This is a genomic window from Pseudoalteromonas umbrosa (assembly GCF_030125375.1).
GTDB lineage: Bacteria > Pseudomonadota > Gammaproteobacteria > Enterobacterales > Alteromonadaceae > Pseudoalteromonas > Pseudoalteromonas umbrosa.
The window spans coordinates 57,672-148,623 of sequence record NZ_JASJUU010000022.1 but is presented as its reverse complement, the minus strand read 5'-3'; the positions used below and the strand labels follow the sequence as shown (position 1 = coordinate 148,623).

Annotated in this window: 47 protein-coding genes (1 of these 47 running past the window's edge); 33 read left to right on the top strand and 14 right to left on the bottom strand. The window is 45.1% G+C overall.

Translation table 11 applies throughout. The annotated features are described in order from the left end of the window. Positions 1–558: 558 nt before the first annotated feature. Together QNM16_RS25385 and QNM16_RS25380 are read right to left on the bottom strand one after the other, a co-directional pair. Entirely contained in the window at positions 559–1,212 is a 654-nt protein-coding gene (locus QNM16_RS25385; protein ID WP_284023004.1) for an XRE family transcriptional regulator, read from the bottom strand. A 172-nt stretch (positions 1,213–1,384) separates the two neighbouring features. Beyond that, a complete protein-coding gene (locus QNM16_RS25380; protein ID WP_284023003.1) occupies positions 1,385–1,531 on the bottom strand; it encodes a hypothetical protein in 147 nt (48 codons plus the stop codon). 246 nt (positions 1,532–1,777) lie between these two features. On the opposite strand from QNM16_RS25380, the gene QNM16_RS25375 reads away from it, so the two are divergent. The 3 genes from QNM16_RS25375 (at position 1,778) to QNM16_RS25365 (ending at position 5,501) form a co-directional block, all read left to right on the top strand. Then, positions 1,778–2,719: a class I SAM-dependent methyltransferase gene (locus tag QNM16_RS25375; RefSeq protein ID WP_284023002.1), complete on the top strand. Its 942-nt coding sequence runs from the start codon at positions 1,778–1,780 to the stop codon at positions 2,717–2,719. Positions 2,720–2,812: 93 nt separating this feature from the next. Next, positions 2,813–3,595: a substrate-binding periplasmic protein gene (locus QNM16_RS25370; protein ID WP_284023001.1), complete on the top strand. Its 783-nt coding sequence runs from the start codon at positions 2,813–2,815 to the stop codon at positions 3,593–3,595. Positions 3,596–3,881: 286 nt separating this feature from the next. Continuing rightward, the gene (locus tag QNM16_RS25365) at positions 3,882–5,501 is read left to right on the top strand and encodes a glycosyl hydrolase family 18 protein (protein WP_284023000.1); all 1,620 of its coding nucleotides are present in this window, start codon (positions 3,882–3,884) and stop codon (positions 5,499–5,501) included. 76 nt (positions 5,502–5,577) lie between these two features. On the opposite strand, the gene QNM16_RS25360 is transcribed toward QNM16_RS25365, so the two are convergent. Continuing rightward, on the bottom strand, positions 5,578–6,894 hold the full coding sequence (locus QNM16_RS25360) for a trypsin-like serine protease (RefSeq protein WP_284022999.1): 1,317 nt from the start codon (positions 6,892–6,894) through the stop codon (positions 5,578–5,580). Between the two features lie 404 nt (positions 6,895–7,298). On the opposite strand from QNM16_RS25360, the gene QNM16_RS25355 reads away from it, so the two are divergent. Both QNM16_RS25355 and QNM16_RS25350 read left to right on the top strand, forming a co-directional pair. Further along, positions 7,299–8,264, top strand: coding sequence for a GlxA family transcriptional regulator (locus QNM16_RS25355; RefSeq protein WP_284022998.1), 966 nt, complete (start codon positions 7,299–7,301; stop codon positions 8,262–8,264). After that, positions 8,261–9,232, top strand: a complete 972-nt coding sequence (locus tag QNM16_RS25350; protein WP_284022997.1) for a DJ-1/PfpI family protein — start codon at positions 8,261–8,263, stop codon at positions 9,230–9,232. The genes QNM16_RS25355 and QNM16_RS25350 overlap by 4 nt, the downstream gene beginning before the upstream one ends. Here QNM16_RS25350 and QNM16_RS25345 read toward each other — a convergent pair. Both QNM16_RS25345 and QNM16_RS25340 read right to left on the bottom strand, forming a co-directional pair. Continuing rightward, complete coding sequence (locus QNM16_RS25345) at positions 9,229–11,598, bottom strand: family 20 glycosylhydrolase (RefSeq protein WP_284022996.1); 2,370 nt, start codon at positions 11,596–11,598, stop codon at positions 9,229–9,231. The genes QNM16_RS25350 and QNM16_RS25345 overlap by 4 nt on opposite strands. A gap of 97 nt (positions 11,599–11,695) precedes the next feature. Next, on the bottom strand, positions 11,696–12,502 hold the full coding sequence (locus QNM16_RS25340; protein WP_284022995.1) for an AraC family transcriptional regulator: 807 nt from the start codon (positions 12,500–12,502) through the stop codon (positions 11,696–11,698). A gap of 74 nt (positions 12,503–12,576) precedes the next feature. Here QNM16_RS25340 and QNM16_RS25335 point away from each other — a divergent pair, with 74 nt between their 5' ends. Then, entirely contained in the window at positions 12,577–13,767 is a 1,191-nt protein-coding gene (locus QNM16_RS25335; protein ID WP_284022994.1) for an MFS transporter, read from the top strand. 67 nt (positions 13,768–13,834) lie between these two features. Here the strand turns inward: QNM16_RS25335 and QNM16_RS25330 are convergent, their stop codons facing one another. Further along, a complete protein-coding gene (locus QNM16_RS25330; RefSeq protein ID WP_284022993.1) occupies positions 13,835–15,895 on the bottom strand; it encodes a glycoside hydrolase family 97 protein in 2,061 nt (686 codons plus the stop codon). A gap of 162 nt (positions 15,896–16,057) precedes the next feature. On the opposite strand from QNM16_RS25330, the gene QNM16_RS25325 reads away from it, so the two are divergent. Further along, on the top strand, positions 16,058–16,750 hold the full coding sequence (locus QNM16_RS25325) for a cupredoxin domain-containing protein (RefSeq protein WP_284022992.1): 693 nt from the start codon (positions 16,058–16,060) through the stop codon (positions 16,748–16,750). Next, positions 16,743–18,002, top strand: coding sequence for a hypothetical protein (locus QNM16_RS25320; protein WP_284022991.1), 1,260 nt, complete (start codon positions 16,743–16,745; stop codon positions 18,000–18,002). Before QNM16_RS25325 ends, QNM16_RS25320 begins: the two co-directional genes overlap by 8 nt. A gap of 34 nt (positions 18,003–18,036) precedes the next feature. Here QNM16_RS25320 and sthA read toward each other — a convergent pair whose 3' ends face one another. Both sthA and QNM16_RS25310 read right to left on the bottom strand, forming a co-directional pair. Next, positions 18,037–19,473, bottom strand: coding sequence for a Si-specific NAD(P)(+) transhydrogenase (sthA, locus tag QNM16_RS25315; RefSeq protein ID WP_284022990.1), 1,437 nt, complete (start codon positions 19,471–19,473; stop codon positions 18,037–18,039). 44 nt (positions 19,474–19,517) lie between these two features. Further along, on the bottom strand, positions 19,518–20,651 hold the full coding sequence (locus QNM16_RS25310) for an acyl-CoA desaturase (RefSeq protein WP_284022989.1): 1,134 nt from the start codon (positions 20,649–20,651) through the stop codon (positions 19,518–19,520). Positions 20,652–20,762: 111 nt separating this feature from the next. On the opposite strand from QNM16_RS25310, the gene fabR reads away from it, so the two are divergent. The 12 genes from fabR to QNM16_RS25250 all read left to right on the top strand — a co-directional run bounded on the left by fabR (position 20,763) and on the right by QNM16_RS25250 (position 37,916). Continuing rightward, positions 20,763–21,374, top strand: a complete 612-nt coding sequence (gene fabR / locus QNM16_RS25305; protein ID WP_284022988.1) for an HTH-type transcriptional repressor FabR — start codon at positions 20,763–20,765, stop codon at positions 21,372–21,374. Positions 21,375–21,829: 455 nt separating this feature from the next. After that, positions 21,830–25,153: a M4 family metallopeptidase gene (locus QNM16_RS25300; protein WP_284022987.1), complete on the top strand. Its 3,324-nt coding sequence runs from the start codon at positions 21,830–21,832 to the stop codon at positions 25,151–25,153. Positions 25,154–25,234: 81 nt separating this feature from the next. Continuing rightward, positions 25,235–27,274: a Hint domain-containing protein gene (locus QNM16_RS25295; RefSeq protein WP_284022986.1), complete on the top strand. Its 2,040-nt coding sequence runs from the start codon at positions 25,235–25,237 to the stop codon at positions 27,272–27,274. Between the two features lie 50 nt (positions 27,275–27,324). Continuing rightward, positions 27,325–28,572 carry a hypothetical protein gene (locus QNM16_RS25290; protein WP_284022985.1) on the top strand — a complete coding sequence of 416 codons (1,248 nt, stop codon included), beginning with the start codon at positions 27,325–27,327 and terminating at the stop codon, positions 28,570–28,572. Between the two features lie 10 nt (positions 28,573–28,582). Then, positions 28,583–29,455 (top strand): GEVED domain-containing protein, encoded by an 873-nt coding sequence (locus QNM16_RS25285; RefSeq protein WP_284022984.1) that lies wholly within the window; start codon positions 28,583–28,585, stop codon positions 29,453–29,455. Between the two features lie 11 nt (positions 29,456–29,466). Beyond that, complete coding sequence (locus tag QNM16_RS25280) at positions 29,467–30,945, top strand: internalin (protein WP_284022983.1); 1,479 nt, start codon at positions 29,467–29,469, stop codon at positions 30,943–30,945. A gap of 55 nt (positions 30,946–31,000) precedes the next feature. Beyond that, complete coding sequence (locus tag QNM16_RS25275) at positions 31,001–32,071, top strand: hypothetical protein (protein WP_284022982.1); 1,071 nt, start codon at positions 31,001–31,003, stop codon at positions 32,069–32,071. Positions 32,072–32,573: 502 nt separating this feature from the next. Further along, positions 32,574–34,121, top strand: coding sequence for a 2-isopropylmalate synthase (leuA, locus tag QNM16_RS25270; protein WP_284022981.1), 1,548 nt, complete (start codon positions 32,574–32,576; stop codon positions 34,119–34,121). Continuing rightward, positions 34,118–35,194 (top strand): 3-isopropylmalate dehydrogenase, encoded by a 1,077-nt coding sequence (gene leuB, locus QNM16_RS25265; protein ID WP_284022980.1) that lies wholly within the window; start codon positions 34,118–34,120, stop codon positions 35,192–35,194. The genes leuA and leuB overlap by 4 nt, the downstream gene beginning before the upstream one ends. A gap of 29 nt (positions 35,195–35,223) precedes the next feature. Further along, positions 35,224–36,627 carry a 3-isopropylmalate dehydratase large subunit gene (leuC, locus tag QNM16_RS25260; RefSeq protein WP_284022979.1) on the top strand — a complete coding sequence of 468 codons (1,404 nt, stop codon included), beginning with the start codon at positions 35,224–35,226 and terminating at the stop codon, positions 36,625–36,627. Continuing rightward, positions 36,624–37,223, top strand: coding sequence for a 3-isopropylmalate dehydratase small subunit (gene leuD / locus QNM16_RS25255; protein ID WP_284022978.1), 600 nt, complete (start codon positions 36,624–36,626; stop codon positions 37,221–37,223). The genes leuC and leuD overlap by 4 nt, the downstream gene beginning before the upstream one ends. Before the next feature lie 90 nt (positions 37,224–37,313). Beyond that, positions 37,314–37,916, top strand: a complete 603-nt coding sequence (locus tag QNM16_RS25250) for a hypothetical protein (RefSeq protein WP_284022977.1) — start codon at positions 37,314–37,316, stop codon at positions 37,914–37,916. Between the two features lie 51 nt (positions 37,917–37,967). Here the strand turns inward: QNM16_RS25250 and QNM16_RS25245 are convergent, their stop codons facing one another. Next, a complete protein-coding gene (locus tag QNM16_RS25245; protein ID WP_284022976.1) occupies positions 37,968–38,330 on the bottom strand; it encodes a hypothetical protein in 363 nt (120 codons plus the stop codon). An 80-nt stretch (positions 38,331–38,410) separates the two neighbouring features. On the opposite strand from QNM16_RS25245, the gene QNM16_RS25240 reads away from it, so the two are divergent. Continuing rightward, positions 38,411–38,872 (top strand): tellurite resistance TerB family protein, encoded by a 462-nt coding sequence (locus QNM16_RS25240; protein ID WP_284022975.1) that lies wholly within the window; start codon positions 38,411–38,413, stop codon positions 38,870–38,872. On the opposite strand, the gene QNM16_RS25235 is transcribed toward QNM16_RS25240, so the two are convergent. Then, entirely contained in the window at positions 38,869–39,390 is a 522-nt protein-coding gene (locus QNM16_RS25235) for an RNA polymerase sigma factor (protein WP_284022974.1), read from the bottom strand. The two genes, QNM16_RS25240 and QNM16_RS25235, sit on opposite strands and share 4 nt — an antisense overlap. Before the next feature lie 281 nt (positions 39,391–39,671). Between QNM16_RS25235 and QNM16_RS25230 the strand changes: the two genes are divergently transcribed. From QNM16_RS25230 to QNM16_RS25175, 12 genes are all read left to right on the top strand, one after another. Further along, on the top strand, positions 39,672–42,107 hold the full coding sequence (locus tag QNM16_RS25230; RefSeq protein ID WP_284022973.1) for a penicillin acylase family protein: 2,436 nt from the start codon (positions 39,672–39,674) through the stop codon (positions 42,105–42,107). Between the two features lie 56 nt (positions 42,108–42,163). Continuing rightward, positions 42,164–42,364: an MbtH family protein gene (locus tag QNM16_RS25225; RefSeq protein WP_284022972.1), complete on the top strand. Its 201-nt coding sequence runs from the start codon at positions 42,164–42,166 to the stop codon at positions 42,362–42,364. A gap of 215 nt (positions 42,365–42,579) precedes the next feature. Next, positions 42,580–47,829: a non-ribosomal peptide synthetase gene (locus QNM16_RS25220; protein ID WP_284022971.1), complete on the top strand. Its 5,250-nt coding sequence runs from the start codon at positions 42,580–42,582 to the stop codon at positions 47,827–47,829. Positions 47,830–47,831: 2 nt separating this feature from the next. Further along, positions 47,832–52,199, top strand: a complete 4,368-nt coding sequence (locus QNM16_RS25215) for a type I polyketide synthase (RefSeq protein ID WP_284022970.1) — start codon at positions 47,832–47,834, stop codon at positions 52,197–52,199. 335 nt (positions 52,200–52,534) lie between these two features. Then, on the top strand, positions 52,535–69,160 hold the full coding sequence (locus QNM16_RS25210) for a non-ribosomal peptide synthetase (RefSeq protein ID WP_284022969.1): 16,626 nt from the start codon (positions 52,535–52,537) through the stop codon (positions 69,158–69,160). Between the two features lie 315 nt (positions 69,161–69,475). Beyond that, positions 69,476–72,646, top strand: a complete 3,171-nt coding sequence (locus tag QNM16_RS25205; RefSeq protein ID WP_284022968.1) for an AMP-binding protein — start codon at positions 69,476–69,478, stop codon at positions 72,644–72,646. A gap of 68 nt (positions 72,647–72,714) precedes the next feature. Next, complete coding sequence (locus tag QNM16_RS25200; protein ID WP_284022967.1) at positions 72,715–78,306, top strand: non-ribosomal peptide synthetase; 5,592 nt, start codon at positions 72,715–72,717, stop codon at positions 78,304–78,306. Continuing rightward, positions 78,303–82,106, top strand: a complete 3,804-nt coding sequence (locus QNM16_RS25195; protein WP_284022966.1) for an AMP-binding protein — start codon at positions 78,303–78,305, stop codon at positions 82,104–82,106. The genes QNM16_RS25200 and QNM16_RS25195 overlap by 4 nt, the downstream gene beginning before the upstream one ends. Positions 82,107–82,302: 196 nt before the next feature. Continuing rightward, the gene (locus tag QNM16_RS25190; protein ID WP_284022965.1) at positions 82,303–83,832 is read left to right on the top strand and encodes a PepSY-associated TM helix domain-containing protein; all 1,530 of its coding nucleotides are present in this window, start codon (positions 82,303–82,305) and stop codon (positions 83,830–83,832) included. Then, positions 83,816–84,124 carry a hypothetical protein gene (locus QNM16_RS25185; RefSeq protein ID WP_284022964.1) on the top strand — a complete coding sequence of 103 codons (309 nt, stop codon included), beginning with the start codon at positions 83,816–83,818 and terminating at the stop codon, positions 84,122–84,124. The genes QNM16_RS25190 and QNM16_RS25185 overlap by 17 nt, the downstream gene beginning before the upstream one ends. After that, positions 84,124–84,396 carry a hypothetical protein gene (locus QNM16_RS25180; protein WP_284022963.1) on the top strand — a complete coding sequence of 91 codons (273 nt, stop codon included), beginning with the start codon at positions 84,124–84,126 and terminating at the stop codon, positions 84,394–84,396. The genes QNM16_RS25185 and QNM16_RS25180 overlap by 1 nt, the downstream gene beginning before the upstream one ends. Positions 84,397–84,596: 200 nt before the next feature. After that, positions 84,597–86,687 carry a TonB-dependent siderophore receptor gene (locus tag QNM16_RS25175; protein ID WP_284022962.1) on the top strand — a complete coding sequence of 697 codons (2,091 nt, stop codon included), beginning with the start codon at positions 84,597–84,599 and terminating at the stop codon, positions 86,685–86,687. Positions 86,688–86,902: 215 nt separating this feature from the next. On the opposite strand, the gene dhbA is transcribed toward QNM16_RS25175, so the two are convergent. The 4 genes in view from dhbA to QNM16_RS25155 are tightly spaced (at most 11 nt apart) and all read right to left on the bottom strand, a layout consistent with a single transcriptional unit that may run on beyond the window. After that, the gene (gene dhbA, locus QNM16_RS25170) at positions 86,903–87,667 is read right to left on the bottom strand and encodes a 2,3-dihydro-2,3-dihydroxybenzoate dehydrogenase (RefSeq protein WP_284022961.1); all 765 of its coding nucleotides are present in this window, start codon (positions 87,665–87,667) and stop codon (positions 86,903–86,905) included. Next, entirely contained in the window at positions 87,668–88,990 is a 1,323-nt protein-coding gene (locus QNM16_RS25165) for a condensation domain-containing protein (protein ID WP_284022960.1), read from the bottom strand. Continuing rightward, the gene (locus tag QNM16_RS25160; protein WP_284022959.1) at positions 88,990–89,856 is read right to left on the bottom strand and encodes an isochorismatase family protein; all 867 of its coding nucleotides are present in this window, start codon (positions 89,854–89,856) and stop codon (positions 88,990–88,992) included. Before QNM16_RS25160 ends, QNM16_RS25165 begins: the two co-directional genes overlap by 1 nt. Positions 89,857–89,867: 11 nt before the next feature. Beyond that, positions 89,868–90,952, bottom strand: partial view of a (2,3-dihydroxybenzoyl)adenylate synthase gene (locus QNM16_RS25155; RefSeq protein WP_284022958.1) — the 3' portion only. Its footprint extends 514 nt past the window's final position; 1,085 of the gene's 1,599 nt are visible here — the last part of the coding sequence; its start codon lies beyond the right edge, outside the window; the stop codon is at positions 89,868–89,870.

The following is a 90,952-nucleotide window of genomic DNA, read 5'->3' as shown; positions in this document are numbered from 1 at the left end:
GGGGCGGACGGCGAGTCTTTCCCATGTGAAAGTAGGACATTCTACTGCGTAGCGCACCAAAAGCGCCAAATAAAAGAAAGCCCGATTCGAAAGAGTCGGGCTTTTTTGCGTTTAAGTCCCTCGGCAACAACTAAAATAGCTCACTTCACCTTGCGCAAAAGAAGCGTGCTCACTTCGTTCGCTGTCGCTAACCTTTTGCACGATATTCACCTTGCGCAAAAAGAGCGTACTCACTTCGTTCGCTGTCGCTAACCTTTTGCACGTTAATCACCTTACGCGAAACGAATGCCAGCGCTTCGCACTGTTTTGTACTTTACTTGGGTATAAAGATGGAGAGGGTTTGCTCTACGATGGGTGAAGTCATTTTTCTAGCAAGCGGATAGGAGATCAAAGATTCCTATTTGTGACGGTTATCCTCTTTGCCTTGTCCATAACGTTTTTTGATGCAGTTTAGATGCGTATGTATTGTTGGAAATATTATTAATTAATGTGAGAATATCGGTCTAGTGAATGTGATGTACTACTTTGTCGATCAAAGCAGTACATCAAAGATGACAACTACAAACTACGGCCACACCAAACAATGCGTCCAGCTACGCCGTGATGTTCCGCATTTTGGGAGTTGATTTGCCAGCTTGGATAATCGGGGTTATCACTGATCACAGCAATATGATCTGATTTTTGTTGAAGCCTCTTAGCCATCAGACCATCTTGAGTTTGAATAATATAGACACCGGCCTTACTAGGTTGCTGTTGGCTTAAATCAACCAGTACCATATCGCCATGCTCTAAGGTCGGTAGCATACTATCACCACGCACAGAAACGAAAGCTAAGCGGTCGCTATGAACTCCTAGCTGTGATTGTAACCAACGTTTATTTAGTGCAAATTGTTCGGTGACGTCTTCTTGACCATTAATGGCACCAAAACCCGCACTGGCTTCTACGTCTAGTTTAGGTACTACGAGTAGATCTTCTTGGCTATGTTGAGCAGGTGTATCAGCAGCTTGTACACCGGTAAGTAACCAATTTAAGTCCACAGAGAATAAACTGTATAAGTGTTCAAGGTATGCCGTTGATGGGCGACCCAGCCCTTGGCAAATACGATAAATATGTGAAGGAGATTTACCAGTTAATTCGGCAAACTGACGTTTATTACCGCCAGAAAATTGCTCAACTAGGGTCACAAAACGGCGAGAAAATGCGGTACTCATGAACTTACTCTCAGTAGCAAAATAGTCAAAGAGTGAAGAGTACGCGTGCCACTTGTCGGTGTACAGTAAAATAATACGGAGAGCTAATATTTCAGCTTGTGATATGAAAAAAACCAGAAAGTATATTAGTGCAGAAAAGGCGATATATAGTCGCCCTTTCTCTTATTCGTAATTATTCAAACTTATCTTGGCAAGGCTGAGAGCCAGGGCAAGTCCAGGAGCCTAAATAACCACCCGCAATGTGTGGAGTTTGCTTTGCATCGATAGGACGCTGGATCGAAAGAGATTTGACAGATTTTTTTGATAGTTTTAAACGCATGATGAAATTCCTGTTTTTATTTTTGGTGCTCAATTTAGCTTTCAAAGTATTCTTATATATTATTCTGCTAAATAGAGATCATTATTATGTGCATCAATGCACAAATAGTAACCTACATTACCTTCCTAATGATGTAAATAATTTTTAATTATAAAGTTATTATTCTGGTGTGGTTTCAATTCTCATTGGCAATCGAGCTAAGTCGAGTACAATTATATTTTGTTTCTTATCTTATCGATGTCAGCTATGCAATTTGATTTTTCCCCTGTCCAGCAAGTATTTTCACAGTTAACAGAACTTCCCAATGAGGCTGTGCGTCTTTTTCACGGCAGAGGCCGCTGTTACCCATCGTTAGAGCAGCTTTCTATTGATTGGTTGTCAGGTCAAATCATGTGCACTGTGTTTAAGGAGCAGGATGATGCTTGGATGGAAGGTCTTCGTGACTGCCTTCACACCTTAATCCACAGTGAGCTGGTTCAAAAGCAGCTAACTTGTGTCTTCATCCAGCATAGGTACCGCGTAGACAATGCTGTAGAGGTATTATTTGGTAGCCTTGATGAGCAAGTGGTAGTTACAGAAAATGGCTTAAAGTTTGAGTTGTCACTTGGCAAAAAACAAAATACGGGATTGTTTTTTGATATGCGTAATGGCCGCGATTGGGTGAAGAAGCAAAGCGAAAACAAAAAGGTGCTTAATTTATTTGCCTACACTTGCGGCTTTTCAGTGGCTGCAGTGGCTGGCGGGGCCAAGCAAGTGGTTAACTTGGATATGGCAAAAGCGGCACTGAAACAAGGCAGACGCAATCATCAGCTCAATGAGCATGCATTAGACAATGTTTCTTTCTTAGGGCATGACTTATTTAAATCTTGGGGTAAATTGCGCAAGTTTGGTCCGTATGATTTGGTGATCATTGACCCTCCGACATTTCAAAAGGGCAGTTTTGCACTGACGAAAGATTATCAGCGCATATTACGTAAACTCCCTGAGCTACTTTATTCTGGTGCAACAGTACTGGCCTGTGTGAATGATCCTACCGTGCAAAGCCAGTTTCTAATTGATGAAATGCATAGGGAAGCACCTTCGATGAAGTTTATCGAGCGTCTTGAAAATCCGCCAGTATTTGAAGACATTGACCCGCAAGGCGGATTAAAGTGCTTAGTTTTTAGCAATGAACTCGACGTTTTATAGTTGGCGTATTGATTAATCGAGAAAGACCTATTTTAGCAGCTACACTTTAATGATGGTTGTGTAATTAGTTAAGCGTCTGTGCGGATATATATCTTGGTAAGTTTTGTTGCGCTGATAGCGAGTTGGCATTTGTCAGCAGCTCAGCACTCTACTGATATAATCAATCCTGTATGTGAAACTAACGCCAAAGTGGGTGTAGTTGCTGGTTGGCCCCCGTTGACTAGTGTCACTGATGAAGGCGTAGCACAAGGTCTAGATATAGAAATTGCTAAAATGGTGTTCGAGCGTGCGGGTATGTGTGTTGAGTTTGTGCGCCTGCCATCCGCAGCTCGCAGTTTTGCACAGCTAACAAAAGGCGTTGTTGATGTTGTGTTGATGGTGAGTTATACCTTTAAGCGCAAGCAGTGGGGCCATTTCACCCAACCTTATCGCACAGAAAGAATGCGGCTATTTTCTTTAAAACCGCCAGAGTCAGTATACTCCCTATTGGCTTTGCTCAGCTCAGAGGCAACAATTGGCTTGAGTATTGGCTCCTACTATGGAGAAGAGATTAAGTCTCTTGCCAATCAAGAGCGATTTGGTAATCAATTCATCGGCATTTCAACCATTCAACGGCGCATTGAGTTATTAGCTAAGCAGCGCGTCGATTTTATTATAGAAGATGAAATCGTCGGTAACTACCTTAGTCAAAAATGGAGTGATAAACCGATTTATATTTGGGATTACTCAGTTCATGATAATGAAGTACACTTTTTACTGCGCAAAAATAAGTTTTCACCTTCTCAACGATTACGTATTGATAAGGCGATTGATGAATTACATTTACAAATATCACAATTGGTAGCCCGCTATCGTCAACTTGGACAAGCTAAATAATGTTAATGATGGCGCCATTATTTACGTTAAATAGCATGGTAGTCTTGGGGAAGACAATCCAGCCACCTACACTTTACTTGCTATATCATTTTAAGTTCTTTTCATATTATTCCTACTTCATAGCTGAAAACCCGTGAAACATTACAATCTTTCAAGTTGTGAGCTGCGATAGGGTGTGGGTGATTTTTATACAGTTTGTTACTCTGAAAGCGGGCGGGTTTACCATTGGATAACAGCCAGCCAGAGCTCGCCGTCACACGCTGGCTAACAACATGGAAATAAAGGTATGAAAACACTCAATTTAGCAGTTATGGCCGCATTTGGCCTTATCAGTGTGCCAACGATGGCGCTGGACTGCAGTCAATTAAGCAATTGGCAGTCAGCAAAAGTATATACAGGCGGTATGGAAGTACAGCACTTAGCAGCCAAATATACAGCAAAGTGGTGGACACAAAATCAAGACCCTGCAATATATTCACAGCCAGAAAATGTATGGCGAAAAGAGGGGATCTGCGACCCTGTGGGTACACCACTACCTATTGTGAAGCTTGACACACCAGTGGATCAAAGTCGCCATATAATCGCTTCTCCAATTTTAATAAAAGCAACAGCTAGCCACCCAATGAATGTGCCAATCAAACATGTGGACTTCAAAGTGGACGATGTGGTGATTGCGACGGATAACACAGCACCTTATGAAGTAACATGGACAGCGACAGGCCTGGGCGAGCATGTGATCCAAGCTGAAGTTGTTGATGATGAAAATGGGCGGGCAAGCTCAGGTAAGCGTATTATTACGGTTGTCGCGGACGATGTGATTGTACCTCCAAGTGGTTTTAAGATTGTTGGTTATTTTCCTAGCTGGCAAGGCCAAGTTGCCGATATTCAATTTGATAAGCTAACGCATATTAATTACTCCTTCTTACTGCCTAATGCTGATGGTTCATTACAACCACTTGAAAATCTTGCGAAGATGAAACAGCTAGTGAGTGCCGCGCAATCATCTGGCGTAAAAGTAGGGATTGCGGTAGGTGGTTGGAACGGCGGAGATGACAGTGCGTTTGAGACTTTTGCCAGCAGTGCACAAGGCCGTGCTACGTTTATTCGCAATCTGATGGCTTTTGTTGAATTGCATCAGTTAGATGGCGTTGATATGGACTGGGAATACCCTGACCCAGGTAGCTCAGCCAATAATTACGCGCTGTTGATGAAAGAGCTCAGTGTTGAGCTCAAAGCAAAAGGGAAGTTTTTAACCGCCGCAGTAGTTGCTTTAGGTTACACCGGAGGCGGTGTTTTGGAGTCGGTATTCCAAGATGTTGATTTCTTAAACTTGATGGCCTACGACGCAAATAATGCGGATCATGCAAGCTTTCAGTATGCATTAGACTCGATAGCATATTGGCAAGGCCGCGGGTTAAGTAAAGAGAAAACCGTGCTGGGTGTGCCTTTTTATTCTCGCCCGACATGGCAAGCTTACCGCACGCTTGTTGCACAAGATGCTGCCAATGCTTGTCGCGATACCGATGGCACCTCATATTACAATGGAATTCCAACAATACGTGCAAAAACTCAGTTAGCGCTCGATAGCGCAGGTGGCATAATGAATTGGGAGCTATCCCATGATACAAGTGGGCCTGAGTCTCTATTGACCGCTAAGTGGGAAGTTTCACAGGGCATTGCGCCAACTTATCAGTGCGATGGCAGTGGAGGTCCGGATAAGCCAACACAGTGTGTGGATATTCAAGTCGATCCAAATCAATACGTCGTACACCCTGATTTTCCGAATGGCGACCATGCAGCAGCTGGGCAGCGTATTCGTCATCAAAGCAGCGTGTATGAAGCGAATTGGTGGACGCGCTCAGTACCTGGCAGTGACGGTAGTTGGCAGTTTATCTGTCAGTATTGATGGCAACCTAAGAAGGTAATATGAAAAAAGCCGTGCACCCAGACGCACGGCTTTGATTGTCATGATAAATTTTTGCTTATTTAGTGCAAGTTGGATCCTTGCCGATGAGTTTCCAAGCGCCATAAAGACCTGATTCACTTGGGATATCGCCACGAGTCCAATACCTTGCTTCATATTCTGAACCTCGGTATGTGACGCGATTTGGTCTGACATACACGGTATTTGCATCCCATGTGCCATTGCACACGTTGGAGCCATCTGTTGCAGTAGCAAAAACACGCGCAACATATGTGGTTGTGCTACCGTCCACTTTAAAAGTTAACGTTGTTTGTGCAAGGCCTGGTGTTGCCGCGCTAAATTCAACGCTTACCTTACAATTTTCGTTTTGTGTCAGTGTACTTGCAGAACACGTATCTACTGTTGTCACCAAGTTACTAGTTACGCCTAACGCCGCAACGTTAAGTTGGTTAAAGGTAAATGTCGGGCTACCTGTATTGGTAATGGTAAAGGTGTGTCTTACCCTGTCGCCAACAACAAAATCAGCCAGTGTCGTTTGCTCTTGATAGCCAACTTGCACTGGAACTGTGCCATTTTTTATTGACTCAATCCATTGATCGAATACTGCTACATCAGCATAAACGCCGTAATTGTCTGGACGAGCGCAGCCTACACCCCAACTAACAATACCAAGCTGAACAGTTTGGCCACCGGATTGAATTACAATTGGGCCACCACTATCGCCGCTACATGAGTCCTTTTGACCTTGTGGGTAGCCTGCACAAAACTCAGTTGCTCCAACATTGCTGTAGTGACCTCCAGTTTGACGACATACAGCGTCAGAAACTAAGGGCACATCTACTTCATACAAGTTAGTCGGGCGTGTACCACCCTCTTGCAAGCGGCCAAGGCCTGCTACAGTGAGTAAATCACCTTCACGTGCGTAATAATCTATAGAAGATTGTGCAAGTGTGACACTCGCGCCCTGTGTTGGCACTCGAGTCAGCTTTAAAACCGCAATATCGTTGTGTAATGTTGAGTTATTATAGTTAGGGTGCATATGCACTTGCTCAACAGCTATTCGATCGCCGTCATTGCCGCCAAGAATAAAGCCGGCCACTTTAACATTAAGTTCGCTCGCAGTTCTGTTGCGTACACAGTGCGCTGCAGTTAGCACATAACCGTCACCAATGTAGCTACCGCCACAGAAAGCAGTTGTACCATTTGACCTTAATATCTGTGTGTAAAATGGCCACTGAGCAGTATCTGCTGGTATACCACCCACAATGTTGGGCTTAATATCATCGAGTGCCAATGCGGGTAAACTGGCGACAATGCCTGTGGCCAGTAGTGTGTGTCGCATTGCGCCTTTAATGAAGTGTGTTGTTCCTTTCATGTTGTACCTATGTTGTTCACTTGTTAGACGAAATTAAGATACAACTAAATGTTGCAAAATGTATAAAAAATGTGATTGAAATGATTTCAATGGGCAGTGTGTTATTTTTTTCAAGCTTATGTTTTTATTTAACTAAAATTTATTATCATATATAAAGTTTAATTTTTATGTAAATTTTAGTTTACTTTTTGAACATTGCTCATTTTTATAAAATGACGACCCAGTCGGGGGTTTTAAGTACTAGCGCTTGATGATAACAGTCGTCATAGTCAGTAAGTATGAATGCGACTTGCCATGATAGATATTACCTTTTATCGCTCCCTCTAAACATGTCCTTTTTAGATAAGTTATAGTCATTAATGACTTTTTGCGATGCGATATGCTTATTTCCTAGGAGGTGCCTGATGTCACAACTTGTTGGCTTTTTTATTTACGATGAATTTCAAACTGTTGATTTAGCGGGTCCACTAGATGTGTTTGCGACCGTGAATGATCTACTGTCAAAAGAAGTATATAAGTTGGTTACGCTCGCGAGTGATATGACGCCAATTCGTGCTGAAAGTGGTTTGAAAACATTGGCAGATGACACGCTTATAAATTGCCAAACACTTGATGTGTTGGTGATCATTGGCGGACGAGGATGCCAAAGTGTCATCAAAGATCAAGCCGTAATGACACAGCTACGTCGACTGGCACAAGGCGCTCAGCGCATTGTGAGCATCTGTACAGGCGCATTTATTGTTGCAGCGCTTTGGCCCCAGCGAGCACTCACATTAGCAACCCATTGGGGGTTTACGCAGCGGCTCGCGGCGCAATTTCCATGTGTGGAAGTGGTGTCCGATAAGCTCTTTGTACAAAGTGATGAGGTGTATTCTTCGGGCGGGCTTACAGCGGGTATCGATCTTGCTTTGAGTTTAATTGCAAAGGATCATGGCGCAGCGATGGCGCAACGCGTTGCACAATATATGGTGATGTATGTAAGGCGCAGCGGCGATCAACGTCAGTATTCTAGTTTATTGAATGCGCAACAGACCTTGTCACAACGCTTTCAAAGTGCCATCGAGTTTGTACAAGATAATATCGATAAGCCGTTATCTGTTGAGATATTAGCTGAGCAAGTTGCGTTGAGCCCACGACATTTCCAGCGGGTTTTTACAGACAAAATGGGGATATCCCCAATGCGCTTTGTACAAAATTTAAGGTTGGAAAAAGCCAAGGGGTTATTGTGCACATCTGAGCACTCGATAGCCCATATCAGCGTGTTGACAGGATTTGGTTCACCTCCGTTATTAACTCGAAAATTCACCCAAGCGTATGGCGTAACGCCGACCCAATATCGCGAAAATTTTACTGCAGAGGTTAACGAATGAAAAAAATAATCCTAGCATGGTTAATGTGTTTTTATTGTATAAAAGGGGCTGCCCACTCGACTGATGAAAATGCATTTCATGTCGGTGTCTTGTTATTTGAAGGTGCACAGGCCATTGATTTTGTGGGACCAATAGAGGTGTTCGGTCAAGCAGGGTTTAGACTTACGACAGTAAGTAAGACGGGTAATGAGATCACCACTGCAATGGGATTGAAGGTGACACCAGCACAAAGTTTTGCAAATAATACAACCTTTGACGCGGTACTTATTCCCGGCGGTAATATTAATGGTACTTTGATCAATGATGAACAAGTGCAAAATTGGATTAAGGCACAAAGCCGCGAGGCGGATTATGTGATGTCTGTGTGTAATGGCGCGTTCATTTTAGCCAATACAGAGCTGCTGAACGGTCTTTATGCGACAACCATTGAAAAAGCGTTCGATAGCTTTGCACAACAGTATCCTTTGGTAAAGTTGGCAACAGATCAAAAACTCACTGACAACGGTAAACTACTTACTACGGCGGGGTTGTCTTCAGGCATCGATGGCGCACTATCCTTAGTTGCAAAAGTGAATGGCATGCGTGCTGCGCGCACTGTAGCGGCAAAAATTGAGTATGATTGGACGCCAAATGGGGGTTACATTCGCGGAAAAATGGCGGACCGTATACTACCCAAGTTCAGTGACTTACCTGAAAGTATCACTTTGGCATCTCGCACTTTCCACTATGGCGATGAGCAAAATTGGTATAAAGGTTATATGTTTGATTTAAAAAACACCCAATCTTCGGCGTTATTCTCATGGCTCAACCAGCAAATGACCAATGCAGGATGGCAAGCAGCCAGTACAGAAAATCCTCGCGCTTGGTCAAAGCAAGTAGGTGAAGCACAGTGGCTACTGCATATGAGCGTAAAGCATCAAGCAGGGTCACTGTACACTGCACAATTAACGCTCAATCGCCAAATTTAGTTTATTGATGGCGTCGAATTTTGTTGCATAAAGCAACTATCTAATATGGCTTCGGTTAAATGATTCACCGCTAAAATGAGCTCGCCGTGAAGGCGAGTTTGTTGCCAAATCTCAGCACGCAGTGCATCGATATCAGTACTGTATGGTTGATTTTGGCAGTACTTCAATACTTGCAGACCAAGTTGAATGCTTTTTTGGTGTTGTACCAACAGAGGTTGGAGTGCAGCCAAATTGCTTGATTGTGCAAATGTGGTCTTGAGTTTGGGAATATCCGCTAACCAGCTTTGATACGCATTTTGCAAGGTTAAATAGCGTGTTGGTGTGTTATTTTTCTGCAGATGAATGTGCCATTGACGTAGATACAGACTCTCTGCTGGGAGAAAATCAACTAAGGCATTTAATGGTGCTAGCTGGTGGTAGAGATTTTGTTGATATTTAACATGATGGCGAGTGTAATACTGAGCTTGCTCCACCAGTTGGCTAAAGCGTTTGAGTGCGTCAACATCTCCTTGATTACTCAACGTAGCTAGCCCTTGTTGGTGTTGAACTTGGTGTTTGAGGCCAATACGTTGAGCTGCAAACTGATCCAGTGTTTTTAGACGCTGATACATTTGCTGCTCATCTTGTAAGTTTTGAGGTGACCACAGTCGCTCTGCGATTGCATAGAGTCTGGGCCAAATCCTCAGATCGAGATTATAGGGCATGATCAACTCACTCCATATGGTTGCTTCACCACCAAGTATGCGCTTGGCTGCTTGTGCACTCGGAATGGTTGCAAATTGAGATGAGTGTAAATTGGGTATATCAGGCAGTGTGCTAATGTGATGTTCATAGGGGGTATTCCCTATCAATATTTGGCTTTGTGCAGGGTGATCTTTGATAAAACTAAAGCGCACCGGGCCCATCCAAGTATCAATGTCAAAACGCGTGATATTGGCGAGCGTTTCAAGTTGCTCTATTGCAATTAATTTGCGTCCATCGATAGAGACATAGCCGATTTGGTTTTTATCATTATCTGTTGCCAAAACAAAGTGACCTGTGACGGGCGAGCTTTTAAGCCGAGTGATGTTAAATTGCCATGCCCGCCATCTTTTATCGTGATTTATATTGTTTTGCGTGATGGGTTTTTGAGGCATGGGATCATTGCGGTAGTGATAGCTGGTGTACTGAGGCTGATCGATGTAAAAACCCGCAGACAGAACACCCATATGTCCAGCATTGGTCAATTGGGTCAGGGAATCAAATCCGCGCCAAGATTGGATCACCACTGCATTGTTGAGCTCTGATTGAAAGATCTCATCCCAGCCCATCAACACTTTGTTGTAGGCGCTCAGCAGAGATTGTACTCTGAGGTTAAAGTGATTGTGTAATTCAATAGCAGAGTTGAGCCCCTGTGTTTGCATGTAAGCCTTAACAGCTTCGCTTTCTAGCCAATGATCGGGTTTAACTTCATCCCCACCGATATGTACGTAGGGATCTGGAAAGATGGCAGCAAGCTCCGCGATGATGTGTTTAATAAAGACACCAGTATTGGGGTTACTAGGGTCAATTAAGGGCTTGAATACGCCCCAGCCACGCTCCATTGCATAGGGGCCTGGGCTTGCCATTAAATCTGGGTAAGCAACTGCCAGTGCAGATGCATGTCCAGGCAGATCTATTTCAGGAATAACACGGATCCCACGTACACCTGCATAGGCAACTACCTCAGCCATTTCGGCTTGGGTATAGTACTGGCCATCGGAAGCCAGTTGTTGTAGCTTAGGATAATTTACACTGGCAAAACGCCAGCCTTGATCATCGGTGAGGTGCCAATGCAAAACGTTGAGTTTGGCAGATACCATGCCGTCAATCTGGCGCTTAATATCATCGAGCGGGATAAAATGTCGAGCACTGTCGATCATTAATCCTCGCCATGCAAATCGAGGCGCATCATCAATGATCATCGCGGGGATCTGGCTTGGAAACTGATAGGCTAATTGCCTGAGTGTTTGCAATGCATAGTTGATCCCCCAATATTGAGAAGCATGGATCCTGATGCCTTTTGGGGTGACGGCTAATTGATAGCTTTCGTTTTGATTTATACTCGGGTTCAGTGCTGAAGTGCCCGTGACTTCAAAAATGATATCAGCTCGGCCCATCTTTTGCGTGAAGCGTATATTACTGAAGGTATCTCTGAGTTGTCGCTTCAGATATTGGCTGCGTTGTTTTGATAAGTTTGGCAGGTATACACGCAATGGCATACTGGCGTTAAATGTCCCTTCTTCTAATGTGATACTGTGCGGGTAGGGCATCAGGTGCAAATTAGACTTGGCTGCCCAAACCGGTAAGTGAAAAAAGCCAATGATGAGCAGTACAAAACGCAGCATATCTATTCCTTGCTTGGTTATCAGAACACCAGTGTGGTGGTTTTTTATCCATTTAAGTTACCAAAATCTGACGGAAAAGCACACCATGCTTTGGGAACTAGGCCTTTATGTATTGTTTGGGTGGCACACCTAGAACTTTTTTAAATGCGGTATTAAATGCGCTGCTAGACTCAAACCCTAGCTGCTGAGCAATGGCTTGTTGAGATTGTCCAGCATTCAGCATTTCTACTGCGCGCAGTGCCCTGAGCTTTTGTTTCCATTGGCTAAATCCCATATCAAAGCTTTTGTGAAATAAGCGATTTAATGTGCGACTCGATGCGCCGACAGTTTGTCCCCATTGCTCCAAAGTGAGTGGACTGCCCGGATTGGCGTAGAGCTCAGATACAATTGGGTGCAAGCGCGAGTCTTGAGCTCTGGGAATAAAAAAGTCGCTGGTGGGGGCTTGCTCAAGGCGGTCAATGAATACTTCGACAAAGCGCAGGATTTTATCATCCAAAGTGTAATCATCAGACCAAGTACAGATCTCCAAAATCATGGCTTTTAATAACGGGTCGACAACCAAAGATTTAGCCTGACTACCCAGTACGCATTGATACTTTTGATCTATGTACACACTGCGAAAATGCCCGCCATACCGACAATAGGTTTCATGTGCGACATTTGGTGGGATCCACAGCGCTTGTTGGGGTGGGATAACAAAGCTACCTTGCGGTGTGAAAATGGTCATGACGCCGTCACTGATATAAGTGAGTTGTCCCCATGTATGCGTGTGCTCTTCAACATGTTCCCACTCAGGCATGGTCGTGGCACGGGGAAATACCGGCCTGCCTAACTGTTTACGTTTGAAGCGAGATTGTACTTTTAGCCATGGCTGATTTGTCTGTTTTGATAAATTCTCTGTCATATTTTTGGATTTTGGCCAGTGTTAATTGAGCATATACTAGACAGGCGTTTCACTCAATGTGCTTAGGATAGTAAATGGAAAAACAAGTATTTGGGCGGTTTACCCCCTCACCAATGAGCTTTTTAGTGTTAGCTACCATTGTTATGGCAATGGCATTTGCTGGTTGGACTGCCATGTTAAATAACTTTGCGGTGGAAGCGGCAGACTTCACCGGCGCAAACATGGGTATGTTGCAATCTTTACGAGAAATTCCCGGCTTTCTTGCCTTTACCGCGGTGTTTATCTTGTTGGTGTTAAAAGAGCAAACCTTTGCTTTGGTAAGCCTGTGTGTGTTGTCTATTGGGGTGGCTATCACCGGATTATTTCCGACTATCTATGGCTTATATGCCACCACAGTGTTGATGTCGATTGGCTTTCATTACTTCGAGACACTCAATCAATCATTGAGTTTACAATGGTTTAAAAAAGACGAAGCTGCCGAGAAGTTAGGCAAGCTGTTATCCATTAAATCAATGGCTGCGCTGGGGACATTTGCGGTGATCTGGGTCGGGTTTACTTGGTTGCAAAGTGACTATGTGTGGATGTACCTATTAATTGGTGGGGCAGGCCTTGCCGTGACGATATTCATGGCGATGACGCATCGACATTTTGTGGCTGCGTCACCACAGAATAAAAAGCTTATATTGCGCAAAGAATATAGCTTGTATTACTTACTGGTATTCTTCTCCGGTGCACGTCGACAAATTTTTATGGTGTTTGCAGGCTTTTTGATGGTTGAGAAGTTTGGCTATGACGTCGCAGAAATTACCGCCTTGTATATGCTTAACCACGTCATTAATATCTTTTTGGCGCCAAAAATAGGTAGTTGGATAGGACGCATTGGTGAGCAAAAAGCGCTGACGGTTGAGTACATAGGTTTGATCCTAGTATTTGTTGGATATGCTCTGGTGGAATCGGCGCAATTAGCGGCAGTGCTATATGTGGTAGACCATATTTTCTTTGCGATGGCTATTGCATTAAAGACGTACTTTCAGAAGATTGCGCGACCTGAAGACATTGCCGCAACTGCTGGGGTGAGCTTTACCATCAACCATATTGCCGCTGTAGTGATCCCTGCTAGCTTTGGTGTGGTGTGGCTATACGACCAATCATTGGTGTTTTACTTCGGTGCTGCACTGGCTGCATGCTCTTTGTTATTAAGTCAGTTTATCACTCCGCATTTACGTAAATTAAATGCCGCTGAAGCAGCCTCAAACAGTGCATGATTCAGGCTGTACAATGAGTACTGGTCTGAGTTGAAAAAAGAGCAGGAAATCCTGCTCTTTTTGCATTTTAAAGGGCTTTAAAGCGAATTGCAGTGCCGCCGCTGGTGGCCAGTTGCAGTGTTAAACTGTCTTTGGCGGTGACGATTTGCTTTTTGATGTCCAGTGCGTATGGGTTATCTTGCCAATTGGCACCTTTGCCATCTTGGTAAATATACGCTTCGTAGCGAGTATTCTCTGCTAAAAAGTCGAGTTTCACATCAATTTTTCGTGCATGTTCATCTGTGATAGCGCCCAAATACCAATCTTTACCTGTGTACTTGCCGCGAGCACGTTCTTGACGAGCAAATACCACGTAGTCTCCGGCTTCACCAGCCAATGCGATACTCTGTTCCCAGTCCGTCGGTACATCTTTGATAAATTGAAATGCATCTGGTTTTGCGAGGTAATTTTCTGGTAAATCAGCCGCCATTTGCACAGGGCTATATAACACTACGTATTGGGCAAGTTGTTTTGCGAGTGTGGTTTGTGGGCGGTTTGTTTTATCACCTAGGCCGTTAAAGCCCATGTCAAAAATACCTGGTGTAAAGTCCATTGGGCCCGATAGCATGCGTGTGAATGCCAGCATGGGAATGTGCTCTGGTGGGTTAGGTGGCGTACCCCATGCATTAAATTCTTGGCCGCGCGCGCCTTCGCGGGTCATCCAGTTTGGATAAGTACGGCGCAATCCTGTGTCCTTGATAGGCTCATGGGTATTAATGCTGAGCTTGTATTTTGCAGCAAGCTTGATGTTGTCTAGGTATTCATTAACCATGAACTGACCATCATGCCATTCAAAGCGAGCATGGCCGCGCTCATCGATACGTTTGATATTGCCACCATCAGCGACGTAACCTGTTTTGATTTGGCTGACATTATTTTTTGCGTATAACTTAAATGCTGCATCCATTTGGTTGCGGTAGTTACTGACGTTGCCAGAAGTTTCGTGGTGACCAATGAGTTTTGCGCCAACCTTATCGGCATGGGCCTTGATAGCCTTAAAGTCAAAGTCAGGATAAGGCTGCGTGAAACTAAATACATCACCATTATAGAACCAGTCGCTGTCCCATCCAGTGTTCCAACCTTCAACTAACACGCCATCAAAGCCATGCTCTGCGGCAAAGCTTAAATATTCCTTGGTGCGCTCTGTAGTGGCGCCATGTTTATCGCCGCTGCCCCAAGTGTGCTTGCCGATATGCATGCCCCACCATATCCCTGTATATTTACCCGGCTCAACCCAAGACACATCACCGAGTTTGTTAGGTTCATTTAAGTTTAAGATCAGGTGCGAGTTAAGTAAGTCTTTGGCTTGTTCACCAACTTGAATGGTGCGCCATGGGGAATTAAAGCGGCCGTTAGTTTTCACCGCGATACCATCAGACCATGGTGTTAAATCGCTAATGAAGGTGCCCGGTCTGCGCTGATTTAGTGTCATACCGGCATAATCTACCAGTGCGGCTTCATGAATACTTAAGTGTACGCCGTATTTGTTTTTAAACGTAAAAGGCGTGTGCACATGTGCAGCATCATGCAGTGGCGTGGTATTGTAGGTGTATTCATAGCGATTCCAGCCTCGCGCAGGGATCCACCATGCGGTACTGTCGCCACTATCCGTAATACTGAATTCAGTTAGCTCGCGGGTAATATATCTGGCTTCATCTTGATTGACTTCATAACGAAATCCCAGACCGTCATCGAAAACACGAATTCGTACTCGATATTGCACAATTTTGCTGTCTTTATCCGCAAAAGTAACCAATAGTTCATTGTGGTGATCGACAATATTCCTCGCTTCACCCCAAGGTTGTTGCCAAGTTTCATGATGTGATTTACGCTCAGCGCTGCTGATATACAAGTTATTTCGCATTGATGGCGCTCTGGCAAAGTCAAATCCCAATTTAGAAGGGTTGATCACTGTTTGACCTTTAAACGCGACTTGATATCTTGGTTGGGTATTATCATCACTGATAGTGAAGGTAAGCTGCTGGTCAGGGGATGAGATGTTGAAGTTTGCAGCATACACCGTAGGTGAGAGTGTGAATAAACTGACCGTCAGGCCAACTGCTGAGCAAAATGAACTTGAATAGCGCATGTTTTTTTCCATATGGCAACGAGTTACTGTTAGCTTACGGGCTTAGTTTCAGGCTCTAAATGGTTTGCATACGTATTCAAAATTAAAATGCGATGAATGCATAATTTACGTCGTCCGGTCTATACTCAAATGAAAAATAAAGTCGGATAAGGATTGTGCTAGATGCAACTGACACAGCAAGTAAATAGAGTAAATAAAAAGCGAGCAAAGTGGCAGTACGGACTTATGCTAAGCACTTACTTGGTATCTTCGTGGGTATTAGCAAAGCCTATTACAGTGCAGGTGAAAGACGCCAAGGGAGAAGCGGTTAAAGATGCGGTGGTGTGGTTTGAAAGTAAGCAACTTCCGCTATCTGCCAACAAATTTCGACAAATCTACAAAATGGGTCAAAAAGACCGTGCTTTCACACCACATATTTTGGTAGTACCCAAAGGTGCTGAGGTTTCTTTTCCCAATTACGACTCGATTTTGCATCATGTTTACTCGTTTTCACCAGCTCAACCATTTGAATTTAAGTTGTATCGTGACAGTCCACAATCTCTCAATTTTGGTAACACCGGTGTTGTTGAGTTGGGCTGCAATATCCATGACTGGATGTTGGGCTATATTCTGGTGGTGGACTCCACTTATTTTGCGATCACCAATGGGCAGGGGAAAGCAACTATCGAGCTTCCAGACACCCCAATTGATAGTTTGTCCATGCAAGTCTGGCATGAAGGGTTTGCCAATCTAGATAAACCTGAGAGCAAGATGATAAAAGTATTGCCTACTTCCAATGCTTTGATCTATCAACTTGACCAGTCGTTATTTAAGCCCAAAGAAGACTTCTCAGATGAGTTTGATGACTATGAATAAAGCTACTTTAAATATACTTACCGCGCCGTCAATGTGGTTACTGCTAGCTGGGCTGATGAGTGTCCCGGTGCAGACTTATGCTGCACAGCATAAAGGACAAATTCAAGCCAGTTGGCAATCAATTAGTGCCTACCCATCTTGGTATGCTTGGGGTGCATCAGTGAATCGATTTGGTCAAGGGGATGGTGGCGTTAATATCAGCAGAGCTTTGTTACAATCTCGTTTTGAACTGGGCGATAGCTGGTCGGCACACAGCAGTGTGCAGTATGTGCCTGACCCTGAGGCAAAAGTTGGGTTTACGGAATTATTTGCAGAATATAAGCCTGTGGTAGAGGGGGCCTATCAACCGCAAGTACGTGTAGGTGGGTTTTACCCGAAAATGTCGTTGGAAAATCCGGACATTGGCTGGTCTTCGCCATACAACTATGGTTACTCAGCACTCAACGCATGGCTTGGCGAGGAGCTAAGAGTGATAGGTATTGAGGCCAGCATCAAGCGCAGTGGTAAGCGGTTAGCAAAACCGAGTTTACACAATTGGCAATGGGTTGCGGGGCTTTATAAGGGGAACGATCCCCTTGGTGCTGTGTTGGCATGGCGCGGGTTTGCACCCCATGATAGGCAATCTGTTTTTAATGAAGTGCTGGCGCTGCGTCCAACAGCGGGCTTTATGACACCGCAATTAAGCAAGCAAGCTTGGCAAATAGAGCCATTCACTGAGATTGATGGCCGTTTTGGTTATTATGTTGGTGCACATTGGAGTTATCAAAACCGTCATGACTTGCGGGCATATTGGTATGACAATAATGGTGATCCAGAAGTGCTTAATTATAAAACGGGCCAATATGCTTGGGACACCAAGTTTTGGAGCTTGGCATATAAGTACAAGATAACTAAGCAAACGCATGTGATTGCCCAAGCAATGGCGGGGAATACGGCGATGGGGTTTTCTCGCGGCGTAGATAATGATTTTGACAGTCAATTTATACTGCTGACGCATCGCTGGCAGAAATTTAGAATCAGTGGCCGTATTGAGCAATTTAGAGTCCAAGACATGGACCACTGGGCGTTCGACCCCAATGAAAGCGACGGCGGGGCTGTGACAGCGACAGTTAAGTGGCGTTATTCCAAGAGCTGGCACTTTGGGGCTGAGTTTCAATACTTAGAGACAAAAGTGGCCAATCGTGCCGATGATAATTTACCAACGCGTCAAATAGAACAGTTATGGCGGCTCAGTGGGGAATACCGTTTTTAATTAGCGGCTGATGATGCAGCCGCTGTGTTATTAATTAGTCACATAGCCTGTTGAGGCCATTGAGAGCAGCAACGCGATAGGCCTCTGCCATCGTTGGATAATTGAAGGTTGTATTGACAAAATATTCGACGTTATTGCCTTCGCCTTTTTGTTCCATAATGGCTTGGCCGATATGCACAATTTCAGAAGCTCGTTCGCCAAAGCAGTGGATCCCCAAGATTTCTTTGGTTTTGCTATGGAATAATATTTTTAAACTGCCTACTTCTGTACTGGCAATTTGCGCCCGTGCAAGGTGCTTAAACTGTGCCCTACCGACTTCATAAGGGATTTTCGCTGCGGTCAGTTCTTGTTCCGTTTTACCAACTGAACTCATTTCTGGGATAGTATAAATCCCAGTTGGGATGTCAGTGATCAAGCGCTCATCACATTGGCCGTTAGCAATGGCATTGGCGGCAATACGCCCTTGGTCAAACGCTGCACTGGCAAGGCTCGGGTAACCGATGACATCGCCGACAGCATAAATATTGTCTACTTGCGTTTGATAGTACTCGTTTACACGTAATTGTCCGCGACTATCTGCTTTCAGACCAACAGCGCCTAAGTTCAAGCTATCAGTATTACCTGTTCGACCATTGGCCCATAAAATACAATCGGCTTTGACTTTTTTACCAGACTGGAGATGTAAAATGACGCCTTTGTCACTGGTCTCTACTTTGGCAAATTCTTCGTTGTGACGGATCACGATGCCGCTGTTCCAAAAGTGATAGCTGAGTGCATCTGAGATTTCATCATCCATAAAAGAAAGCAATCTATCTCGTGTATTGATCAAGTCAACTTTCGCGCCAAGACCTTTAAAAATGGACGCGTATTCACAGCCAATCACCCCTGCACCGTAAACAATGACGCGCTGGGGATTGTGCTCAAGGCCAAGAATGGTATCACTGTCGTAGACGCGCGAATGATCAAAATCGATTTCAGGTGGACGGTAAGGTCTAGAGCCTGTGGCAATGACAATGGTCTTAGCGGTTAGCACATCTTGAGAGCCATCTAAGTGCGTTACTCGCACCGTATTGGCATCAACAAAGCTGGCTTCACCTTGGTAAAGGTGAATTCGATTGCGATCATAAAAGCTTGAGCGCAGTGATGATTGTTTGCCTATGACATCGCTGGCGTGATTTAAGATGTCTTGAAACGTTAATCGCTTTGGTCGCTCTGTAAAGCGGTATAAAGGATTGGCTTTGTACTCAATAAGACGACTAACAGAATGTCTCAGTGCTTTTGAAGGGATGGTGCCCCAATGAACACAGCCGCCGCCGACTGATGTTTGTTTTTCTATGACAGCTACTTTGCGTTGGCTTTTGGATAAGTTCATTGCTGCGCCTTCACCACCAGGACCTGTACCTATGATTATGGCGTCATATTGAAAAGATTGTGAGGGTTGCTCGCTGGGTGTGTCTTTGGATTTAGTCACGGCCTCGCCTTACTTGCTAATTGGGGAGGCCGATAAGGGGCGGGTTAGCTCGCTGCGCCTTTTAACAGCCTCGAGTTTAATGCCAACCATGCTTGTTTTTGTGAATGCCACGCTTGCTCTAATTCAGAGTATTGTTTGTGTAGCGCGGATTGTTCACACTGTTCTAAAACGGCATGCTTTTTAGCTTCGAGTAATTGCCTTTGAATTGCACAAAAGTTCTGTAACTTTTTCAAAAGCAAATCATATTCTTGTTGTAACAATGTAAGCTTATCTTGTGCCAAAGGCAATTTTGCAAGGGTAACTTTTGTTTTATTCAACAAGGTTTCCGCTTTGGCTTTTTCGATACGCTCTACTGGTGTGCGCTTTAATTTGCTGGCAAGACCAAAGAATGACAGAGCACGGATCATCCATTTAGTTGGATCATAATGGTACCAGCGGATCCCATTTCGGTAGTCACTAGCAAAAATATGATGGAAGTTATGATACCCCTCACCATAAGTTAGTAGCGCCAAAAAACCATTGTCACGTGCAGTATTTTTTTCTGTGTAAGGGCGACTTCCCCAGATATGTGCAAGTGAGTTGATGAAAAAAGTAAAGTGTTGCGATAGCACCAAGCGCAGCACACCTGCTAGTAGCAACATGCCAAATACATCGCCCAGTGCTAACCCAAGTAGCAAGGGAATTCCAATATTAGTTAGTAGTACAAGCTTTAAATAATGTTTGTGTTGCCACATCACGATTTTGTTACGTTGCAAATCACGTGCATTGTTATAATCGCCATAACTTTCCCCTTGGTAATTGCGCAGCATCCAGCCAATATGACTGTACCAGAATCCACGAGTAGCTGCGTAAGGGTCTTTGACTGGGTCATCTACTTGACCATGGTGTACGCGGTGATCACTACTCCAATGAAGAATACTATTTTGCAAAGCGAAAGCTCCGCCCAGCGCAAAAAATACTTGAATCACAGGATGTGTTTCATAGGCCTTGTGTGCCCAAAGGCGGTGGTAACCAGCGGTAATAGACATACCAGCGTAAAACATACAGGCAATGAATGCTAGCCAGTGGGTAAGGGTATAACCATATTCAAACCCGTACCAAGGCACCAAGGTCACGGCAGCTAAAAAAGACAGACTAAAGAAGATAACATTAGTCCAAATAATCGGCGGTTTTTTCATTTTTTAAAATCTCAGCGTACACTTGTACGCTAAAATAGTATTTCATTCTTGTGCCGTCAAGTATTAGACTGCCCAATTAGCATATTGGGGTAAATAAATTAGGGGTCATTCATGTCAGGTGTGCGTGCACAACAAAAACAAAAAACTCGACAAGCACTGATAGAGGCGGCGTTCAATCAGCTCAGTGCTGAGCACAGTTTTTCTAATTTAAGTCTACGTGAAGTAGCTCGTGAGGCTGGGATTGCGCCAACTTCGTTTTATCGTCACTTTAAAGATATGAATGAGCTGGGTTTGACGCTGGTGGATGAAGCTGGTTTAACTTTGAGACAATTGATGCGCCAAGCAAGGCGACGTATTGCCAGTGGTGGCAGCGTAATAGACACTTCGGTGCAAACCTTTATGGAGTTTATTGAAACGTCCAGCAACCAGTTTAGGCTATTACTCAGAGAGCGCTCTGGCACTTCTCCTGCTTTTCGTGCTGCAGTTGCCAGAGAGATTAAACACTTTATTTTAGAACTTGCACATTATCTTGAGTCAGAGACCAAGGTGGAGCCGCACCATGCTTACATGCAAGCAGAAGCGATGGTGACCTTGGTATTTAGTTCAGGTGCAGAAGCGCTTGATCAAGACCAACAGCAACGAGCAGAATTGACTTCACGCTTAATATGGCAACTTAGATATATAGCAAAAGGTGCAGCGGGTTATCAAAAATCCTCTACCTAGTTCCATTCTTTTAAGCAACGATATAATCACGGCGCGCCTAATGATTTTATGGTAAATCAGCGGGCCTATACGTTTGACATCTTTTCAGGCTTAACGTCTCCAACCTACTTTGGCAGACAGCCAAACTAATACACTTCATCCATGATTAGTACCGATTCTGCTTTTTAAAGTGTAAAAATAGCAATATTGAGTATTTCGATTGTTTTTAATGGCTGAGCATTGTTTTTTTAAAAGGTACAGCATTTTGTTGTATTTTTTACCCTAAAAAACCATTTTAAGTATATTTTTTGTAAATTTAATTTTTAATTAATTTTAACTGTTGTGTGCTTTTACTAATTTTTGATGCAATTACTCTATACAATTGTAAATGACTGTAGTATAAAATATGATCAAAACAACTTGAATAATGTTACATTGTTAACATTCTACTCACTACAATTAAAAGGATAGATTGTATGAAACGTGTAGGAGTATTGCTTGGTCTATCAACTGTTTTGTTGCCAATAAGCGGTGCTTTGGCATCTGTTGAATCCACACCTATTTATAATAAGCAGCATCTGTGGCATGAAATTGAACAAGCTATATCAACCAAGAATCAGGTCGAGATTATTGCGACTCAGCAACGTAAAGAAAATATCATTGAATATCGTCCTATCAAGACAGTGGGTACAGACACCGTATATGAGCACTATCAAGCTTATTATATGGATTTACCGATTTTAGATAGTAATCTGGTTGTAGCGCGTAATCTTGATGGGTCTATCCGTCAAACAATGGGGAAACTTATTCGTGGCGATGTTTTAGCGTCCACTTCTGTCTATCACAACATGACGCAAACCGCTTTGCAGCAAGCTATTTGGCAACTTGACGTGATACATCAAGCACATGAGTTAGATATCCAAAAAGCGTATAAGCTTCAAGATCTGCAGTTATTACCGGTTGTTAAAGTGGAAGCGCAGTTTAAAGATCGCCGTGAAACAGTGTTACTCAATGCGCAAGATATGGCAGTTATATCTCATCAAGACAATACACTATATGCGTACAAACCTAGCTCATTAGCAAGCAATGGCTATCAAGCTGGCGGTGGTATTGGGGGTAGCTATAAACTGGGTGCAATATGTTATTCACCTAGCCCAAATAGCATGCAAAATTGTACTAGTTATCAGTTCGATGACTCTTCTCCTGCCGGAACAGAATTACTTTTTTCAGATTTAGATTCTAACGCGATTTTTGCTGAGTTTAATGGCTATCCATATATCATCAAAAAAGAGCAAAATAACTGTGTGTTAGACAACCCCTATGTGACGACTTATGATGCCAAAGTGTCAGAAGTAGAACCTGTTTCCTATACCTGCCTACAAAATAATGAAAACTTTAATAAAGCAGATATAGACTCTACCTATAGTACTTATTATAGCTACAGTGCCGCAAACGAAGCGCATTTTAACGGTGGCTTGGTAATGCAGTATTTCCATAAAAATCTTAAACAGCTCTTTCCAGATCAAGTACAAGATTGTGCTGCTGATGGGTATTGCATTAAGCCGTTACTACAAAAAGTGAACAAGCATACGATTTTGGGCTCAAATTATGCGTCTTGGGATGGTACGTATGCGAATTATGGGCCGGGTAATGGAGGCTATGAGTTTTACTCGCTGACAGGGCTGGGCATTGTTGCCCATGAAGCTGCACATGCCATCACACAATGGAATGCTGATCTGGGCAATAATGATATCGACCGCGCAATTAATGAGGGACTATCAGATATTAGTGCCATCGCTGCGCTTGATTATTTTCAGCATACTTCGAGTGGCGCTTACACTCAGTCTCAACCGTTTGCAGATTTATTTTTTGAATTACCAGGCCAGTATACGAATAATCGAAAGTGGTGGTATGGCTGGGATGTGATGGCAATAGATGCACCGGCACGTTATTTTGAATTGCCCTCTTGGGATGGGCGTAGTATCGATCACTGGAAAGATTTTACCAGCACAAAAACCGGTCATGATAATGGTGGCGTGTTAAGAAAAGCTTTTTATGAGCTGGTTAAAACTCATGGCTGGACAATTCAGCAAGCTTATCAGTTATTTTTGCGTGCCAATGTGAGCCAGTGCCTATTCTCTGGCATATCGATGAATGAGTTTGGTTTTTGTCTTTTAGATCAAGCTAATCATGTGAGTGTTGGCAACAAAACTGCGGCAGTTATTGGTGCGAATATTTCTGATAGTTTGGCTGGGGTTGGTATTTCGACAGGGATTGGACTATCAACTTTAGATGCTGATACTTGGTTGAATTATAACACTGCAAACTATGATTTGAGTCGTTTAGATAGCAACTCAATTGATGTCATTGAGGTGGATTGGGGTGATGGCCAAGCGGAAGTTTGGCGTCGCAGCGATAACACTGCGATTGCGCCATTTTTGAAGCGTAAAAAAGTCTTATCAGAGGATCAGTTGATTCGTTTTTCACTTGATGTCACAACATGGGATGGGATGTCACGCACGGCTTACAATCACTTTTATACTCGCCCAGCTCAAACTTGTGCGCCCTATACCAATGCCAATATACAGCACAGTACCTCTTTGTCATTTGGTGGACACACCATCAATAATTTGCCTGCGGGGTATACTGGACAATTCAGCACACCTCGCGCAATTGCAAAAGACCGCGAGTATAAGATGGATTTCTCTAGGGATTTAAGTGGCAAGTTAATTTCAATATTTTTTGATTACAACAAAAATGGCTTGATTGAGAGTGAGGAAGAAGTGATCCGTAATCAGAAAATTACTGGGAGCTCGGCATCGTTTAAAATTAATCAAAAAGCAAAAGCTGGACTAGGTGTTATGCGTGCTGCGATCACAACTAGTGAATATGACTATTATATTTGGGATGGTTGTGGTGTTGTTGACAATGGACAAGTGTTGGATGTGATGCTCGATATTGACTCCAATGCATTGCCGTTGGTTGCTGATTTTGATATTCAAATCTTAGATAACAATCGAGTGAAATTTATCAACAAATCTCAAGGTAACTCAGATAAACAAATTCAGTACTTGTGGGGCTTTGGGTTTGATAACAAAACCAGCACATTAAGAGATCCGGGAACAATTACATATCCAACTGAAGGCGGGACATTTACTATATCTTTGGGCGTTCGCTATGCTGATGGCAGTGGTTCAGATATACAGTTGCAGAAAATAACTTTATCTGAAGTGAACACATGCCCTGCCAAAATCAGTAATAGTGATAATGCAGGTGTGTTTTACATCGATGAAATTAAGCTATTTAGATACTCGACTGAGCTAGCCACTTTGGATGCTGCGCAAGGTTATAACCCGCAAGGATACAGCCAGTTTATTGCGGCCAACTTTGAAGCGCAGCGCAATTCCAATTTGAGTGTTGAAATAGCAACCAATTTGATCCCGCGTGCAACCGCTGAGCGATTATTAGATAACAGCGATCGCGGCGTACGTTTAACAGTTTGGCTTGATGAAAACAGAGATGGCAAGTTTGAAGAGTCAGAAGCCAGCCTAGACTCTGATCCTAACTTTAATTACTGGTTGGATAACAGTCAGTGCCGTTCAGTGGCTGGGCAAGAACACTGCCGTATTAAAGCGACTAAATCTTTGTCGCTACCACATGTCTCTTGGCTGACAAGGTCGAGAAACTTCTACGTGCGTGCGAAATTAGAAGAGTACCCTAAGCACGATTATAAGCTGGACTCATGTAACGTATTCGATTACGGCGAAATACATGATTTCCGTATCAAAGTGAAATATTAATTAATAACCGCTCGCAGTCATGTAGGCAAAGGTCCCTTTGCCTACGAGCTACCTAGTATCACCAATCAAAAAGGAAACTTTATGAAACTTGTTAGCCTAGCAGTGATTGCTGCTTTGGGAGGCGCATCATTTGTTGTTGATGCAGCACCAGTATCAGTTGAAAATCATAACATTCAAACACTTGTTCAACCTGATGCATCTTTGGGTATTTATGATCAGGCATCTCAGCGTTTGGCACAGCACGGCATTAATGCAAAAAATCGCCCGCACTTATTTAAGATACTGCAAACTACGCAGCTGAAGAATGCGCAGCAAAATGAAATGGGCATTGCTGCCGTGTCTGGCTTAGCGAACCCTGTGAATACAGAGTGTACAACAGAAAAAGTGTGCTCTTTTTTCACTGACATGGGTTTTAGAACGGCTGTAGATTCAAATAATAACGACTATGTCATTATTTCAGCGATTAACAGTGAGACGGCACCAACGACTTATACGTTTTTAGATCTGTCATTAGTGAATGAACATGGTGAACCCATTACTATTCCGCGTTTTATTGAGTACTTTGACGATAAGGGCGAAACAAAAAAACGCATGGACATTACTTCTGTTGGCAGAGTGAACGATATTATAGCTAAGCTGATAGCAGCTGAAAAAATTTATGCAAATGCCTATGCGATTGTGACCTACATTAATGCTAGCGGTGTAGAAGTAGCGGAAACAAAGCAAATGTCTGCAGAGTACTCTAAAGACACACTGCTTGCCGACTTGGGTTATGTGAGAACTTCAGTCAGTGGCCAAGGCGATGAAATGTCGATTGGTGGTTATGGCTCTGATGCTGAAATGAATATCTTACCTGCAAGTGATTACAGCAAAATTGGTGCAAAGCTACTGGAAAAAGGCGTAACAGCCCCAGTTGATCTTAAAGAAATCAATGAGACTGATCCCACGAAAAACCGCATCAAAGTGTGCTTAAACCGTCGTTATAATGACTGTGATATTGATGCTTACTACGACCCTGGTACGCCTAATGATCAAATCAAGGCGGTAGTACCGTTTACAGGGTTTAGAGATGTGATGGGGCGTGTTACTAAGATCTATCGTCCTGATTGGTCTACAAAAAATGTAACTTTTGATGGCAATGGTAATCCATCTTATACGATTGATCCTAAAGGCGAGAGACCGGTAGAGCTTTATCATGGAACAGAGATCTTTATTCAAACCAAAGAGCTTGGTGGGGCAACGGCATTAGGTGGTGGTTATCAGGGCTCAAGTCATCTATTTTCTGATCATATCAACTTAAAATACTTTACTAAGAAGATAGGCCCAAGAACGTTCGATATGACACGTATTTCATGGAATATTCCTAGATCTAAAGGTATTTTCGGCGATGCGCGACTTTACGGCCGTTATGAAGACGCACACTGGATCATGAACTTGTCGATTGAAACAGAAGAAACGCGCGGTACCAGCAAACTGAAAAGAAGATATTCTTATGTCGTTGGTAGTGCAGATATGCCAGATGATCAATCTTGGAAAGATATCGAGCATCCGCCGCTACAAATGGTATTTAGTTGTCTAGCAAAAGGCTCGATGATTAAGCTCGCCAATGGTAAAGAGCTGCCAATTGAGCAGTTGCGTGTTGGTGATACTGTGTTGGGTGCAAGTCAATATGCGCCAAACGTTCATTTACCTCTTGAAATCAAAGATGTTTCTATCGGCTCTGAAAGTCAGCCAATGATTAAGTTAATCACTGAATCAGGTAAAGAACTATTGTTGACTGAATCTCACCCTGTTGTCACGCAATCAGGTGTATCTTCTTGGGCAAATAAAGTGCAAGTGGGCGATCGCATTCGCACGGCATCTGGACTTGAGTTGATCACGAAGGTTGAAGAGCAAAAGTACAACGATCATGTTTATAACCTGAAGTTGGCAAGAACAGCTGATGATCCTAATCATAACCCTGGTGAAACCTTCTCTATGTTTGCAAATGGACTGCAAGTGGGTGATTTAGCAATGCAGACAGACAATGAGTTTGAAGAGGTTGTTGAAACAGAGCAAGAGATCCTTAAACGCATTCCTGAAGCATGGCATAAAGATTACCTAAATAGCCTCAATAAGTAGGATACAAACTAGCAGAGGTCGACTTCGGCCTCTTCACGGAGTGAAAACAAATGAAAAAACATAATTTCATTAGCCTTGCGCTGGTTTTATCTGCAGTTCCAGCCATGGCTCAAGTATCAGATTCCCCACAGACGCTAAGTGAATTAAAAGCTTTATCAAGTGAGACAAAGAGCATTGATTTAGTGCCGCTTGGGACCGCCTATCAAAGCAAAGGGGATGTTTTATTAGGGCTTCAATCTGTACAGGGCACAGCTGTTGAACACTTAGGTAATACCAATATCGATTTTCGAGTTGGTGTAGATTTAAGTTACGAGCAAGCACTGAAGCTGATTGATGGCAAAGTAGATGCTGGCTTTAAATTTCCAGCGGTGCGTGTTGATGCTGGGGCAAATTACGCCAAAGATATCAGTGCGGATAGATACACAGGCACTTACAGCGTGTATTCATCAGTGAAGCCCAAGTCCCGTATTCTGATGCCAACAGGTGAAGATGGGTATCAACCAACACAGGCAGCAAAAGAACTGGCACAAGCATATCCTGGCAATAAGGCTGCCAATTTAGGAGATGGCTTTGTTCAAGGATTTGCTTACGGTTCAAATGTGGTTATCAATATGAAAATTGAATACCGCAATGAAGAAGATAAGCGAAAAATTGGTGGCTATCTGAGTGTTGATTGGATAGGCACAGTTAAAGTCGATGGTAAATTACAAAAGATTGATGAAGAAAAGCGTCAGTCGGTAAAAATTTCGATCAGTGGCTATCAAAGTGGCGGCGATCCTAACCGTCTGTTAAACATTATCCCCAACGGCATCATGCGCTGTACTTTGCTTAATCCAGAGCCTTGTTTCAATTTATTTGAAGCTGCGGTCAATTACTTAAAGACAGACTACATCAACCAGTTTGATACGCTTGATGATTACAACATCACTGAGAGCTATATCACTAAGTATCTAGACTCAGGAGCAGGCTTACAGCAGCTGATCCCAGATGCAGGTTACACCCCAGTGAACTATTTGACTAAGTTAGTGATTAAAGAGCTGACTTCACGTTGGATAGAAGAGCGTTTGACTTATCGTCGAGCGAAAAATTTACAGCGTTATTATGCAGCACAATTTTCACCTGAGCAGTTAAATCAACTCCAGCAAATAGAAACTTCAAGCCGTGCAAATGCCAACTTGTTTGCCGATATGGTTGATTATTGTGAGCGCAATCCTGAAGGCAACTACTGCATCGATTACGAGTCTGGCAACCTTGCCTATTATCGTGATTATAGTGCGATCAGCGACGTTTTAAAGTAAGGACACCATTATGAAAAAGCTAACTATGAGAACATATGTTTCTTCACTCGCGCTTGCTTCATCACTACTTTCTGGCACTGCATTTGCGCAGACACCGGCTGATGAGTTGATCCAAAATGCCAAATACAGCGAGCTGGGCGATATGCTCACCACAACTCAGGCGCAAGGACGCTATGCATGGCTGAAAAAATGCTATGACGGCTTGTTGGTCGAGATGTGGGAGCAGATGTTTGATACCAGAGACATTATTCCAAAAGAACAGAAGTTACAGCAGCTTAAAGAGCTATGGCTATCTCAAGCCAAAGTCGCGGCAGGACAAGCACAGTATGTGACTTTTGCGAATGAAGACTTTACCAACCCATATGAATGGACTGCTGGAACAAGTGAAAATCAAGCGTGTACTTTAATGCCGCCAGAATATCAACCTGTCGCTCTAAAAACCGCTGTGTTGAAACACCAGTACTGTGAAAATACCAGCTTTGGTAGTGAATGGGAGTGGATTGAAGGCGTGACAGTGGAAGAGTTTGAGCATGCATCAGGTTCACATAAACATACCATGGTGTCAGGTAAAGTAGTGACTTTCCCTGCGAACCGTGCGGTAAAAGTCAGTGTAACACCAGGCAATATTATACCTGAGTATCCATCCTATGTGGCACTGCGCGTTTGGGTTGATTGGAACCATAATGGTGTGTTCGATGCCAATGAAATGATGCACTCGTCTGCGTCAGATGGTGTATTCCAGTTTGTATTTAATGTGCCAAAAGATGTCCCTGACGGGGTCACAATGATGCGTGTTGCACTTGATGCAGGTGGTGGTTCTGATAATGCATGTCGACGCATTCAGTATGGCGAAGTTGAAGACTATCTGATCACAGTTCGTTAAGGAAAGATGATATGAAACCTATTTATTTATCAGTTATTGCGATGGCATTAACTGGGCAAAGCGTCGCAGCACAGACATCCGCTTCAGATGTTTCAAGCTCAAACTTATCAGGCTCGGTGATCTCAGGACTCATTAATGATCACGTTGCGATTGGCACGGCATATGACAGTCAAAAGAAGCGTTTTCTCAATGTACAACCAGTATCTGGGGTTATCGACGAAACCTTTGGTAACACTGAACTTAAGTTTAAAACTGGTATAGATATGAGCTACGATGACATGCTCAATACGTTAAACGGCAGCGTGGATGTAGATGTGAACTTCCCTGTTGTGCGCGTATCTGCGGGTGCTTCTCTAGCAAAAGAAATGGCATCTAGCACGTACTCCAGCTCGTATACTTTCAGTGCTGCAAGCACACCCAAAAAGCGTTTGTTTTTACCCAAAAATCAAAATCAGGGCTTTGTGCTATCACAAGTGGGCAATGATATTGCGAACAATCACCAGACAAAGCTTCAGACCTTGGTGGGTGATGAGTTTGTCACTGGCGTCGAATACGGCGCTAATGTATTGGTGAACTTAAAAATCGATTACGGTAGTAACAAAGATAAGTCTGACATTGGCGGTTATTTAGATGTCGATTTATATGGTGGCGTATTTAATGTTGGCGGACAGCTGAGATATTTGAAGGATGAAACTAAATCTTCGGTAAAAATCACCGTGCGTGCAGTACAGCAAGGGGGCGATCCGAAGCAATTGTTGAGCATTATTCCGAACAATATCATTACCTGTTCATTGGATAATCCAAAGCCGTGTTTTGATATGTTTTATGAAGCGGTTAAATATGCCAAAACTGGCTTCAATTCACAGTTGAACAGCTTGAGCGATTATAACGTTGTGCGTTATTACACTACGCGCTATGAGAACTCATCATTGGCACTACGCGGCTTAGTCCCTGAGTACCAAATTGTGCGAAATGCGACTAAGTGGTTGACGACAGAGCTTGAAGATGACTTTAAGCAAGCAATTTTGGATGAGCAACGCGCTGATAAACTACTCAACAGTTATTATGCGTATCTCCCAGAAACACAGCGTATTGCCGTTGAGCGTATTAAGAATTTAGCTTATGACAATGCGTGGTTTTTCTTCAATGCAGCACAGTTTTGCCGCGATAACCCGTTTGGGTATGCGTGTGAAAACAAAGTGCAAGAAATGAAGAGTGCCTGCGTGCAGCGCGGTAAAGCTTGCCCTGCAAGTTATAACGTGACGGATTTACAGCTGCCAAGTACTGATCAGCAAGATTGGAAGCAGTGTGAATTAGCCAGACAAGAAGCCGTAAGAGCTGGTGTGGTCACTGAAGAGGAAAGTGCACGTTTTCGTAATCTACGTTGGGCACCTACCTTTATCGAAGCCACAGCACCTGCGCGCGGAATCTTAAATTGGCGCTTATGTGAAGGTGCGCTTAGCACTTACGGCAACGCCTTTGCCCAATAAGCTGAATATAGCCGTATAGCCTTTTGGTCTATACGGCTTGTTTCAAGGAGCGGATATGAAAATCTACTTGGCAGCCATTGCCACGTTGTTGTCTTGTGTTGCTCACGGCAAGGTGTATTACAGTGAAAAAGTAAAAACAACAGACTTGGGCAAAACCTTCAATCTCAATACGCACACGGTTGGACAACCCTGTTTGCAGGGAGATGTTCAATACCATTCAAATTTATCGGGTAGTCTTAATTATTTTCAAAGGGTGGATGAAACCCTGATCCGGCGACGTACTTTTGGTGAAGTACACGGCGGGATCAATCTATTTATTATTGCGGGCAGTGTGTCCACTTCAATGACACATCGCAATGCAACAGACAGCTTATCTTTGACATCACAGTTACACCTGAAGTTTGATGAAGGCTACAGCACACTTGAAGATCGCGATCTGGTTAATGGCGTTAATATTGGCGACTGTGGACATAGCTTTGTTTATCAGGTGAATTATGGGCGAGATTTGTTCGTCAATACACGCCTTCACTTCAAGACGGTAGAAGATTACAAACGGTTTGTGATTAAGATAAAAATTCGCTTGCTGTTTTTCAAAAAAACCATCACCAAAGTGAAAGAAATTGAGAAGTACGCAGAAAGCGCGGTGTTTAGTGTTGATGTAAATTCGAATGGCCCATTGCCAGAGAAGTTGCAAAAACAGCTCAATGAACGCCCCACTTATTGCCGAGGTAGTAACATCAGCCCATGTCTAGAGACGTTACATGAGTTGGTGTCATACAGCTTTGACAATAATGGTTTGGTCAAAGACCTCGCTACACTGGACAAAGTGCCTCGCAGTTTTGTGGTCAAAGGCTTTCAAGACTCTGGCCACTATGGGGCGCAGGATTGGGTTGCAACCAGTAATAGGGAAGAAGATGAAACGACATGGCGAAAGGCGGACAGTCATTATGGTCAGGCTGTACGTGAGTTAGAACGTGCAAAAGCATTTTTAACAGTGGCGACAGAAGATGAGCAAGCTCAGGCGCAGCTGCGCTATGATCAGGCCCTAATCAAACTTGCTGATGCGCAGGCACTTAAGTCACGTTGCTTTGAAAAGCCTTGGTTGTCGGAGTGCACAAGTTTATAGCTGCATTACACAGTTAAGTGAGTTTATGCGTCTCTTATTTGAGAGGCGCACGTCAAAACGACGTTTTAACTGTACCAATATGTTGTGATGCTGTGAGCAGAACCAAAAATAAACAACCTTTTTGGCGTTTTTTTTAAACACAATATTTAATTCAGCAGTGGGCAATATTTTCAGTAACACATCGAATGAATTGTGCTCGTCGTGCATTAATTATCTTCATTTTATGTTTTTGTCGGTGAGTTTGTTTTTTTGCACACGCATTATTTAATGTTTATTGAAAAATTTATGCTTGATCTGTGCTTTTTAGACGTGTTACAACATAATTAATACATCAACAGGTACGATTGCTCACAATGAAAAACATCATGTTACTGACAACTTTGCTTAACCTCTTACTGATTAATTTAGATAAGGGCGGGGCTTAGTTGCGTGTATGAGCAACCAAATAGCAAACCCCGCCAACGAGCGGGGTTTTTTATTTTGCGCGAGCGAGGAAATAGGAATGCAGGACAAGGTTTGGATTTTTGATACAACGTTAAGGGATGGCGAGCAAGCATTGAAAGCGAGCTTGACAGAAGAAGATAAGATTCAGTTAGCGCATACCATAAGTCGACTGAATGTCGATGTGATGGAAGTTGGCTTTCCAGTGTCGAGTCCTGCTGATTTTAGAGCCGTTCAGCGTATTGCACGTGAAGTAAATGGGCCTGTGATCTGTGGTTTGGCTCGTGCAATGCCTAAAGATATTGAAGCGTGCGGATTAGCGTTGCAAGGAGCTGAGCGACCTCGTATTCACACCTTTATCGCGACTAGCCCACTGCATTTAGAGCATAAATTACGCAAGTCTCTTGATGACGTCATTGATATGGCGGAGCGTTCAATTAGGCAGGCTTTAAAGTACACCGATGATGTTGAGTTTTCTTGTGAAGATGCTGGCCGCACACCATATGCTGATTTATGTAAAGTGGTTGAACGTGCAATTAAAGCTGGAGCGACGACCATCAATATACCTGACACTGTGGGTTACACCACGCCTGATGAGTTTTCAGCCATTATTCACTACTTGCGCAACAACGTGCCAAATATTGATAAAGCAAGGCTGAGTGTGCACTGCCACAATGATCTTGGTTTAGCGGTTTCAAATTCTATCGCGGCTGTGCAAGCGGGAGCGAGGCAGATCGAGTGTACTATCAATGGAATTGGGGAACGCGCTGGGAACTGTTCATTGGAAGAAGTTGCGATGATCATGAAAATGCGTGAAGACCATTTGAGAGTACATACTGATATCCGCAGTGAAGAAATTTACCGAGCATCTCGTCAAGTTGCGACAATTTGCAATATGCCAGTACAGCCCAACAAGGCCATCGTGGGCGAAAATGCATTTGCGCATAGTTCAGGTATTCACCAAGACGGTGTTTTAAAAGCACAAAATACTTATGAAATTATGGCGCCTGAAATGGTCGGTGTGCCGAATAATCAACTTAACATGACCTCTCGCTCTGGCAGACACGTCATCGAGCACCGCTTATCAGAGCTGGGTTATCAATCACATGATTACGATATGGACCAGCTTTATACCAGCTTTTTGGAGCTGGCGGATCAGAAAGGCACAGTGTACGACTACGATCTAGAAGCCATGATTTACTTCAATAAATTGGCTGAACAAGATGAGTTTTACCAATTGCAGTTTGTTAATGCATCTTCTAACTCTCAATCAATTGCCAGTGCGACTGTGGGTATGAGCCTTGGTGGAGAGTTAATACAGGAAGCGGCGACTGGTAATGGCCCTGTAGAGGCTGCATTTTTAGCGATTGAGCGTATTACGGGTCAGGCAGTGGAGATGATTGAATATAACCTAGAGGCGACAGGTCAAGGTGCAAGTTCACTTGGCCAAGTCAATATCATCGCGAAATGTGATGGTCGTCAATATCACGGCGCAGGTCTTGCTGCTGATGTGGTTGAAGCATCTGCTCGAGCCATGATCCGCGTTTACAACTTAATAGATAGGGCACGAAAAGTGTCTGACCTTAAACAACAAAGGAAAGCAGGATGAGTCAAAAAAGTTATCAAGTCGCGGTTTTGGCGGGTGATGGCATAGGCCCCGAAGTGATGGCAGCTGCTCAGCGCGTGCTTGAGCGTGTAAGCGAAGAATTTGCGTTTAAATTAAATTTGGTTCATCAAGCTATTGGCGGCGCAGCGATTGATGAATTTGGTGAAGCACTACCGGCACATACATTGTCAGCGTGTGAGCAAGCGGATGCTATTTTATTTGGTTCTGTAGGTGGTCCTAAATGGGCGAGTTTACCACCGGAAAAGCAGCCTGAGCGCGCATCTTTATTACCGCTTAGAAAGCATTTTGGTTTGTTTTGTAACCTCAGGCCAGCGCAGCTTTTACCAGCACTAAGTAGTGCTTCTCCACTACGTGAAGACATCAGTGCGCAAGGGTTTGATATTTTATGTGTTCGTGAACTAACCGGTGGTATCTACTTTGGTGAAAAGGGTCGTCAAGGGAGTGGTGATAGTGAGTTTGCTTTCGATACGCAAAAATATAGTCGTAAAGAAATTGAGCGTATTGCGCGTTTTGCTTTTGATGCAGCGCGCTTGCGTCGCAATCATGTCACATCTGTTGATAAATCAAATGTATTGGCGTCGAGTGTATTGTGGCGTGAAGTCGTGATTGAAGTCAGCCAAGACTATCCTGATGTCACGCTTGAGCATATCTATATTGATAATGCTGCAATGCAGTTAGTTAAACAACCGAGTCAGTTTGATGTGCTTTTATGTGACAACCTATTTGGCGATATTTTGTCTGATGAATGCGCCATGATCACCGGGTCTATGGGGTTATTGCCGTCGGCAAGTTTGAATCAGTCAGGGTTTGGTTTATATGAACCAGCTGGTGGTTCAGCCCCCGATATTGCTGGTAAAGGCATTGCAAATCCAATTGCACAAATCTTAAGTGCCGCTTTAATGCTGCGTTATTCTCTGGGTGAAGATGAGGCGGCTAGACGCATTGAAAAAGCCGTTGCAGAAGCTGTAGCACAAGGGGTGGGTACGCCAGACATTTATCCACAGGTTGGGTATACCACGCAAGATGTTGCGCAAGCGATTGTTGATCGTATTTAAGATTCGTTTTTAAAGGAAGGATGTAGCAAGTGGCACAGACTTTATACGATAAGATTTGGCAATCCCATGTGGTTGCGCAAATCAATGAACAGACTGATTTACTATATATCGACCGACATTTAGTGCATGAGGTGACGTCCCCGCAAGCATTTGCCGGTCTGAGAGAGAAAAACCGTCCAGTACGTTGTCCAGAAAAAACCTTCGCGACCATGGATCATAACGTATCAACCAAAAGCCGTTCGATTGATGCGGCCAGTGAAGTGAGCAAAAATCAACTTCAAGCGCTGGCAAATAATTGTGCTGAATTTGGTGTCGAGCTTTATGATTTGGAATCGATTAATCAGGGTATTGTTCATGTGATGGGCCCTGAACAAGGGATCACATTACCGGGCACAACCATAGTATGTGGTGACAGCCATACCTCTACCCATGGTGCTTTTGGGGCATTAGCACATGGTATCGGTACCTCAGAAGTTGAGCATGTTTTGGCAACGCAAACACTGCAACAGAAAAAAGCTAAGTCGCTCAAAATTCAGATCAATGGCTTACTTCGGCCAACTGTTACAGCAAAAGACTTAATTATGGCCGTGATCGGTGAATTAGGCACCGCTGGTGGCACAGGTTATGTTGCAGAGTTTTGTGGCACAGCCATCGAAGCTTTGTCGATGGAATCTCGGATGACACTTTGCAACATGAGTATAGAAATGGGGGCAAAAGCCGGGCTGATTGCCCCAGATGAAATAACTTATGCGTATCTTGAAGGGCGTCCTTTTGCGCCAAAAGGTGACGACTTCACTCACGCCGTTGCTTACTGGAAAACGCTTCATTCAGATGAGGGAGCACAGTTTGATCGCGTTGTTGAAATGGAGGCGGAAGATATTCAACCTCAGGTGACGTGGGGGACCAGCCCTGAGCAGGTGATTGGCATTGATGAACTGATACCAAATCCGGATGAAGAACAAGACCTTATCAAAGCGGATTCCATGCGCTCAGCACTACGCTATATGGGACTTGAAGCTGGGCAGAGGCTGTCGGATGCTAAAGTGGATACTGTATTCATTGGTTCTTGTACTAATAGTCGTATCGAAGATCTACGTGCCGCCGCAAAAATCGTTAAAGGTAAGAAAGTCGCACAAGGTGTAGAAGCGTTGATAGTACCCGGCTCTGGTTTAGTAAAACAACAGGCAGAGCAGGAAGGGTTAGCTGAGATTTTCATGGCTGCGGGCTTCGAGTGGCGTGAACCAGGGTGTTCTATGTGCCTGGCGATGAATGACGATAGATTAGGAGCTGGCAAGCGTTGTGCTTCCACGTCGAATCGTAACTTTGAAGGCCGGCAGGGTCGTGGTGGGCGTACCCATTTGGTTAGTCCTGCAATGGCAGCTGCGGCGGCAATCGCAGGTCGATTTACAGATATTCGAGGAGCGCAAATATGAGTAAGTACCATAGTGGACTAATGGCGCCATTGGATAAAAACAACGTTGATACAGACCAAATCATCCCTAAGCAATTCTTAACGTCAACGAGTAGAGATGGCTTTGATAAAGCACTTTTTTACGATTGGAGATACTTAGATAACGGTGAGTCTGATCCAGAATTTGTATTGAATTTTGAGCGCTATCAAGGTGCTACGGTTTTATTAACTCGGGACAACTTTGGCTGCGGCTCTTCTCGTGAACATGCGCCTTGGGCACTCAAACAATATGGTTTTAGTGTGATTTTGGCAGAAAGTTTTGCAGATATTTTCTTCAATAACTGTGGTAACAATCAGATGCTTTGTGTGGCATTGCCTGCGGCGGTGCTAGATAGTTTATTTGAGGTGTGTGAGGCGCATCCGCAAGTACAGATTGAAATTGATCTTCAAAAACAGGTTATCTGCAGCGAATATTTTGCGGATATTTCTTTTGAGGTTCGTTCGGACATTAAGGCAAGGTTGCTCAGCGGTTTAGATTTTATCGGAGAAACAGAGCAGCTTAATCACCATATTGATGCATTTGAGCAAAAGTTACAGTCTGCAAGGCCGTGGCAATAACCCTTTAGATGCACACCAACCATCGCATTTTTTTGCCATTATGCCAAAGGCGTTCTAGTCTTTGGCTTTTTCATATTTAGGAACATTTCGATGAATAAGTTTTCAGCTTCTCTATTAGCTGCTGCGACTGTACTGGCCAGTAGCGCTGCTTTTGCTCGTCCTGCACCGCTTGTCTCTATTCCAACTCATGATGCATTCTTTGATAAAATTAAGGCGCATTGCGGCAAAGCGTATGAGGGCAAAGTAACAGTCGATAATCAGGGCCCTAGTGCATTCAGCGAAGAGAGGCTAGTTATGCATGTGCGTCGTTGTAACGAACGTGAATTGCAAGTTCCTTTTCATGTTGGCAAAGATGCGTCGCGCACTTGGATCATTACAAAAACAGGCAGCGGTCTGAGTCTTAAACACGACCATCGCCATAAAGATGGCAGTGATGATAAATCGACTATGTATGGTGGCCATACAGTAGATGCCGGCTTTGATAATGTGCAGTCATTTCCTGCCGATCAATATTCTAAAGAGCTATTCATCGCGCATGCAATTCCTCAATCAATGGGAAATACATGGCAAATGTTTATATATGATGACAAGTTTACTTACCGCTTAGTACGTGAAGGGCGCGAGTTTAGAGTCGACTTTGATTTAACTAAGCCAGTTAAAGCGCCAAAAGCGCCTTGGGGATATCAGGATTAATCTTGGTATAATCAGCCAGCATCCCGAGCTTGGGTGCTGGTCTTAGGTAGGTTATTTTTCTTCCTTGACACATTTAACTTCGACGCGCAGATCTGGCTGATACGGGCGAGGGTGGGTTGGCAAACGATCAAATTTTTGTACGCCTCCATGCAATAATATTTGCGGTTTTACGCCGCGGCATAGTGATTGACTGTGACGTAATAAAAACACACTTTGTTGCAAAAAATGCCTGTATGAATCTGCTTTTATCTGTAAATAGTAATGGTCATCGTTATACTTTATTTGTTCGTAATGTACTTTATGGTCAAAATCGTAGTATTTTTCTGTAACGCCTATTTTATTAGGCGTAAAGGTACAGGCACTCAGTAAACTAAGTGACGTGATTGTCAGTATCTTTGTGCTGATATTCTTCATTGAATTTTTGCCAAACTGCATATTTACATCAAACCAGTAATAGAGCGTTTATCTATTAATTGTATCAAAAGGGGCGACAATTGTTAGAACGTATAAAGCTATTTTTGTCTAAACTGGACTCTTCTCAGCCTGCTCATCCGGCGCCAATCGATTTCTCGGCTGCATTAGGCGCGTTAATGGTTGAGGTAATGAGGGCAGACAATGATATTGCGCCAGATGAGTTAAAAATGATAACGCAACTACTTAAAAAACACTGTCAGCTTGATGCGAAAAGCTGTGAATTAATTTTCGCTCAAGCCCAGCAATTGGTCGATGAAGCGATTGATTTGCACCGTTTCGTGAAGGTGGTTAATGAAAATACCAACGAAGAAGAACGTACTGAAGTGATTGAGCTACTGTGGATGGTCGCATTTGCAGATGGTAAGTTAGATCCTCAAGAAGACTATACCGTGCGCAAATTAGCTGGTTTGATGTATGTAGCTCATGGCGACTTTATTGCCGCCAAGCTCAATGTAAAAAAAGTTTTGGGGCTACCTGATTAGTGAGCTACTGCACTAGCTTGCAGTTCATTTTGACAGGATTGAATAGCCTCTTTAATCATAAAATTCACTAAAGTTGGTGAAATATGGTACATCTTGGCAATTTCTTTTTGTTTTAAACGACCATCACGATAAAAGCTTACAACGTTTTGATGGCGCTTAGATAACTTACCTATGGTGCTATTTACCTTGTCTGATAGCTGTGCATCGATATACTTTTCTTCAATATTTGAACTTTCATCATCGAACTGCTCTGTTTGAATTGACTCTAAATCTACTAAAGATTCACGAGTTTGCTTTCGGATCATATCAATGGCAATGTTTCTCGCAACTTGATAGCAATAGCTTTTGGTGTTTTTAACCTGACAATCTTGACACTTAGACATACCTGACAAGCGTAGAAACGTATCTTGTAGGGCATCTTCGGCCAGATATGGGCAGCGTAAGATATTGTTCAAATAAGCCAGTAATTTTGCTTCATTCTCAGCAATCACTTTAGACCACTTGTTGCACAGCTGCACTGTATTCACTCCTATTTGTCCTGAAAGTTGATCCGTAATAGATAATGCGAATTATTATCACTATTATGTTATTTTGATCTTCTATTAACAGTCAAGTATTTTGTGCTGCTTTGATAATTAAACTCAAATTAACTGCAGGTTAATCTTGGTCTCTTTTGTTTAACTTTAGTTGTTTATTTTGCAACAAACTATCGTGTTATTTTCTTTTGTTTTTTGCGGTTTATATCGTCTTGAGTACATGGAATTAATTTTTAACCGTATTTAAAAACTTAAGGAAAGTTATGAAGTTAAAATCTACATTAGTACCTATTTGTGCTGCTTTTGCTTTATCTAGTGTTCATCTTGGCGTCCAGGCGAGCACTTTGGCAGTAAATCTGAGTGAAGAAGTAAAGATCACTCGTACTGAACATGGCATTCCTCATATTCAGGCAAAGTCTCTATTTGGTTTAGGCTATGGCAATGCGTATGCGCAAGCAGAAGATCATGCATGTATTTTGGCCGATGGCTATGTGCGTGTTAAAGGCGAACGTGCCAAATACCTTGGTCCACATAAAAACGGTCAAGACAACTTTTTTGTCAGTTTAGATCTAGGTTATAAGATCATAGACCTGCACGGTCGAGTTGAACGTGAGTATGCCAACCTTTCAGCGGATACTCGTGCACTGGCAGAGGGGTTTGCAGCTGGGTACAACCAGTACCTACAAGATGTAAACCTAGGCAAAGCGACTTTAGCGCCAGCATGTGATGGTAAAGCGTGGGTTAAGCCGATTGAAGGCGTGGATGTGGTTGCGTCAGTGTTAGCGTCAGCGGTTCAAAACAGTATTGGCCGTTTACTAGTACAAATTCTTCAAGCAAACCCAGGTACTGGCACAGAGTGGTTGCCTGTGATTGCAGCAAAACAGGATAGTGCTGAGGCAGAACCTTGGTTAATGGCAAATAATACGAACTATAAGCCGAAGCAACTTACACAGGGTTCAAATGGTTGGGCATTGGGTCATGAAGTAACCAGTAATGGCCGCGGTTTATTACTTGCAAATCCCCACTTCCCATTTAATGGTAACCTGAGATTTTGGGCTAACCACGCAAGTGTTGAAGGTGATTTCAGCACTATGGGTGCGTCAGTTGTAGGTGTACCAGGAATTGTGAATATTGGTTTTAATCAAAACATTGCTTGGACACATACCTACTCAGCTGCGCGTCATGAAGTGATCTATCAGCTTGAGCTAAACCCTGCGAACCCATTGCAGTATAAGTTTGATGGTCAATGGCAAGATATTGAGAAGAAACAAGTTAACGTTGATGTATTGACGCCTATGGGCGTTATCTCTATGAAGAAAGACTACTTTACGACGCCAATTGGTTACGTACTTGAAGATCAGAAACACTTCAAATGGGATGACAAAAATGCTTATGTAGTTCGCGATACTAACCTCAATAATCTTGAAGGGATCGATCATTGGTTGGCAATGAACCGTGCTACAAATTTAGATGAGTTTATCAATACATTTAAAACCCTTGATGGCTTGGCCTTTAACAATACGTTAGTTGCGGATGATCAAGGTGAAGTGTTCTACATAGATGATTCAAATGTGCCTGATTTATCAGCGATGGGTGAAGAGTTGCTGCGTTCACACCCTGTGATTTCTCAAGTGTATAAAAATACGCGTATGGCCGTTTTACCGGGCACGAGCAGCGCATTGGTATATCAGCAGGAAGTTCCTTACGAACGCGCACCCAAGCTGCGCCGTCAAGACTACGTACAAAATGCCAACAATTCTTATTGGTTAGCTAATTTAGATGAAAAATTAAGTGGCTACTCGCTGCTTTATGGCCACGTCGATTACAAGCAAACACGTCGTACTCGTTATAACTTAAATTTACTGCGTTTTGCGCGTGGTGCTGATGGAAAGTTTGATCGTCATGAATTGGAGAATATTGTTACAGGCACCAGTGCCTCATTTGAGTTATATAAGCCCACAGTGATGGCTGCATGTGCTCTTTACTCTGGTCAAACACTTAAAGTCACGGAAACTCTAAGCATGCCTGTTGACCCAGCATGTCGCGCATTTGCAAAGTGGGATGGTAAATTTAATGCTAATTCTGTCTCTGCACCGCTTGCAAAAGAGTTTTTCAACTTATTAGAAGATGAAAACTTATTAGTGCAATTTAATCCAGCATTTCCAGCCGTTACCCCGAGTATCGTAAAAGCGGACAAAGCCACCTTAATCAAGTTACTCGCTGCAAGTAAGCAACTTGAAAATGCAGGCTTTGCCATCGATGCACCTCTTGGTGAGTTGCAGTACTTGCAAAAGGGAGAGCGTCGTATTCCTTGGCCAGGCCCTCACCACAATAGCGGTGGTTTTAATGTTTACTCGACAACCAATGCGATGGATTTAACTTCATTTGCACCACAGCTTGCTTCACCAATCCAAGAAGTGTTAAACGAAAATTGGAAAGTGAGCACAGGCTTGAGTACAGAGGGCTATCCGATCAACTATGGTTCTAGCTGGATGATGGTTGTTGGGTTTGATCAGCATGGTCCAAAAGCACGAGGCTTACTTACATATTCGCAAAGTAATAATCCGCATTCACCGCATTTTACTGATGCCAGTGAGCACTATGCTGCAGGAAAAGGGTTAATTGATTTGCCGTACACAGATGCACAGATCAAGGAAAATAAAGTCAGTGAAATCACACTTAATGTGAAAAAAGACTAAAAATCTCAGACTGTCGCGCGTCACAGTGGCGACAGTCTAATTTTTGGAAAAATGTGATGAGTTTTGACAACGAAAACGGCACTTTTAAAGTAATCATTAACCACGAAGAACAATACTCTCTATGGCCAAGTTATAAAACCATACCGGGTGGCTGGAAAGACACTGGGGTCAACGGCGATAAAGCAGCTTGTCTAGAGTATATTAAAACACATTGGACAGATATGCGTCCTTTGAGTCTACGCCAAGCCATGGCTTAAATAATCTGGACTTTTAGTGATATTGAGTCTAGTTAGCAGCCAAAAAGGTGTTAAATACTGGCTTATTGGGCTCACTGATCACTTCATCATTACACTCAGCGAATCCTCGTTGTGGAAACACTCACGATAGCGCATTAAACCTTTCTCATCATATTGGGTGCGATAACAGTACCTAACACGATGCGCATTGCTAGTTATATCTCATGGAGTAAATCATGAACGCCATTACCATCATGGATCATTTAGCGCAGCATGTAGCGCAGCAGCCAGACAAAACTGCGCTGGTATGTGTTGATAAAAAAGCACACACACCATGGAGCTTTGGAGAGCTGTATGCACAAAGCTTAATGGTGGCCAGCCACTTAAAAAATCATGTTGTGGCAGGCGACAGAGCACTGATCTTGATGGATACCGGCATTGAGTACGTGACCAGCTTCTTAGCTTGCCAGTATTTAGGTGTGACTGCCATTCCGAGCTTCCCACCAGAATCGACCAAAGCCCAGCATATTGCGCGTACTGTGGGTATTGCAGAAGATTCAGAAGCAGCACTTGTGCTAACAACAGCACGCTATACTGCCACCGTCGAGGCATTGGTTGAGCAAGTCCATGGCAGCAAAATGCTGGTGATTGACGAGTTTTGTGAGCAAATCGAAGACGTTGAGCGCTACTGTGCTAAAAGTGATGACATTGCATTCTTACAATATACCTCTGGTTCGACTGCAAAACCAAAAGGGGTGATGGTGAGTCATGGAAACTTGATTGCTAACGAAAAAGCTATTGCGCAAGGGCTTGGTATCAGTAGTGATGATACTTTAGTGAGTTGGCTGCCACTGTTCCACGATATGGGACTGATTGGCGGGCTGTTGCAGCCGATTTATACTGGTTTCAAATTGATTTTATGCTCACCGCGCTATTTTATGGAGCGTCCTGCGCGCTGGTTGCAGCTGATTTCTGAGTATCGCGCCACTATCAGTGGCGGCCCTGATTTTTCTTATCGCCTATGTATCGAGCGCATCAAAGATAAGCAAATCACAGACATTGACCTGAGCAGTTTACGAGTGTTTTTTTCAGGTGCAGAGCCTATTCGTCATGACACCTTACTAAACTTTGCCGACAAATATGCCGTTCAAGGCTTTAATCGTAACGCGCTTTACCCCTGTTATGGTCTTGCCGAATGTACCTTATTTGTGACCGGCAGTATTCCAGCGCAGGGGGCGGTAATTAAGGCATTTGATAATCAAGCCTTGGCATCGGGTAAAGCGGTATATCAGCAAGTTGCAGATACTCGTGACACTGAAGAATATGGCCATCAGGTTGGGTGCGGCGTATCAGCCAGTGAACACCAAGTGCGGATCACCTGCTCATCCAGTTTTGATGAAGTTGCAGAGGGCGGCATTGGTGAGATCTGGGCGAGCGGTCCAAGCATTGCACTGGGGTATTGGCGCAATGATAAAGCCACGCAAGAGACATTTGTTGAGCACGCTGGCAAACGCTGGCTGCGCACAGGGGATGTTGGTTACATACATGATGGTCAACTTTACATCTCTGGTCGGCAAAAAGATTTGATCATCATGAATGGTCACAATGTCTATCCACAAGATATTGAGCGCGCAATTGAAGGCGCCATCAGCTTTGTGCGTCAAGGCCGTGTCTCAGCGTTTCCGGTACCAAGCGAAGAAAGCGGCGAGGGCATAGGTATTGCCATTGAAACCGCCAATGTGTATCGCAATGAGGTTCCCGCAGAGCAAAGTGCAAAAATTATCAGAGACTTTATTATTGAACAATTTGGTCATTGCCCTGAATTGGTGGTGTTATTAGACCAAGGCGGATTACCAAAAACCTCCAGCGGTAAATTACAGCGCAGCGCGTGCATGAAATTACTCAATGAGGACAAGCTGGCGACCTACGGGGTATTTAACCTAGCTCAATTACAGCAGCTATCTATCAGTCATGGTGGTGAAGATCAGCAAGGCTGGGATACGCTCACACATACTTTGGCTGAATTGTGGCAAGAAGTCCTTCGCTACCCAGTGAACAGCAATGATGCCGATTTTTTTGCTTTAGGTGGCAGCTCAATTAAGGCCGCTTTGCTACTGGCAAAAGTACAAGAAACATGCAAATGCCAAATTGATCCGACAGCGGTATTTGCAGCGCATAAATTTGCTGATTTTTGTCAGCTAGTACGAGAGAGTATCAATGCCAAAGCACATCAAGTAGCGATCCCTGCATTGGCCCAAACCACTTACCCACTGAGTGCACAGCAACAAAGACAATTGTTCTTATGGCAACTTGAGCCTACGAGTAGCGCATATCATATTGGTGCCAGCCTAACGCTACATGGAGACGTCAACGACACGCACTTACAAACTGCGCTTCAACAGGTGTTAGAGCAGCAAGGTGCCTTGCGACATGCGTATGTGAAAAGCCAAGACGGACAGTGGCAGCAGCGCTTAACCGAGCAGCAGCTGAACTGGCAGTCGCTTGATATGACGACGCAGTCTGACGCGGATATTGCAGCATGGGTAAAGACATTTTATCAGCAGCCATTTGCGCTGGAACAAGGCGAAAACTTTAGAGCTGCGTTTTTAAAGCGCCCAGAAGGTCGCTATGAACTGGTACTAGTGATGCATCATATCGCCAGTGATGCGTGGAGTTTTGACCTTATCCTTGCGGATATCAGCCGCACTTATCAGTTGCTTGCTGAGGGGAAAACGTTAACTCACATACCCCAGATGATCAATTATGGTGACTTTGCCACTTGGCAGCAGCAGTGGTTATTAAGTAATGATGCGCAAAGCCAACTCTCGTACTGGCAGCAACTTCTGCAGGACAGTGACGACGAAGAGCTACTCACGCCACAGCATGTCAGGCAGCCTAATGGCCCTGCGCCGATGCAAAGCCAAACAATGCAACTTGCTTATCAAGAAGTTGAACAGCTACAAGCGCTTGCTCATCGCCATGGTGCAAGTTTATTCATGTTATTGCTTAGTAGCTTACAGGTGTTTTTCTATCGCTATGCTGGCAAGCGCACGCCGCGCATTGGCGTGCCGGTAGCGAATCGTCGCTATTCAGAGTTGCATCCTTTGGTGGGCTTTTTCATTAATACTCTGGTTCAGCGCAATACACTGTCTGCACAGCAAAGCTTTGTGGAGGTGTTAGCGGCAACCAAAGAGCAGGTGATTGCAGCACAACAAAATCAGGATTTACCATTTGAAAAATTAGTTGAAGCACTCAACCCAGATCGAAGTTTAGGGCAAAATCCGCTATTTCAGGTGATGTTTAACCACCTTGAGCAGGATGTGCAGCAGGCGTTTGACCTACAGGGCGTTGTGGTGGATAAAGTCGCGGCACTGCAATCGCAAGCTCAGTTTGATTTGAGCATAGACTCGCGTTTGTTAAATGATGGTGCCTTATTGTTGGAGTTCCAATATAACGCAGCTCTATTTGACGCCGATTACATGCAATCGGTGGTGCTTGCCTTTAATACTTTACTGCGTAATACGGTGGCAGAGCCGACGACAGCGATAGGTAATTTAGCAACCCATACGCAAAAAACACAGGCAATTGCTCAAGGCTTGGGAACTGCCGTGACATTACCGGATACACCTTGGTTAGATGCCATCAGTGAGATTGCGCAAACTGAGCCTGCGCGCACTGCGGTGATTTATAACGATCAGCATTACAGCTATGAGTGGCTTGAGCACACTTCAAACCGCCTAGCTCATGGTTTAGTAGCAAAAGGTTTAAGTACAGAGTCAGTCGTTGGTGTGATGCAAAGCAGAAAGCCGCTGATGCTGGCAAGTACTTTGGCATGCCTTAAAGCGGGAGCGGCTTATTTGCCGCTCGATAAACAATTCCCCGCCGATAAGTTGCAGCATATGCTCACTGACAGCGGCTGCCAAGCCATACTCAGTGATGAAGCCGATCTGGCGGTATCATTTGACGGCATTTTATTGTCGCCACAAACCCTTTTGGGTGAGCAGCATCTCAATACTGGTGTGCCAGCAGTCGCACGTCACTGTCAGCAAACTGCATACCTAAATTATACTTCCGGCTCGACTGGCAAAGCCAAAGGTGTTGCCATTGAGTTAGGCGCATTGTCTCGTTACATCGAGTCGGCTAAGCAGTTTATCAACTTGCAAGCAGATGATGTCGTGCTGCAATTTGCCACTGCGAACTTTGATGCGTTTGTTGAGCAGCTGTTCCCAACATGGGCCGTAGGCGCTGCGGTATTATTGCGCGGCGATGCTTTGTGGGATGCTGATACTCTTTATCTGCAGGCACAAAAGCATGATGTTGCGGTGATGGATTTAAGCGCTGTGTATTGGCGCAGTATCAGTGCTAGTTGGGCACGCAAAGCACAACAAGCCAAGCTTGCATTACCTAAATTAAGACAAGTTCACTCAGGTGGGGAAGCCATGTCTGTGGCGGGTATTCAAGATTGGCAAAATACCGGCTTGTCGCAGGTACGATTACTTAACACCTATGGCCCGACTGAAATCGTCGTTGAAGCCGCAATCCACCCTTGCCAAGATTTTGCTCCTCATGGCCAAGAGAATCAGTCAGTACCTCTGGGTCATGCCTTGGCCGGACGTAAACTGTATATCCTTGATGATAACTTGGAGATAGTCCCCAATGGGCAAATGGGTCAGTTATTTGTCGGCGGTGATATTTTGGCGCGTGGTTATTGGGCACAGCCAGAAATGACAGCGACATGTTTTATTGCGGATCCATTTAGCCATGATGGCGCGCGCATGTATGCCACTGGTGATATGGTCAGCTGGCAAGGCGAGGCATTGATGTACCATGGGCGTAATGATCATCAAGTGAAAATTCGCGGTTTCCGCGTTGAGCTAGATGACATTGAGCAGCACTTGAGCCAGTTACCTGATGTTGACATGGCGGTTGTGGTCACGGAGCAACAAGCTCATGGGTTGGGTTTAATTGCTTACATTCAAAGTGATAAATACAGCGATGAAGGGTTTGCTGACAAGCTAAAAAGGGCGCTGGGTGAGCGCATGCCTGCATACATGGTGCCAAGCGATATCCTTGTGCTGGAAAAACTGCCGGTGAATGCCAGCGGCAAGCTGGAGCGCAAACAGCTGCCTAAAATTGAGCGTATGGTTAAAGTCGTGGAGCTTGCGCAAAATGACACCGAGCGCGCCATTGCCGAGATCTGGCAAAAACACCTCAAAACCCCAGATATCGATCGTCACGCCAACTTTTTTGATGTGGGCGGACACTCGTTATTACTGATGGCGGTGTATGAAGAGTTAAAACTTCAATATCCAAATTTACAAATGACAGAGCTGTTTGCGCATTCAAGTATTGCCAGCTTGGCGACAATGCTTGGCGGTGCGCAGTCAAATACAGCCCCTGTTACATCTAAAAAACCAAGTGGCGCGAAACAAAAACGCGGCATGGGCGCGATTGCCGCGCGTAAAAGAAAAGCAAGAGAATCTTAATCATGTCAGAGAGTAATTACAGCGAACTAGATATTGCCATCGTCGGTATGGCTGGCCGTTTTCCAGATGCCGATAATGTTGATCAACTTTGGCAAAATGTCAGAGATGGCCACTGCTCAGTCAAAACATTTGATGACAACAGTTTAAAAGCGGCGGGCGTCAGCGATGAAGATCTTGCGCATCCGGATTACATTAAACGCGGTATTCCTTTTGCTGGAATGGCGCAATTTGACGCTGCATTTTTTGGTTATACCCCTAAAGAAGCGGCACAACTTGATCCGCAGCAACGGGTGTTCTTGCAAACCTGTTGGCATGCCTTAGAACATGCTGGGATTACCACCGATACCAGTAATTTTACTGGTGTATTTGCTGGTTGCGGTGTGACTGCATATTTATTGCAAAACTTACTGGGTGATTCACAACAAGATATCACCAGTTTGCTGGCGCTGACTAATGGCAATGATAAAGATTCACTGGCGACGCGCATCAGTTATGAGTTGGATCTCACTGGTCCGGCGGTGACCGTACAGACGGCATGTTCGACGTCGTTGGTGGCGGTACACATGGCGTGTCGTTCACTGCAAAACTATGAGTGTGATTCGGCCCTTGCTGGTGGCGTATGGTTAAATTTAAATAACGAGCAAGGTTATCATGCGCCGACTGGCGGCAGCTTATCACCCTCTGGCCAACTGAGCGCATTTGGTGAGCAAGCGGATGGTATCTTGATTGGTAGCGGTAGCGCCGCGGTGGTGCTTAAGCGTGTGGAAGATGCCATTGAAGCGGGTGACCATATACTAGCCGTGATCAAAGGGTCTGCAATAAACAATGATGGTAAAGAGAAGGTGGGTTACACCGCACCAAGTGTCACAGGACAAGCGAGTGCCATTGAAGCGGCACTGGAATTTGCCGATATCGAGCCAAGCTCAGTGGGTTATATTGAAACCCACGGCACGGGCACAACCTTAGGTGATCCGATTGAAATTGCAGCGTTAAGCCGCGCCTACGGGGAGTGTGACAAGCAGCAAATTGCCATCGGGTCCATTAAAGCCAATATTGGTCATCTTGACTCCGCGGCGGGTGTAACCGGTTTGATTAAAGCGGTGCAAGCACTGCGTCACAAAACGCTACCACCCAGTTTGCACTGTGAGCCGCTGAACAGCAAAATCGACTTTGCGAATAGCCCATTTTATGTCAACACCACATTGACTCCATGGGAAAGTGACTCAGTGCGCCGAGCGGCGGTGAGTTCACTGGGGATGGGCGGCACTAACGCCCATGTGATTTTAGAAGAATACAGAGAAAATGAGACGCAGCACAGTCATACATCACCTTGGCACATTTTACCTGTGTCTGCGAATTCGCAGTCAGCACTGGAATCCCAGCGCCAAGCGCTGGCTATCAAATTACAGCAAAATCCAGATGATTTAGCACTTATCGCAGCACAGTCGCAGCATAACCGTACCGCTCAGGCTGTGCGTCATGCCCTAGTAGTAGATAGCGCAGAGCAGGCGCAACAACTGCTAGTCCGTGATGTCGTTGGTGATAAAGCGGGCGCTGTGCAAGTGGCGCTGATGTTTTCAGGACAAGGGTCCCAGTATGTGACCATGGCTAAGCCTTTACTTGAACATATGCCTGAGTTTAAAGCCCAGTTTGATGATGTCATCGCTTTATTTGATAGCACCTTGCAAGATGAATTACGCCGCGTATTTACCCCCAACGATGATGAGCTTTTGGCAGCCAACCAGTTGCTAGGTCAAACCCGTGTGACTCAGCTTGCTTTATTTGTCGTCGCCTATGCCATGGCCAAATGCTATCAAGCTCATGGCATACACATCGAGGCTATGCTTGGTCACAGTATTGGCGAATATGTGGCTGCGTGTCTCAGTGAGGTGATGAGCTTAGATACCGCTGTGAAATTGGTGACGGCCCGCGGCGAAGCGCTACAAAAAATGGCACCGGGTGCCATGTTATCTGTGATGAGTGATGCGCCAAGTTTACAGCCGTATTTAAATGCACAACTGGATATCGCAGCGTGCAATAGCCCGACCAACACCGTCGTGGCGGGGTCTAAAGAAGCCATTAAGGCGCTGCAAACTGAGCTCAAAGCCGCTGATATTAGCGTCACGCGTTTGCATGTGTCGCACGCTTTCCACAGTCATTTGACTGAACCTGTGTTGGATGAATTTGCTGAAGTATTAAATACTGTGCAATTGAATACACCGCAAACGCCATTTGTGTCCAACGTAACGGGAACTTGGATCACGCCAGAGCAAGCCACTTCAACACAGTATTGGCTAGACCATATTCGCCAAGCAGTGAACTTTGTTGATGGCGTAAAAACACTGGCAGCCAAGTGCAATGTACTTGTTGAAGCAGGCCCTGGTGATACGCTCCAAAAGTTGGCTAAGCAGTCGATTGCAGATGATATTACGGTGCTTAATTCCATTGCCCATGCGCGCGATTTAAAAGCGCCTATTCCACCTTGTGTGAAAACACTGGCAAAACTGTGGCAATTGGGTATAGCGATAGATTGGTCTGTGGTGTCATCTAAGCCACATGGGTTAGAGATGGCGTTTCCAGCATATCAGTTTGATAGTACAGAATATTGGGTTGATGCGACACTCAGCACAACTCCAGTGAAGACACAAGCTGACAGTACAGGTCCTGAATTATTAGCGCCAGTTTGGCAGCAGCAATTGAATACAACCTCTGCGCTCAGCCAGTTCAATGGCGAAAAGGTACTTGTGATTGCGACGGATGCGCCAATATTGTCGCAGTTGACCACTGAACTCGGTACAAAAGACGCTGAGGTGATCGTGGCGTGGCAGGGGGATGAATTTGTCTCACTGGGACAAGGTCAGTATCGTTTGGATTGCCAAGATGCCAATCAATTAACAGCACTTTATGAGCAGCACAGTTTTACGCGCATTGTGGATTGTCGTTTGCTTGATGAGTCAGGATGTGGTTATCAGCAGTTATTACCACTGGCCAAATGGCTATTGGGTCAAGGCACACTGCATTGGACTGTGGTTGCTTGTGAATTATTCAGCGTGCTAGGTGATGAGCAAATATCGGCGGACAAAGCCACAGCGCTTGGGATCACGCGGGTGATAGGCATGGAGCAAACAAGCATTGATTGTCAGCTTCGAGAAATCACCTCAGCTCAGCGCGATAGCGCTCAATCACACATTGCCGCGCAGCTGGTTGCAGATATGGCCAATGAGGTAAAAGAAATTGCTTATCGAGGTCGTCAGCGCTTTGTTTTAACTGAGCAAGTCTTGCCGCGCACAGAGGTTACGGCGACTAGTGCGTCGTCGCCAGTGACGTTTATTACTGGGGGTCTTGGCGGTGTGGGCTTAGTGTTAGCTGAGTTATTGGCCGCACAAGGCCATGCATTGATGCTGCAAACTCGTACAGAATTCCCTGACAGCGAGCAGTGGCCTGCATTGCTTGTCGATGAGCACACCGACAGCAAGCTGACAGGTCAGATTCACGCACTGCAAGCACTTCAAGAAGCTGGTGCGCGCGTTGCAGTGGTGACTGCTGATGTATTAGATATTGCGAGCTTGAATGTCGCCATTAGTCATGCCGAGCAATCACTGGGCCGCATTACTCAGGTGATCCACGCTGCGGGCTTACCGGGTGGAGGCATGCTGGCTCAAATGACCACCGAGCAAGCGGCGCAAAGCATGGCGGCGAAAACCCGTGGCACAGATAACCTTTTAGCTGCGTTTAAATCGCATCAACTTGAGCGGATGATTTTATGTTCATCTTTGGCATCGGTTTTGGGTGCGCTTGGTCAGAGTGATTATTGTGCTGCGAACAGTTACCTTGATGCAGTGGCGATGCAGTCACAGCCATTTTTAGTGCAATCGGTGAATTGGGATGCATGGGCGAATATCGGCATGGCAGCGGGTCACAGTGTCGGTGAAGACTTTGGTATTGATGAGCTTGCGGCAAAAACCTTACTGGACGGTATCAGCCAATCGCAAGCGCCGCAAGTATATGCTACGAGCCTGTCTTGGCAGGCCCGTGCAGATAAAGTTGCAGAGCTGACAGAAAAGTTGATGCAGGCAAAGTCTGCTGCGCCAAAAGGGCACAAACGTCCAGATCTTGATACCGAGTTTGAAGCCCCAGAAAGCGAGCTTGAACTGCAATTGGCGGCGATTTGGAGCGAGTTCTTAGGGTTTGATGAGATTGGTATTTTTGATAACTTGTTTGAACTCGGCGGCGACTCGCTGATAGCCATTCAAATGTTGGCGAAGGTCAAACAGCAGTTTGCTATAGAGATAGAGCCCGCCACCTTCTTTGAAGATCCTAATTTAGACAATCTCACGTTCCTAATTGAAGAGCAATTGCTGAGCGAATAGAGGGCTACTTTAAAGCGCTGTAACTATTTTTTGGGAGGCCAAGCAGGCCTCCCACTTTATTTTTTTCCTCTCCCAACGTCTAGCTGGCATTAAGGGCAAATTTACCGACACATCTAAGCAAAACTCGATGTAATCACCACAACCTAAAAACATAATAAGTAACAGCAATGCAGCTGAGATGCCTTGTTTGAGTTGCTGTGTATGGTGGTGAGTGTCATACGGTAGAAAGCCAAAACTAATTGCAATGTGGTTGAGCATGAGCAAAGCAATATTTTGTTTTTTATCTCGACCGACAAACAGCAGTGCATAACAATCGATAGCCAGGTGGGATCAGCATGAGCGAGCAAAAGCGCAGAAGAAGACGCGAGCGCGGTGGCGCATTAACTGAAGAACAGCAATTAAAACTCAAAGCCAAATTGGCCGACAGTCAATCTAGAGCCAAACAAAATCAGTTAGCAGTGCGCCAGGACAGAACTGCAAAAGTGCCATTAACACCGGCTCAGCAACGGCTTTGGACCGCTTGGCAGTTAGACCCTGCTGACAGTGTGTATAACTTAGCGGGTACCTTGACCTTTCAAGGCCAATTAAACAAAGCTTGGGTACAGGCAAGTTTCGGACACTTGGTGGCTAAACACGGCATCTTAAATAGTCGTTTTAGTGTAGACGGAGGCACTACGGTGCAGCAGCTGCAAGCGGATAATGCATTCACTTTTATTGATGTACCCAATCAAGATGATACCGTGCAGCAGGCATTTGAAATTGCTGATCAGCCTTTTGATTTAACCGCTGAACCGCTTCTACGTGTGGCACTGCTTGAGTCACAAGGCGAGTGTACATTACTGGTCGTTATGCACCACATTGTGACTGATGGTACATCGATGCAGCAGCTATTTAATGAGTTTATTCAAGCGTATGCCCTTCTACAGAATCAGCAAAGTTTACCTGAGCTGATACCGCAAGCTGATTATCTAGATTACGCTTTGTGGCTTGCACAGCAAGATCAGACCATATTGTTAGAAAAGCAATTAGCGGACTGGCAAACGGCACTTGGCGATGATTTTGAGCCACTGCGCCTACCAGCAAACAGCTTAGCAAGGCAGGGCGGTAATTATCCCATTACAACCCAATCTATGACACTGCCAAATAAGTTATGGCAGCAAGTTCAGTCATTGACCAAACAGCATCAGGTGACACCGTATTTGGTGTTGCTCAGTGCTTTTCAATATTTATTGCATCGCTATAGCGACCAACATGATGTCAAAGTGGGCGTACCCATTGCTAACCGACATCATGCGCAAACACATGGTTTAATTGGCTTTTTCATTAATACCCAAGTGGTACGCTTGGAAGTGGCGCCGCAAGACAGTTTTTCAGCGTTACTTGATAAAGCCAAGTTGTTCTCGCAGTTTGCGCAAGCCAATCAAGATTTGCCTTTTGAGCACCTGCTTGATGCCATTAAACCGCCACGAAGCACCGGGAGTCACCCGCTGTTTCAGGTGATGTTTAATTATCTAAAGCGTGACAAAGGTGCGATGGACTCACTGCAAGGGGTAACGCTCAAAGATACCCAGGCGCTGCGCTTTTCAATGCCTTTTGACTTGCAATTGGATGTGATTGAAGAAGTAAGCGGTGATACCACGTTGCACCTTTACTATGCCAACACCTTATACAGCGAAGCATTTGCCAAACATTGCTTGGATGAACTGGCTGCGCTGCTCAGTGCGGTCTCCTTGCACCCAGCATCACCACTGCAATATTTAGACTGGTATCCTGCACACAGACAGCAGAGCTTGGAGTCGTTCTCAAATGGCGAGTCGGCATTTGAATGGCAAGACTCTATTGCAGACATCATCAGTGCGCAAGCCCAAAAAACACCAGATCAAAGTGCCTTGATTTTTGCCGGTGAGCATATGAGTTACGCGCAGTTTGAACAACGCACCAATCAATTGGCGCACTGGTTGATTGCCCAAGGCATTGGCGCAGAAGATCAAATTGGCGTGTATTTTGACCGCAGTTTCGAAATGGTGATTGCGCTTATTGGAGTGATGAAAAGTGGCGCGGCCTATGTGCCACTGGACCCGAATTTACCCGCTGATCGCATCGAATATATTGCGCAAAATAGCACCTTTAAATTGGTGCTGGGAAATCGCGATAATCAGCAATTTAACGTGCCGTATTTTGCGTGGTCAGCGCTGGCTGAGCGCTTAGAGACGCACAGTGGTGACTATCCAAGTGTCACTATTTTACCGCAGCAAGCGGCTTATGTGATTTATACCTCAGGCTCAACGGGCAAGCCAAAAGGTGTGGTGAATCATCACCATGCACTGTATAACCGGATCAGCTGGCAGGACCAAGCCTATCCGATTGACAGCCAAGATCGCGTGTTACAAAAAACACCGTACGGATTTGATGTTTCTGTGTGGGAGTTTTTCTGGCCGTTGATGCGCGGCGCGACCTTGGTGGTAGCTGAGCCTGAAATTCACAAAGAGCCCCGTGAGCTTGCTGAGCTTATTCAAGCCCAGCAGGTGACTTTATTGCACTTTGTGCCCTCTATGCTGCAAGCCTTTATCAGTGAGCCATTGGCGCAACAGTGCACCAGCATTAAACACATTATTTGTAGTGGTGAGGCGCTGCCTGCAGCTTTGCAAGCCGATACGCTTAAGTTGCTACCGCAACTGGAAATCCACAACTTGTATGGTCCAACGGAAGCGGCCATTGATGTCAGCTATTACGAATGTGATGGCCGCGCAGACAAAGCAGTGCCAATCGGTAAACCGATTGCCGGATGTGAGCTTTGGGTGTTGGATCAGCAACTGAACCTGAGCCCAATAGGGGCTGTGGGTGAACTTTATATAGGCGGCATTGGTCTTGCGCGTGGTTATGCAAATCGCCCAGATCTCAGTGCGGAGCGCTTTGTTGCCAATCCGTTTGCCCACGACGGTAGCCGTTTATATCGCAGTGGTGACTTGGTACGTTGGAGCGAGTTGGGTGAGCTTGAATATCTGGGCCGAACCGATCATCAAGTCAAGATCCGTGGTTTGCGCATCGAGTTGGGTGAAATAGAGACGCAATTATTTGCCCAAGAAGGCGTGAAAGAAGCTGTGGTAGTGGCTGTCAGTGGCCCTAATGGTGGCGCGCGATTAGCAGCCTATGTCAGTGGTAGTTCCCTGGATGAAGATCGTTTGCAGCAGGGCTTAAGTGACGCGTTACCGGATTACATGGTACCTAGCAGCATCATGATACTGGATGCATTGCCGCTTAGCAGCAATGGTAAAGTTGATCGTAAAGCATTGCCTGAGCCTAAGCTGCATACTCAACATGCCTATCAAGCACCGCAAGGGGAGCGAGAAACATTATTATGCCAGACATGGCAACAAGTGCTGGGGCATAGTCAAATTGGCCGTAATGACAACTTCTTTGCCTTGGGGGGGGATTCGATTCTGAGCTTGCAAATTGTCTCAGCGATGCGCCAGCATGGCTTTGCACTTAGCGCCAAGCAAGTATTTGAAGCGCCAACTATTGCCCAGTTAGCCGAAGCGCTGAGCGAGTTGAGCGAAGAAGATAAAATCCCGCAAGTCGTGAGCGGCGAAGTCCCATTACTGCCAATCCAGCATACGTTTTTTGCCAGACAGCCCAGTCATATTGATCATTGGAACCAAGCTATTCGCTTGATGCCACCGGAGCCTATAGGCTTGGCCCAGTTAAACGACAGTGTGCAACTGCTGATAAAGCATCACGATAGCCTGCGTTTGCAATTTCAACATCAAGGCACGTGGCAACAAGTGTATCGTGACTACGATGAAGCTAATTATCGAGAAGTGGTTTGGTATCAGCAAACCACAGACTGTGAGTTTGATACATATCTGCTCAATGCGGCTGAGCAAGCACAAGCCAGTTTAAGCATTCAGCGCGGCGATTCGCTGCGTGTGTTGTATGTCCACAGCGAGCGCCGACAAGCATTAATATTAATTGCCCACCACTTGGTGATTGATGGCGTATCTTGGCGTATTTTAGTGGATGACTTATTACAAGGCATCGGATTGGCTACAGCGGGTGAGGTGTTAGCCCTTTCACATAAAAGTCACAGTTATCAATATTGGGCGCAGCAGTTACAAGCTTATCCAAATGCCCATGCGAGTGAGTTTGCACTGTGGCAAAACCAGCAGTGTGATGCTATTGACTTACCCAATTATGTGGCAGATGGCGACGCAACTATAGCAAGTGCGCAAACTTTACAAGTTAAGTTGAGCGAGTCACATACTCAAGCCTTGTTGTCTCAGGCATCACGCCCATACCGTACGCATATCGATGAACTATTGTTGGCCGCTTTGAGTGTGGCTTTGAAGCAGTGGACAGGTAGTTCTAACGCACAGATATTTTTGGAAGGGCATGGCCGTGAACCATGGCAGTCGCAATTGGACTTAAGCCGCACTGTTGGTTGGTTCACGTCGCTGTACCCTGTGAAGTTAAGTTATGATGATGATTTAGCACACACCATTATCACGACCAAGGAACGCTTGCGTGCGCTACCCAATAAAGGCATCGGGTATGGCGCATTTAAATATTATGGCAGCGAAGCACAGCAGCATGCACTGTGCACTGAACGTAAGCCGCAAATTGAATTTAATTATTTAGGTCAGCTAGATGCCAACAGCAATGTGCAGTTAGCCAATTGGCAGATGAGTACTGACGGTGTTGGTAGCAGTATTGCCGCACAAAACCCGCTCAGCGCCGACATTGCAATTAATGGCGCTATCCAAAATAGCCAGTTACAGTTAGCCATCAGCTACAGTGGTGCACAGTTATTATCATCGGATATGGCTGAATTTGCTCAGTGCTTTGAGCATGGGCTTATTGAGGTTATTAACCATTGCCTTGATGCCGAGGTACGATTTACACCTGCGGATGTACCATTACTGACTATGTCTCAAGCAGAACTAGATATGCTGCCGATAGTGCAGTCATCCGTGTCGAGCATCTATCCGCTGTCCGCGATGCAACAAGGCATGATGTTCCACTCTATGGTAGAGCAAAGTGCCGCATATCTAAATCAGTTAAGGTTGGATATCAGTGATCTAGATGTCACGCGCTTCAAAGCAGCGTGGCAGCAGGTCGTCGATCGACATGACGCGCTGCGAACAGGGTTTATCTCGACGACGCAACAAAATTTTCAATATGTTATTCAAGATCACCAAATCGCTTTTGATGAATTAGACTGGCGAGTTGAGTCTGGTCAATCTACTGATGAGCTGGCTCGTACGATTTTGGAGACAGGCTTTGCGGTGACTGAAGAGGTGGGCTTAATGTCATTTACCTTGGTACAGCAATCTGCTCAGCAGCATCACTTTATTTGGACTTACCATCACATGTTACTGGATGGTTGGAGCAGCACGGCGGTGCTGGCTGAAGTCATGATGGCATATCAAGGGCAAGCATTGCCACAGCCAGGCGGTCAGTATCAAAATTACTTGGCATATCTGGCCAAGCAAGATGAAACGGCGGGCGATGATTATTGGCAAAGCCGACTTGCACAGTTAAACGAGGCTTCTTATCTGACTGAACTGCAAAGTCGCGATACGCTGGATAGTGACTTAGGATATGAGCAGCACACCTTGCAACTCGATGAATCACAAGCTGCGCAGTTACAAGCATTTGCGCAGCAACAAGAGATCACGGTTAATACGGTATTGCAAGGTGCATGGTCATTACTATTGAGCCGCATGTTAAATAAATCAGCGGTATGTTTTGGTGCAACGACGTCAGGTAGGCCCGCCGACTTGGTTGGTAGTGATAGTACCGTCGGTTTGTTTATCAACACACTGCCAGTGATAAGTACTCTCGACAATGAGCAAGTTATTGGTCAGTGGCTTAAAACCTGTCAGAAAGACAGTATGCAAAGTCGCGAATTTGAGCACACGCCTTTGTATCAAATCCAAAAGCTGGCCGATGGACAGGTGAGCTTTGATCAGCAAGGTTTGTTTGACAGCTTACTCATTTTTGAAAACTACCCAATTTCAGAGACATTAGGTGCCAATGAATTGGGTGGGGCAAAGTTCTCTTTGGTGGAGAACCGTGAAGAAACCAACTATCCACTGACGGTATTTGTTGAAACCGCGCAGGGGTTGACTATTAATTTTGCGTACCAAGGTTGGCGTTTAAGCGCTGAATTTGTGGCACATCTTGCGAACAACTTGTCACGCCTACTTGAGGCATTGCAAACACAAGTTGAACAACCTCTTGGCCACATTCAATTGCTCGATGAAGCCACGCAAGCTGAGGTTAAGAAATTCGGTATTGGTACAACAGAAACATTGCCTAACAGCGATGCGTTGGCGATGTTTGAAGCACAGGCAAAGCAATCCCCATTGGCGATTGCCGTGCAAAACGAGCAAGGTCAGCAGCTAAGCTATGGCGCACTGAATGGTCGTGCAAATCAATTGGCGCAAGCGCTGCTTGCAGCAGGGCTTACCACAGAAATGCCGGTGGCAATTAGCATGACTCGTGGTATTGACATGATCGTTGCGATACTTGCAGTAAGCAAAGCTGGTGGCGTGTACGTGCCAATCGCGGTGGAGCTACCAGAAGAGCGCCGTGATTATATCTGTCAGCATAGCGGTGCTAAGTTTGTACTTACTAACTTTGAGGTGTCCTTTGCTGAAGATGTGACCTGTTTAAACGTCACAGATCTGCCGCTGACATCATATGACGATGGCAACCTCAATGCGCAGCGCCACCACCATCAATTGGTATACACCCTTTATACTTCAGGCTCCACAGGCTTGCCAAAAGGCGTGGCGATCAGTCACGGTAACCTAGTTAACTTCTTACTAGGTATGCAGCAGCAACTGGGCTTAAATAGTGCCCTTAATGCGTTGGCATTAACCTCGTTATCATTCGATATCTCTGGACTAGAAATTTATCTACCGCTGATAAGTGGTGGTACGGTCACAGTGGCACAAAATGCCGCAACGCTGAGCGCTGCGTTATTGGCCGAACAAGACTTAATACAAGCCACCCCAGCAGGTTGGCGTAGTTTGTTAGAGCTTGATTTATTAACGCAAGTGCAGGGCACGCGAGCCCTGTGTGGCGGTGAAGCCCTGCCTGCGGAGTTGGTAGCGGATCTGGCACAAAGTGGCGTTCAACTTTGGAATATGTATGGTCCAACCGAAACCACCATTTGGTCAAGTTGCTACCAAGTGACACAGGCACCAGTACATTTGGGAGATGCCACCTTAAATACTCAACTGTATGTGCTGGATAACCAATTAAACTTGTGTCCGCAGCAGGTGGCCGGTGAGCTGTATATTGCCGGTCTTGGCCTTGCCCGTGGTTATTTATCTCGTCCTGAACTCAGCGCTGAGCGCTTTGTGGCAAATCCGTTTGCTGATGATGGCAGCCGTTTATATCGCACTGGCGATCTGGTGCGGTGGAACCAAAATGGTCAGCTTGAATATTTAGGTCGTACGGATCACCAAGTGAAGATCCGAGGTTACCGCATTGAACTGGGTGACATTGAAGCCCAGTTGTATCGCTGTGAAGGAGTCAGTGAAGCCGTTGTTGTTGATGACAATAGCACGGGCACAACTCAGTTGGTGGGCTATGTGTCTGGTAAAGCACTCGATAGCGAAATGATTACAACGACCATCGCCCAGTGGCTACCTGATTACATGGTACCAGCATTGGTGATGGCGTTGGATGAGATGCCGCATAACAGCAATGGTAAAATCGATAGAAAAGCATTGCCAACACCACAATGGCAAACTGAGACGGTTTATCAGGCTCCGCAAGGAGCGCGTGAAGAGCTACTTTGTCAAACTTGGCAACAGGTTTTAGATCAGAGCCCAATTGGCCGTCATGATAATTTCTTTGCTTTAGGTGGTGACTCAATTTTAAGCCTACAAATTGTAGCTTCGATGCGCCAGCAGGGATTTACTCTTAGCCCTAAGCAAGTATTTGAAGCTCCTACGATTGCCCAATTGGCATTAGAACTCATCGAGTTAGACAGCGAGCATCAGGTCTCACAAGTGGTTCGCGGTGATGTACCGTTACTGCCTATTCAGCAAGCTTATTTTGCAAGACAGCCAAGCAATGTCAATCATTGGAATCAGGCGATCCGATTGACCCCCCCAATGCCGATTAGGTTGGATATACTCACTGACAGTGTAGACATGCTGATCAAGCATCATGATAGTTTGCGTTTGCAATATCAATATCAAGATGGTTGGCAACAAGCCTACCGAGATTATGAAGAGAGTCATTATCGAGAGGTTGTATGGTACCAAAAAACCACGGATGGGGCGTTCGACGCAGACTTAGCTGCGGCGGCTGAGCAAGCGCAAACCAGCTTAAATATTCATAATGGCGATGTGCTTAGGGTGATTTATGTACACAGTGAAAGTCGTCGAGAGCTGATATTAATTGCACATCATTTAGTCATTGATGGCGTGTCATGGCGCATTTTAGTGGATGATTTATTGCGTAGCATTATGCAGCTAAACGCCGGTAAAACAATTGCATTGGCATCAAAAAGCCACAGTTATCAATCTTGGGCTAAGGAGATACAAGCTTATCCAAGTAGTAATGAAGATGAGTTTGAATTTTGGCAAAAGCAGCAGTGTGAAGCGTTGACACTACCTAATTTTGTTAGTGCAGGTGATGACACGATGCAAAGTGCGAAAACTTTGCAGGTGACACTTGATGAAGAACAAACGCAGGCATTGTTATCATTGGCGATACGCCCATATCGCAGTCACATCGATGAATTACTGCTTGTCGCACTTAGTGTGGCGCTAGAGCAATGGACTGGTAGTAAAGAAGCTCAAGTATTTATAGAAGGTCATGGTCGAGAGCCATGGCAATCACAGCTTGATTTAAGTCGTACCACAGGTTGGTTCACCACCTTGTATCCAGTGAAATTGGTAAGCAATGGCGATTTGGCTCAAACTATTATTTCTGTCAAAGAGCATTTACGTGCATTACCCAACAAAGGAGTTGGCTATGGGGCATTCAAGTACTACGGCAGCGCGGCACAACAGCAGGCGCTGACAACTGACCGTAAGCCGCAAATTGAGTTTAACTACCTAGGTCAAATTGATGCCAGTAACAATGCGCAGTTTGCTCAGTGGCAGATGAGCACAACAGGTGTCGGTAGTAGTATTGCAGCGCAAAATCCGCTGAGCGCAGATATTGCTATTAATGGTGCGGTTCAAAATAAAGCTTTGCAGCTGGGTATTACATACAGTGAAGCGTGTCTGGCATCTGCGGATATGACTGATTTTAAGGCGCTATTTGAGCAAGCACTGACGCAAGTCATTGCGCACTGTAGCAACGCTAATATGCGCCTGACGCCAGCAGATGTTCCTTTGTTGTCATTGTCGCAAGCAGAGTTAGATGCACTTCCTATTGCGCAGCAATCTGTCTCTAGTATTTATCCACTTTCAGCGATGCAGCAGGGTATGATGTTTCACTCCTTAGTTGAGGAAAGTACTGCGTATATGAACCAACTACGTCTGGATATCCGTGGTTTAGATGTCATGCGATTTAAAGCCGCGTGGCAACAAGTGGTAGATAGGCATGAGGCACTGAGAACAGGGTTTATTTCTACACCGTTGCAACAATTACAGTATGTAGTTGCAGAGCACCAAATTACTTTTAGTGAATTAGATTGGCAATTAGAACCTACAAAATCGACAGAACATTTAGCCCAATCAATATTGGAGCAAGGGTTTAAGGTGACGGAAAAGGTGGGCCTCATGTCATTCACCTTAGTACAGCATGCGCCGCTGCAGCATCATTTTATTTGGACTTACCACCACATGCTTCTGGATGGGTGGAGTAGTACAGCGGTGCTGGCGGAAGTGATGATGGCATATCAAGGACAAACCTTACCCAAATTAGGTGGCCAGTATCAGGATTACTTGGTCTATCTTGCCAAGCAAGAGGAGAGGGCGGGAGACGACTATTGGCAAAGTCGCCTTGCACAATTGGATGAAGCCACTTACTTAACGCAATTACAAGGTCGCACGCACTTGGATAGTGCGCGTGGCTATGCTCAACACTCGTTGCAATTAAGTGCTCAGCAAGCGGCGCAATTACACGCTTTTGCACAGCAACAAGAGATCACGGTGAATACTGTTCTACAAGGTGTATGGTCTTTGCTTTTGGCCCGTATGCTAAATAAATCAACGGTATGTTTTGGTGCGACTACGTCAGGTCGTCCAGCAGATTTGGTGGGGAGTGATACTACTGTTGGCTTATTTATCAATACCCTACCAGTAATAAATACACTTGATAATGAGCAAACGCTAAGCCAGTTTTTGAAAGCATGCCAGCAAGAGAGTATGCACAGTCGTGCATTTGAACATACGCCGTTATATCAAATTCAAAAGCTGGCTGAGGGGAAAGTGAGCTTTGATCAGCAAGGACTATTTGATAGTTTATTCATTTTTGAAAATTACCCTATTTCAGATACTCTGGGTAAGAATGAGCTCGATGGTGCGAGTTTCTCTTTGGTTGAAAACCGTGAAGAAACTAATTATCCACTGACAGTATTCGTTGAAACCATTGACGGAATAACGATTAACTTTGCCTATCAAGAGTGGCGTTTAAGTGCTGAGTTGGTTGCACAGCTTGCTAGCAATTTGGAAAATCTGTTGGATGTTGTGCAATCTCAAGTGGACAGTCCGCTAGGTCATATTCAACTGCTGGACATACAAGCTCAGAAAACGATTCAACAGTTGGGTGTTGGCCAGCATCAGAGGCTGCCAAACAGTGATGCTTTAGCGATGTTTGAGATGCAGGCTAAGCAAGCACCGGATGCCATAGCACTGCGTAATGAACAAAATGATTCAATGACTTATGGCCAGCTAGAATGTCGGGCAAATCAGCTTGCTCACGCATTACTCGCAGCTGGGTTAACCACCGAGATGCCGGTTGCGGTGAGTATGGCTAGAGGCATTGACATGATTGTGGCAATACTTGCTATCAGTAAAGCTGGCGGTGTATATGTGCCAATAGCAGTTGAATTGCCTACAATGCGCAGAGATTATATTTGTCAGCATAGTGGTGCTCAATTGGTGCTTACCAATGCCAACATTGATTTTAATGCGGATGTAACTTGCATAAATGTGGCTGAGTTATCACTGGATACATATTCGAAGTCTAAGCCTAATACGCAGCGCCATCATGATCAGCTGGTATATACCTTATATACCTCAGGGTCTACAGGGCTGCCTAAAGGGGTGGCGATCAGTCATGGTAATTTGCTTAATTTCCTGCTGGGTATGCAACAGCAGCTCGCTTTTGAAGGGCCTTTACATGCATTGGCGTTAACCTCGTTATCATTTGATATCTCGGGTTTAGAGATTTACTTGCCACTGATAAGTGGTGGTACAGTGACGGTGGCACAAAATGCCACTTCACTTACGCCTGATCTACTGGCTCAGCAAGATTTGTTACAAGCAACCCCAGCAGGCTGGCGCAGCTTGTTGACACTTGACTTACTTACGTCTGTAAAGGGCAAATTGGCTTTATGTGGTGGTGAAGCTCTGCCAGAGGAATTGGTGAACGATTTAGCGGCAACTGGGGTGAGGTTGTGGAATATGTATGGGCCAACTGAGACCACAATTTGGTCAAGTTGTTATCCGGTTGATCAGACTCCGGTACACTTGGGCGAAGCGATTTTGAATACGCAGCTGTATGTGCTGGATAATCAATTGAACTTGTGTCCACAAAGGGTCGCAGGAGAGCTGTATATCGCAGGTTCAGGTCTTGCGCGTGGGTATTTGTCACGCCCAGAACTGAGTGCTGAGCGTTTTGTTGCAAATCCATTCACTACAGATGGCAGCCGCTTATATCGTACTGGTGATATGGTGCGTTGGAATGATAAAGGCCAGCTAGAGTATCTAGGGCGAACCGATCATCAGGTCAAGATACGAGGCTATCGTATTGAGCTGGGTGATATTGAAGCTCAGCTTTATCGCTGCGAGGGGGTCAATGAAGCTGTGGTTGTGGACGATAACAGCACTGGCGCCACACAGTTAGTAGGTTATGTATCCGGTGAACAACTCGATGTTGATATTATCACTGCTGCGATCGGTGAGCGATTACCTGATTACATGATTCCAGCGCTGATCATGGTGTTGGATGAGATGCCACACAATAGTAATGGTAAAATTGATCGAAAAGCCCTGCCCAAACCACAATGGCAGGCGTCTACCGTATTTGAGCTACCTGAAACTGAGATAGAAATAGATCTCGCGACCATATGGCAGTCTGTACTGGGAGTCGAGCGAATAGGGCGTGGCGATAATTTCTTCGCACTTGGTGGTGATTCAATTAAGGCATTGAGTGTGATCAGTCAGGCTCATAAAGCGGGTTTGAATGTAGAGATCCCAGCGCTATTTAGTACAGAAAATCTCGGTGAACTTGCGGCATTGATTGATGCGCATCATGGTAGTGAAACATTGCCACTGGTACGTCAATCGAATATCTATTCTGGATTATCATTTGCAGAGCAGCGCCAGTGGTTCTTGTGGAAGTTAGCGCCGCAAAGCAGCGCATATCATATTAAAGGCGCTATGATGCTTGAGGGTAAACTGGATCTGCAAGCACTTCAGTCCGCTTTAGATTATGTGCGTAACACGCACGCAGCTCTGCGCACTGTCTATAGTGAAGATGCTGATGCGCAAGTGACACAGCACATTACGCCGATGGGGGCGTCTAATTATCGTTATTTTGATGCCTCACAGGCATTAGATTGTACGGTATGGCGCGATACATTTATCGCTGAGCCGTTTGTTTTAACTGAAGGTAACTTATTCCGCGTAGCACTAATTAAACACCATGAAGCACGCCATGAATTGGTGGTGGTTATGCACCATATTATTTCTGATGCATGGTCATTGCAGTTGATCATTGATGACTTTGCGAAAGCGTACCAAAGTGCATTCTTAGCTCAGCCACTGTCTTTGTCTGAACAAGGGCTACGTTATAGTGATTATGCAAAGTGGCAACGCGATTGGTTTAGTGAAGAGATTAAGGCCAAGCAATTAGCGTATTGGCACGATGCACTTGGCGATGATTTATCACCACTGCGTCTACCCAGTGACTTAGAGTCACCATTAGACACTTATCAAGCAGTCACTGAACAAGTGCAACTGAATGATGCGTTAAAGCAGGCGCTGGTTGATTATGCTAAAGCCAATAGCACCAGTGTGTTCAGCATCTTGATGTTGGCACTTAAAGTATTATTGCACCGTTACAGTGGTCAATCTGTAGTGCGTGTTGGTATGCCGATCGCTAATCGCCATAACGTGGATACTGAATCACTGGTTGGCTTTTTTGTTAATACACAAGTGATCACTACGGAGTTAGCGGGTGACTTATCACTCAGTGATGCCTTGAAGAAGGTAAAAGCACAGTTACAAGGAGCACAGGCACATCAGGATTTACCATTTGAGCAGTTATTAGATAGTCTAGATTTAGATAGAGATCTTCAACAACCGCTATTTCAGGTCATGATCAATCATCAACGTGTGGATGGTGATGCCTTGCTTAAGTTACCTCAACTTGAGATGAGCCCGATCACCATCAATGCTCGCGAAGCCCAATTTGAATTGGTATTGAATTGTTTCGAAAATAGCGATGGGTTGAGCAATATTGAGTTTGAGTTTGCCAAAGAGCGCTTCAGCCCTAGTCGTCGTGCTGAATTAGCCAGTGTATTGAGGCGTGTTTTGGCAGCGATTGTCCATGATCATACAATGCGAGTTGCGCAGCTATCACTTATGCCTCAAGCGCAACATTTACAGCTACATGCATTAGCAAAAGGACAGGCGCATTCAAGTGCTCAGTTGGTGGTTGAGCAATTGAATGAAATTGCCAAACAGTATCAATCAGAGCCCGCGGTGAAATTTGCTGACATGACGCTTAGCTACCAGCAATTGGCGGCTAAAAGTAATCAACTATCTCATCACCTCTTAGAGATTTTGTCTTCTGAAGAGCAAAAAGTGGTGGCGGTACGCTTTGCGCGCGGTATTGATATGGTGATTGCTGCGTTGGCAGTATTTAAAGCTGGGGCTACATACGTGCCGATTGATCCGAGCATACCGATTGAGCGTCAGCAATATATTGCACAGCAAAGTAATGCGAAATTGATGCTCAGTGATGACATTGTAACGTTACTTGGTGACATGGCTATTGAAACCATAGACGATACCAAATTAAGTGATTATCCGGCAACGCCGTTACCTTGTGTTGTGGAGCCTAAGCAGGTGGCGTATATGATCTTTACTTCCGGCTCTACAGGCTTGCCAAAGGGCGTGGCTGTTTCTCATCAAGCGCTTGCTGACCATTGTTATGCAATGCAGCAGTACTACCTTTATCAGCCTCAGGATCATGCTTTATTATTTGCCTCAATGGGTTTCGATGCTGCACTTGAACAATTATTGATGCCGTTATTACATGGCGCACAGTTAAGCGTGGTAGATGCCAAACTGACAGGTCCTGACACGCTAGCTGAATATGCTGCTAAAGAGGGAGTTACCGTAGTAGATTTACCACCTGCTTATTTACGCCATGTCTCAGCGCTTCAATCAGTACGCTTGTGCATTGTTGGTGGTGAAGGCTGGCATCAAGGTGATTTTAAACTCGCTCAAAATAGCTTGCCACAGGCACAATTTGTTAATGCTTATGGACCAACAGAGGCGGTGGTGACACCGACGCTTTGGATTGGTGATAGTCAATCTCAGGTCAACGGCCGCTATGTTCCTATTGGTCAGCCCGTCGGTAACCGTCAGGTATTTGTGCTTGATAGTGGGCTGAATTTATTGCCAAAAGGTGCTATTGGCGAGCTATATATTGGCGGCAGTTGTTTGGCTGAAGGCTATATTAACCAGCCAGAATTAACGGCAGAACGTTTTGTTGCTGACCCGTTTAGCGAACAGGGCGGACGACTTTATCGCACTGGTGATTTAGTGCGTTGGGATGAAAATAATCAGTTGCAATACTTGGGTCGAGTGGATGATCAGGTAAAAATTCGCGGCCACCGTATTGAGCTGGGTGAAATTGAGGCACAACTTAGTGCAGTGGATGGCGTAGAGCAAGCCATAGTAATGGTGCAAAACGCCGCTGAGCAGCCTGTATTGGTTGCTTATGCCGCAACGCAAAGCCGTACAGCGAGTGAGTTGCAAGCGCAGCTTCGCGATACATTACCTGACTATATGATACCGCAAGCCATTGAAATTATGGTGCAGTTCCCTCTTAACCAAAATGGCAAAGTCGATCGTAAGAGCTTGCCTCAGATCAGCGTTGAGCAACATCAAGGTGAATTTGTTGCACCACAAGGTGACCTTGAGCAGCATATTGCAAAGGTGTGGCAGACTTTGTTGAAGGTGGAAAAAGTGAGCCGTCACGACAACTTCTTTGCCCTTGGTGGAGATTCAATCACGGCGTTGCGTTTAGTGCCGCGGATCAATGAACTCGGTGACTATGGCATTGAGGTGAAAGATATTTTCAATAGCCAAGATCTGGCGGCCTTGGCACAGTGTGTGTTGGCGTCCAAGCAGCTCGTTAAGCGCATCGCTTTAGCACCAGCACCGCGTGCTGAGCAAATGCCGGTGTCACCAGCTCAGCAGAGCTTATGGCTGACAGACAGGTTGAGCAGTGAGGCTGACAAGGCTGCATACAATATTGCTGGTGCGGTGGCTTTAAGCGGTGCGCTGGATGTGGGGGCTCTTGAACAGGCGTTCAATGCTTTGGCTGTGCGTCATGAAATATTGCGCTCGCAGTTTGTTGATGTAGACGGAGAGCCGCGCGTAACAGTGTTGGATCGCTTAGATTTTAGATTGGCTGTCGAGCAGGTTGACAGTGAGCTGTCGGCACAGCGGTTACGCAATGAGTTTGAACAGCAAAGCTTTGATTTAAGCACAGCGCCGCTAATGCGTGCCAAAGTACTACAACTGGCGGAGCAGCGCTACCAGCTGTTGGTGAGCATGCACCATATCATCAGTGATGGGTGGTCGATTGCAAACTTGGTTCAGGAGCTTGGGGTATTCTACGCAGAGCAACTTGGTGATGATAGCTTAGTTGCCAAGCTTGCTCCATTGGATGTGCAGTATGCTGATTATGCAAGCTGGCAAAATGCCCGTCTGGCAGCAGAGGAAGGAGCTCAGAACAAAGCGTTTTGGCAACAGCAGCTACTAGCAGCGCCGCCGGTAAGTATTTTACCTTTACATTTACCGCGTCCTGATAAACCAAGCAGCCAAGGCGATCAGGTGTTATTCAATATAGCTCCTGAATTGAGCGCGCAATTACAAGTCCTCAGTGAAGTGCACCAGTTGTCACTGTTTGCATTATTGAAAGCCAGTTATATGACGTTTTTAAGCCAGCAAACGGGCCAACAAGATCTCGTTGTAGGAACTGACTTAGCGGGTCGTGAAGATGCTGCGCTGGAACCACTGATTGGTTTCTTTATTAAGGTTTTACCGGTGCGCATTAGCTTAAAAGCTGACGACAGTTTTATCAGTCTAGCTAAGCAAGTGCAGCAACAATTGTTGGCGGTACAAGATCACCAATTACTGACGCTAGAGAATATTGCCCAAGTGGCCGATGTACCTCGTCAAAGCGGTGTATCGCCAATATTCCAGCAGTTATTTGTGATGCAAAATACACCACAACCGCGCTGGCCTGTCGAGGGGGTTGAGATCAGTGAGATCTCAAGCGAAGGCGTGACCAGTAAGTTTGACTCCGCGATCTTTATTGAGACAACGGATCAGGGTTTAAATGGCAACTTGGTATTTAAACGTGATTTATATCTTAAAGATAAAATGCAAGGGATGATCACTGATTGGTTAGGTTTGTTAGCAACACTGGTATCACAGCCGGAGCAATTGCTGCCCAAGCCAAAACGTAGTGGAGCGATGAAAAAACGCAAAATGGCGAAATTCGGTAAATTGAAAAAATAGCCATTTACCACTTTCCTCCCAGTCAAAAGCCAAGCAGGTTTAATCCGCTTGGCTTTTGTTTTTTAGCGGGCTTTGATTTTGATCAACAAAATACTGCCATTGCTGAGTAATCACAGAAACTTGCGGGTTTTCCTTAAAAAAAATAGGGCTTTGCTCGTCATTAAGACACATCCCTAGGTTGCGGGCAAAATCGCCTCATTTAATGCATTATGCAGGACGTCTTGTACGTGATTGTTCATAGCACCAAACCTTCAGGGAAAGGCACATTATTGGTTATTTCATAATGGGCTATTTGGAGACAACCCAGTGTGCCAAATGGCTCTAAATTTACTGCAAGAGACATTTGGCATGATCCAAGAATATATCGATGCGTATCCGCAGGGCCTTGGCCTGAGTGTTCAACAAAAACAACATCTATCAAAGCACGAGAGTGCCGCTGTTGCCGTGCACAGTGTTTTGGTACCAATCGAACAAAACCTGACAGAGGTTGAGCTGAGACAACGCGCCGAGGCGATTGCTCAGCAGCAGCTCATATTACAGTTTGCGTTTACTCAAGTCGAAGGGTTTAGAGGTACCCGCCAAGTACCCACGGCACAACATAATTTGGTTTGTGAAGATGTCACAAGCCAAGCAGATTTGGTGGCAACAGAACAGGCTAAGTTAATCCCTATTAGCTTGGACACAACGCATGGACAAAACATTCAAATTAGTCGTTTTGTCTGTCAGCAGCAGGCTTATATTCTGATCCATGCCAATGCCTTAGCGCTAGATATCGCCAGCGTTTATGACTATATTGATCAATTGCTCAATGGCGCGAATGAAGAGGCTGAGGCGATACAATACCCTGATTTTTTAGCTTGGCTTGAAGAGGTGAATGAAGCGCCAGAAGCTGCGCAAGGTGCCGCGTATTGGCAGCAATTCAGTGCCAAACTACAGCCGCTAGACAATCATTTTCAATTGCCTTATCACAAAGCTCCTTCGACTACAGATTTGCGCACACAACAAAGTCATAGTGTTGAGTTGAGCGATGCCGTATTGCAAAACATTGACAGTCTGGCCGAGCAGCTTGAACTTGATAGTGAAGTTATTTTACACGCAACTTGGTGGCTATTGCTTGCTCGGATCAGTAAAAACAGCGGATTTAGTGCGGCACTTGGTTACGACCCGAGGCAGATGAGCGAAGAGCTTGAGGGCGCGCTTGGTGTCTACCAATTACACTTACCAATTGCGGTTGAAGTGGACCCCGCGCAATCACTGAGTGCGTGGTTTAGCCAGTTTGCTTTCCAGTGTGAGCAGCACCTTGAATGGGCTGAGGCATATCAAGGGACTGAAAAATATGAGCTCAACTGGTCTCCAAGTTGTGTGATGCAAGTGTGGCACGGTGAGTCTCACGGACAGTTATTGCGCTTGGATGACAGCAGTGAATTGCACTTAAATTGTGTGCTGCAAGACGCAGGTGCATGTTTGACACTGCGTTATGACAGTCAAGCATATAGTGACGCTGCGGCGCAAACGCTGCTGGCGCAATACCAACAACTTTTAGCGCAGTTAACTACTCAGTTGAACACTGTAGTGGGCGAAATAAACATTGCCACAGAGCAAGAGCAGCAACGCCATCTAGGGTTAAACCGAGCTATTACACAAGTACCGCTACTATTTGATAAAATCGCACACTTTGCCGCGACTCAGCCAACGCAGCTGGCGCTGAGTGATGGTCAACAAAGCCTCGATTACAGCTCGTTGGAGGCGCGTTTGCTCAGCATTGCCAACGTCCTGCAAGATAAAGGGGTGGCTAGCAACGATATAGTCACTGTGGCTCTACCACGCAGTTTTGAGCAAGTACTGGTGATATTGGCGATCCAACGTCTTGGTGCAGCTTATTGCCCTGTTGACCCAGTTTGGCCGCTAACCCGACAACAGCAGATTATGACTGCGGCGGGAGCAACACATCACATCGCCATTGAAGGCTCTCAAGACACCATTGAATTGGCACACGTGTTAATGGAAGCTACACAGCCAAAAACATCAAAAGCAATCGCTCTGCCAAATGCACAACAAGCGGCGTATGTGTTATTCACATCCGGGTCTACCGGCACACCAAAAGGGGTAGTGATTGAACATGCACAATTAGCCCACTATTGTTTTGGTTCAAGTGAAGCACTGAAGCTTGGACAGCAGCGCTATGGCTTAACTTCAACGGTAGCCGCAGATATTGGTAACACATGTTTATTTAATGCTTTCTACAATGGTGGCACTCTAGTGGTTGCGCCTGAACAGGCTGTGTTAGAAGGGCAAGCGTTTGCGCAGTTTGTCAACGCACAGCAAGTAGAGGTGGTGAAAATCGTCCCATCACACCTACAAGCACTATTAGAGAGCGAGCCAAAAGTACTACCAAATAAGCTGATCCTAGGTGGTGAGGCCAGTGCGCCAACATTACTGCAAAAAATTCATCGTTTAAGTCCGAATACGGAAGTATTTAATCACTACGGCCCAACTGAAACGACTGTGGGTGTACTGTCTCATCAATATCATGACTTATCTAGTTTCGCGGGCACAGTTGCCAAATTAAGTCACGTCTTTGCTGGCACGTCTATTTATATTCTCAATGACTACGGCTCATTGTGTGCAGTAGGTGAGCAAGGCGAGCTGCACATTGCGGGCACACAACTGGCGCGGGGTTATTTAGGCAAAGATGAAAACGATGGGTTTGTCACTGATAGCCAGTGGGCATCGAGACTTTACCCTACAGGAGATGTCGCGCGCTATATGCCTGACGGCACGATTAGTTTGTCTGGCCGAAAAGATGATCAAGTACAAATTCGCGGCTTCCGTGTAGAGCCTAATGAAGTGGCCGCCAGTGTGAGCCGCTGTCTTGAGTCCGTAGGTTGTTACGTGATGGCACAAAACCTCGGCGGTCAAACGGCATTAGTGGCTTACTTAACTGGTTTTGAATATCAAGGCGCGACTGTATCAGGGCTGCTAGATGGCGATGTGAACCAGTATTTGCAAACACATTTACGAGATCACCTTGCCGAAGCCATGGTGCCACAGTTTTTTGTTGCGCTAGAGCAATTACCACTGTTGGCCAATGGCAAAGTTGATCGTGCTAAGTTACCAAAAGCCAATGAGTTGCAAAATGTGGCCTATGTCGCGCCGAGCTCTCAGCTTGAAAAGTGGCTCGCAGACTCTTTGGCAGACATTTTAGAAGTTGAAAAAGTCAGCTGTGATACCAGTTTCTTCGACCTAGGTGGCCATTCATTGGCGGCCATTAAATGGGTAACCAGAATTAAAAAGCAGCTGCTGATGGATGTTGAACCCGGCATTATTTTTGACAATGCCACCATCATGAAGTTGGCAACAGCACTGAGTGCAAAACATCCTGATGCACAAAAGTTAGAAAAAATTGCCATGACACAGTTAAAACTGGCCACGCTCTCGCCTGAGCAGCGCGAGGCGCTGCAACAAAAACTGGGTTTAGGCAGCTAATCGCCTAATCAAATCAATCTTTACATTAGGGAGTCAGTGACTCCCTTTTCCCTTTTTTAGAGATACACATGAACAACGACGATATTCTTGACGCACTGGCCGATGAATTAGACTTAGATCTGCTTGGTGAGTTGTTTGCTGAGCAACCAGAAACACACAATGAGATCCCCCGTCATTCAGATAATTTCGGTAGCTTATCCTTTCAGCAGCAGCGACTGTGGTTGCAACAACAGCTGACCCCAGAATCCATTTCGTATAACGTACCTCGCGCTTATTACATTGAAACTGCGTTAGACTTAGCGAAGCTGCAACAGGCATTAAACACCCTAGTAAATACCCATCAGGCACTTGCGACACGCTTTAGTGATGACAATACACCGATACAGCACCTAGTCGATAATGCGCAAGTGCCTTTGTCACTATTGGCCCTACCTGAGTCGCAGCAGGACTGGCCTGCAATTGAAGTATTATCGTCAGAAGTGGTGACTGGCTGGTTTGCCAAACCTTTTGATTTATCCGTTGCTCCTTTGTTTCGTGCTGCATGGGTTGATTATGGTAAAGGGGGAATTTTACTCCTAGATAACCACCATATTGCCAGTGATGGATGGTCGGCAAATCTTATTTTACGTGATTTAGCGCGTGCTTATTTTGGCGAGCAAATTGTACCGACGAGGCTGCGTTATTTGGATTACGCCCAGTGGCAGCGCGATGCGCTTGAGTCTGAAATGGGTCAACAAGCCTGTGATTATTGGCGCAACTATGTGGATTTTGTACCTCAGCAATTAAATGTTCCCAAAGCGTATAGTAGCGAAGCTAGTCGTTATGCGCGTTTGGCAAAAACACACCTATCAGCGCAATTGACCCAAGGGTTGCGCAGTCTATGTCAGCAGTACAATTTAACCCTGTCATCCTTGTCCATGGCGCTTTATCAAGTTGTCTTGTCGCGCTTTAGTGATGCACAGCAATTTTTATTAGGGGTTCCTACAGCAGCGAGGAATCATCCAGATATTAGCGATATAGTCGGGTTTTTTGTTAATACTCAGCTATATAAAAATGAGGCGCAACCTACGCGCTCACTGATTGATGTTGCGCGCGCCGTCCAGCAGCATACGCTGGCTGTAATTGAGCATCAATTGATCCCCTATGAGTGGTTGGCAAGGGAGTTAGACTGGCAGCAAACGGGCGAACAAAGTCACTTTCAAGCCATGTATAACTTCTCAGAGTATCAACCCAGCAATGATGGCCCAATGCCATTGCCACTCACACCGATTGTTGTTGATAAGTTTGAAGCTAAGTTTCCGCTGTCCCTCGAAGTTGTTGAGCTTGCAGACACCTTATTAATCCAATTTGAAGGGGAGCCAAAGCACTATGATGAAGAGGTCTTAACACGTCTGTTAGAGAGTTTCTTAACTTTAACCAAACAGTTGGTTGCTGCGCCAGAGCAAGCTCTTGGTAACGTATCTTTGGCAGTGCAACAGCCTCAGGCATCGAAGCAGCAGGTTACGCCAATAAGTAGCTATCTATCTGTATTAACCGAGGCGTTTTTGTCGCATCCTGAACGCATTGCAGCGACTGATGTACAAGGCCGCGAGCTGAGCTATGGGGCGCTTGACAAACGCAGTGCTCAGCTGGCCAATTTTCTATTCGCGGAGGGATTGCAAGCTGAGCAAACTGTGGCCTTGATGTTTGAACGTGGCCTAGACATGCTGGTTGCCATGTTGGCGGTGATGCGTGCCGGTGGCACTTATGTCCCAGTGGACCCCAAACTCCCACAATCGCGCATTGATTATATTTTACAGCACAGTGAAACCCAGTGGGTTCTGCACAACACCGAGGTGCTTTTACCTGACGATATCCGCGGTATTGATACAACCCAGTTATACCTTGAGCGCCAGATGGATAGTGTGCCGTTCAGGAAGATTCACCCGGCGCAGTTAGCCTATGTGATATACACATCGGGTTCAACAGGCAAACCAAAAGGGGTGGCAGTCAGCCATCACAATCTCGATAACTTTTTAGCCGCTATGCAGGAAAAGCTTGCACTGCAAAGCGCTGACACTGTCTTGGCACTCACCTCATTGTCATTTGATATTTCAGGTCTTGAATTGCACCTGCCGTTGTACGCAGGTGCACAGGTATGTATTGCACAGCAACAAAGTGAATTGAATGAATCTATTTTAAATGAGGTTTCTGTTATTCAGGCAACCCCTGCTGGGTGGCGCGCGCTGCTGGCAGATAACCTGTTAAAGCGCCCTGTCTTAGGGCTGTGCGGTGGAGAAGCCTTACCAGCTGAGCTTGCCCAAACACTGCTTGAACATCAAGTGAGATTGTGGAACATGTACGGGCCAACAGAGACCACCATTTGGTCATCATGCCAACGGGTTGAAAAGGCAAAAATTCATCTCGGTGATACAGTCCGCGCAACGCAGTTTTATATTTTAGATGATGCATTAAACCCTGTGCCAAATGAAGTGTCAGGTGAGTTGTATATTGCAGGAGATGGCTTGGCCCGAGGATACTTAAATCGCCCAGAGCTGAGTGCCGAGCGTTTTGTCGCCAACCCATTTTGTCAGCAAGGCAGCCGACTTTATCGCACAGGTGATTTGGTCAAGTACAATAAATCAGGCCAGCTGGAATATTTAGGGCGTACCGACCATCAGGTGAAAATTCGCGGATTCAGGATTGAACTGGGCGAAATAGAAGCGCATTTATATCAACAGTTAGGAGTTGATGAAGCCGTTGTGATAGCCGAGGAGTTACCCACTGGAACTCGCTTGGTGGCATACGTTGCTGGTAATAACTTGGATGGCGCGACTTTACAGTCTTTGCTACTGCAAGGCTTGCCAAGCTATATGGTACCCAGTGTGATTGTGGTGCTCGACAAATTGCCCCTGAACAATTCAGGAAAAATTGATCGACATGCGTTACCCAAAGTACAAGACAATCAGCGTGGTGAATTTGTTGCCCCGGCTAATCAGCTAGAGCAACAGCTCGCGGATATTTGGCAATCTGTGCTTAAATATTCGCCCATAGGCCGCGGTGATGATTTCTTCACGCTCGGCGGAGACTCTATTGTCGCGTTGCAATTGGCCAGTCGTATCAGTGAAGCACTGCAACTGAATTGCTCAGTTAAAGATATTTTTGATGCGCCCAATGTCGAGGCGCTCGCGGTATTATTGAATACAGCTTCTAAGATGCAGTTGCCAGAGCTTAACAAGGTCTCTGCGCAATCAAATTATGATTTGGCCCCAGCACAGCTGAGTTTGTGGCTGTCGGACCAAATGGTGGCAGAGCAGGACAAACATGCCTTTAATATTTCCGGTGCAGTGACATTACGTGGCGCTTTGAATATTGACCTGTTGCAACGTGCATTTGAGTTAGTAATAGCGAGGCATGCCTCATTGCGGATGCGTTTTGTTGAGCATTTGGGTGAAGTTAGTATGGCAGTTGATGAGCAAGTTGAGTTTAAGCTTATCAGCCACAACTTATCGAATTTATCGCAGGAACAGCGTACGGTACAAAGCCAGCAGTTACAAAGTACATTTGAAAATCAAGCGTTTGACTTAGCTACAGCACCGCTACTACGAGCAATGTTAGTGCAGCTGCAAACACAAGAATATCAGCTCTCAGTCAGCATGCATCATATCATTTCAGACGGTTGGTCAACTGGGGTGTTGATCGATGATTTAGGAAAAGCTTACCAAGCACTGGTTACCCAGCAATCACCACATTGGCAGCCATTGAATATCGATTATGTAGATTATGCTCAGTGGCAACATGCGCTGCAAAGCGGTGAAGCAGGACAGCAGCTGCGCGATTATTGGCGTGAACACTTGGATGATGCCCCAGCAAATAGTGCATTACCAAATCATTACCCGCGCCCAGCACAATTAAACAATGAAGGCGGATTGGTGGTTGGTTCATTTGATGCAGATCAAACTAAACGCCTAAAAGCATTTGCGAGCGAGCAGCGTATATCTCTGAATGCATTGTTATTATCCGGCTATTTTTTATTTCTGCATGCCATCAATGACAAACCGGATATGATCGTTGGCAGTGACTTTGCCGGTCGTGACAACCCAGCTTTAGAAGCTTTAATTGGCTTTTTTGTACGTGTTTTACCACAGCGCAGCATATTGAATGAAGAAGCTTTAGTTATTGATTTTATTAAGCAAACTCAAGATGTTTCGCTGCAGGTGATGGCGCATCAAGCGCTGGGCTTGGAGTCTCTGACTGAGTTGCTCGACACCCCGCGAGTAAATAATATTCAGCCCTTGGTGCAGCAGTTATTTGTGATGCAAAACACGCCACAGCAACAGTGGCCGATGACTGAAATCAGTCTTGAACCCTTGGATAGTTTAAGTGCGATCAGCAGTAAATTTGATAGTGCGCTCTTCGTCATTGAGGCGGATGAGTTGCAATGCCAGTGGGTATTTAGAAAACAGCTTTATAACCCAGAGATTATGCAGCAATGGTTGGGGCGTTGGCAGCAATGCGTGTTGCAACTCATAGAGATGAGCGAACAGCCTGTTCGCAATGTAATTTCGCCAATGATTCAGGAATTTAAAACTATGCAAAAAGCCGCCCGAGGAAATTCATTTTCAGGATTAAAAAAAGGTCTTAAAAAACGTGCAAAAGCACCTGCTGCACCGATAAAAACATACTTTTTACCAGAAACCGAACAGTTTCCAATTCTCGTTGAGCCGACGTCCCCCGATCTTGACCCTATCAACTGGGCAAGCAATAACCGTGATGTGATCGAGGGTTATTTAAAGCAATACGGTGGAATAATTTTCAGGAATTTTGCGCTGCAGTCACCTCAAGAGTTTGAGTCTTTCGCCGATGCGATCCAGCCAGGTCTGTATGGCCAGTATGGTGACTTACCTAAAAAAGAAGGTGGTAAAAAAACATATAAATCAACTCCATACCCAGAGCGTCAGATGATTCTTTATCATAACGAAAGCTCACACCTAGGTGAATGGCCTCGTAAACAGTGGTTCTTTTGCGAGTTACCTTCAAAAGTAGGTGGGGCGACGCCTATCGTAGATTGTCGTCGCATGCTCAAAGAGCTACCAGAAGAGCTAGTTGCCAAAATCAAAGAAAAAGAGTTGCTATACGTACGTAACTTTATTCCAAATCTCGATGTAGCTTGGCAAGACTTCTATAAAACCGATGACAAAGCAGAAGTTGAAGCGCGCTTAACGGCGAGCAATACGGAGTTTCGTTGGTTAGACAATGGTGGCTTGCAAACACGTACAAAAACACATGGAGTGATCAAACACCATTTAAGCGGTGAAGAGTCTTTCTTTAACCAAGTTCAGCTTCACCATGAATCATGTTTAGAGGAAAGTGTGCGCAATGACCTCATCGAAATGGTTGGCCACGAGTATTTGCCTCGCAATGTGTTCTTTGGAGATGGTACGCCAATAAGCTACGAAGAAATGACCATTATCGGTGAAGCTTACGAGCGCTGCGCGGTAAGATTTGACTGGCAAAAAGGCGATGTGGTGATGCTGGACAACATGTTGGCAGCCCACGCTCGTGACCCGTATGAAGAGCCACGTAAAATTGTCGTAGCAATGGGAGATATGGTATCCCAGCAGCAACTTACTGAAGCCAATGAACAGCAAGCTAAAGCGGAGCAGGAGTGTTTAGCATGATCGCTGATTATATTGAAGAATATCAGCAAGGTGTTGTTCTGACAGCAAATCAGCAGTGTTTTACTGCTGATATCGCGCACACAGTCCAACTTGTACAGCTGTTGGTGCCATGTTCGGCGACGTTGCAAAGTATACAAGGCTATTGTGATGAAATGATCCAATCACATATTAGTTTGGCATCCAACTATCAGCAGGTTGCTGGCTTTAAAGGATTACGTGCAAAACCTAGCGAAAGTGCAAAAATAGTTATCGATAGTATTGAGTGGAGCCAATCGGGTGTGCCAAGTTTAGCTCAGCTGGCGTTATCGTCCCCAGTCGATTTAGCACCGCAAAATGGCCGCAATTTGCAATTGACCCTTGTGAAAACAAGCGAGCAGAACTTCATCGCATTGCGTGGCTTTGCCGGTGCGGTGGATTTACCCTCATTGGAACTCATTGCAGGGATCATCAATGGTCAACCAGATGATGAAGAGGCGCTACAGTTTCCGGATTTTGTTGCTTGGCAACAAGAAATGCAAAGTGAAGATGAAGGCTTAGCAGGGCAGGCTTTTTGGCAAAATTACTTGGGTGGCGATTTGCCGTCTGCGTTGCAATTGCCTTATGCAATGAGCTCAAGCAGTGACGCCGAACGCAGTTACACATCAGTACAGCATGCGGTTAACAGCAGTGTATGGCAGGGGATCTCTGATTACGCGACAACATTGGGTGTATCAAATCAACAGAGCACACAATATGCTTGGTGGTGGTTGATGGCGCGTTTGGCAACAACACCGCGCTTTCTAACTGCACTGCATTACGACCCTCGTCATGAAGATGAAGCATTTGAAGGGGCGATTGGCCGTTATGCCTCAGCGTTGCCCCTGATTATTGAGTATCAGGCTGGTCAATCTCTTGAAAGTTGGTTGTCTGCGCTAAATGAGCAGTGTGAAAGTCACCGTCACTATGCATTGAGTATCTCTGAAGCGCAGTTGAAAACGGTAAGGCATACCACAGATTATGTATTTGCGCAGCAAGCACATCAGCCTGATTGGCAAACCAGCCTGTGTCATGACTTAAACATGGCTATTTCGGCCGACGGTGTGCTGACGCTGAATTATTGTCAAAATAGCTATTCTTCAGCGGCAGTAACAAGCCTATTGGCTCAGCTAGAGCAAGTGCTTAGCGTTATCGTCTCTGGTGGCGCTGCTAGTAAGAGTCAAGAAATCAGTATATTAAGTGACGTCCACACGACGCAATTGTTGGCGATTAACGGCGCACAATCGCCAACGTCAATAGAGACAGTAGTGCAGCGTGTGCATGATTTTGCGCAGTCTCAAGGCCAAGAAGTTGCACTGATAGATGATAATGGTGCCCTTAGTTATTCTGAGCTGTGGCAACAGGCGGAATCTTTAGCACAAGGCCTTTATGATAGCCAATCTCAACTTGAACAGCCGGTACTCTTACTTTTACCTCGTAGCGCAGAACTGATAGTCGCGATGCTGGCGAGTATGCGTGCAGGTTTAGGTTTTGTACCGCTTGACCCAAGCTGGCCGCAATCGCGTATCGATAAAGTGGTAGCGCAGTTTGACAATGCTTTGGTGATTGCTGCTTCACCCGCGCAAGGTGTGCAACTAGATGCACTTAAAGTGGACAAAGAGGTGGCGTTGCCAGCAATTGATACCGTGGCAACTAAGCTGGCATATACGATTTTTACATCTGGCTCAACGGGCACACCCAAAGGCGTACGCATTGGTCAGCAGCAGTTAAGCGCTTATTGTCATGGCTCTAGCGAGGCGCTTGGTCTCGCGGAACAAACCAGTTTTGCGCTGACAGCAACTGTGGCGGCTGATTTGGGTTATACCTGCTTGTTTAATGCCCTATACCTAGGTAAAAAGCTGTGTATCGCAAATGAGCAGCAAAGCATGGATAGTGTGGCATTCAGTGCGTTTTTACAACAGCACCAAGTTGACTGTATTAAGATAGTGCCTTCGCATTTGCAGGCACTATGTGACTTAAAAGCACTGCCTTATTTCCCACAAAAAATCATCTTAGGTGGAGAGGCGTGTCCAAATACCTTCTTGCGTTCGATACAGCAGTGGGCACCAGAGGCTGAGGTGTACAACCATTATGGACCAAGTGAAGCAACCATTGGGGTTATGAGTCATCGGTATCAAGCTGGTGATGGCGGCGTGGCGAAATTGAGCCAAGTATTTGCCGGTACGTACACCTATGTTTTGAATAGCACAGGCACGCTATGCAGCTACGGTGAAGTTGGTGAACTATATATTGCAGGCGCACAGCTGAGTGACGGTTATCTTGGTCAGTCAACACACCCGGCATTCTCAAACCATGACAGATTCGGACAGCGTGTTTATGCAACTGGTGACCTAGCGCGTTATATGCCGGATAACTCAATCATGATCCTTGGCCGCAAAGACGACCAAGTAAAAGTCCGAGGCTTTAGGATTGAATTAGGTGAAGTCGCCAATAGTATTGAACAGGTTGAGGGTATTGAGCACTGCTTAGTTATAGCGGATAAAGTTGACGCTCAAGTAACTTTACATGCTTACATTGTTGCGGGTCAGTTTGCCGAAGGTGCGCTGGACAGCGAAGCGACCGCCGCATTAAAAATGCAATTGTCGCATAGCTTACCTGACGCCATGGTGCCATCGGCGTTTATGGTATTGGCACAGTGGCCACGGTTAGGAAATGGCAAGGTCGACCGCAAGGCATTGCCTCCTTTTGAAACACAGGCAGTCGCTTATGAAGCACCGCAGGGCGCGCTAGAAACACGTTTAGCTGAGATGTTTGGCGAAGTGCTCGAACTGGAAAAAGTGAGTCGCAATATCTCTTTCTTTCAATTAGGAGGCCATTCAATTTCGGCGATTAAACTGGTAAAACGCTGGGCTGATAGAGAAGATAGATCATTACATTTCGATTTAGGTGCATTGTTTCAAGCCCCCAGTGTTGCACAGCTCGCAGAGGTGTTAACAGGCGCCGACACACAGCCTATTGCGGTACTCAATAAGCATAAAGTAGGCAATCGTCAGGTGATCTGTTTCCATGACGGTTTGGGCTTAACTTTGAGTTATCGAGAACTTGCGCAGCAACTGGATGAGCAAGTGAATTTATTTGCACTAGTGCCAAGTAAAGCGGATCTCGAAGTGACTGATTTCGACCAGCTTGCCACACGTTATGCAGAAAAAATTATCGCGCAGTTTGGCGGCGAGACTATAGAGTTACTGGGTTGGTCTATGGGCGGCTTGCTGGCGGCGAAAGTGGCCGCTTTGTTGGACGATGCAGGACAGCATGTGACTCAATTGTATATGGCTGACTCATGGATCCCAACCGCTCAACCTCGCACCTTGACTCAATTGCAAGCAGTAACAGAGTTTTTAACCTTAGTTGTAGACAATGGGGGTAAAGCTTGGTCTGAGCGCGTTGAAGCGCACTTTACGCCTTTATTGGCTGAGTCGAGTGTTGATGCGGATACACTCAACGGCTACCTGAGTGCATTTTGGCAATCGCAGAGTGAGCAGTTACCCTTGCCTTACAGTGCGATAGATGCATCGCAGCTGGCTCAGACATTTACTATGAGCGAAAGATTAAATAGCCAGCGTGAAAACGGTTGTACATTGCCAAGTTTACCTGTTGGGCTTACTACGTCTGTGCTGTGGTCTCAAGTGCGAGCAGATAGCGATATTGATGCTTACCGCACTCACCTGTCTGCACTGGGGGCGACCTTCTCGGAGCAAAAGCTTGCATGTAGCCACCAACAAGTGGTGAGTCATGCGCAATTGCTAAAAGCCTTGAAGCAGTAACGTTTGAGTTGGGGCCTCAATTAGGCCTATGGCTTTCAGTTTAGGGGCGTTGGGAAATTAACGCCCCACTTTCCGTTGTTTGTCGTAATTATTTAAATTTTTCTCAACTTCTTTCGTCGTTGCCAAAGTGGTGCATTTTTGGCGGCCTTTTATTTTGTTCTTAAGGCGTGGCCGCAGAATAAACTGGAAGGAGTTTATGGATAAAAAAATCCTGACTAGGTTAACCAAACAGCATTCAATTTTAGGTGCAGTCAGCGCCTGCATTCTTACTGTTGTTTTTGTCTGTGGCAGTCTACTATTTTTTCGCGGTCAACTACTCAATTGGCAATTTGCATGGCAGCAAGACAATCAAGTGGAACGGCCTATGTCTTGGCAAAGTGCGGTGGCTGACTTAACAGAAAAAGTCCCTGATTTTGTCAATCAACGTATCACACTGACGACGGACCCACAGCATAACCACCTATACCAAATTTATGTCGGTCACGATGATAGATTGTTATACAACAACCAAACACAACAATTATATGGGCAAGATACCGCGCAGCAGGCAGCTTCCGATTTTCTGTATTTTTGGCACATCAATTTTACCACTCATACCGGCACAGATATTATCGCGATAGCCTGTATTTTATTGATGATGGTTACCATTAGCGGTATTTGGATCCGCTGGAAAGACTTGGTAAAAAAATTCCACCAATATCGTGCTAAAGGCAAATCTCGCGATGTATTTAAAGACAGTCATGTATTGCTGGGTTTGGGGGTTTTACTGTTTATGCTGATGTATGGTTGGAGTAGTGCCCATTTTAATATCGGATACGAGATAAATGAGCCTGTTTATCAAAAATATGCGCAGAAAAGTGGAGAGAGTTACTCGCATGAACTTGGGTTTCCAAGCAAGCCTGAAAATTATGATATGGAGGCGACACTAACCGCTGAGCGTCTCAATCAAGTGATCACTGACTTTCAACAAGCGTATCCAAATATGCGCATTGCACGTTTTGATATTTACCCGAGACCTTGGGTTAGACTAAGAGTCTCTGGTGAGTCTGATCGCAGTTTTGAGTTTGTCACCGCATTTTATGATGTGCATGGAAACTTATTATACGAACCCGAACGCAGGCCTATCAATGATGTATATAACATTATGGTCCAATTGCACGAAGGCCACTTGCTCGGGAAGTCATCACATTTGCTGTACTTTGTGCTGTCTATGATGGCCATTGCTGCGATGCTGATCGGAAATTTATATTGGCTAGCAATTCGAGAGCCAAAACGTGCAGGACAAGCACTGTTTAAATTACAGCGCGCATGTTTAGAGGCAAGTACCTGTGGGGCGTTGTTAAGTGTTGCATTGTTATTGGTTTGCACGCGCTTGTTCAGTCAAGGTGAACCGTTAACGCTGTTGGCCAATCAATTAATTATGATTGGCAGCATTCTCTGCTGTGGGTTGTTGACGTGTTACTTTAAACAGGTCAAAGATTCTTCCCATGCTATGTTACAAGGTGCTGGCGTGTTGTTTTTATTGTTGCCTTGCATTGATGTGATCCGACTGACGCTTGGTCATGAATTCTATAGCTTTGTCTCTGGGGATTTGATCACCATACACATTGCATTTTTAGCCCTAGCAGGCTTTAGTTTTGGCTTGGCAACGGTTGTAGTGAGAGTGACTGACAAAGTGAAAAAACGTGCAATTGAATTGGAGCCGGTCAATGATCGCCTTGCTTAGTTTTACCCTGATTGGGTTTGCACTGTTTGCCAATTCTAAATATTGGCCGTTTGGCAAAATAGAGGGTCTAGCCCGAATATTTAAAGTGGTCTCTGCAAAACAGATACTGTTGTTGAGTATACTGGGGTTGAGCGTCCTCTATTACATCCAAATGGGTCTGATAGCAGCCGTCTTTTTAGTGTTATTTGCCTTGAGTATCGGTCTGCCGATAGTGGTGATGATGGGTCATCATCGCGGTACGGCACCTGTGCTGATATTGTTGACCTTAGCGGCAATTGGAGGGGTACTGTAATGCGAGTGATTAACTTCGGTGTGATACTTGGCTTGTTAGTTGGAATTTTGCTTGTCCGTGGTGGGATTTGGTTGAGCCTCGATTTATTTGGTTTGGACTATCATGGGGTATTAACGGTAGCTGAGCTATTAAGTATTGCTGTTATCGCAGGTGTCGCGTTTCATTTCACCATGCTTGGCGACTATAAGTCTCAAATTGTCTTGGCCGCTAAGTATTTAGCGCCTATGGCTGCGCTGTTTGTTTTATTATTTGGTATAAATCTACTCTCATAAATCTTTATATATCAGTTATATGAATATACTCATAAATAAATTTGAATTATAAATAATTGATATTATTGCATTTGTTATTGTTTTTGAATTTTAGTATCTAAAAAAGATACCGAGGTGCTAAATTTTTAAAGTATTGCTTCGTCTGCCCTTCAGTAAATCAGAATTTTTATCTCGACTAGGATAAGGGAGTCAAGCGGCGTATGAAGCAATATTCTGCGATTGCAAAAGCGGTGTGTATCGGACTACTAGCAAGTAGTTCTTCAGTAGTTTTAGCAGACGATGCTAAAGTAAATATGGAACATATTGAGGTGGTGGGTAAACACCACAGAGATGTAGGCGCAACAGGGTTACCGCTTGCAATTGGCGACACGCCACAGTCTATTTCGATTATCGATAGTGAGTTCATGGATTTTCATGACGTTAACTCAGCGGGTGAAGCGCTTGTGCATAGCGCAGGTGTATACTCTGAGACATCACTAGGCAATCGCGAACGTTTTGTTTTCTCTCGCGGTTTTGAAATGAACCGATTCTTAATTGATGGCATGGGCGCTGCAGGCCGTCCTAGTCAAACTACGCTATTAGACACTAGCATGTTTGAAAGTGTTGAAGTTATCCGCGGTTCAACTGGCATGTTACAAGAGGTAGGTCAGCCATCAGGGACTGTAAATCTTGTTCAAAAACGTGCATATAACGGCACCGGTGGCGCAGTATCTGCAGAGATTGGCTCTTGGGACCGACTTCGTGCAGAAGCAGATTTCAATACGACACTGAATGACAGTGGCACAGTACGTGCGCGTGTTGTAACAGCGGTAGAGGGTGCTGATTCGTTTGTAGATCATGCGAATACAGATCGCACCATGTTTTATACAACGTTGTCTGCAGATATCACCGATGCATTACAGGTGTCTATTTTTGCTAGTTACCAAGATGATGGACAAGGTGCTATTTCTGACGGCCTACCGTATCAATTTACAAACGGTGAGCGTGTCAACATAGGTATCGAAGCAAACATCTATCCAGATTGGGCAGAGCAAGATACGCAGCAAGATAGCTTATTGGGTGAAGCACGTTACCAAATCAATGATGATTGGAATGTTGTGGCAAGATTCCATACTGCTAATTTAGATGATGATAAAGTTTACGCAGGTTTGTGGTGGCATGTTGAGCCAAATGGCGACTATGCCCTACTTGCTAATGAAAAACACGTAGACTATCAATCAGATCGTGCCGAAATTGGTGTGAATGGTCAGTTTAGCTTTTTAGACCGCGAGCATAGCATTAATTTTACGCTAGCAAATAGCGAGTTTGACGAGTACCAGACATCTTACAGAGCACTTTCAAGACCAGCTGGTAATTTAATCGCTGAACACTCGAATGAATCACCACAAGCAAAGCCTGCTAACCCAGGTTTTAATTATGAAGCACCAGCTGTGCGTGAAGCGAACATCGAGTCTCAAAGTGCCCGTGTCGCTTTCAACTTACAGGTGCTAGACAACTTGAATGTGTTACTAGGTGCTAACCATAAAGATATTACATCAAGCAGCACTAACCGCGAGATTACCAGTGAATTTGATTTTAAAGACACCAGCTTATATTACGGCGGTGTGTATAAATTTACTGAACAGTTTTTAATGTACGCAAGCTATACGGATATTTTTGACCAACGACAGACGTATGATAAATCTGGCAAGTTATTAGATCCAGTATCTGGTGAAAACAAAGAAGTCGGTATTAGATACTCAAACCAAGATGACTCGTTCAGTGTTGATGTCGCATATTTCCAGATCGATCAAGAAAACTATCCAGTAGAAGCGGGTAAACATGAAGACTCGTCATTGATCTATTATGAAGCACAAAGCGGTGTAGAGTCAGAAGGGTATGAAGTTGAAATTTCAGGCTATGTGACTGAGCAGTGGTATGCAGCGGTTTCATTTTCAGATATTGACATGACAAACCCAAATTATGTTGCGGGTCGTGTTTCACGCGTTGTACCTGACAGAATTGCAAGTTTTAGCACTTTCTATGACTTTGAAGACTTCAGAATTGGTGGTTACCTGACTTATACAGGTGAACGTGAAGGCTTTATTGGAGAGCGTAAGGTTGAGTACGTACCTGTAGACTCACATGTTCTAGGTGGCTTCTCGGCTCAGTATGAGATTAATGATGACTTAAGTGTGAAACTTAACATTCATAACTTATTTGATAAAGAATATGACTCAAAGGTCGCATTTTTCACAGTGCGTCCAGGTACGCCAAGAAACTATGCTCTGGAGTTAAATTACAACTTTTAATTACATGAACTCTGTGTGCTGAATTGGGCACAGAGCAATATGTATATTCGCAGCACAAAGCTCCACATATGTGGAGCTTTTTTGTGCACAGTGCCAAGCAAATCGATAGGTAAATGCATCAAAATTGAAGAAAGTGTTATTCGAGGCATAGAAGGTGCGACAGAGGTATAAGGGATAAAAGCCACCCGCTAAGGATAGGTGGCTTTGGTGTGTGGTTAAAAAGTAGCGCCACCGTCAATGGTGAGTACTTGCATGGTGGTGTGCGAAGATAATTTGGAGGCGATGAATACCGCGCTATTGGCAATTTCTTCAGGGTTTGCGATTTTTTGCAGTGGAATACCGAGCTTATATTGTGCTGCAAAGCCTTCTATCACGCGTTGCGCGCCCTGATCATCTTGCCACATGCCTGTTTGCATGGGGGTTAATGTTGAGCCTGGTGCGATGACATTACAGCGTATCCCGTAGTTGGCCAGCTCAATGCCCGCAGTAAGTGTCAGTTGCGTAGCTGCAGCTTTTGATGCGCAGTAAGCCCCCATGTGTTGTCTGGGTGTGCTCGCAGCGTTGGAGCCAATGGTTACAATACTGCCTTGATGAGTGTGTTTAAAATGCTGAGCGCATTGTTTAATAAACACAAACAGGCTGGTTGCATTGACGTTCTGACAGTGTTGCCATTGGGTGAGGCTAAGCTCGTCAATTCCGCCCATTTCAAGCACACCGGCAACATACACAAGGTTATAGGGTGCTAACCCATGCTGGATGAGTTCATCCAAAGTTTGAGTGAGCTGCTCAGGCTTAGACAGGTCACAGTGAACTTGCCTATACAGCATGCTGGTATCGCTAAATTGGCGGTCAAATCCAATGACTTTGGCACCTAGTGCGGCAAACTGCTTGGCGACAGCCAAACCAATCCCTTGTCCAACGCCCGTCACCCAAACAATCTGCTGGTCGTACTCTGAAGTGAGTGCATGTTGAAAATCCATCTATGAGACCTCTAAGTTACCCTGACTAAGCTGCTTGCATAGGGATTTGAGTGACAGTTTTGGTTGAGTCGCCCACAGGTGTGCAGTATTAAATATGCGGGTTTGGATATTTTTGACAGCGTTGCTGTCGTAACGCGCAATATTGCTATCAAAATCTACCGTTGCCGGTGTATCGCCCAGTAAATGGATCTGCAACATAATATCGTCCGTGGTGCCTGCACTTAGTATGTGGCTGCACGTTTCTATACCGGCATATTTAGGGGCGCTGGCGAATGGCAATAGATTAATCGTGGGGCCAATAATATTTAAAGATTTGCCCTGTTTTTGTCGATCCCGCTTGAGCGATTCAACACGGTAGCTTTGCACTTTTTTTAACGCTTTAATTTGCTGGTTGATGTGCTGTGCCACAGCCGTTAAATCATCTCCATCATTGAGCACCAATGGCAGAGGCAAGACGTTGCTTTGCACACATGGGCTACTCAGCTCGCTAATGGCTTGGCGGTTCATCATCACTAATCCCAGCGTAACGTGATTTTGCTGATGCTGCTCAACTAAGGTCGCCGCGATGGCTGCAAGCAGTATTTCACTGCTGGTAGTGTTGGTCACCTGTGCCGCAGATTGGATTGTATGCCAGACAGATTGTGAGAACGAGCTTGTCAGACGATGATTCGGCTCAGAGACATCTGCTTTCTCTGTGCTATAAGAGTAGACATTGTCTGCGTCATCGAGCCACTGATTGAGGGTCTTTTGCGACTGCTGTTGCTGCGTTTTATACGCTTCACTTTGCTGTAATTCGAGCAGTGTTTGTTGCCCTGTGAAGCGCAGGTTTGGCAGTGACTTGCCTTTACTCAATGCATTGTAGCAACGGTTAAGTGATTGTGAGAACAAACCAAAACCATAGCCATCTAACAGTAAGTGATGTGCCACGATCAGCAAGTAATCTTGCTGTGGACCGCGCAGCAAAAACAATTTCATTAATGCTTCTTGGCTAAGGTCAAACGGCTTTGCTAAATGTGGCTTGGCAAACTGCTGAGCATAAGAGAGTACATCTTCTGGGTCTTGTGCAATATCTTGGCAGAGAATAGTGGGTACTGTGCTGTCATGGTGAAGCTGAGGCGTATAACTAGCATCGCTAACAAAGCGACAAGCAAGCATATCGCTTGCTTGCCAGACATGTTGCAATGCGTGTTGTAGCCAATTTGCCGAGATCTTACCTTTAAACTCTAAACACTCGGCAACATTAAAAAGCTCACCTCGACCACTGATGGTATGCAGCAACCACATGGCGTGCTGCGAGTCAGTAAGTGGAAGAGGATACGTCATTAGTCTTCCTTACGCTCTTCGAGTAATTCAACCCAAGCGGCTAAAGTTGGGATCTGTGCCAGTTCAATAAAGTTGGTTTCAATACCTTGCTGTTGCCACAACGAAATTAGATTCATTACCTGCACGGAATCTAAGCCATAGTCAATCAGACTTTCATGCTCGTCAAACTCATCTTCTTCGCAGTCAATTAGCGTTAAAATATGGGCTTTCAATCCGTCTAACGAAGTCAGATCTTGAGTCTGAGTGCCGAGGATCTCTGACATGGATACCACTTTACCGCAGCGCTTTGCGACAAAATTCAGTGCCATCATGTGCTCTTCTTTCGTGAAGTCCGCAATGGCATCAGCCACTAAGAATGGCTCAATATCGCGCATAAAGGCATCTACAGCGGTCGTCATGACGCCGATATGGCCGTAGATCCCGACAATTAATAGCTGATCGCGCTGCTTGTCACGTAATTGCTGCTCGAAATCACATTTTTGGAATGCACTGTAACGCCATTTGGTGAGCACCACATCTTTGTCGGTTGGCGCTAGAGCATCAACGATAGGCTGCTGTGCAGGGTCTTGTAATCCCGCTCCCCACATGTCAGATAATAAACCGCGTTCATGTTTGCCTTGCTTGATTGGCTGAGCGGTATAGTACACAGGAATATCATGCTCGTAGCAGTGTGCTTTTAGTGCTTGAATATTCTGGATCATAGCGTCGATCAATGGATTGTCATCGCCATAAAATCCAACAAAGTAATGTTGTACATCATGGATCAATAAAGCCGCGCGATTGGGATCTAAATTCCAATCCACTCGATTTTCAGGTAATTCTGCATCGCGTGGTAACGGGTAGTGATTTAACTTTGGAATGCTCATGGTTTTCTCTGTTATTCGAACGTGGCACGCAAGGCTTTTTTATCGACTTTGCCTACGGCGGTTAACGGTAGTTGGGTTACAAACTTAAACTTATCTGGCACTTTGTAGTCGGCAATGCCAAGTTGACGCAAATATTTGCGTAAAATGAGGGTGGTTAACTTGATGTCTTGATCCGCCACCACAAAGGCGCAGCTCTTTTCACCTAATGTATCATCAGGCATAGATACAATGGCCACTTGTTGAATGTTTTGATGTCCTAACAAGTGGTTTTCGACTTCTTCTGCTGCGATTTTTTCACCGCCTCGATTGATTTGATCCTTATCTCGACCTTCAACGATTAAATGACCTGATGGCAGTTGCTTGACAATATCGCCTGAGCTGTAAAACCCATCGCTGTCAAAGGCTGCAGCATTATGTGTGGGTGATTTGTAATATCCTCTAAAAGTGTAAGGACCCCGTGTCATGAGTCGTCCAGATTCACCTTGGGGGACGTTGTTGCCATGTTCGTCGACAATTTTTATTTCATCATGCTCACTGATCGGACGCCCTTGTGTGGTTAAGATCAATTCGAGATCGTCATCATAACGGGTGTAATTTACGAGCCCTTCTGCCATACCAAATACTTGCTGCAGCTGACAGCCTAAAATGGGGGTGACTTGCTCCGCTACACTGCGACTGAGTTTGGCGCCGCCAACTTGGATCACTTTTAAACTACTCAGGTCATGTTGGCTGGCTGATGCGTGCTGTAACCATAATTGTAGAGCAGGTGGCACTAGCGCAGTGTGCGTGATGGCATAGTGCTCAATCAGGCCAAAGCAAACTGCAGGACTGGGATCGCTGGCTAAGATCACCGTGCCGCCGCCAATAAACACGCCTAACGCCCCCGGTGAGCTCAGTGGAAAGTTATGTGGTGCAGGTAGGGCGCACAAATAGCGTGTCTCTCCATCCAGCTCACAGATCTCTTTACTAGCAACCACAGAATACAGATAGTCATTATGGGTGCGCGGGATTAGTTTTGGTGTGCCAGTGCTGCCACCAGATAGCTGGAAAAATGCAACGTCTTCAGGGTTGAGGTCAGGGGCTTCGAAAGCATGCT

What these genes read in the sequence shown, in the direction of transcription:
- QNM16_RS25385 (WP_284023004.1), bottom strand. Translation starts at nt 1,212, where the DNA reads ATGAGTACCGCATTTTCTCGCCGTTTTGTGACCCTAGTTGAGCAATTT.
- QNM16_RS25380 (WP_284023003.1), bottom strand. Translation starts at nt 1,531, where the DNA reads ATGCGTTTAAAACTATCAAAAAAATCTGTCAAATCTCTTTCGATCCAG.
- QNM16_RS25375 (WP_284023002.1), top strand. Translation starts at nt 1,778, where the DNA reads ATGCAATTTGATTTTTCCCCTGTCCAGCAAGTATTTTCACAGTTAACA.
- QNM16_RS25365 (WP_284023000.1), top strand. Translation starts at nt 3,882, where the DNA reads ATGAAAACACTCAATTTAGCAGTTATGGCCGCATTTGGCCTTATCAGT.
- QNM16_RS25360 (WP_284022999.1), bottom strand. Translation starts at nt 6,894, where the DNA reads ATGAAAGGAACAACACACTTCATTAAAGGCGCAATGCGACACACACTA.
- QNM16_RS25355 (WP_284022998.1), top strand. Translation starts at nt 7,299, where the DNA reads ATGTCACAACTTGTTGGCTTTTTTATTTACGATGAATTTCAAACTGTT.
- QNM16_RS25350 (WP_284022997.1), top strand. Translation starts at nt 8,261, where the DNA reads ATGAAAAAAATAATCCTAGCATGGTTAATGTGTTTTTATTGTATAAAA.
- QNM16_RS25345 (WP_284022996.1), bottom strand. Translation starts at nt 11,598, where the DNA reads ATGCTGCGTTTTGTACTGCTCATCATTGGCTTTTTTCACTTACCGGTT.
- QNM16_RS25340 (WP_284022995.1), bottom strand. Translation starts at nt 12,502, where the DNA reads ATGACAGAGAATTTATCAAAACAGACAAATCAGCCATGGCTAAAAGTA.
- QNM16_RS25335 (WP_284022994.1), top strand. Translation starts at nt 12,577, where the DNA reads ATGGAAAAACAAGTATTTGGGCGGTTTACCCCCTCACCAATGAGCTTT.
- QNM16_RS25330 (WP_284022993.1), bottom strand. Translation starts at nt 15,895, where the DNA reads ATGCGCTATTCAAGTTCATTTTGCTCAGCAGTTGGCCTGACGGTCAGT.
- QNM16_RS25325 (WP_284022992.1), top strand. Translation starts at nt 16,058, where the DNA reads ATGCAACTGACACAGCAAGTAAATAGAGTAAATAAAAAGCGAGCAAAG.
- QNM16_RS25320 (WP_284022991.1), top strand. Translation starts at nt 16,743, where the DNA reads ATGAATAAAGCTACTTTAAATATACTTACCGCGCCGTCAATGTGGTTA.
- QNM16_RS25310 (WP_284022989.1), bottom strand. Translation starts at nt 20,651, where the DNA reads ATGAAAAAACCGCCGATTATTTGGACTAATGTTATCTTCTTTAGTCTG.
- fabR (WP_284022988.1), top strand. Translation starts at nt 20,763, where the DNA reads ATGTCAGGTGTGCGTGCACAACAAAAACAAAAAACTCGACAAGCACTG.
- QNM16_RS25300 (WP_284022987.1), top strand. Translation starts at nt 21,830, where the DNA reads ATGAAACGTGTAGGAGTATTGCTTGGTCTATCAACTGTTTTGTTGCCA.
- QNM16_RS25295 (WP_284022986.1), top strand. Translation starts at nt 25,235, where the DNA reads ATGAAACTTGTTAGCCTAGCAGTGATTGCTGCTTTGGGAGGCGCATCA.
- QNM16_RS25290 (WP_284022985.1), top strand. Translation starts at nt 27,325, where the DNA reads ATGAAAAAACATAATTTCATTAGCCTTGCGCTGGTTTTATCTGCAGTT.
- QNM16_RS25285 (WP_284022984.1), top strand. Translation starts at nt 28,583, where the DNA reads ATGAAAAAGCTAACTATGAGAACATATGTTTCTTCACTCGCGCTTGCT.
- QNM16_RS25280 (WP_284022983.1), top strand. Translation starts at nt 29,467, where the DNA reads ATGAAACCTATTTATTTATCAGTTATTGCGATGGCATTAACTGGGCAA.
- QNM16_RS25275 (WP_284022982.1), top strand. Translation starts at nt 31,001, where the DNA reads ATGAAAATCTACTTGGCAGCCATTGCCACGTTGTTGTCTTGTGTTGCT.
- leuA (WP_284022981.1), top strand. Translation starts at nt 32,574, where the DNA reads ATGCAGGACAAGGTTTGGATTTTTGATACAACGTTAAGGGATGGCGAG.
- leuB (WP_284022980.1), top strand. Translation starts at nt 34,118, where the DNA reads ATGAGTCAAAAAAGTTATCAAGTCGCGGTTTTGGCGGGTGATGGCATA.
- leuD (WP_284022978.1), top strand. Translation starts at nt 36,624, where the DNA reads ATGAGTAAGTACCATAGTGGACTAATGGCGCCATTGGATAAAAACAAC.
- QNM16_RS25250 (WP_284022977.1), top strand. Translation starts at nt 37,314, where the DNA reads ATGAATAAGTTTTCAGCTTCTCTATTAGCTGCTGCGACTGTACTGGCC.
- QNM16_RS25245 (WP_284022976.1), bottom strand. Translation starts at nt 38,330, where the DNA reads ATGAAGAATATCAGCACAAAGATACTGACAATCACGTCACTTAGTTTA.
- QNM16_RS25230 (WP_284022973.1), top strand. Translation starts at nt 39,672, where the DNA reads ATGAAGTTAAAATCTACATTAGTACCTATTTGTGCTGCTTTTGCTTTA.
- QNM16_RS25225 (WP_284022972.1), top strand. Translation starts at nt 42,164, where the DNA reads ATGAGTTTTGACAACGAAAACGGCACTTTTAAAGTAATCATTAACCAC.
- QNM16_RS25220 (WP_284022971.1), top strand. Translation starts at nt 42,580, where the DNA reads ATGAACGCCATTACCATCATGGATCATTTAGCGCAGCATGTAGCGCAG.
- QNM16_RS25215 (WP_284022970.1), top strand. Translation starts at nt 47,832, where the DNA reads ATGTCAGAGAGTAATTACAGCGAACTAGATATTGCCATCGTCGGTATG.
- QNM16_RS25210 (WP_284022969.1), top strand. Translation starts at nt 52,535, where the DNA reads ATGAGCGAGCAAAAGCGCAGAAGAAGACGCGAGCGCGGTGGCGCATTA.
- QNM16_RS25205 (WP_284022968.1), top strand. Translation starts at nt 69,476, where the DNA reads ATGGCTCTAAATTTACTGCAAGAGACATTTGGCATGATCCAAGAATAT.
- QNM16_RS25200 (WP_284022967.1), top strand. Translation starts at nt 72,715, where the DNA reads ATGAACAACGACGATATTCTTGACGCACTGGCCGATGAATTAGACTTA.
- QNM16_RS25195 (WP_284022966.1), top strand. Translation starts at nt 78,303, where the DNA reads ATGATCGCTGATTATATTGAAGAATATCAGCAAGGTGTTGTTCTGACA.
- QNM16_RS25190 (WP_284022965.1), top strand. Translation starts at nt 82,303, where the DNA reads ATGGATAAAAAAATCCTGACTAGGTTAACCAAACAGCATTCAATTTTA.
- QNM16_RS25185 (WP_284022964.1), top strand. Translation starts at nt 83,816, where the DNA reads ATGATCGCCTTGCTTAGTTTTACCCTGATTGGGTTTGCACTGTTTGCC.
- QNM16_RS25180 (WP_284022963.1), top strand. Translation starts at nt 84,124, where the DNA reads ATGCGAGTGATTAACTTCGGTGTGATACTTGGCTTGTTAGTTGGAATT.
- QNM16_RS25175 (WP_284022962.1), top strand. Translation starts at nt 84,597, where the DNA reads ATGAAGCAATATTCTGCGATTGCAAAAGCGGTGTGTATCGGACTACTA.
- dhbA (WP_284022961.1), bottom strand. Translation starts at nt 87,667, where the DNA reads ATGGATTTTCAACATGCACTCACTTCAGAGTACGACCAGCAGATTGTT.
- QNM16_RS25165 (WP_284022960.1), bottom strand. Translation starts at nt 88,990, where the DNA reads ATGACGTATCCTCTTCCACTTACTGACTCGCAGCACGCCATGTGGTTG.
- QNM16_RS25160 (WP_284022959.1), bottom strand. Translation starts at nt 89,856, where the DNA reads ATGAGCATTCCAAAGTTAAATCACTACCCGTTACCACGCGATGCAGAA.